This window comes from Pseudomonas sp. UBA1879 (genome assembly GCF_002338065.1).
GTDB lineage: Bacteria > Pseudomonadota > Gammaproteobacteria > Pseudomonadales > Pseudomonadaceae > Aquipseudomonas.
Genome location: NZ_DDHJ01000015.1, coordinates 630477 through 734376 on the forward strand (window position 1 = coordinate 630477; position 103900 = coordinate 734376).

Sequence of the window (103900 nt, forward strand, 5' to 3'; positions counted from 1 at the left end):
CTTGTTGAGCGCTCAGGCCCAGGGGCCATTCGCTGTAGACGTGCTTGCCGGCAGCGATCGCCGCAAGTAACAGCGCATGGTGATCGGGCACGCGGGTGGCCACTGTCACGATGTCGATCTCTGGATCGTCGATCAGTGCCTGCCCGCTGCCATAACCTTTGGCAACGCCGAACGCGCTGGCGGCTGCGTCTGCCGTGCGTTGATCCCGCGTCGCCAACGCATGCAATTGCATGCCATCGACCGCACGGACGGCGGGGACATGCGCCTCACCCGCCCATCCTCCGCTCAGGTTAACGCCGATGATGCCGACCTTGAGTTCCCGTGACATGAATGACTCCTTTGACTGTGTCTGTCGGATTCACGCTACGCCACCGCGCGGGTTTCATTAAGATGCCAACGTCACTAACACTTGAAACCAGGAGTTTCGAATGAGCGACCGACTGACCAGCATGGCGGTGTTCGTGAAGGTCTGCGAACTCGGGACCTTCAGCGCGGCCGCCACCGCTCTCGGGCTCTCATCGCAAATGGTGGGCAAGCACATACGGGCACTGGAAACCCGACTCGGCACCCCGCTGATCAGGCGCTCGACCCGCCGTCAGCACCTCACCGACGTCGGCCAGCGTTTCTACGAGCGCTGCTGCGTGGTGCTGGCGGAGGTCAAGGCGGCCGAAGCGGTCGCCGAGGAAATGAACGCCGTACCCCAAGGGCGCCTGCGGGTCAGCGCCCCGGTCGGATTTGGCGCGTGTGAACTGGCCCCCGCGCTGATGGAGTTCATGGAGCGCTTTCCGCAGATTGAAATCGAGCTGGCGTTAACGGACCGTTTCGTCGACCTGGTGCGGGAAAACTTCGACGCCGTCCTGCGTCTCGGCCCCCTCCCCGACAGCTCCCTGACCCTGCGCCCGATCGCCCGGCACCAGCAGGTGCTGTGCGCCGCGCCGTCCTACCTCGCGCGCAAGGGCACTCCGCTAACACCTGACGATTTGGGCGAGCATGACTGTCTGAGCTTCGTGAACGCCTCAGGCCTGCCCTACGCGGACTGGGTGTTCAGCAAAAATGCTATGGAGCACGTGATCAAGGTGCACGGCCGTTTTCGGGTCAACGATGGTCGGGTGCTAACCGCCGCCGCCCTGGCCGGGCGCGGCATCATTCTTCAGCCCAAGGCTGTGTTGCGTGAACACCTGGAGCGTGGGGCGCTGGTGCCGCTTCTCGCCGATTACGCCGCCCCGAGCCGCGACATGGCGCTGCTGTTTGCAGGCGGAGGATCGCAAACGCCCAAGATGCGTGCGTTCATCGACTTTATCGTGAAGCGCTTTCCTAACGTCTGAAGGGACCCGCGGGTCAGGGGGCGAACCATTATCGTCAGCGGGACCGCATTGCACGGGACCGTTCAGTCAGGCTCCGCGCGGCTCCGACGGATCAAGGCGCGCCGCGATCGGCGGGCAGTTGCAGCGGCACGCTGCTGCAGTTTGTCGATCGGGCGCCAGGGCCGCCGCCTCCGCCAATTTGCAGGACAGGCTCCAATGACGCTTTTCACGGCCCTCTGGCCGCCCCTCGCACTCCCAGATCGAGTGGGCCAATGCGGCAAGTTCTGCTTCATCACTCATCGCTCACCTCCTTTCGCTGCCATGTTCATGTGGGTTTACCTATTGGCGTGGGCCGTTTGGTCTGACACTCGTGTCCCGTATCAAGCGTCAGTCCAACTGACCGACGTGATGCCTTTGCGTTCCGCCTGGGGCCTGCTGAGCTTCGGCACCCGGTCCAGCCGGTATTTGGGAAGATGCCCGATACCAGCATCGACGGTTGCCCAATGCCACGCTTCAGCGTTGTCCATCGTGTTCGCGCAGATTCGGAATGACTTGGCGTCTCCGTGAAGCAGGTAGTCGATGCGGTAGTGAGTTGAGTTGGGCATGGCGGCAATCTCTGGTAGTGCAATGGCAGGGTGAGGGACAGGCCCAACGCGGACACCCAGCGTTAGCTGGGCGTGAATGAAAGGCCGAACAGGTCAGCGGCGGGCGGATCAGGATCTTCTCCCCGCCATGTTTCACTGGATAGTGCAGCCGTCGTGCCAGTCCCGACGGCAGGACGATGCGAGACTAAACAACGGCTTACCGCACACACTCAAAACCGCGATCGGGCGTCCTGCACGAATGCACGCAAATGGATAGTGCAATAACGCAAGCCTCCAGCTTGTCTGGCGTAACGGCCCACTCCGGCCAGCCGGAAGGTCTGATCACAGCTAAGCGCTCACGCAACGCAGCGCCATCAATTGTGAAAATCATGTGAAAAATATTGGTGTCACATCTGGTTATCATTCTCATCTTGATTCAGAATCGCGGCTCTTTTGACCGCTCTTCAGGAACTTTGATTGTGAAGCCTCGCCTACCCGCCACTTTCTTGTTTGCAGGCGCCTTTGGCGTTTTACCCCTGGCCCATGCCGCTGGTGACCTGACGCTGCCCGCCACGGAAATTCAGGACACCGCCGCGTCTCAAGACGACGGGCAGACCGTGGGATACACCGCAAAGCCCTCTTCCAGCACCACCAAACTGGGATTGACCAACAAGGAAACGCCGCAGGCCATCACCACCATCACCCGCGCGCAGATGAATGATTACAAGATGAACAGCGTCAAGGATGCGCTGCGTGCGGCGCCGTCGGTGACGGTTGAACAGAGTGAAAGCGACCGCACCGAATTCACCTCCCGCGGCTTCGAGATCAACAGTTTCGAATTCGATGGCATGAACATGCCGTTCACTCAGAACATCCAGAACGGTGATCTGGACATGGCCGAGTACGAGCAGATCGACGTGCTGCACGGCGCGAACGGTTTGATGAGCGGCACCGGCAACCCCTCGGCCACGGTCAACTTCGTGCGCAAACGCCCGACCCGGGATTTTCAGGCGCAGATCGACACCAGCGTGGGGTCATGGGACAGCCGCCGCATCGACGTCGACGTGTCGGGGCCGCTCACGGACACCGGCAACGTGCGCGGGCGCTTCATCTACGCCCACGACAAAGGCAACTCCTGGATGGACCGCTACAGTCACGAGAAAAACGTCGCAGCGGGCCTGCTGGCCTTTGACCTGTCCGATGCCGACACCGTGACCGTCGGTTTCTCGCAACACAACAGCGATGCCAACGGCAGCACCTGGGGCAACCTGCCGTTGGTGGACAGCAATAACAACCCTATCCATTACTCGAGCCGCAGTTCCAATGTCGGTCAGCCCTGGACCTACTGGAACATCCACACCCAGCGGGTGTTCGCGGAACTCAAACATGACTTCGGTAACGGCTGGAACGCCACGCTCTCCGGCACCGGCGTCACCGAATACCAGGACACCAACATGCTGTACGTCGCCGGGGTGACCGGTGACGATGCGCTGGTGTTCGGCGCGGACACCTCAGGCCGAGCCCACCAGTTGATTGGCGAAGCGAAAGTGTCCGGACCGTTCAGCCTGCTGGGTCGCGACCATGAGATCACGTTCGGTGCCACCTATGGCCGCACGCACCAGAAGGCCCGCGAGTACGACGCCGCCGAGACCGGGTATTACACCACGTCGTTCGCCAGCATCCTGAATGGCACCGAGGCTCATCCGCAGTTCCCGTACACCAGCGATATCAACACCCAGAACAGTATCGACCGGCAGAAAAGCCTGTTCGCCGGCGCCCGTTTCAGCCTCGCGGACGACCTGCACTGGATCGCCGGCGCCCGCATGCTCAGCACCGACGGCAGCGGCGAAGTCTACGGCGTCGATCACGCCCAACGCGAACACGGCAAGGTCACCCCGTACACCGGTCTGGTGTATGACCTGAACCAGGACTGGACGCTGTACACCAGCTGGACGCAAATCTATAACCCGCAGTTCGGCACGGTCGGCGTCGACGGCAAGGTGCTCGATCCTCTCGAAGGCAAAAGCCTGGAAGCCGGTGTGAAAGGCAGCCTGATGGACGATCGCCTGAACCTCACGGCGGCGGTTTTCAAGACTCAGCAAAGCAACGTGGCCTCGGCTGATTTCATCCAGGTCGGCTCGCAATTCCGCTACTTCACCGGGGATTACAAGAGCCACGGGATCGAGTTGGAAGCGTCGGGCGAAGCGCTGCCAGGGCTGGATCTGCTGGCAGGTTATACCTACGTGCACATCGAAAACGACGATGGCGACAAGGCCCGCCGCTACGTACCGGCCCACAGCTTTCACGGCATGGCCACCTATCGCCTGCCCGGGCTGCCGCAGGCGCGAATCGGTACACGGGTCAGCTGGCAGAGCGGCATCCAGAACGACAACATCAGTGTCATCCGCCAGAACGCCTACGCCCTGGTGGACCTGATGACCAGTTACGACATCGATGCCAACTGGAGCACGGCACTGAACTTCAACAACGTCACCGACCGTAAATACCTGACCTCGTTGTACAGCGCCACCGCGAGCAACTACGGCGCGCCACGCAACGTCACGGCATCGCTGACCTGGAAGTACTGAGCCTGACCTCACCCTGAACAGCCGCTCGCTGAAACCTGCGCCGTGGGGTCTTCACCTCACGGCCCTTCCACCGTCTTCCAGCCCCCGCCCAACGCTTTGTACAGGTTGATCAGGTTGACGTTCAGCCGCGTGTCAGCACGGGCAAGACTCTGCTGGTTTCTCAACACCTGCGCCTGAGCCGCCGTGACGTTGAGGAAGCCGACCGTGCCCTGCTGAAAATTCTGCTGCGTGTCCGTCAGGGTCTTCTGACTTTTCGCGACCGTGGTCGCCACGTCCTTTTGCCGCTGCTGCGCCAGTGCGTAAGCCGTCAGCGCATCGTCCACCTCATTCCACGCTTGCAACACGGTTTTGCGATAGTCGAGGCCTGCTTCCTGTTGCTGTGATTCGCGCAGCTTGAGCGTGCCGGTCAACCGCCCGCCTTCGAACAGCGGCAGGCTGATGGACGGGCCAATCTGGTATTCGAGGCTGGGCATCGAGAACGCGTTGCTCGCGCTTAGGCCTTGCAACCCGGCATGACCGGTCAGCGAGATATCGGGATAGAACGACGCCGTCGCCACACCGGTTTGCGCCACCGCTTCGTGCAGGCGCGCCAGGGACTCGCGGATGTCCGGCCGCCGCAACAGCAAGGTGGACGGCAGGCCGACCGGGACGCTGGGCGGGATGATCGGCAACGCGGCGGGGCGCCTCAGCTCTGCGTCGAGGGCACGGGGCGGCAGTGCGAGGAGAACGCCGATCGCGTTGATCTGCTGGGCGATCTGTTGCTGGATCGGCGACACATTGGCGGTGATTTCGGCGATTTGCGTTTCGGCGTTGTCGACGTCCGAGTTGGTCGCGACCCCGGCATCGAAACGCTGCTGGACCAGGGTCAGGTTCTTGCGCGCGACGGCCAGGTTGGCTTCGACGATCGACTGCTGGGCCTGCAACCCCCGCAGGGTCATGTAGTCCTGCGCCAGATCGGAAATGACCTTCAACGCCAACGCATGCCGCGCCTCGATGGCCGCCAGGCTATTGGCGTTCGCGGCCTCTTTGGCGCGACGCACCTTGCCGAACAGGTCCAGCTCCCAAGACGTCTCCAGCAAATTCTCGTACAGGTTGTAATCCAGCTTGGCGCCCGGCGCTGGCTCCACCAGCGATGCCGGGCCATCGGGGCTCTGGCGAATGTGCGCTGCTTGCGACTCGGCCTCCACGCGCGGCAGGCCCTGGGACGCGGCGACCTGCACCTGAGCCCGAGCCTGTTTCACCCGCTCCAGTGCGCTCTGCAAGTCGAGGTTCTGCTTCGCCAGCCGGGTTTCCAGCGAGGTTAGCTCCGGGTCGTGAAAGCTGTCCCACCACGCCTCTTCAACGGGCCCGCCATAAGTGCGGCTGCCGACCTCGACGTTCTGCCCGCCCCATACCGCAGGGCTGTCGACCGCTGGCTCGTGAAAATCCGGGCCGACCGTACAGCCTGCCAGCAGCGCAACCAGCGCCAGGGTGTTGGTTCTGTATGAGCGCATCACGGCAGCGCCGCCTGGTGAGGGGTCATGTTGGCCTGGTCCGTCGCATTCGCAAGGTCCGTGTGCACGGTGGTTTCCACCGACAGCCCGAGGCGGATCAGCCGTAGCAACGGTTGGTCGGGGTTGAAGGTGATCTTGATCGGCAGACGCTGCACGATCTTGGTGAAATTGCCTGTGGCGTTGGTGGGCGGGACTGCCTGGAACTGTGCACCCGTGGCAGGTGGCACGCTGGCGACCACCCCTTGCAGATCGATGTCGAAGGCATCGACATGAATCGTCACGGGCTGACCAGGCAGGATGTGACGCAGGGTCAGTTCCCGATAGTTCGCTTGCACGTACGCTTCGCTCAGCGGCACGACCACCATCAGCGCGGTGCCCGGTCCCACGTAATTGCCCACTTGTGCGCTGCGCTCCCCGACCATGCCATCTACTGGCGCGACGATGTTCGTGTACGACAGGTTGAGCCGAGCCTGGGCCAGTGCTGCTTCATCGGCCTTCACCGAGGCATCGGCCGCCGCGCGTTGCGCCTTGAGCACGTCCAGCTGATGCCGCGAAGAGGCCATCGCAGCCACCGCAGCCTCGAGCTGAGCCTGCTCGGCGCGCAGCGTGCTTTGTGCCTGCTGGTATTGTTGCTTCGGCCCGGCACCCGTGCTGGCGAGATCGGCATACCGCCGCGCGTCTTGTTGCGCGAGGACGATACGAGCGCGAATTTCTTCGGCCTTGGCGCTGTACTGCTCGATTTCCGAAGGCTGGCGCTCGATCAGCGCCGACTGGTTCGCGACTTGCGATTGGTCGCGCGCCAGCTGCGCCTGCGCTCGGTCGACTGCCGTCTGATAGTCCCGGGGATCGAGGGTCGCCAACACTTGGCCCGCCTGCACCTGCTGGTTGTCATCGACGTTGACGCTGACGATTTGTCCCGACACCCGAGGCGCGACCACGCTGTAGTGCGCGGTGATGTAGGCATCGTCGGTGGTGATGTCGGCCTTGGGCACGAACACGATCCACAGCACCACGATGATGAACACGGCAATGACCCCAGCGGCAAGAAACCAGGGCCATTTGGGAGCTCGTTTGGCGGTGCCGTCTTTGTCTGAAGCGGATGCGTCTGTCATGAACTGTTCAATCCGAAGCGAGTGCGATACGGGGCGGATAAGACCGCTCGGGGAGGAAAAGCAAGGTGATCATCAAAAACACCACGATGCCCGCCACGACCAGAAAGGTGTCGCTGAGCACCAGCACTTGTGTCTGTGCCGTGAGGGTCGCGGCGAGTGAACCGGTGCTTTTGACGAGACCGCCGTGAGTGCCAAAGCCTGCATGGGCGGTGCTGATCATGGGTTGAAAACGATCGAGGCCGGTCTGGTCGGCGAGGCGACTGGAATGCAGCGCACCCCGCCAGCGCAGCATGTATTCCAGCAGCCAGGAACCCAGCGCCTGAGCGATGCCGCGCGGGGTGTTGAACAGCGCTGAGCCGTAGGGCCCCTCTTTCGGTTCGATGCTGTTGGTGGCCATCATCAGCAGCGGCATGATCACCAGCGCGTCGCCCAGCGCCTGAAGCACCTGCCACAGCAGAAACTGCGTGGCATCCCACACGCCAGTGAGCTGGCTGTCGCCAATGCAGGCCGTCAGGATGCAGGCAAAGCCGAGGAAATTCAGCACCCGGGCATCGACCCATTCGAAGTCCAGCAGCCAGGCGACGATGGGCAGAAAGATCAACTGCAGCCCGGCAATCAGGGCCGTCAGCTCGCACAGCTGCTCGGGACGAAAGGCCTGAACCCGCTGCAGGTAAGCGAATGGAAGGGTTGAGGACGAGGTGTTGATGATGATGAAACAGAACAGCGTCAGCCCGCCGTACGCCAGGTTGCGCCGCGCCAGGAGCTGGATGCGGAACAGCGGTACTTCATGGAACCACTCGTTGATCAGCAGCAACGGCGTGGAAATGGCGGCCACCAGCGCCAGCATGCAGATCAGCGGCGAATTCCACCAATCCAGCCGGTCCCCTTGCAGGATCAGCGTGGTCAGCGAAAAGGTCGCGATCGCCGCCAGCAGCATGCCCCGCCAGTCGATTTTCTTCAGGCGTTCCAGTTGGGTGTCGTCATGGGGCATGCCATACCACAGCAGGACGGCGGACAGCGCGGCAATGGGGATAATTTGATAAAAAACGAAATGCCAGCCCACCAGGTCGGTCCACAGCGCAGCCACCGGTGCAGCAAGGTTGGGAAATACCGTGGCGGTAAGCGCGTAGGGAATCAGCCCATACAGGCGGGCTTCGGGTGGCAGCACCCGTAACGCCACTGACATCATCATCGGAATGATGGCCCCGCCACCGAAACCCTGCAAAAACCTCAAGCCATAAAGCATCGGCAGATTGGGCGCGAACGGGATCAGCAGCGTGGTGACCGTCACCAGTCCCAACGCATAAAAGACGAATCGCCGAAACGTCAGCGTGACCGCCCACCAGGCGGCGATGGCGATGCCGAGGCAGGAGCCGGACAGGTAAAGGTTCAAGAACCAGGTGCCCGGGTCATGACTCAAGCCCATGCCACCCAGAATGTCCCGCAGCGCTATCGAACTCACGCCGTCGTTCAGCTGGCTGCCCAATGCTGCGACGATCACGCCTAAAAGGCCGACGAAGGCTCGTTTATCCAACGCTATTCACCAAAACTCGACCCTCACCCGTGTGGTACCCGTAGACCGTCGCACGACGAAACGTCCGCCTGTGCACCAGCGGGCGCAGGTGACAGACGCATCGATCAAGGCATCGTCGGGCGGTAGATGAATCATTGATCACCCATGGGAGGTGCCCGAGGGACCCTCCCTGTGGCTGAAGTGACGCTTGGGATTGAAGCGAGGTTCCGAGGGAAATCGAGACGGCGCTGATGGGCAGGAAAATGGACATCCCGCGACGCCTACGCAAGAATCGCGGCATTCCGAAATAAGGCCGTGTCCATGTCCGATAGTCCGCAAACCCGAAACTCTGGCTCCTCCATCACCCGGGCCCTCGACATCATCGAAGCGGTGGTTCAGGCCGACCACGCGCTATCGCCCGCCGACCTTTCCCACCTTCTGGACATCCCCAAACCCAGCGTGCACCGCCTGCTACAGCAAATGCAGGGCGAAGGGTATTTGCAGACCAACATGCGCGGCGGCATCGTGCCCAATGACCGCTTGCACAAGATCGCCGTGGGCGTGATTTATGCCAGCCGCTACAAGGCCCAGCGGCAGGCGATCCTGCGGCATCTGTGCGACACCCTCGACGAGACCTGCGGCATAGCCCTGCCCGATGGCATCGACATGGTGTATTACGACCGGGTTCAAAGCAGCTGGCCGCTGCAGATGCATCTGCCCGTGGGTGCGCACACCCCGATGTGGTGCACCGCCAGCGGCAAGCTTTACCTGAGCTCCTTCAATAAGACCCGGCGTACACAGATCATCGATAACCTGGCCCTCAAACGCATGGCGCGCAACACCCTCACCGACCCGCTCGCACTGGAAAACGAACTCAAGCGCGTGCGTCAGCGGGACGTCGGCATCGACAACGAAGAGTTCGTCGACGGCATGGTGGCGTGCGCCGTGCCGGTCAGGAACAGCGAGGGGCGCCTGATCGCCTGCCTGTTCGCCCACGCACCGACCATCCGCAAGAGCCTCGACGAATTGCTGACATTCGAACCGGCCATGCGCCGCGCCGCCGAGCAGCTGCGCATTCTGGTGGAGGAACCTGCGGAGCAGGACTGAGGGCACTCTGGGCAATTCAATCGACGAGAGCGCCGACTGACGGCGCTCTTTTTTTTGGCCTTCTATCGACAATAAATTCCTATAGCGATACATTTCGTCCCGGAATAAGACAATAACAATCATTTCCGAGGTGTGATATGTCTGTACCTGTCATCCTTCCTCGCATCATGGAGGTGGGGGCCAATGCCAGCGCGCGCCTGCCTGACGTGCTGGCGTCGTTGAAGTGTAGCCGCCCCCTGATCGTCACCGATAAAACCATGGTCAAGCTGGGTCAGGCCCAACGCCTGCACGGGATTCTCGAAGCCCAAGGCATCAGGGCCGAGGTGTTTGACGACACCGTTCCGGAACCTACGGCCGCGTCCATTCAAGCCGGTGTCGATCGCCTGCGCAGTGGCGACTTCGACGCCATCGTCGCCCTCGGCGGTGGCAGCCCCATCGACAGCGCCAAAGCCATGGCCATTCTGGCCCGATATGGCGGCGTGATTCGCGATTACCGTTTCCCGCGCCAGGTCAATGAAGCCGGCCTGCCCTTGATCGCGATCCCCACCACCGCCGGCACCGGCTCCGAGGTCACCCGCTTCACCATCATCACCGACGAAACCACGGACGAAAAACTGCTCTGTGCAGGCATCGGCTTCATGCCCATAGCGGCCTTGATCGACTACACACTGACCCTCAGCCTTCCGGCCCGCACCACCGCCGACACCGGCATCGATGCCATTACCCACGCCATCGAGGCTTATGTTTCGCGCAAGGCTAACCCGTACAGCGACAGCCAGGCACTGGCCGCGCTGGCCTATCTCGGCCCGAATCTGCTGATCGCTTGCCAGGACGGCAAGAACGAAAGCGCCCGTGAAGCGATGATGATCGGCGCCACGCTTGCCGGCATCGCGTTTTCTGCCGCCTCGGTGGCGTTGGTGCATGGCATGAGCCGCCCGATTGGCGCCTTTTTTCATGTGCCTCACGGGTTATCCAACGCCATGTTGCTGCCCTCACTCACGGCATGGTCCCTGAGCGCCGCCCCGTCCCGCTATGCGCAATGCGCCAAGGCGCTGTGCGTGGCCGATTCCCACGATGACGACGCGACGGCGGGCCAGAAACTCATTGCGTTCCTGACCCGGATCAACGCCGAGCTGTCGGTGCCGACGCTGGCTGACGTTGGCGTTGAGCGCGCGCGTTTCGATGAGGTCATCAACATCATGGCCGAGCAGGCCCTGGCCTCGGGTTCACCGGGCAACAACCCGCGCGTGCCGACAGTGCCGGAAATGGTCGCGCTGTATCGCGCATTGTGGGATTGACCGCCCCGCCCTTCCCCTTTATTGCCTGATTGGAGTTTGCTCATGAGCGTTATCGGACACTGGATCAACGGCGAAACCCTCACCCCGGACGGCCGTACCCAAGCGGTCTTCAACCCGGCCACCGGCGAGAGCAATACGCAAGTGGCACTGGCCAGCACCGTCACCGTGCAGGCGGCCATCGCAGCGGCCGAGGCAGCGTTCCCCGCCTGGCGCGACACCCCGCCGGCCAGGCGCGCGAGGATCATGTTTCGCTTCAAGGAACTGCTGGAGCAAAACGCCCCGCGCATCTGCGAACTGATCGGCCAGGAACACGGCAAGATCAGCCACGACGCCGCGGGGGAATTGCAGCGCGGCATCGAGAACGTCGAGTACGCCTGCGGCGCGCCGGAGCTATTGAAAGGTGAACACAGCCGCAACGTCGGCCCGAACATCGACTCCTGGAGCGAGTTCCAGCCACTGGGTGTGGTCGCGGGCGTCACGCCGTTCAACTTCCCGGTCATGGTTCCGCTGTGGATGCTGCCGATGGCCATCGTCTGCGGTAACTGCTTTGTCCTCAAACCGTCGGAGCGCGACCCCAGCAGCACCCTTTATATCGCGCAGCTGCTCCACGAAGCCGGCTTGCCAGCGGGCGTGCTGAACGTGGTCAACGGCGACAAGGAAGCGGTGGATGCGCTGCTGTTCGACCCTCGCGTGCAGGCCATCAGTTTCGTCGGCTCGACCCCGATCGCCGAGTACATCTACCGCACCGCTACCTCACAGGGCAAACGTTGTCAGGCATTGGGCGGTGCGAAGAACCACGCCATCGTCATGCCCGACGCCGACCTGGACAACGCGGTCAACTCGCTGCTGGGCGCATCGTTCGGCTCGTCCGGTGAACGCTGCATGGCTTTGTCGGTCGCCGTGGCGGTTGGGGACGCCGTTGCCGACGCGCTGATCGGCAAGCTGACCGAGGCCATGCAAGGGTTGAAATTCGGCGTTCACACCGACGCCAGCAACGATTTCGGCCCGCTGATCACCGCCGCTCACCGGGATAAAGTCGTCGGTTTCATCGACAGCGCCGAAGCGCAAGGGGCGCGGATCGTCGTCGATGGCCGCCACGCACGCGTGGCCGGTCATGAGGACGGTTTCTTCGTCGGCGCGACATTGATCGACGCGGTCACGTCCAGCATGGACAGCTACAAGGCCGAGATCTTTGGCCCGGTGCTGCAAGTCATCCGCGTGGCGACCATGGACGAGGCGATGAAGCTAATCAACGACCACGAATACGGCAACGGCACCTGCATCTACACCCGCGACGGTGAAGCGGCGCGTTATTTCAGCGACCGCATTCAGGTCGGCATGGTCGGCATCAACGTTCCGCTGCCGGTGCCTGTGGCGTCCCACAGCTTCGGCGGCTGGAAGCGCTCGCTGTTCGGCGACTTGCATGCCTATGGCCCGGACGGCGTTCGCTTCTACACCCGTCGCAAAACCATCACCCAACGCTGGCCTTCGGCGAACGTGCGCGAGGGCGCGGAGTTCTCGATGCCGACCCTCAAATGACCCGATGAACCAAGGCGCCATCCCTCCACGATGGCGCCGGCAGGCCCGCTGGTTGAAGAGCGGGTGCATACGTCAGCAGTAAGCAAGACAGCGTTTCCATAAGCAATAACAACAATAATGGCGGGCCTCAGGCCGAGGAAAACACTCATGTCAGATTACGTGCAGCAGAACGGCGCCACGCAGGTGAGCAGCGCCGCAAGGGAAGAACGCAAAATCATCGTCGCGTCGTCCCTGGGAACCGTGTTCGAGTGGTACGACTTTTTTCTCTACGGGGCGCTCGCGGCGGTCATCAGCAAGCAATTCTTCGCCGGGGTGAACGAGACCACTGCCTTCATCTTCGCCCTGCTGGCCTTTGCCGCAGGCTTCATCGTCAGGCCGTTCGGCGCGCTGGTGTTCGGGCGTCTGGGCGACATGATCGGACGCAAATACACCTTTCTCGCCACCATCATCATCATGGGCCTGTCAACGTTCGCCGTGGGCCTGCTGCCAGGGTATGCCAGCATCGGCATTGCGGCGCCGATCATTCTGGTGGTGTTGAGGATGCTCCAGGGTCTGGCGCTTGGCGGCGAATACGGCGGTGCCGCGACTTACGTGGCGGAGCACGCGCCCAAGGCCAAACGCGGCTTCCACACAGGCTGGATTCAATCCACCGCCACGCTGGGGCTGCTGCTGTCTCTGGCGGTTGTCCTGGCCGCGCGGCTGATCGCCGGGGATGCCTTCGATACCTGGGGCTGGCGCATTCCTTTTCTGCTGTCGATCGTGTTGGTCGGGATCTCGACCTGGATTCGCATGAGCCTGCATGAATCGCCGTCCTTCACCAAAATGAAGAACGAAGGCAAGTTGTCGACGTCGCCGATTCGCGATTCATTTCTGGTCTGGCCGAATCTGAAGGTGGTGTTGATCGCCCTGTTCAGCGTCAACGCCGGCCAGGCCGTGACGTTCTACGCTGCGCAGTTCTATGTGCTGTTTTTCCTGACGCAGATTCTCAAAGTCGACCCTTCGCTGGCCAACACCTTGCTGATCGTCAGCGTGATCATCGGCGCGCCGTTCTTCGTGTTTTTCGGCTGGTTGTCCGACCGGATCGGCCGCAAGAAGATCATCGTCACGGGGCTGCTGTTGGCGACCGTGCTGTACTTCCCGCTGTTCAAATTGCTCGGCCACTACGCCAACCCGCAAATCGATGCCGCCCGCCAGCAGTCACCGATTGTCGTGGTGGCAGACCCGGCAACCTGCACCTTCCAGTTCGATCCCGTTGGCAAGGCCAAATTCGACAGCCCCTGCGACAAGGTCAAGACCCTGCTGATCAAGCAAGGCCTGCCTTATACCTCCCAGTCGGCGGCGGCCGGCACGCCGGTGCAGGTGTCGGTGGGCAGCACGCAGATCACCGGTTACGACGAAGCTGCATTGAATGGCGCCGTCAAAGCTGCGGGTTATCCGGCCAAGGCCGACTCCGCTTTAGTGAATGCCTCGGGCGTGGTGCTGGTGATCGTAGCCTTGATGCTGATCGCGACAATGACCTACGGCCCACTCGCCGCGTTGATGGTGGAATTGTTCCCGACCCGTATCCGCTACACCTCGATGTCCTTGCCCTACCACATCGGCAACGGCTGGTTCGGCGGCTTGCTGCCCACCGTGTCCTTCGCGCTGGTGGTGTACACCGGGGATATTTTCTATGGCTTGTGGTACCCGGTGCTGGTTACCGCCGTGAGCCTGGTGTGCAGCCTGTTGTTCCTGAAAGAGACCAAAAACGTCGACCTCGACAAGGTCTGAGGCCACGCCCGACGCATCGCCGGGTGATGAAGCGGGAGTCATGGAAAGATCGGCTGGATCGCGGTGATTCAGCCGAGCTTGCGCAAGGCGGTGCCTACTTCTTCTCCTCAGGTTGCTGCTGCATTTGCAGCGACGGCTTGGACCGGTCTTTGTTTTTGTCCTGGTTGTGGTCGTTGTCAAAACAGCCGTGCAGTGCCATGACACAGCACAGGCCGATCAACGCGCGAGACAAGGTTTTCATCGGGAATCCTCTTGAAATCGGATGCTCATGCCTTGCTTGGCGGGGTGCCACGGAAGGCGTCTTTGTCGGTGATACGGGCCAATTGCACCGGTTTGCCGATGCGCGCGGATTCATAAATGGCCTCCATGATCCGCTGGTCTTGCAGGCCCTCTTCCCCCGGTGTCCAGGGTTGTTTGCCACTCACGACACACTCGGCGAAGTGGTCCATCTCCAGGGCGAACTGATTGCTGTGCTTGGTCGAGATCTGTTCGATCCCTGGCGCCACGAACTCAGTGGTGTCCTCGGCAATGCGGCTGCGCTTGAGCTGCAGACCTTCATAGGCGAATGCCGGGTCCATGTCCGCCCAACCCTTATCGCCCAGCACGCGATAGCGTTTCGAAGTGAACGTCGCGTAACTGCAGGTGCATTGCACGCGCACCCCACTGGGGAAACGCATCTGCCAGAGCATGGCTTCCTCGACTTCGGCAAACCGCGGGTCGCTCTCGGCGCTGTATTGCTGGGCCGAGACTTCCACCGGCTCTTCGCCTAACAGGAAACGCGCCGTGTTCAGGCAATACAGCCCGATGTCCGGCAGCGCACCGCCGCCCGCCAAGGCCTTCACGTGGCGCCACTGGTGGACGTTTTTCTTCGACTGGTTCTGACAGTTAGCCATGTCGATCAGCTTGATCGTGCCTAACACGGTGGCATCGCGCACCCAGTCCTTGACCTGGCTGTTCAACGGTTCGTACTGGATACGGTAGGCGATCATCAATCGACGATCAGCCGCCTTGCAGGCGTCGATCATCGCCTGGCAATCGGCGACCGTTGTGGCCATGGGTTTTTCGCACAACACATGCTTGCCCGCCCTGGCGGCGCGGACCGTGAACTCGCGATGCAGCGCGTTGGGTAGCACGATGTACACGGCGTGCACATTCGGGTTGTCTCGCAACTGATCGAAGGTGTCGTAGCTGTAGATCGACGACTCAGGGACGTCATACTGCGCAGCGACGCGTTGCGCCTTTTCGCGGTCGCCGCTGACCAATGCGGTCACTCGGCAACGTTTTGAACTGGCCAGCGCCGGCATGATTTCTTCCAGACTCAAACGGCCGAGTCCGACAATGGCCAGACCCAGACGACCGTCTTTGCCCAACTGCACCGGCATCTCAGACTTCTCGGTCGGGTCGTCCTGCATCTCCGGCAATGTGACGGGTTTGGGCAACGTGGCAGCAGGTGCGGAAGTGCCGCCAGTGCCGCCAGTGGAAGCAGCGGCGGCCTGTGCGGGGCTGGCCCAGCCCAACACACTGGCCGCTGCAACGGCCGATCCGGTGATGCGCAAGAAGCGGCGTCGTTCTTCGAGTGAGTCATCAAGCAGGTTCATAGGCGGTGTCCTGATCACTGAGTGCGTGCATACGCGCCACGGTGCTGACGCGAGGGCCGTGCGCAAAGCGCGCCTCACGTCATGCCCTGTCGCAAGGACCCTGGCTTATCGCAGGGGCGGATGTTCGGAAGACACTGCGTTGTTGGCGTCAACATCCGACATGTCTTCTTCCAACGGCGCGTCGTCGTCGGGGTTCAAGGGGATTTCGCCTTCGCCCTGGCCCACGTCATCACCGCCGGGTGTCGGGTTGGGGATGACATCGGGTCTGCCGGGTTCCAGGGGTTCGATGGAGTCGATGGCATTTTCAGTGCCGCCGGGGATGCCTGTTGATGCAGTCATTACACACCTCGCTTGGCCACGAATCAGTCGCGGTCTGTATGGTTCGAATCAGCCCCGCAGCCTTCGTTCGATGAAGTTCCCGAACGGTCACGCCCCCTCGCCCGTCGCGCTACACAAACGGCGAACTCCGCTCGCGTGCAGCCCTCAGATGACCAGGCTCCGACCGTTCTAGGGTATGCGCATGGAAAAGCTGAAAATCGCCACGTACAACGTCAACGGTATCGGCGCGCGGCTGCCGAATCTCTTGCAATGGCTGGAACGTGAGCAGCCGGACATCGTTTGCCTGCAGGAACTCAAGGCGCCAGACAAAGCGTTCCCCGCGCAAGACATTGAAGCGGCGGGCTATGGCTCGGTGCATCTGGGGCAAACCTCGTGGAACGGCGTTGCCATTTTGGCCCGTGACGCCGAACCCCTGCTGATCCGCAAGGGCCTGCCGGGAGAGGAGCAGGACACGCAGGCCCGTTATATCGAGGCGGCGGCCCACGGCGTGGTGGTGGCGTGCCTTTACCTACCCAATGGCAACCCCCAGCCCGGCCCCAAATTCGACTACAAGCTGCGTTGGTTCGAGCATCTGATCGAGCACGCGCAGTCATTGCAGGCCAGCGAACATCCGGTGGTGATGGCCGGTGATTTCAACGTGGTGCCCACCGATGAAGACATCTACAACCCACGCTCGTGGTTGAAGGACGCCCTGCTGCAACCCGAAAGCCGCGACGGTTACACCCGCTTGTTGGCTCAAGGCTGGGTGGATTCACTGAGGCACCTGTATCCGGACGAGCGGATCTACACCTACTGGGATTATTTCCGTCAGCACTGGCAGAAGAACTCGGGCCTGCGCATCGACCATCTGCTGCTCAATCCGGCGCTGGCCCCTTATCTACAGGACGCGGGGGTCGATGCCTGGGTGCGGGGTGAAGAGCACCCGAGTGACCACGCCCCGACATGGATTCAGGTGGGCGGCACGCCGAAGAAGGCCAAGAAAACACGCAAGACGTCTTCCCCTGCCCGACGCAAAGCCCCCACGAAACGCGACGGCTCACAGCACGCCGACCAAGCATCCGCGTCATCCGAAAGCGCTGAACCGGAACCCGCCGAGACCGGGAACACCGCTCAACGCTCGCTTGTCGGCGCCCAGACCGCACCCCTCCCCGACAGTCTCAAGCCGGAACTGGCGACGTTAGTGGAGGCCGCGCCCGAGGGCAACTGGCACTACGAAATCAAATTCGACGGTTATCGGATCATGGCGCGGGTCGATAACGGTCATGTTCAATTGTTCACCCGCAACGGCCACGACTGGACCCATAAATTGCCGCACCAGGCCGAGGCCATCGCCCGCCTGGGCCTTGAATCCGCCTGGCTGGACGGTGAAATGGTGGTCGCCAATGAACAGGGCGTGCCGGATTTCCAGGCCCTGCAAAATGCCTTCGAGTCCGAGCGCAGCGGGCAGATTGTTTATTACGTGTTCGACCTGCCGTACCTCAATGGCATGGACCTGCGCGAGGTGCCCATCGAGCAACGCCGCGCGGCGCTTTCAGCCGTGCTGGACGCTGTCGAGGACGATGTATTGAGGTTCTCCGATGACTTCGAAGAAACCCCGGAAGCGCTGCTCAACAGTGCCTGCCAGATGCAAATGGAGGGTCTGATCGGCAAGCGGGTTGGCAGCCTTTACACGTCGCGACGCAGTGACGACTGGATCAAGCTCAAATGCAAACGCCGTCAGGAGTTCGTGGTCATCGGGTACACCGATCCTAAGGGGGCGCGCAGCAAGTTTGGCGCGCTGCTGTTGGGTCTGCACGATGCCGACAGCGGCGAACTGCGCTTCGCCGGCAAAGTGGGGACCGGCTTCAATGAGGCGACGTTGAAGACCATTCATGAGCAATTGGTGCCGCTGGAGGTGAAAAAGGCTGCGGTGGTCAATCCGCCCACCGGCTTTGAAGCCAAAGGCGTGCACTGGCTCAAGCCCCTGCTGCTGGCGGAAGTGGCCTTCGCCGAGATCACCCAGGACGGTTCGGTCAGGCATGCCGTTTTTCAGGGCTTGCGCACGGACAAGCCGGCGAAGGCAATCATCGAAGAGCGCCCGGCTTCGCCATCGGACGTTGAGGCTGCACCGCCGAAGAAACGGGCAAAAGCCCCCGCCAGCAACACCCCCGTCCCTAAAAAGACCGCACCTGCAGCGCCCGCGACCTCCGGCAAGATTCGCCTGACTCACCCTGAGCGAGTGATCGATCCCACCAGCGGCTCGACCAAGCGAGACCTTGCGGATTACTACATCCAGGTCTCCGACTGGCTGCTGCCGCAACTGGCCCAGCGTCCGGTCGCGCTGGTGCGCGCGCCGGAGGGCATCAGCGGCGAGCTGTTTTTTCAAAAAAACGCCGAGCGCCTGGCCATCCCCGGCATCGAAACCATGGGCAAGGCCTACACCGGCCATCCGGTAATGCTGATCAACAACATCGAAGCGCTGATCGGCTCGGTGCAGATGAGCGCGATGGAGTTGCACACCTGGAACGCCGTCGCCCAAGACCTCGATCGGCCCGACCGCTTCGTCCTCGACCTGGACCCTGATCCGACACTGCCCTGGAAGCACATGCTGGAAGCGACCCAACTGACGCTCGCCGTGCTCGACGAACTGGGCCTCACGTGCTTCCTCAAGACCAGTGGCGGCAAAGGCATTCACCTGGTGGTGCCGCTGACGCCCAAGGCCGACTGGGACGCGGTCAAAGATTTCAGCCATGCCATCGTCAAGCACATTGCCGCCCTCTTGCCGGACCGGTTTTCGGCGGTCTCGGGGCCGAAAAACCGCGTGGGGCGCATTTTCATCGATTACCTGCGCAACGGCCTGGGCGCCACCACGATCAGCGCCTATTCGGTACGCACCCGTGAAGGCCTGCCGGTCTCTGTGCCGATCTTTCGCGAAGAACTGCTCGAACTCAAAGGTGCCAACACCTGGACCATCCGCAACCTCCATCAGCGCCTGGACCAGCTGGACAGCGACCCATGGGCATCCCTTTCCAACACTCGACAAACCATCACAGCCGATATGCGTCGACGGGTGGGCATGAAGAAGTAAAGGGCAACGGTGATGATTCAAGCCTGCCCCATCAAAACAGTACCGCCTCTGCATCCCGCAGGAAGATCTCGACGGTTTTCGGCCCGATCCCTTCGAACGTCAGCAACTGCTTGCTGAATGCCGCGACGTCTGCGCTGTTTTCACGCAAGGTGAGCACCTGACCGTCGTATTCGTGGCTGAGCTTCTGGCCCAATTTGCGCAGCCGCTCGGCGGTGGATTCGTCATAGCGGGTGTAGCGCGCTTCGCCCAGCATGCGCACCAGATCGCGTTGCGTGCAGGAGGCGAGTTTTCGTGGCGTGTCCCGCTGGTGCTTGAACACGATGACCCTGAAGGCCTCGGCGGCAATCTCGCGTTGAATCCGTTTGCCCATCAGGAAGCTTGCGATCAGCCATTTGAACAGTGCGGGTTCATCACCGTGGCTCAGGTCGATGCCGAGGTCCTTTGCAGTGACGTGGGTACTCATGCCTGACTCCGGCTTTGCCCGCTGGAGGCGGTCAATGGGTGATGATGGAAATCTTGCCGTTACGCTCGATGATGGCGAACTTGATCTGTTCCACCCGCTCCACGCCCTGGCCTAACCGCGCGGCTTGCATGATGTCGTCCTCTTCGACCCGTGCTTCGTGCATACGATGCCGCAAATACTGGCCGTTCTCGACAATGATCGTCGGGCCCCCATCGATCAGTTTTCCGATGCGCTTCGAGCGGCGCTTGAGCAGCGAAAACCCGACGTCGATGGACAGCAGCGTGACGATCACCAAGACCGCGTTGGTCACTGAAAAATCATCACCGAGCAGCGCCTGTTGGGTGGCCTCGCCGATGATCAGCAACAACACGAAGTCGAATGACGTCAGCTCCCCCAGCGCGCGACGGCCCGACACCCGAAACAGCACCATCAATGCGATGTAAATCGCTCCTGCCCGCAAAACTGCATCCATGTCGCACCTATGGGTAAATGAATTGAGTCAACGACACTGACCCGCCGCCTTCGATGCCGATCTGGCTGTTGACGAGCCCCAGGCCTTCGCTGCGCCAGGCCAGATACAACGCGCTTTCACCCTGGGCATCGCCCATCAGGGTCAGGCGCAATCCTTGCCGCGTGCCAGCGGAAGCAATGGGTTGGGGTTGCATCGAGTCGACGCTGAACCCTTCGAGCATGGCGCTGCTGATCACCAGCACGTGCGGCATTCCGGGCGCGCCGCGGCTGTGAATCACCATACTGTTGACCCCGCCGCTGCGGTGAAAACGCTCGTATTCCACGACGAGGTCCTGACGTTGTGAGGTGACGCTGACCGTGCTCAGCCACCCATGGGAAAACAGGCCGCAAAGCGTCAGCGCCACGATGGCGATCAGCGCGTACCAGCCTACGCGTTCGAACCGCCAGATGCGTCGTTGAAGCCCGATGTCTTCCTCGACCGGATACTGTCGATCCCGCATTTCATGCCCATGGCTCATCGCTGCAACATCCCGAGGCTTCCTTCATTCACGCGCCGATGCCACGCAGGCCAAGACGTCCGTCCACTACAGAAGCCGCTTTTGCGACGAAAGTTCATTTCCCCGCAGGCGGCCTTATCGCTGGGCGAAGACCGGTGAGTCACAGGGTTGAACTAACGCCACGCCGTAAGGATCACTTTATACGCGTGCCCGTGCGCAATGCCTGTGTTCGCGAGCCCTCTGGCTTGCGGCATCGGTACAGGTCGTTGAACGACAAGGAGCTCCCCGTGACCGACACTGCCTACATCCCCTACCGCCGCCAACCCGGCCCGCTCCATGCGATTCTGCTGGCGGGGACCGTTCCTCTGTTTCTTGGCGGCCTGCTGAGCGACATCGCCTACTACAACAGCTACCTGATCCAGTGGAGCAATTTCGCGTCCTGGCTGATCGCCGGAGGCATGCTCTTTGGTGGCCTGGCGTTGATCTTCGCGGTGGTCAATCTGGTCCGGGCGGAGCGTAAAGCCGGTCGCCCGGTAGTGTATTTTCTGCTCTTGCTGCTGACCTGGGCGCTGGGGTGGATCAATTCGTTCGAACACGCCAAGGACGCCTGGGCCGTGATGCCATCGGGGTTGATTCTGTCGGTGATCGTGACCGTGCTGAGCGTCATCTGCGCCTGGATCGGTCTGACCAACCTTCGCTCGGGAGACGCACAATGAGACCTGTCTACGCACTGACCGCGCTGTCCATGGCCCTGCTGCTGAGCGCCTGCGGCGCCGGAAAAGACAACCCGCAAGCCCACGGCGCGGACCCTAAACTGCCTCAGTCTGAGCGCGGTCTGCTGCCCAGCATGAAAATCGCCGAACCCGTGGCATGGGGCGACCAGAAACCCAAAGTGCCCGAGGGCTACAGCATCTCGGCGATTGCCACTGACTTGAAGGTCCCTCGTCAGACGCTGGTATTGCCCAACGGCGATATCCTGATCGCCGAGGGCAAAGGCGGCACCGACGCGCCGAAGCTTAAACCCAAGGACGTCATCGCCAGTTACATCAAGGCCGAAGGCAATACCAAGGTCAAAGGCGGTAACCGCTTGACCCTGCTGCGCGACGCCGATGGCGACGGCAAATACGAACTGAAAACCGTGTTCGCGGAAAACCTCAATGCGCCCTACGGCCTGGCCTACGCCAACGGCAAACTCTACGTCGCCAATCAGGATTCGCTGGTGCGTTTCGATTACACCGACGGCCAGACCAGGGCCAGCGGCGAACCGGTGACCCTTACCGAGCTGCCGGCGAAGATCAACCATCACTGGACCAAATCCCTGGCCATCACCCCAGACGGCAACACGCTGTACGTGGGCATCGGCTCCAACAGCAACGTCACCGAACGCGGCATGGAGGTCGAACTGGACCGCGCGCAGATCTGGCAGATCGACGCCAAGACCGGCGCGCACAAACCCTACGCCACCGGCACCCGCAACCCGACGTCGCTGAAGATTCAGCCGGGCACCGGTGTACTGTGGGCAGTGGCCAACGAGCGGGACGAACTGGGCGAAGACTTAGTGCCGGATTACCTGACGTCGATCCGCGAAGGCGCGTTCTACGGCTGGCCCTACAGCTATTGGGGCCAGAACGTCGACACCCGCGCGCAACCGCAAGACCCGAAAAAGGTCGCGCTGGCGGTCAAGCCGGATTACAGCCTGGGTTCTCACGTCGCAGCGCTGGGTCTGGATTTCTCGATCCCGGCCATGGGTGACAAATTCGCCGACGGCGTGTTCGTCGGTGAACACGGCAGCTGGAACCGTGAAAATCCAGTGGGCTACAAGGTGGTGTTCGTGCCGTTCAGCAACGGCAAGCCTTCCGGTGAGCCGGTTGATTTCGCCACCGGTTTCCGGGATGACGACGGCAAGACCCGCGGGCGTCCAGTCGGTGTCACGGTAGATCCTCGTGGTGGGGTGATCATCGCCGACGACCTGTCGAATACGGTCTGGCGTGTGACCCGCAATCGCTGAAGCAACCTCAGAGGGAGGCCGTGGACAGCGGCCTCCCGTTTTCCTCTCTCTTCGGCGTCCGGCCACCTGACGCTGCCTGCATCCCCCCCTCCCTCTTCGTCATAGCGGCCTGCGCCATGTGCCCTCTGTCTACGTACTACTACGAGCAGCCAATGCATTGAATGCTGGTTATCATCGACACCCATCGTGCCGACGATCCCAACAACAAACATCCGGTGCTGACCCATGACGCTCTCTATCCGTAGCAAAGTCGTTCTGCTTTGCGTCGCCCCCGCTTTATTGCTTGCCGCGCTGATCACAGGTCTGGCCGTGATGCTGCTGCAGAAAACCGCCGACGACCAAATCAACGACACCCGCAGCACCCTGATCAGCAGCCGCCAGAACGCCCTGGAACATTCGGTGCAGGTCGCGCAAAGCGCTATCGCCTCCCTTTACGACGCCTCGGCTCCCGGCGATCTGGCTGCCCGGGACAAGGCCGTCAGCATCCTCAAACAGTTGCGTTACGGCACCGACGGTTATTACTTCGGTTACGACGCCAACAGCGTGCGGGTGTTCTGGGCCGACAAAGACGTCAAGATTGGCGAAAACTTCAGCAACTTCCGCGACCCCGACGGCGTGTTCGTGATCAACGAACTGGTGCGCGTGGCCAGGGACGGGTCGCATTTCCAGCGGTATCGCTTTCCGGTGCCGAACAGCGACAGGATCGTGCCCAAGATCGGCTACGCCCTGTACCTGGAAAAATGGAACCTGATGATTGGTACCGCCGTGAACATGGACGACATCGACGCGCAGGTGGCCCAGGTGAGTGAAGAACTCAAGGGACGGCGCGCCGACCTGGTGTGGCAGATTCTCGCCCTGAGCATCGTCGCCTCGATCCTCTTGGCGCTGCTGGCCGCCTTTCAGGTGAAACGGCTGTTCCGGCCGCTGCTGCAACTGCGCCTGCAATTGGAGAACATTGCCTCCGGCGACGGCGACCTCACCCATCGCCTGCCGATCGCGCGGCAGGATGAACTGGGGCAGCTGGCGTTTGCCTTCAACCGTTTCGTGGAGAAGATTCACGGCCTGATCGGCAACGTCGCCGGGATGACCCTGCGCCTGAACGGTCTGGTCGCCGGCGTGACCGACCAGGCGCAACGCTCGGAACGGGCCATGGACGTGCAGCGTCAGGAAACCGATCAGGTCGCGGCGGCGATCAACGAAATGAGTGCGGCGGCGCTGCAAGTGGCGCAAAACGCCCAGGAAGCGGCGCGGGCGGCCAACCAGGCGCAACAGGAAGGCGCCTCTGCGGGGCAGATCGTCAGCGCCAGCGTCGAGAGCATCCATGGGCTGGTGGACAATCTGCAGGTCAGCGGCACGTCCCTGAGCCAATTGCAGACGGAAGTGGACGCTATTGCCGGGGTCCTCGGGGTGATTCGCGCCATCGCCGAACAGACCAACCTGTTGGCCCTCAATGCCGCCATCGAAGCGGCCCGCGCGGGGGAAGCGGGCCGGGGTTTCGCCGTGGTTGCCGATGAAGTCCGGGCGTTGGCCAGCCGCACGCAGGAAAGCACCAAGGAAATCCATGGCATGATCGGTCGCCTGGAAGCGGGCACGGTCAACACCGTCAGCGCCATGAAGCACTCTAGCGACGCTGGCAACCAGACCCGCGAACGGGCGTCCCGGGCGACCTCATCGCTGGACGCCATCAGCGCGCTGATCTCGACGATCAATGCCATGAACGCCCAGATTGCCAGCGCCGCCGAAGAACAGACCGCCGTCTCCGAAGAGATCAACCGCAGCGTTCAGCAAATTGCCTCTTCCATCGAGACCGTCGCGCAAGACACCCAGCACGGTGCCCACACCGCCCGCGAACTGTCGATACTCAGCCAGGAACTGACCGCAGCGATCCGACAGTTCAAGGTCTGAGCCCGCGTGACAGACCCAGGTTTTGCATCGGCCATCTGCCAGAGGCCTGATGCAAACCCTCCAGGGGCATGCCGCGCCCGATGCCTGCTGCGCCACTGTAGATCGGTGGCGCGAATGCATTCGCGAGAGCGAGTCACGCGACCCACTTCCCGATTCAGGTCTACCGGCGCTCTCGCCTCCGAATGAAATCTCCGTCCGATAATCGCCCAACTTCGACGCTGCAGACCCCCACCCCTGCGCACTTTATGGTGTGATGCGCCGGTCGCTTACACGTGGCCGCGCAGTTGAAGATGACGGATTCATGCCCCTTCCTGACGCTGCCCTTTCAGAACGAGGAGCTGTCCGTGATTGACAAGACATTCGCATCCATCGCCGCTGCGGTGGAAGGCATACAGGACGGCGCGGTGATCATGGTCGGGGGCTTCGGCAGCGCCGGGATGCCCTCCGAATTGATCGACGGCGTCATCGCCACGGGTGCGCGGGACCTGACCATCATCAGCAACAATGCGGGCAACGGCGACCACGGCCTGGCCGCGCTGCTCAAAGCGGGCAGCGTGCGCAAGGTCGTTTGTTCCTTCCCGCGCCAGTCGGACTCGTACGTGTTCGACGAGTTGTACCGCGCTGGCAAAGTCGAGCTGGAAGTGGTGCCCCAAGGCAATCTGGCCGAACGCATTCGCGCCGCGGGTTCGGGCATCGGCGCGTTCTACTCGCCCACGGGTTTCGGCACGTTGCTGGCCGAAGGCAAGGAAACCCGCGTCATCGATGGCCGGGACTACGTGCTGGAAATGCCGCTGCACGCCGACATCGCCCTGATCAAAGCGCACAAGGGCGACCGCTGGGGCAACCTGGTGTATCGCAAGGCTGCGCGCAACTTCGGGCCGATCATGGCCATGGCGGCAAAAGTCGCCATCGCTCAGGTCGATGAGATCGTGGAATTGGGCCAACTGGACCCGGAGCACATCATTACCCCCGGCATTTTCGTCCAGCGTGTGGTCGCCATTGCGCGCCACATCGCTACCCCTTCCGCCCACGCTGTCTGAGGCTCGCCATGACTGTCACTGAAAAACTGTCGCGCAACGACATGGCCCAACGCGTGGCCGCCGACATTCCCGAAGGCGCTTACGTCAACCTCGGCATCGGCCTGCCGACGCTGGTGGCCAATTACCTGGGCGAAAAGGAAGTCTTCCTGCACAGTGAAAACGGCATTCTGGGCATGGGGCCCTCGCCTGAGCGCGGCGCCGAAGACGACGACCTGATCAACGCTGGCAAACAGCACGTGACCCTGTTGAGCGGCGGCGCGTTCTTCCACCACGCCGATTCCTTTTCCATGATGCGTGGTGGGCACATCGACATTGCTGTACTGGGTGCCTTTCAGGTGTCGATGAGCGGCGATCTCGCCAACTGGCACACCGGCGCGGAGGGCTCGATTCCTGCTGTGGGTGGCGCGATGGACCTGGCCACCGGCGCGCGCCAGGTGTTCGTGATGATGGACCACCTGACCAAAACCGGCGAAAGCAAGCTCGTCGAACGCTGCAGTTACCCGCTCACCGGCATCGGCTGCGTCACCCGGATCTACACGGATCTGGCCATTCTGGACGTCACCGAACAGGGCCTGCGCGTGCGGGAAATTGTGGCGGACCTCAGTTTCGAGGAGCTGCAACGGCTGAGCGGCGTGCCGCTGTTGCAGTAAAGGTCCCGAACACCGCCTGCCCGAGGTCAGCCGCGATTAACCGCTGCCCCTGCAGTATGTCCGCAACCTGGCTGGCGGGTGCGGCCGTGGAAATGGACCAGGGTGTCGCCCCGGCCGGACGGCTTCGAGACATGGATCGAGGTGCCCGCCTGAAACAGAGGCGGCGCCGGTCGAGGATCGGCCCGCACTGTCTACCGCAGCGTGCACCTCCCGCGCGCTTCAGGCGTGAACCGTCACTGACTCAGCACCGTGGCGTACACCCCTCGATCCACATTGCCACCGGACAAAATCACGCCGACCCGTTTGCCTGCCATCGCCACGCGCTCCTGCATCAAGGCTGCCAAGGCCGCGGCCCCGGCGCCCTCTGCGAGGTTATGCGTATCGGCGTAATAAATCCGCATCGCTTCGGCGATCTCGGCGTCGCTGACGGAGACGATGCGTGCAGCGCCTTTGGCGTAGACGTCAAAGGCCTCAGGCACCGGCTTGCGCACCGCCAGGCCGTCGGCAAAGGTGCTGGCGGATGCGGTTTCGCGCAAAACGCCCGCTTCGAAGGACTGCTTCGCCGCGTCCGCTTCGGTGGAGACCACGCCGACCACCTCGGTCTTCAGCCCCAGCGCGTCACGCGCGGCAATCACCCCGCAAATCCCCGAGCCGCAGCCGATCGGCACGTACACCGTGTGCAGATCCGACGCCGCGGTGAACAGCTCCAGCGCATAACTGGCGACACCCCTGACCAGTTCCGGATGGAACGCGGGCACCAGAAACAGGCCCTGTACCCGCGCCAGGCGAATCGCTTCTTCGCGGGCCTCGTCGAAATCCTCGCCGAACTCGATGAGCTCACCGCCGAAACCGGCCATGGCCCTGTTCTTCTCGACCGAATTGCCCTTCGGCACCACGATCACCGCGCGAATGCCCAGCGCCTGCGCCGCCATCGCCACGCTTTGTCCGTGATTACCGCGGGTGGCCGCGATAACCCCGGTGGTGGTCGGCGCCGTCCGTTTCAGCCAGGCCATGTAAGTGATGCCGCCGCGCACCTTGAACGCGCCCGTTGGGGTGTGGTTCTCGTGTTTGACCCACACCGTGCAGCCCAGGCGCTGTGCCAACAACGGCCAGACGAATTGGGGCGTCGGGGGCATGACCTGGTATACCTGGCGGGCGGCAGCTTCAAGGTCTTCACGGGTGAATCCGGGCATGGCAGTCTCCTGTTTTTTGCCCAGTCTGAATGTCGGTTCAGGGACCTGGCTTTCAAAAAAACCACCTGACCTTCATCAAAACGCTGAGTAAGATGACGCCCATGAGCATTCGCCATCAGCCCCCTTCACCGCCTTCCAGCGACCCGGTTCGACGCGCCGAAGCCGGGCCGTGGCTGATCGAGCTGTTGCCGGCCAGCGCCTACGAAGCGCGCTACGTGGCGACGCACGCGTCGGTCGGGTTTGCTTTCGACAGCCAGCGCGGCGTGCACGCCATCGCCAGCGATCGGGTGCGCCCGTTCGACGCTGTGCCCAATGGCCTGGCCTTTGTGCCAGCAGGCTGTGACGTGTACTCGCAGTCCGCTTCAGGTGGCGAATATTTGCGGGTGCTGCGCCACGACGGCTGGGCGCTTGACCCCGATTGCCCGTTCAATAACCGGATCGATCCGCACGCCATTCGGCTCGCCCGGCGCATGCGCAATGCCCTGCTGAAACCTTCGCCCGACGATGACTGGGAGCGTTGGGCCATGACCTTGGCCGACCGTGTCTCGGCCGACCCCGAGATCATCCGCCCCGGTGCAGGCTCGCTCACGCCGCGACGGTTGCGGCGTCTTGACGAGTACATCGACGCCGGGTTGAGCGAGCCCATCAGCGTTCAAACGATGGCGGCGTTACTCGACCTGTCCGAGGGCTTTTTCATGCGTGCCTTCACCCACGCCACGGGGGTCAGTCCTCATCGCTACCTGATCGACCGCCGCATCGCTCGCGCCCGTACCTTGCTGCGTGACACAGCGCTGCGGCTGGCAGACATCGCACAAGCGTGCGGGTTTTCGTCTCAGGCGCACATGACTGCGACCTTCACTCAACGCCTGGGGATCAGCCCGGGCGCTTTCAGACGCTGAAACGCGGCGTCGGCGCGATCAAGAACAAGCCGGCCTCGCGGAAGGTTTACTTCTTCCAGGATGCGAAGCGGCTGGAAGGGAGTTGATGAGCGACTAGAGCTGCCCCGCCTCATTCCGGTGCACGATTGAACGATGCCGCTGTCCATCCGATAAGTGTTCTGCACATGAGGATCTGACATGTCTGCTGATGCGCGTCCCGCCGTACTCGAACTGATCGGCAATACCCCGTTGGTGCGCGTCAGTCGCATCGACACCGGCCTCTGCACCCTTTACCTGAAGCTTGAATCGCAAAACCCCGGTGGCTCGATCAAGGACCGCGTGGGCTTGGCCATGATCGATGCCGCCGAGCGCGATGGCCGATTACGCCCCGGTGGCACCATCGTCGAAGCCACGGCGGGCAACACCGGGCTCGGCCTCGCGCTGGTGGGCCGGGCCAAGGGGTATCGCGTGGTGCTCGTGGTGCCCGACAAGATGTCCACCGAAAAGGTCTTGCACCTGAAAGCCATGGGCGCCGAAGTGCATATCACCCGCTCAGACGTTGGCAAAGGCCATCCCGAGTATTACCAGGACGTCGCTGCCCGCCTGGCCAGTGAAATCCCCGACGCCTTTTTTGCCGACCAATTCAACAACCCCGCCAACCCGCTGGCCCACGAATCCAGCACCGCCCCGGAAATCTGGGCGCAGACGCAGCACGACCTGGACGCCATCGTCGTCGGAGTCGGGTCGGCAGGCACGCTCACCGGCCTCACCCGCTTCTTCAAACGCGTGCAGCCGGACCTGGAAATGGTCCTTGCAGACCCTGTCGGCTCGGTGGTCGCTGAATACAGCCGTACGCAAACGTTGCCCATGCCGGGTTCGTGGGCCGTAGAAGGCATCGGCGAAGACTTCATCCCCTCCTTCACCGACATGTCCAGTGTCGGTCACGCGTACTCCATCAGCGACGAAGACAGCTTTGAACACGCCCGTCAGTTGTTGCGCGCGGAAGGCATTCTGGGGGGCTCGTCCACTGGCACGCTGCTTGCCGCCGCGCTGCGTTACTGCCGGGAACAGACCGTGCCAAAACGCGTGGTGAGCTTCGTCTGCGACACCGGCACTCGCTACCTGTCCAAGGTCTACAATGACCAGTGGATGACCGATCAGGGCTTGCTGCAACGCACGAAATACGGGGATTTGCGCGACCTGATCGCCCGCCGTTTCGAGGACGGGCGAGTGATCAGTGTCGGGCCTGACGACACCCTGCTGACCGCGTTCCAGCGCATGCGCCTAGCCGACGTTTCACAGTTGCCAGTGCTGGTGGACAACACCCGGCTGGTCGGGGTGATCGACGAGTCCGACATCCTGCTGGATGTGCACACCGACACCTCTCACTTTCGCACGACGGTCGCCAGCGCCATGACCGGGGAACTGAACACCCTGCCGCCCGATGCCTCCCTCGCTCGGCTCCAGGAAGAACTGGACCGCGGCCATGTCGCCATCATCGCCGACGCGTCGGGCTTTCACGGCCTGATCACTCGCGTCGACCTGCTCAATCATTTGCGGAGATCCCTTGCATGAGTCAACACGACGAACACCACCCCGCCCACGGCTTCGCCACCCGCGTCATTCATGCGGGACAGACGCCTGACCCTTCCACCGGCGCGCTGATGCCGCCGATTTATGCCAACTCCACTTACCTGCAAGAAAGCCCGGGCGTGCACAAGGGGCTGGATTACGGCCGCTCGCACAACCCGACGCGCTTCGCCCTGGAGCGTTGCGTGGCGGACCTGGAAGGCGGCACTCAGGCCTTCGCGTTCGCATCGGGGCTGGCGGCCATTTCTTCGGTGCTGGAATTGCTCGACGCGGGCTCCCACGTGCTGTCCGGCGATGACCTGTACGGTGGCACCTTCCGGCTGTTCGACAAGGTGCGTAAACGCAGCGCCGGACATCGCTTCAGCTTTGTCGACATGACCGACCTGTCGGCCTTCGAAGCCGGGTTGCAGGACGACACCAAAATGATTTGGGTCGAAACGCCAAGCAATCCGCTGCTGCGCCTCAGCGACCTGGCGGCCATCGCGCGTATCTGCCGGGATCGCGGGATCATTTGCGTGGCCGACAACACCTTCGCCAGCCCGTGGATTCAACACCCGCTGGCCCTTGGTTTCGACATCGTGGTGCACTCGACGACCAAATACCTCAACGGCCACTCAGACGTCATCGGTGGCATCGCCGTGGTGGGCGACAACCCGGAGCTGGCCGAACGCCTGGGTTTCTTGCAGAACTCGGTGGGCGCCATCGCCGGGCCGTTCGACGCGTTCCTGACCCTGCGCGGCGTGAAAACCCTCGCCTTGCGCATGGAGCGCCACAGCAGCAACGCCGTGGAGCTGGCGCAATGGCTGGAGCGTCAGCCTCAAGTCGCGCGGGTTTACTACCCTGGCCTGCCGAGCCACCCGCAGCATGCACTGGCCTGTCGGCAAATGCGTGGCTTCGGCGGCATGATTTCTCTGGACCTGAACACCGATCTGGCAGGCGCCAAACGGTTTCTGGAGCACGTGCGGATATTCGCGCTTGCGGAAAGCCTGGGCGGTGTTGAAAGCCTCATCGAACACCCCGCCATCATGACCCACGCCAGCATCCCCGCTGAAAACCGGGCGAAGCTGGGGATCGGCGATGGACTGGTGCGCCTGTCGGTAGGTATCGAAGACGTCGAAGACTTGCGCGCCGACCTGGCCCAGGCACTGGCTACCATTTGATCCCAAGATTGTGTTCAACCCAGCACGGGATTGTTGCCCGTTCAGTAACAGAGATTTGCCAAAAATCGCATGGCTGAGTCTTTGATAGCTTGCTAACGTTCAACTCATCAAATCCGCCGATTTGATGGATGTCCTTCAAGCCGCCGAGCCGTCAGAGATAACGGATTGGCGGTTTTTTTATGGGCGCAACTTTACCAAGGGTGATAATGGCTCGCCTTGGATGCCCCTTCAGCCGCGAATCTTCCCGGTCACATTCCCCACTTAATACATTGCTCCTCATTGACATGCCCTCACCCGCAGGTTTACGTTAACGTAAAGGTGATACAGCATATTACCGTCTGACATCCCCTCCAAAAACAACAAGGGAACGCAGCCTCATGAACTACCCCACGCTCAATTTCGGCCTTGGCGAGACCCTCGATATGTTGCGCGATCAAGTGCGGGCCTTCGTCGCTGCCGAGTTGGCCCCGCGCGCTGCGCAGATCGATCAGGACAACCTGTTTCCCGCCGACATGTGGCGCAAATTCGGGGACATGGGCCTGCTGGGTATTACGGTCGATGAGCAATACGGCGGCGCAGGGCTGGGCTATCTGGCGCACGTCATCGCCCTGGAAGAAATCAGCCGGGGTTCTGCGTCGGTCGCCCTCTCCTACGGTGCCCACTCCAATCTGTGCGTGAACCAGATCAACCGCAACGGCAACGCCGAACAGAAAGCCCGCTACCTGCCGAAACTGATCAGCGGCGAGCACATCGGCGCGCTGGCCATGAGCGAACCCAACGCCGGTTCCGATGTGGTCTCCATGAAGCTGCGCGCCGACAAGCGCGGCGACCGTTTCGTCCTCAATGGCAGCAAGACCTGGATCACCAACGGCCCCGACGCCCACACCTACGTGATCTACGCCAAGACCGACCTGGAAAAAGGCCCTCACGGCATCAGCGCGTTCATCGTCGAGCGCGACTGGAAAGGTTTCTCCCGCGGTCAGAAATTCGACAAGCTCGGCATGCGGGGCTCCAACACCTGCGAGCTGTTTTTCGATGACGTGGAGGTGCCGGAAGAAAACCTGCTCGGCGCCCTGAACGGCGGCGTCCGGGTGCTGATGAGCGGGCTGGATTACGAGCGGGTCGTTCTCTCCGGCGGCCCTACCGGCATCATGCAGGCCTGCATGGACGTGGTGCTGCCCTACATTCACGACCGTAAACAGTTCGGCCAGAGCATCGGCGAATTTCAGCTGATTCAGGGCAAAGTCGCCGACATGTACACCCAACTCAACGCCAGCCGCGCCTACCTGTACGCCGTCGCGCAAGCCTGCGAACGCGGCGAAACCACGCGCAAGGACGCCGCCGGTGTGATCCTCTACAGCGCTGAGCGCGCGACCCAAATGGCCCTCGATACCATCCAGATTCTCGGTGGCAACGGCTACATCAATGAATTCCCCGCCGGCCGTCTGCTGCGCGACGCCAAGCTCTACGAAATCGGCGCCGGGACCAGCGAAATCCGCCGCATGCTGATCGGACGTGAGCTGTTCAACGAGACGCGGTGAAGCAGTGGCGAGCTGCGAGTAAGAGCGGTCCGTGGAGGCCGGCCTTTTTGGGTGGCGGCAGTAATTGCGCTGCGGGAATGGGTGATGATTTTGAAGACACAGGTCAATCCGCGTTCGGCGGAGTTTTTGGCGAACAGCGAGGCGTTGCGCAGGCAGGTGGATGATCTGCACACGCTTCTTGCGCAGGTGCACGAGGGTGGCGGGCCGAAGGCGCAGGAGCGGCACACGTCGCGTGGCAAGTTGCTGCCGCGCGAGCGCATCAATCGGTTGTTGGATGTGGGGTCGCCGTTTCTGGAAATCAGTCAGTTGGCGGCCCACGGCGTCTACGGTGAAGACGTGCCGGCAGCGGGCGTGATCGCCGGGATCGGGCGGGTCGAGGGCGTGGAATGCATGATCATCGCCAACGACGCGACGGTCAAAGGCGGCACGTACTATCCGCTGACGGTGAAAAAGCATCTTCGCGCGCAGACCATCGCGCAGCAGAACCGGTTGCCCTGCATCTATCTGGTGGATTCCGGAGGCGCCAACCTGCCCCGTCAGGATGAAGTCTTTCCTGACCGCGAGCATTTCGGGCGGATTTTCTTCAATCAGGCCAACATGAGCGCCGAAGGCATCCCGCAGATCGCCGTGGTCATGGGTTCGTGCACAGCAGGCGGCGCTTATGTCCCGGCCATGGCCGACGAAGCGATCATGGTCCGCCAGCAGGCGACGATCTTCCTCGCCGGGCCGCCGCTGGTGAAAGCCGCCACCGGTGAAGTGGTCAGCGCTGAAGACCTTGGCGGCGCCGACGTGCACTGCAAGATTTCCGGCGTGGCCGATCATTACGCCGACAGCGACGAGCACGCGCTGACCCTGGCCCGCCGTAGTGTCGCTCACCTGAACTGGCGCAAACATGGCGAGCTGCAAGTGCGCGCCCCGATTGCGCCGCTGTACGCTAGCGACGAACTCTATGGGGTGATTTCCGCAGACCCCAAACAGCCTTTCGACGTGCGGGAAGTGATCGCGCGGCTGGTAGACGGCTCGGTGTTCGATGAATTCAAGGCCCTGTTCGGCACCACATTGGTGTGTGGCTTCGCGCACCTCAACGGCTACCCCATCGCGATTCTGGCCAACAACGGCATCCTGTTCGCCGAGGCCGCGCAGAAAGGCGCGCACTTCATCGAACTGGCCTGCCAACGCGGCATCCCGCTGCTGTTCTTGCAAAACATCACTGGCTTCATGGTTGGCCAAAAGTACGAAGCGGGCGGCATCGCCAAGCACGGCGCCAAGCTGGTGACTGCCGTGGCCTGTGCCAGAGTGCCGAAATTCACCGTAATCATCGGCGGCAGCTTCGGGGCGGGCAATTACGGCATGTGTGGCCGCGCTTACGATCCGCGTTTCCTATGGATGTGGCCCAACGCGCGCATCGGCGTGATGGGCGGCGAGCAGGCGGCAGGTGTGCTGGTGCAGGTCAAGCGCGAGCAGGCCGAGCGCAGCGGCCAGGGCTTCAGCGCCGAACAGGAGGCAGCGATCAAGCAGCCGATCCTTGATCAGTACGAACATCAGGGCCACCCCTACTACTCCAGCGCCCGTTTGTGGGACGACGGCGTGATCGACCCGGCGCAGACCCGCGACATTCTTGCCCTCGCCATCAGCGCGGCGCTCAACGCCCCCATCGAACCGACCCGCTTCGGCGTGTTCCGGATGTGACCCGAGGAACGACCATGACCGATTTCGACACCGTCGAGCTTGAGTACGACCCGCGAGGTTTCGCGACCCTCTGGCTCAACCGGCCGGACAAGAACAACGCGTTCAACGCACAGATGATTCGTGAGCTGAAACTGGCGCTGGAGCAGGTGCGGAGCGACAGCCGCTTGCGCTTTCTCGTGCTGCGTGGACGTGGCCGGCATTTCAGCGCCGGGGCCGACCTGGCCTGGATGCAGGAATCGGCCAACCTCGATTACCACACCAATCTGGGCGACGCCCGGGAACTGGGCGAGCTGATGTATGGCCTGGCCAAGCTGAAACTGCCGACCCTGGCCGTGGTGCAAGGTGCGGCCTATGGCGGCGCTCTGGGCCTGATCAGTTGCTGCGACATGGCGATCGGTGCCGACGACGCGCAATTCTGTCTCTCGGAAGTGAAGATCGGCCTGGCCCCGGCGGTGATCAGTCCGTTCGTGGTGCAAGCCATCGGCGCGCGACATGCCCGCCGCTATGCGCTGACGGCAGAACGTTTCGATGGTCGACGGGCGCGGGAGATCGGCCTGCTCGCCGAGTCGTACCCCGCTACTGAGTTCGACGCCCAGTTGCAACACTGGGTGGCGAACCTGCTGCTGAACAGTCCTCAAGCCATGCGGGTCAGCAAAGACCTGCTGCGTGAAGTCGGCCACGGCGAGCTCAGCCCTGCCCTGCGACGCTTCTGCGAAAACGCCATCGCGCGCATCCGTGTCAGCCCCGAGGGCCAGGAAGGGCTGCGGGCATTTCTGCAAAAACGCGAGCCGAACTGGCGCGCTGAACCCCTTGACGGAGACACACCATGAGCGGCCCCAACACCCGCGCCCTGACGTCCGTGCTGGTGGCCAACCGGGGCGAGATCGCTTGCCGCGTGATGCGCACCGCCAAGGCCATGGGCCTGACCACCGTGGCGGTGCACAGTGCCACCGACCGGGACGCTCGCCACGTGCGCGAGGCGGACATCGCCGTAGACCTGGGCGGCAGCAAGGCCGCCGACAGCTATTTGCAAATCGACAAACTGATCGCGGCCGCCAGAGACAGCGGCGCGCAGGGCATTCATCCCGGCTATGGGTTTCTCTCTGAAAACGCCGCGCTTGCCCGCGCCGTTGAAGCAGCAGGCCTTGTTTTCCTTGGCCCGCCTGCCTCGGCCATCGACGCCATGGGCAGCAAGTCCGCCGCCAAGACCTTGATGGAAACCGCGGGCGTGCCGCTGGTGCCCGGTTACCATGGCGAAGCCCAGGATGCGCAAACCTTTCGCGACGCCGCCGCGCGCATTGGCTACCCGGTGCTGCTCAAGGCCACGGCGGGGGGCGGCGGCAAAGGCATGAAGGTGGTCGAGCGCGACGAAGACCTCGCCGACGCCCTGGCCTCGGCGCAACGGGAGGCACACTCGTCGTTCGGCGATTCGCGGATGTTGCTGGAAAAATACGTTCTCAAGCCGCGCCACGTCGAAATTCAAGTGTTCGCCGATCAGCACGGCCACTGCCTTTACCTCAACGAACGGGACTGCTCGATTCAACGCCGTCACCAGAAAGTCGTTGAAGAAGCCCCAGCCCCCGGCCTCAACCCCGACCTGCGCCGCGCCATGGGTGAGGCCGCTGTTCGCGCCGCGCAGGCCATCGGCTACGTCGGCGCGGGCACCGTGGAGTTTCTGCTGGACGCTCGCGGCGAATTTTTCTTCATGGAGATGAACACTCGCTTGCAGGTCGAACACCCGGTGACCGAGGCCATTACCGGGCTCGATCTGGTGGCCTGGCAGATTCGCGTCGCTCAGGGCGAGCCGCTGCCGATCACTCAGGATCAGGTGCCGCTCAACGGCCACGCCATTGAAGTGCGCTTGTACGCCGAGGACCCGGCCAATGATTTTCTGCCCGCTACCGGCACCCTTCGGCTGTACCGCGAATCGGCACCGGGGCCGGGTCGTCGCGTCGACAGCGGCGTGTCCGAAGGCGATGAAGTGTCACCGTTTTACGACCCGATGCTGGGCAAACTGATCGCTTGGGGCGAGGACCGCGAACAAGCGCGTCTTCGCTTGCTGGCCATGCTCGACGAGTTCGCCATCGGCGGGCTGCGCACCAACCTGGCGTTTCTGCGGCGGATCATTGCGCACCGGGCCTTCGCCGACGGCGAACTGGACACGGGCTTCATCCCCCGTTATCAGGCCGAGCTGTTACCCCCGGCGCAAGGGTTGTCCGATGAATTCTGGACGGTTGCCGCCGAGGCCTATCGCCAGGGCACGGTGCATGCTGCCCGGGCCGATGATCCGCATTCACCCTGGTCCACGGCCGATGGCCTGCGTCTGGGCTTGCCTAATGAGGTCGGGCTGAAGCTGACCTGCGCAGGCGACACGCGCAATGTGCGGCTCGGTAGTGCGTCGCCCGATGTCACGTTGCAAGGCGAACACCTGACGCTTAAACACAATGGCCTGCGCCGGCACATCCCGGCCATCCGCCGTGAGGAGACGCTGTATCTGCGTTGGCTGGGTGAATGGCATGCCGTTACGGCCTTTGACGCCATTGCCGCCGCCGACGCGAGCCACAGTCAACACGGCGGCCTGAGCGCCCCCATGAACGGCAGCATCGTCCGGGTGCTGGTCGACCTGGGTCAATCCGTCGAGGCCGGAACGCCGTTGGTGGTGCTGGAAGCGATGAAAATGGAACACAGCATCCGCGCCAGTCAGGCGGGCATCGTGTCCGCGTTGTATTGCGCAGAGGGCGAGATGGTCAGCGAAGGGACGGTGTTGGTGGAACTGACTGAGATTTAACGCCGCGCGCAGAATCAGCCGATGCACGCAAAAGCTGTGGAAGACGCCGGAGGCACGACGGCCGCGAAAGTGGCCAGTCAGACGTTTCATTGACACCTGCTCTATCGCCATCGCGGCCGTCGTGCCTCCGGCGGCTCCTACAGGGATTGTGTCTAGTCAGCGAGGACGCATGAAGGCAGCGGTTGTGTGAATCGGACGCATGAGGCCCAGACACTGCGAGATATGTAGGAGCCGCCGGAGGCACGACGGCCGCGAAGGCGGTAGGTCGGTTGCAGATGTGCAGTCTGATACACCGCCATCGCAGCCGTCGTACCTCCGGCGGCTCCTGCAGGGATTGCGATTCGTCAGCAGGAACGTATGAAGGCAAAGGGGATGAGGATCTATCGACCCTCACCCCGTTTGCAGTTACGCCGCCACCTCATACAGCTTCGGCAGTTCAACCTCTCCACTCACCAGCCCCTGACGCATCCGCGCAGCTTGCAGCGCAGCGGCTTTCATTGCGCTTTCCTTGACGTGGCCATAGCCGCGAATCCGTTCAGGCAACCGTGCCAGGCTCAAGGCCATGTGGCGGTTGCCGGCGTTCAAGTGGGTGAGGATTAACTCGACATCGGCGACATAGCTGTCGATCAGCTCACGCTCCTGACGACGTTCCAGGCTGCGACCGAACGGATCCAGCGCGGTGCCGCGCAGGAATCTGAACTTCGCCAGCACGTTGAACGCCTTCAACATCCACGGTCCGAAACTGCGTTTACGTGGCGTGCCGTTGTGCGGATCGCGTTTGGCCAGCCACGACGGCGCCAGGTGGAACTCCAACCGGTAATCGCCTTCGAATTGCGCCTGCAACTGGCGGGAGAACTCGCCATTGCTGTAGAGACGAGCGACTTCGTACTCGTCCTTGTACGCCAGCAGTTTGAAGTAGTTGAACGCCACCGCCTCGGTCAGTACCGGGGATTCGGCGGGGAACAGTCGCGCTTCCGCACTTCGGACTTTGGCGACCAGCGCCAGGTAACGCTGGGCATACGCCAGGTTCTGGTACGCCGTGAGGGTTTCAGTGTTATTGGCCAGACGCTGCTCGAGGCTCAGCGCTTCAGGTTCGAACACTGAGACCGCTTGCGGATTGGCCGCAGCCTGCACCGCTTTCAAATCGAAGGCCGCGCGACGGCCCCAGAGAAACGCCTGCTGATTCAGATTCACCGCCACGCCGTTGAGCTCGATGGCCTTTTCGATGGCCGCAGAGGTCAGCGGAATCAAGCCCATCTGATAGGCATACCCGAGCATGAACAGGTTGCTGGCAATGCTGTCGCCCATCAGTTTGGTGGCCAGATCCGTCGCTGGCACGAAGTGGGTTTTGTCCACGCCCACGGCGTCACGGATGGTCTGCATCATCGCATCGGCGGGAAACTCGGCGTCCGGATTGCGGGTGAATTCGGCGGTCGGGGTTTGCTGACTGTTGACCACTGCGTGGGATTTGGCGCTGCTGAGTTTGGCAATCGCGTCAGGGCCGGACGACACCAGCAAATCACAGCCCAGCAGCAAGTGCGCTTCACCGGCCGCGATGCGCACGGCGAACAAGTCTTCCTGACGCGCGGCGATGCGGATGTGGCTGACCACCGGGCCAAACTTCTGCGCCAGGCCCGCCTGGTCCAGTACGCTGCAGCCCTTGCCTTCGAGGTTCGCGGCGTAACCGAGCATCGCGCCGACCGTGGTCACGCCAGTGCCACCGACGCCCGGCAGCAGGATGTTGAACGGCTGATCGAGGCTCGGCAGCGTCGGCTCAGGCAACTGCGCGAACGTCTGTGCCTGTTTCGGCAACTGCGGCTTGCGCAGCTTGCCGCCATGCACCGTGACGAAGCTCGGACAGAAGCCCTCGACGCAGCTGAAGTCCTTGTTGCAGGCGCTTTGGTCGATCTCGCGCTTGCGCCCTTCTGCGGTCTCCTTGGGCAAAATCGACAGGCAGCCGGATTTCGTCCCGCAATCGCCGCACCCTTCACACACAGCCGGGTTGATGATCGCGCGCTTGTCCAGATCCAGCATCGTCCCGCGTTTGCGACGACGGCGTTTCTCCGTGGCGCAGGTCTGGTCATAGATGATCACCGAGGTGCCTTTGAACTCGCGCAATTCACGCTGAACGCTGTCCAGGTCGCGGCGATGGTGAAAGGTGGTGATCGGCGCGAACGCCTCGCGGCTTGGGTATTTGTCAGGATCGTCAGAGACCAGCGCAATGCGCTGCACGCCTTCGTTGAACACCTGACGGCTCAACTGATCGACCCGCAGAATCCCGTCGATCGGCTGCCCGCCGGTCATCGCCACGGCGTCGTTGTAAAGAATTTTGTAAGTGATGTTGACCTTGGACGCCACCGCTGCCCGAAGTGCCAGATGCCCGGAGTGGAAGTAGGTGCCGTCGCCGAGGTTCTGGAACACGTGAGGCGTCTCGGTGAACGGCGCCTGGCCGATCCAGGTTGCGCCTTCGCCACCCATTTGGGTGAAGGTTTCGGTTTCCCGGTCCATCCAGATGGTCATGTAATGGCAGCCGATTCCCGCCAACGCACGGCTACCTTCCGGTACTCGGGTCGACGTGTTGTGCGGGCAGCCGGAGCAGAAATGCGGGGTGCGCTGGGTGTTGAACAGCGGCGCAGCGAGGGCTTTTTCCTTGTCTTGCAAAAATTGCAGGCGCGCTTCGATTTTCGCGCTGCTGTAGATCGGGGCCAAACGCTTGGCGATCACCCGCGCAATCATGGCCGGGGTCAATTCGGCCAGGTTGGGCAACAGTGAATGCCCTGCTTCGTCGAACTCGCCGACTACCCGAGGGCGCTTGTCCACCGGCCAGTTGTAGAGTTGGCCGGTCAGTTGGTCCTCAATCACACTGCGTTTCTCCTCGACAACGAGGATTTCATCCAGGCCTTCGGCGAAGTCATGCACCGACACGGGCTCCAGCGGCCAGCTCATGCCGACCTTGAGCACACGAATACCGACTGACGCGCAGAGTGCTTCGTCGATGCCCAGTTCTTCCAACGCCTGCCGTACATCGAGGTACGACTTGCCGGTGGTGATGATGCCCAGGCGCGGCGCAGGTGAGTCGATGACCACTTGGTTCAGCGCATTGGCCCGCGCGAAGGCCCGGGCGGCGTAGATTCGGTAAGTATTCAGGCGCGCTTCCTGGGCCAGCGGTGTGTCGGGCCAGCGTATGTGCAGGCCGTCCGCGGGCAGTTGGAAGTCTTCGGGAATGCGGGTCTCGATGCGCAGCGGATCGACTTCCACCACGGCGGACGAATCGACGTTTTCGGCGATGGTCTTCATGGCCACCCAGCAGCCGCTGTAACGGGACAATTCCCAGCCGATGATGCCGTAGTCGAGGATTTCCTGAACGTTGCTCGGATTGAGCACGGGGATCATCGAGGCGATGAACGCGTGTTCGCTCTGGTGCGCGATGGTCGAGGATTTGCAGCCGTGGTCGTCGCCCGCCAGGATCAGCACGCCGCCCTTTTCCGCGACGCCTGCCGAGTTACCGTGCTTGAACACGTCGCCGCAGCGGTCGACCCCGGGTCCTTTGCCGTACCACAGGGCGAACACTCCATCGTATTTGCCGTGGGGAAACAGATTGACCTGTTGACTCCCCCACACCGCCGTGGCGGCCAGCTCTTCGTTGACGCCAGGTTGGAAATGGATGGCATTTTCCTGGAGGTAATCCTTGGCGTCCCACAGGCTCTTGTCGAGATTGCCCAGCGGTGAGCCGCGATACCCGGAAATGAAACCCGCCGTGTTCAAGCCCCGCGCCTCGTCGCGCTGCTTTTGCAGCATCGGCAAGCGGGTCAGCGCCTGGGTTCCGGTCAGGTAAAGATGGCCGGTGGCGAGTCGGTACTTATCGTCCAGACGAATATCAGCCAAAGACATTCAGGCACTCCTTTGTTTTTATTAGTGCGTTTTGAATGTGGCGAGCAGTGCGTCGCGATCCTTGTGGGACGGGGCCATGCCGCTCGGTCGCCGGGACGGTTGGGCCCGGCGCTCACAAGTCCAATACTGCCTGCGAGCGCCAGGCTTTTTCTTTCTCTTTTGGCCGATTTCTGCTGCTATTCTGCATGCCTGTTTCATTTTGATAATAAAAAAGGGTCAATTCATGCAGGTCAAACTCAGCCCTATCGATCGCAAGATTCTGCGCCTGCTGCAGCACGACGCCGACCTCTCCGCCGCTGAAATCGCCGAACGGGTTGAACTGTCGCAGTCACCCTGCTGGCGACGGATCAATCGTCTGGAAGAAGAAGGCGTGATCGAACGCAAGGTGGCCTTGCTCAACCCCGCCAAGCTGGGGCTGACCATGACGGTGTTCGTCGACGTGAAACTGTCGGGACACGGCAGGCGCTATCTCGCCGAATTCGAGGCAGCGATCATTGGTTTTCCGGAGGTACTGGAGTGCTACACGATGGCCGGGGACATGGATTTCATGCTGAAAGTCGTGGTGCAGGACATCGCCAGCTACGAGCGCTTTTTACGCGACCATCTGCTGCAAAGCCCCCACGTGCAGGAAGCGCATTCGAACATTGCAATGAGCGTGGTGAAAAGGACGACTGAGTTGCCGCTTGAATAGCCGCAACTCGTGGCAACGAGCTGTGGCGAGCTGCAAGCGACAAGCGCGACAGCGAAGCGCTTGAAGCCTGAGGTTTGCTGATAGGGGGGCAACGATTTCTTCGCAGAGTGCAAAAAAACATTTGACGTGCAAATGATAATGATTATTATTGAGCACATCCCGTCGCGAGACGGGTGGGTAACCCAGAGGCCTCAGGTCGGCTTCCGGTTTATCTCCTCATCAGGCTAATCACGGTTTTTGACCCGGCTTTTTTGCCGGGTCTTTTTTTTTTGCCCTTCAAGGGTCTGTTTTGGTGGTGCGGCTCGGTCTTTACTGCATCTTCAGGCTAATGAAGAGAGGTACTGCTCAGTGGCGCGCATCATAGCAAAAGAAAAATGAGCGCTGAACGGCGCAACCGTCGAAAACGACATATTTAGTAAAAAATCTCAGATCGGCTACCTTTCACTTGAGAATGACTCTCATAGGCACTAGCATCAGCCTGCATCGCGGGCGCTGCTCTGCGCTTCTTCTCAGCATGATTTGCGGATGACTACGGGTGATACGCCATGACCCATCAACTCAACTCGATGTCTTCCTTGCCGCCTCACCCACCCGTCGCCCTGCAGCGTGACGACTGTCGTCGCCGGATCCAGCAACTGCCGCGCAAGGCACAGCAAGTGTTTCTCCTCAGTCGCCTAGACCAACTGCCCTACGCGACGATCGCTCAGGTGCTCGAACTGGACGTTGAGTCCGTCGAGCGCAAGATGGTGCGAGTCCTCCTGCAGTGCAACGAGGCCTCCGGCACTTCAGCCGACCAGGCCCTGCGCTGGTACGTTCACCTGCAAAGTCCTCTTGCCACCGCCAGCCAGCGCATTGAATTCCGTCACTGGCTCGATGCCGCCCCGCAGCATTTGAATGCCTTTCAGGACGCCGAACGCCTGTGGCGAATGCTGGAAGCCCCCGCTGCGCGGATGGGCGCCAGCGGCTGGCATCGCCGCAAACGTCGCGTGTACATCGGCTGGCTAGCATTGACGGCGTTGCTGTGCGGCTTGCTGGTCACAGCCGAAGCCTTCACTTGAGTCTCATCATCAACCGTTTCTGTCGCCGATCGCGGACCCGATGCGTGTAAAGTAGCTGTCATAACAGCCCAGCAACGCCCTCCTGTTCATGGATACGGCCTGCCATGGCGCTGAGTTGGCACTTACGTACTCAGGACTTTTCCGTGACCCAGACCGCCCTCTCCGTTACCTGCGATTTCGACAGCGGCAACATCGTCGTGCTCGACGCAAGTCGTGCGACAAACATCCAGTTGGCGATTCGCCCTGACACCCGCAGCCCGCATTTTCAGTGGTTCCACTTCAAGGTCGATGGGATGGAAGTGGGCCAGCCTCACGCCTTCAGCCTCAGCAACGCCAGCGAATCCAGCTATAACCGCGCATGGACCGGCTACAACGCCGTTGCCTCCTACGACCAGAAGACTTGGTTCCGCGTGCCGAGTCACTTCGACGGCAAAGCACTTAATTTCGAGCTGTCGCCTGAACAACCGCAGATCTGGTTCGCCTACTTCGAGCCCTATAGCCGTGAGCGTCACGACTGGCTGATCGACCAGGCCCTGAGCCGCGCTGGCACCGAGCAACTGGCCACCGGCAAAAGCGTCGAAGGGCGTGACATTCCCTTGCTGCGCAAAGGTGATGGCGCGTCGGGCAAGCGCAAGATCTGGATCATCGCGCAGCAGCACCCCGGCGAGCACATGGCCGAATGGTTCATGGAAGGCATCATCGAGCGTCTGCAAGACAATGATCCCGAGCTGCAAGCCCTGCTAGCGTCGGCTGATCTGTACCTGGTGCCACACATGAACCCGGATGGTTCGTTTCACGGCCACCTGCGCACCAATGCCCAAGGGAAAGACCTCAACCGCGCCTGGCAGGATTCGACGCCGGAGCTCAGTCCGGAAGTATTTTTCGTCAAGGAGCAGATGGAAAAATACGGCGTGGACATGTTCCTCGACGTGCACGGCGACGAAGAAATCCCTTACGTGTTCACGGCCGCCTGCGAGGGCAATCCGGGGTACACCGAGCAACAGAAAGCGCTGGAGGCCGACTTCCGTGCCCGCCTGAGCGGCCTGACCAAAGATTTCCAGACCCGTTACGGCTACCCGAAAGGTCAACCCGGCAAGGCCAACATGAACCTGGCCTGCAACAGCGTCGGCGAACGCTACAAATGCCTGGCGCTGACCCTGGAAATGCCGTTCAAGGATAACGACGACGCTCCGGATAGGGTCACCGGCTGGTCGGGCAAACGCTCCAAGCAACTGGCGCGTGATGTGCTCACCGTGCTGGGGCAGATGGTCTCGGTTCTGCGCTGACCCAGTTGCTGTGAGAGCCGGCGTGCTGGCCAATGCGTCCGATCAGTCTCCTCGATGTGTCTGAACTGACCCTTTCGCCAGCAAGCCGGCTCCCACAGGTACAAAGCAGGCGGTTTGCCAGCCGACATCGAAACGCCCACGGGCGAGGCCCATGAACGCGCAATGCCCGCGCCTCCGGGCCTCACTTGCGCGCCGCAATCTTCGCCCTACCCCCGCGATTTCCCTCTCAACATGCTGTCCAGCACCTCGTCCCGGCGAATCCAGCCATGAAACAGCGCTGCCGCCAAGTGCGCGAGGATGGTCAGGAAGAACAGGTACGCCAGATAGCGATGGGCTCTGCGCAGCAACGCGAAGGTTTCCGCGTGGGCACTGACGATCGACGGCAAGCGCATCGAACTGCCCAGCATCACCGGGTCACCCGCCGCGGAAATCATCGCCCAGCCAATCAGCGGCATGGCCAGCATCAGCGCATACAGAAGATAGTGCGAGAACTTGGCCGCCAGTACTTGCACGGCCGGCAGATCGGCGGGCAGCGGTGGCGTTTGCGTGGTGAAGCGCACAATCAGGCGCACGATGACCAGCGCCAGAATCGCAATGCCCAGCGGCTTGTGGATGTTCAGCAGCCACTCATGGCGTTCAGAAACCGAGGCGACCATGCCTGCACCGATGAACAGCATGGCGATCACCATCAGCGCCATCAGCCAGTGCAGCGCGCGCGCCAGGGGTGAGAAATGCAGGTTAGGCGTACTCATGGCTGTTTCTCCTGGGCAGGCGCTGCTTTCAGCTGATCGACTTCACTGGTGCGGCGCAGGTAAGACGAGGCGTAAGCCGCAGAACGCGCGGCAAGCAGAGGGTCGTCGGAGCCCTCGATGCCACTCGGCAACACCAGCGGGTCGAAGTTGATGTCGCGGCAAGGGCCGTCCAGCTGTGCGCTGTCGCCCTCCACCACCAGCGTTCCGGCGGTCACGGTCTTGTGATCGCCGGACCAGGTTTTCGAAGCGTCGTTGGTCGGATCGTTCGGATTGGCCAGGGTCAGCACCAGGTTCCAACGCTGCGGCCCACTGGCCAGTTTGTCACTCAGGTCCTGCTGCAGATAATCCTTGGCGTCTGGTGCCGGCGCGTCGCCCTTGGCGTCAGGCACCAAACTCCAGCGCACGGGCTGTCGCTTGCCCTGAGCGTCCACCAGCACGAAGGCGTTCACGCTGTTGTAGGTCTCAGTGACGAAGCTCGCAGAAGGCTTGGCGGTCTTGACCCATGCCAAAAACGGCTGCGCCTCGGGGTGGGCGGCAAAGAATGCCGGCGGCTTCGCCGGGTCGGGCTTGCCGGTTTTGGGGTCCGGCGCGGTGGCTTTTTGCAGGTCGACGAAGGCTTGCGGCGTACCCACAGGGAACACCGGCATGCTGTTCATCCCGCTGCGCCATTGCTGGCCGTTAGGCTGGGTGAACTGCACGGCGAAACTGCGGATGGGCGCGGCGCTATCGGGTGAGTAAGGATTTCCCGTGGGCAGCGCCAGGCGTCCGATCACCGGGGTGCGTCCGCTGGCGAACACCTCGGCCTTGGACAGGGCAGCGGCCGAGCCGTTGCTATCAAAATACCCGGTAACGCAGATGCCTTTCGGGTGGTTGCGACGGTAGCCAGGGTGGACACCGTTGCTGTGCTCGAACACGTCGACCACCCGCGCAGGCGTCAACCGTTGTGGGTCGAGGCTGCCGTTGACGTAGGCGAATGCCCCGGCGGCGATCAACACCACCAGGCCGATGCCGGCCAGACGAGCGAGCGTCTGCGACGTGTTCAAAGGGGGTTTGCGGGGGTACGGCGGCTCACGGTCACTCATCGGTCACACTCCGGGCCTTGGGCCTCTCTGCATGCATGTAGCGGTAGGACGCGGCACTCGGGGTATTTATTCCCGGGTGCGATATTTATTTTTTCAGCGCTGGAATAACCTGCACCGGCGTGCGTCTTTCTGGTCATACGATCCAAGCGATCCCGCCGATCGATCAGGAAATCAACCTTATGCATGATGTCGACGATCAATTACGAGAGCTGTTGCCGCGCATGCGTCGCTTCGCGGCATCGCTGACCCGCGACCCCAGCACGGCCGATGATCTGGTGCAGGCGAGCCTGGAAAAAGCCCTGTCTGCGTGGAGCAGCAAGCGGCCTGAAGGAGACCTGCGCGCCTGGCTGTTCTCCATTCTTTATAGGCAATTTCTCGACGCCCATCGACGTTCGCGTCGATACAGCCGGATGCTGGAGCTGTTCACCGGCGGCAAGGAAGATCACTTCGAGCCCTCTGTGGAACGTACGGTCGTGGCGCAAACCACGCTGCAGGCGTTCGAGCGGCTGAACACCGAACAACGTGCCTTGTTACTCTGGGTGTCAGTCGAAGGCTTGAGTTATAACGAAGTGGCGGAGATCCTTGACGTGCCGGTGGGCACTGTCATGTCCCGCTTGTCACGCGCGCGTCAGGCCTTACGCCTGCTCAGCGAAGGCGAAATCACCACCCCTGCCCTGCGGATACTGAAATGATCACTTTGCCTCCTAGCGAACGCGACCTGAATGCTTATGTCGATGGGCAGCTCAACGATGCCGACCGGCAGACGCTGGAAACGTATCTGGCGACTCATCCCGAGCTGGCGAAACAATTGCAGGCCTGGCAGCGGGATGCGCAGGCCCTGCGTGCCGGCCTCAGCGGCGACCTGCATCGCCCGGCCAACCCGGACCTGGACCCGGCGTTCATCCGCCAACGTCTGCGCCGCAGTCGCAGCCGCCAGTTCGCCACGGCCGCGGTGCTGTTGATAGCGGTCGGCGTCGGCGGCCTGAGTGGCTGGCAGGCCCGGGAGATGACCCTCGCCAGCGGTGTTCAACCCATGGCCGATGCGGTGCAGGCGTATCGCATGTTTGCGGTCAACGACAGCATGGCCAGCGACTGGAACACCGATAAGCCGAACAACGCTCAGGGCTGGCTGGACGCGCATTTCGCCCAGGCCAACCGCCTGCCGGACCTGGCCGCCGCTGGTTTCAAGCCGGTGAGTGGACGTCTGACCAGCACCGAGCAAGGCGCAGCCGCAATGGTGGTGTATAAGGACGCTCAGGGCCGGACGCTGAGCTTCTACATCCGCCCCCCAGGCCCGAACAACCACCTGCTGACCCCTGGCACACGTCGGGACGGCGAGTTGGAAGCGGATTACTGGTCAGGCGGCGGTTACAACTACGCCGTGGTCAGCCCCGCGAATGACCCCGCCGCCCAAGCCGCGCGTCAGGCACTGCGGCAGCCGATTTGAGATGAGCGGGGTCAGTGAAGAGACGCCTCTTTGACTGCCCCCCTGACGCTTCCCATGCCGTCGTGCCTCGGGCGTCTCCACAGAGATAGCATCCCACCGAAAATCGGCGACACACACTGATCCTGTGGGAGCCGCCTGAGGGAGGACCGGCGCTATGGCGGTGTGTCAGATAACCTATCGGCAACTGAACGACCATTCGCGGCCGTCGTTCCTCCGGCAGCTCCTACAAAAACAGCGCAGCGGACCGGTGCCATGGGTTTAGTTCACACAACTGCCCCTATCGCGCATTCCCGCCGAATGAACACGATCCTTGTAGGAGCCGCCGGAGGCACGACGGCCGCGATGGCGGTGTGTCAGCTGACTCAGCTGCAACTGAACGACCATTCGCGGCCGTCGTTCCTCCGGCAGCTCCTACAAAGACAGCGCAGCGGACAGGTGTCATGTGTTTAGTTCACACAACTGCCCCCATCGCGCATTCCCGCTGAATGAACACGATCCTTGTAGGAGCCGCCGGAGGCACGACGGCCGCGATGGCGTTGTATCAGATAACCCATCTGCAACTGAACGACCATTCGCGGCCGTCGTTCCTCCGGCAGCTCCTACAAAAACAGCGCAGCGGACAGGTGTCATGTGTCTAGTTGATACAACTGCCCCCATCGCGCATTCCCGCCGGATGAACACGATCCTTGTAGGAGCCGCCGGAGGCACGACGGCCGCGATGGCGTCATGCGCCGACGCCCGCGTCCATTCAGCCGTCCAACCCGCTCGCGCTGCTCTGCAACAAGACTTTTTCCTGAATGCTGGCCAGGGTGTCTTTGAGGGTCGATACCCCTCGGCCCTGTCTCGATTCCTTGTCCTGTTGCAGCGCCTGTTGCAACACGGACAGGACATTCCGGGTTTTCGAGGACGACAGTGGCGTGCGGGTGTCGCTTTCCAGATGCCCCATCAGGTATTTGGAAATGCGCGTGGACTGACTCGCCGACTGGCTGACCGACGCCTGCACCAATGCCCCTTTTTCATAGCCAACTCGGGTCGTGCTGCTGGCTTGATCATTGATCTGGTAATACAGGTAACTCTGTGACGCCGGATCGCGGGTCAGGTCCAGTTTCTGCCCTGCAACGACAGGCTTGTGATAGCTGGCGACCAAGTGGGATTGCTGATCCTGCACGATCGTCCGGTTCAGTTGATCCCGGCCTTTCGATTGCGTCGTCTGTGACAGGTCATAGGAAAACGCATCCAGCTCGTCGAGGCGGGCCGGGTTGCTGACCTCGGTCCTCTGGGTCACGGAAGCCTTGAAATCACCGAGGCCGGTCAGCAGGCCGTGGTCGACGTCAGTGAGCGCAATGTCGTCGAGCGTTTGCGGTGCGGTGGACGGACGAGCGCCCGGATAGTGGCTGTGCAGCGTCTTGAAGCCGTCCTCGAACATCGACAACAACTGGGCGTCACCGTCGCCCCGAGTACGGGCGGCTTCGATCTGGCTCACGTAGCTTTTCAGCGCTTTCGCTTGCTGGTCGCTGTCGCCGATGATGGCCGCGTTCTTCAAGTCCACTGAGAGGTTCAGATCACCCGATGCGCCGCTCATGCGTACCGAGCGTTGATCGGCATCGGCGCTCATGTCCAGGGTCTGGACACTGCCATCGTTGAGTCGCACGCGCGTGCTCAGGGCTACCGAGGTGAACACGTCGCCGTCGTATTGCGTCAAGCCGTCCAGTTTGAGCTGCGGCGGTTTCCCGGTGAGACCGTCAATCGCCGATTGGAAGCTGCTGGCCATCTTGCCGAGAGCAGCCATCTCATCGTCACTCAGGTCGCCGCCGCTGATCTGTGCCTGCACCGCCAAGCCGTTTTCACTGCTGGAGAGCATCAGCTGCACGGTCTTGCCGCTGGCGGTCTTGAGCGTCAGGCTGATGCTGTTGTCGGCGGTGCTGTGCAGTTTGTCTTGGGCGGCGGCCAGTTCGGCGGGCTCCAGCGCTCGACCCGACGACGAACTGATCACCGACTGGGATATGCCCTTGCCGGTCTGGGCCAACTGCTCGAGCAAAGTGGCGCCGAGTCCCTGGAAGCGCCCAGCGCCGCTTGACGTACTGAAGTTGCCTTGCATGGCTAGAGTGACCGCGTCCTGGCGGGTGTATTCCCAGGCCGGCGCCACGTCGGCGTCGGCGATCAGCCCGCGGGCGGTGTAGGTCTGCGCATTGATGACGCTGGTGTCTTGGCCGAGCATCACCAAAGACGAAGGGGATGCCGCACCTGTGGCCGTCTCTACGACAGAGGTCGTCGACGGCTGAGGGGCAGCCGTTTTGGCAACCATCAGCGGCTGCGCGGCGGTGATCGGGGAAATCGCAGTCATAGCTGTTCCATGCTCAATTGAGTCGACAAGGTCCCAATAGGGTATCGGCACGGTCTGCCATGACTTGAGCAGGATCAGGCCTCGCGCACCTTGGCCATACGCTGCAACAGCAACCCGGCCAGTGCCAGCAACGCCAGCACGATCACCACCGAACCGTACACATTGGTGGTGATCAACAGCCCCTCGCTTTTCACCGCCAGCCCAGCGCACAGCGACGGGATGCAGAACGCCAGGTAACTCAACGCCAGGAACGTGGACATCAGCCCCGCGCGCTCGTGTGCCTCGGCCAGCGGCAGTAACAGGCGCAAGGCGCCCAGAAAGCTGGCGCCGAAGCCGATGCCTGCCACGACCGCGCCGGTGAAAAACAGCCACAGCCAGCCCGCATTCACGGCCACTAATATTACCGACACGCCCAGGCCCAGAAAGCTGCACCCCACCTGCAACGCCAATTGAGGCGCCCGCAGGCGCAAGTTCATGATGGAGATCGCGCCGCTGATCGTCAGGGCCGTCACCGCAAGGCCGCCATGCAGCACGGAAGTCGACCCGGTTGCCGCGGCCAGCAAGGACGGCGCAAGCGACAGGAAAAACCCGCCCAAAGCCCAGGCGGCAATGTCGGCCGGCAATACCAGCAGCAAGGTGCTGCGCGCCCGCCGGGGTACGTAGAGTCTGGGTATCAGCGTTTTCAGCACACCGGGCTGCGGCGTCACGGTCTCCCGCACGCGCCAGAGATAGAGGATCTGCGCGACAAACGCTGCCAGCAGCAGAAGGTAGGCCAGCAGCAACGGCATCGGCGCGTACTCGACCAACGCACTGGTACCGAGTGCGCCCAGCGCCATGCCAAACATCGGCGTGATGCTGTTGATCAGTGGGCCCTGATGCTGATCGGTGTCGAGCATCGCCGCACCCAGCGCGCTGGAGGCAATACCGGTGGCAATGCCTTGCACCACGCGCGCAGCAATCAGCCAGCTGACATCGCTAGCGCTGATGAACAGCAGCATCGACAAGACCTCCAGCAGCAATGCGACCAAAATCACCGGGCGTCGGCCGAGGTAGTCCGACAGCGATCCGAACACCAACAGCGTGGCCAGCAGGCTCAACGCGTAGACCGCGAAAATCAGCGTCAACAAAGCCGAGGAAAAGCCCCATGCCTGCTGATACACGTGGTAAAGCGGCGTCGGCGCACTGGACGCTGCGAAAAAGCACAGCATCACAAACGCCAGATACCCGAGTTGCCCTCGGCTCCGACCATCGACTGGTGGGTTCTGCAACGATTCAGACACGCGTACACTCTCCCAAAAAAACACGGCATTAAAGCTACGGAATTGCGTTAGCGAGTGTGCGAGCAGATTCCGCTTAAAGCAAATACTTTGTGTTAAGGTCCGATCCATGGCTATCAAAGAAGGCATTCGTACCGGCGGCCGCAGCGCCCGGGTGCAGACATCGATCCACGCCGCCGTGCGCGATCTGCTCGAAGAGCAAGACCGATCGGCGCTGAGCGTGCCCATGATCGCTGCCCGAGCGGGCGTCACGCCCTCCACCATCTACCGTCGCTGGGGCGACCTGACCTCGTTGCTGGCCGACGCGGCGGTGGAGCGGTTGCGTCCGGACGAGCCGGTGGATTGCGGCAGCCTGCGCGAAGATTTGCGCACCTGGGTCGAGGTCTACCTCGAAGAAACCAACTCGGCTCCGGGCCGCGAAATGATGCGCGACGTGGTCGCCAGCAGCGCCACCCTGTGCTCGGGCAAATGCCTGAACATCGTCCGCGATCAATTGCAGATCATCATCGACCGCGCCCGTTTGCGCGGCGAACGCAGCCCGTCGGCCGACGACCTGGTGGATGCTGTCGTGGCGCCGATGGTCTATCGGATCCTCTACGCGGAGTCGGCGCCGACCCTCGAACGCATGCATCAACTGCTCGATCGCTGCCTGGGCTGAGCGCGCCGCCCACGAACTCGCTATGATGACGGGCTCTGAACCACGGGCCTCTTCCCATGCACACCCTTGCAGACCTGCGCGCCGGTACGCTGGCGGGCAGCACGCGGCTGGACCTCAGCTGCGGCCTCACGACCTTTCCTGACGAGATCTTCACCCTCAGTGACTCGCTGGAAGTGCTGAACCTGTCAGACAACCAACTCACCGAATTACCGGCCGATCTGCACCGGCTCAAACACCTGAAGATTCTGTTCTGCTCCAACAACCTGTTCACCCGCTTGCCTGAAGCGCTGGGCCAGTGCGAGCACTTGTTTTTCGTTGGCTTCAAAGCCTGTCGGATCGTCGATGTGCCACCTCAGGCGCTGCCACCCCGGCTGCGCTCGCTGGTGCTGACAGACAACCGGATCGAGTCGTTGCCCGAAGCACTGGGCCAGTGCCAACACCTGCAAAAACTGATGATGGCCGGCAATCGCCTGCGCACCCTGCCCGCATCCCTCGCGGCTTGCCAACGCCTGGAGCTGGTGCGCATCGCGTCGAACGAGATGCGCCAATTACCCCACTGGTTGCTGCACATGCCTGCGCTCGCCTGGCTGGCGTTCTCCGGCAACCCGCTGAACGACATCCACACCGAAGAACCGATCCGGCAGATTCCCTGGTCGCAACTGACCTTGCACCAGGTGCTGGGGGAAGGTGCGTCCGGGGTCATTCAACAGGCTGAATGGCTGAACGAAGACGGCATGGCTGAAGAGGTCGCGGTCAAGCTTTACAAGGGCGAGCTGACCAGCGATGGCTCACCGCTGAACGAGATGGCGGCGTGCATTGCGGCGGGGCAGCACCCGAATCTGATTCCTGTCGCCGGCCGAGTCTCCGGCCATCCACAGCACGCGCGTGGACTGGTGATGGCGTTGATTTCACCTCGCTACATCACCCTGGCCCGCCCACCCAGCCTGGAATCCTGTACCCGCGATGTGTATAGCGGCACGCGTCTGCGTCTGGAGACCCTTCAGCAAATGGCCCACGGCATCGCTGCCGCCTGCCAGCATTTGCACGCACGCGGCATCAATCATGGCGACCTGTACGCGCACAACATCCTCTGGGAAGAGCACGGCGAGAGCTTGCTGGGGGATTTTGGTGCAGCGGCGTTTTATCCGGATGCACACACGGGCGCGCTGCTGGAGCGTATCGAAGTGCGCGCCTTCGGGATCCTGCTGGAAGAGTTGCTAGCGTGCTGCGCCGCGGGCGATGCAGACACCGTGCGGTTGCGGGGGTTGATTGAGCGCTGTGTTCAGCCACAGGTCGCGAAGCGACCGGGATTCGCTGAAGTGCTCGGTTCTTTGGAAGTTTGAGGACGTTGAGGGTTTACAGCGCACAGGACGATGGCAGTGGGCCAGCTGCACGTGCGTCGTCCGTTATGCCGCCTTCGCTGCCGTCGTCCCTCCGGCGTCTCCCACAGGATTTGCGGCGTCCCCTGCCTTCGCGCCGCCGCGATCCTTGCCAGCGTAGCGGCAGGCAGGCACGGGTCGCGATTGGAAGACGACGGCAGGTCAGTCAGCGCTCAGCTCTCTGACCTGCCGTTCAAATCAACCCGCCAGACCGACGTAAACGTCCTGCACGTCGTCGTGGCTGTCGATCGCTTCGAGGAACGCTTCGACTTCGGCCATTTGTTCGTCGCTCAGGCCGGAGACCGGGTTTTTCGGGCGGTAGCCGATCTTGGCGGACTCGACGGTGAAGCCCTGATCCGGCAACGCCTTGCACACGGCGTCCAGGTCGGTGACTTCGGTGTAGAACAGGGTGACACCCTCTTCGCCAGGCTCGACGTCCTGGGCACCGGCTTCGATGGCGGCTTCTTCAGGGTCGGCCTTGCCGTCGCCCGCGGCTTCGATCATGCCCAGATGGTCGAAATCCCAGGTGATGGAACCCGCAGCACCCATCTGACCCTTGCGGAACAGCACGCGAATTTCGGCAACGGTGCGGTTGACGTTGTCGGTCAGGCATTCGACGATCACCGGCACTTTGTGCGGCGCGAAGCCCTCGTAGGTCACTTTCTCGAAATGCACGTGCTCGCCCAGCAGACCCGCGCCCTTCTTGATCGCGCGCTCCAGAGTCTCGCGCGGCATTGACGCTTTTTTCGCCTGCTCGACCACCAGACGCAGACGCGAGTTCATGTCGGGATCAGCGCCGGAACGCGCGGCAATCATGATCTCCTTGGACAGCTTGCCGAAAATCTTGCCTTTGGCGTTGGCTGCTGCTTCTTTGTGTTTGACCTTCCACTGTGCGCCCATGATTACTCTCTTGTTCCGGTGGCAATAAACCGTCGAGGCCGACCCGGCGTGGCGCGTCGGATCGAAGACGATGAATCTGAAAAGGGTGAACGATGCTGACACGCCATGACAGACCTCTGGCGCCCGCCGCATTTTATACGCGCTGGCGTCATATGAAACCCCCGACGTGCTGTCGCCGATCAAACGATTGCCGATAAGTTTCGCGGAAAACGTCCACACGGCCTGCTGGATAACATGACGTGACGTGTAGTCCGCTTCCGAAAATTCGGATTGCCCCCCTTTGTGCTGTAGCTTTTCGTACCCTCTGCACCCCGAAATTTCACGGTGCCCCTCCTGATGCACGAAGAATCGCAAGTGACGATGACCCTGGCCATCGCCAACCGCCCAAGCGATCTGCTGGTCATCGGCGTCACCGGCCGCGACCGACTGAATGCGCCCTTCTGCTTTGATATCGATCTGGTGACGCCCGAGCCGGCCCTTGACCTCGCGTCGTTGAGGTCATGCGATGCCGGGTTGCATATCGGCACAGGCGCCGCTCATGTGCATGGCGTGCATGGCCAGATCCACGATGCCCGACAGCTGCACCGTGGCAAAGACCTCAGCCTGTATCGACTACGCCTGATGCCCGCCCTTCAGCGCCTGTGCAGTGCGCCTCGGCGCCGGGCGTTCAATGGCCTGAGTGTGCCGCAGATCCTCCTGCGCCTGCTGCACGACAACGGCATGGGCGACGACGAATTTCGCTTTGACCGCTTGGTGGGTGTGTACCCGCGCCGAGCCCAGTGCCTGCAATACGACGAAAGTGACCTGCACTTTCTGCACCGACTGTGCGAAGAGGAAGGCATCGCCTTTCGTCACGAACATCATGTTCAGCGGCACACACTGGTATTTTCCGACGACCCGATGGGTTTTCCGGAATGGCCGACGGCAGCTTTCGTCGATCATCTGGCCGAGCAGTTGTCGGCGCGCACCAGCTACAGCAGTCAGGCCGGCGAGCGTTACACCCCCCAGCATTTCGCCCCTGCGCGGCGACCCACCGATGCCGATAATCAGCCACTGTGCGTGGGGCCGAACGACCAGCGTGCGTCCGGACAACGCCAGCAACTCAGCGCTCGCTTGCTGGAACGGTTGCGCTGTGAGCGACGTGACATCCTTGGCCGCAGCCGTCTGCCCTGGTTACGCGCTGGCCTGGTGATGCGTGTCGAGGAGCAGCCAGAACCGTGGCTCAACGATCAGTGGCTGTTGACGGACGTGCGGCACAGCGCCTGGCAACTGGCGCCGCTGAAAGGCTGCGCGTCCCTCGACGTAATCCACATGTTGCAGGCGATGGCGTCAGCAGACACCCCCGACCGGGAAATCGGCCGATGGCTTCTTCTCTCGCCTGGCGCGGATCGGCCTGCGCTGGCTGGCTACGAAAACAGCTTTCGCGTGCTGCCGTGGACTTTGCCGTATCGTCCGCCGATTGAACACCCGAAGCCGATCATCACCTCGACCGACCTTGCGACGTGGGTGGATGAGCCGGCGGACACGGCGGGCCGTGTCAGGATCCGTTATCAATGGCAAGGAAGCGGGCCGGAAAGCGGCTCGCTTGACAGCTGGGCGCGTGTCGCCGGCAGTCTGGATGAGCGGCAGGCAGGATCGATGCTGCACATTGGCTTCTTCGAAGGCGACCCTGATCAGCCGCTGGTCTGCGGCGTGGTGGAGATGCGTGCGGAACCGCCTGCGCATGTGGATGACGCAGGCCCACGTTCTGCCAGCTCGCCTTCGGCAGCGGACCGCAAGCCCGAGCCCTTGCACATCGACAGTCCTCAACCGCTGACCCTGCGCGGCGCCGGGGCAACGTTGCACATCAGCGAACAGGGTGTGCGCTACACCCCGCGCATGCCCGCTGACGACCCCGCTTAACCGGCTGGCCCCTTAGCGGTGTTTGAACACCGGCTCGCGCTTTTCGATGAACGCAGCCATGCCTTCCTTCTGGTCGGCGCTGGCAAATGCCGAATGGAAGACCCGGCGCTCGAAGCGAATGCCTTCGGACAGACTGACCTCGAACGCGCGGTTGACGCTTTCCTTGACCATCATCGCCACCGGCAGTGACTTGGCGGCGATGCCTTCAGCAACCTTGAGCGCCTCTTCCAGCAATTGCGCCTGGGGAACGATGCGCGCCACCAGACCGGAGCGCTCGGCTTCTTCGGCGTCGATCATGCGACCGGTCAGGCACATTTCCATGGCTTTGGCCTTGCCCACCGCGCGGGTCAGGCGCTGGGTGCCGCCCATGCCCGGCAACACGCCGAGCTTGATCTCTGGTTGACCGAATTTGGCATTGTCAGCCGCCAGGATGAAATCGCACATCAGCGCCAATTCACAGCCGCCGCCCAAAGCGAAGCCAGACACCGCCGCGATGATCGGCTTGCGCCGGTTGGCAACGCGATCGCTGTCGCTGAACAGGTCGTCGAGGTAAATCTGCGGGTAGCTCAGTTCAGCCATTTCCTTGATATCGGCGCCGGCGGCGAAGGCCTTGGCAGAACCCGTCAGCACGATGCAACCGATGTCGCTGTCGCTCTCCAGTGCGTCCAGCGCATGATTGAGTTCGTTGATTAATTGAGCATTCAGGGCGTTGAGCGCTTGCGGCCGATTCAGGGTCAACAAAGCCACCCGACCTCTAATCTCTTTGAGGATTGTGTCGTAATCCATTGTTTTTCTTCCTTTTATTAAATGATGCAAAAGCTCGAAACGACATGAGCCAAGATGAGCTTTCGAACGCAACCCCATGATTCAAAAGGCTTATACGATCTCCAATGCCATCGCTGTGGCTTCGCCGCCGCCAATGCAGATGGCGGCCACCCCACGGGTCAGCCCGCGCTGCTTCAATGCCGACAACAGCGTCACCAGAATCCTTGCACCCGACGCACCGATAGGGTGACCCAAGGCACAGGCGCCGCCGTTGACGTTCACTTTTTCGTGGGGCAAATCAAGCTTACTCATGGTCACCAACGCGACCACGGCAAACGCCTCGTTGATTTCGAACAGGTCGACGTCGCCCAGCGACCAGCCGGTCTTGCGCATGAGTGTTTCAATGGCGCCCACCGGGGCTGTCGGGAACAGGTTCGGTTGGTTGGCGTAGCCCGCGTGGCCGCGAATCACCGCCAGAGGCTTCAACCCTCGCCGCTCGGCGTGGGACTGACGCATCAAGGTCAAGGCGGCCGCGCCATCGGAAATCGAACTTGAATTGGCCGCTGTGACCGTGCCGCCGTCGCGGAAAGCGGGCTTAAGCTGCGGAATTTTGTCCAGCCTGGCTTTCGGCGGCTGCTCGTCTTGCGTGATGGTTTTTTGCTCTTTACCCACTGTCACCTGCACCGGGACGATTTCGGCGTCGAAATGGCCCTGTTTCATCGCGTCTTGAGCACGGGTCAGCGAGGCAATGGCAAACGCATCCTGAGCTTCGCGACTGAAGCTGTTAAACGACGCGCACTCTTCAGCGAAGGTGCCCATCAGACGGCCCCGGTCGTACGCGTCTTCCAGCCCGTCGAGGAACATGTGATCGACAATCTGCCCATGCCCCATGCGGTAGCCGCCCCGCGCCTTGTCCAGGAGGTACGGCGCATTGGACATGCTTTCCATGCCGCCGGCGATCACGACGTCTGCACTCCCTGCCAGCAGCAGATCGTGGCCCATGATCGCCGCTTGCATGCCGGAACCGCACATTTTGTTCAGGGTCGTGCACAGTGTGCCGTTGCTCAGGCTTGCGCCTAATGCGGCCTGGCGCGCGGGGGCCTGGCCAAGGCCAGCGGGCAGCACGCAGCCAAACAACACCTGTTCGATATCAGCCGCTGCGAGCCCTGCCCGCTCAACCGCTGCGCAAATAGCCGCCGAACCGAGTTGCGGCGCGGTCAGGCTCTTGAGGTCACCTTGAAAGCCGCCCATGGGCGTACGGGCGGCGCTGACAATCACTACCGGATCTTCGGGCTGTGGCTGACGTTGGTTCTGTGGCATGTGGAAACTCTCCGATTAGCGTGCCGCCATCCGCAAGGCGCCGTCGAGACGGATCACCTCGCCGTTGAGCATGCTGTTTTCGATGATGTGGCGCACCAGGGCGGCGTATTCGTCAGGTTTGCCGAGCCGGGGCGGAAATGGCACGCCAGCGGACAGGCTCTCGCGGACTTGCGGGGTCATCCCTGCCATCATCGGGGTCTCGAAGATGCCGGGGGCGATGGTCATGACCCGAATGCCGAAACGAGCAAGCTCGCGGGCGGCGGGCAAGGTCAGGCTGGCGATGGCGCCCTTGGACGCCGCGTAAGCGGCCTGGCCGATCTGGCCATCGAACGCGGCCACCGACGCCGTGTTGACGATCACCCCGCGCTCGCCGCCTTCATCTGCGGCCCCTTCGGCAATGGCGGCAGCGGCCAGCCGCAAGAGATTGAAGCTGCCAATCAGATTGACATTGATGACGCGACTGAAACTGTCCAGACCGTGAGGCCCTTCCTTGCCGAGGATCTTCTCCGCGCCGACGATGCCCGCGCAGTTGATCAAGCCGTTGACTTGGCCGAATTCGGCCAGCGTCTTGTCCACCGCGGCCTGAGCGGCAGCTTCGCTGGTGATGTCGGTGACGCTGGCCCGCGCGTCGCGGCCAAGAGCCTGCAGGCGGCTTTCCAGTGCCTGTGCGTTGACGTCGACCAACATGACCTTGGCGCCTGCCTCGATCAGCATCTGCGCGGTCGCTGCGCCCAGACCCGACGCGCCGCCGCTGACCAGAAATACCTTGCCCTCGATCTGCATGATTATTCGTCCTTATCTTTTTATTGTTCGCGGACGAAATACTCCGCTCTGTCCACGCAATGGGCAATAGTCAAAGCGAGCAACGGTGGTGACGGTTTTGGGCAGTGCGCGCCGAGGCGTCGAAAGGGCTGGCGCTCTAGGACTTGCGCTGTAACACCGCCTCGCCAGATTCGGCCGAGAGGCGCCGGTTATCCAGCAATGCCAGTAGCGCAATCAGCGCGACACCGATGAAGGTCAACTGGAAATCGACGGTCTGGGCTTGCCCGTCATTGCCGTGCAGGTACATCGAACCCCGCAACAGTAGCGCGCCAATGGCGACGCCCATGCCCATGCTCAACTGGAAAAACATGCTGAACATCGTCGACGCGTCACTCATTTGCGGCTTCGGCACATCGGCGAAGCCCAAGGTGTTAAAGGCCGTGAATTGCATCGAGCGTGACAGGCCGCCGACGAACAGAATGAACAGAATCAGCGCTGAACTCATGCGCTCATCGAGCCATGCGCACGCGGCGATCGCCCCGTTGCCCATCAACACCGCCCGGAAACCCCAGCGCTGCATGATCGGGCTGGTGAACGGTTTCATCGCCAGGTTGCCAGCGAACACGCCCAACACCAGCAGGCCGGCGTCGAACGCTGACAGGCCGAAGCCCAGCTGAAACATCAGCGGCAGCAGAAACGGCAACGTGCTGATGGCGACGCGAAACAACGAACCGCCGAACAGACTGACGCTGAACGTGGGAATGCCCACCACACCGATGTTGAGCAATGGCTCCGCCCGCTTGCCCATGTGCGACCAGGCCAGCGCAGCGCTGATCAACCCGACACTCGTGACCGCCAGCCCCGGCCAGTGGCTGCCGTGCCCCTGCCCCAACATTTCCATGCCGTACAGCAGCGTGGTACAGGCCAGGGCCACCAGCACAAAACCGGGAAAGTCGAAGGCCCGCTGGCTGACCTCATTGCGCCGGGGGATCAACACCCACGTGGATATCAACGCCAGCACGCCCAGCGGCAGGTTCAAGTAGAAAATCCACGGCCAGGACGCATGGGTAACGATGAAGCCGCCCAGCGGAGGCCCGAGAATCGGCGCGACCAGCCCCGGCCAGGTGATCAGGGAAATGGCACGCACCAAGTCTTTCTTTTCGGTGGCGCGCATGACGGCAAGCCGACCGACCGGCACCATCATCGCGCCACTGATGCCCTGCAACACCCGCGCGGCCACGAACGTTTCAAGGTCAGCGCTCAGGCCACACAGCAATGAAGACAGGGTGAACAGCACGATGGCCCCGCCAAACACTGACCGAGAGCCCAGGCGATCCGCCAGCCAGCCGCTGATGGGAATGAATGCGGCGATGGCCAGCATGTAGGCGCTCATGCCGATGTTCAAGTCGACCGCAGCGACACCGAAGGTGTTGGCCATCTCCGGCAAAGCCGTGGCGATCACCGTGGCATCGAGGTTTTCCATGAAGAACGTGACCGCCACCAGCAGCGCGATTAGCGTGGATGAGCGTTGCGCCATCGAAAGCTTTCCTCGGGTCAGGGCGCCAGATACCGCAGCACCGAATCGCTCACCATCGCCCGGTGCCGGGCCTTGATCTGCGGGTCTTCGAGTTCGATCTGAAAGATTTCCGAGAACGTGTGGCGGTTGGAGACGCGATAGAAGCAGAACGAGCTGATCAGCATGTGCAGATCGACCGCCTGAACCCCTTCGCGAAACACCCCTTCCTTTTCACCCCGCCGCAAGGTTTCGTCCAGTGCCTGCAATATGTGCTGGCTGAGCGCTCGAATGCTCGGCGACTGCTTGACGTTTTCGCCGTTGTGGATGTTCTCGATGCAGACGATGCGTACAAAATCGACGTTGCGGTCGTGGTGATCGAAAGTGAATTCCACCAGACGCTGGATCGCCGCCAGGGGTGGCAACACGTCGAGTTCCAGGCTGCTTTCAGTGTGCCGAATGTCGCCGTACAACTTCTCCAGGACTTCGCTGTACAGCCGCTCCTTGCTGTTGAAGTAGTAATAGATCATGCGCTTGGAAGTTTGCGTGCGCTCGGCGATGGCATCGACCCGAGCGCCCGACAGGCCTTGGGCAACGAACTCGGCGACAGCGGCTTGAAGGATGCCGTCGCGGGTTTTTTCCGGATTGTTCTTGCGACCCTTGCGTGGCGACTCTACGGACGCTTCGACAAGGGTATCGTCGACAGTTTTCATGCTTGGCTCACGACCACGGAGGAGTGCGGGGATTATGAGCCGCAGCGTCACGTTTCGGAAGTGGCATATGCCAGCATGCCGAAGCGCGCGCACTCACTCATTTACCGTGGCGTGTCATGGCGTGCCGCGGCCATCGCCGCCAGACGCACGGGAACGTTGGCCGCGCCATAACCGGCGTAGCCCTGCTTGCGTTGCAGGATTTCGAAGAAAAAACAGTCCTCAAAGGGTTGGGTGTAGGCATGAAACAGCTCGCCGCCGTCTGCATCGCGGTCATACAGGACGTTGTGATACGCCAATTGGCTGATGAATTCGTCACCGAAATCGAACAGGGCCGCGAGGTCATCGTAGTAATTCCGCGGGATCTGCAGCATCGGCAGGCCCAACGCTTTTGCCCTCCCCACCCGCGCGAAAATGTCGTCGCAGGCGAAGGCGATGTGGTGCAGGCCCGCGCCGCGGTCACTCGACAGCGCGGGAGCAACCGCTGTGTCGCCTTGTCGGGAAACGTTCAGCGGCAGGCGAACGGTGCTGCAGCGGCTGCGCACGGCCCGGCTTTTCACCAGACCGTAAGGACCTGGCAGCGCCACTTCGTCCTCGGCGTCGAAATCCAGCAGGCTCTTGTAGAACAGCACCCCGCCGTCGAGGCTGTCCGCAGGCAGCGCCATGGCCACGTGGTCGATGCGTTGCAAGCCGCCCACGGCGGCGGCTGGGGGCTCGAGAAGGAAGTCACGGTCGTAGATCGACTGCCCCGGCGCAGCAGGTTCGACCAGGTAAATCAGGCTGCCATCCGGGGCGCGCACGGCCGGCGTATCAGCGTCGTCAAGCCCAGCGTGGGCACCATGCTGCTGGGCCGTGTACTGACGGGCGCGCGCCAGTGCCGCATTGCCATTCTCGACACGCAACGCCATGGCCCTCAGCGAAGGGCCGTGGGATTCACCCACGCGATGGGCGAACGCGTCTGGTTCGGCATTGAGTACGATCCTGATGTCACCCTGGCCATATAGATCTGCTGCCTTGGCCCGATGCTGACCCCATCGGGTGAACCCGAGGGTGTTCAACCAATCCCCAAGCCGTGTGCTTTGCGCGGCATCCACAGCGAATTCAAGACATGCGATGCCATCATAGGGACCTGCGGCCTGGGGGCTGAACAGCAGCTCGGGGGCGACGGGCCGTGCGTCCATGGCCAACCGCGCGCGGGTTTTCTCTTCCAGGTACAGCAGCGAACGCAAGGCATCGGCGGCATTGGGACGGGCCGGCGTCGCGCGAAAAACATCGTTGAAGATCTCCAGCGACAGCGGCCCGGTGTAGCCGCTGCGCAGAATCGGCGCGAGAAAACCGGGCAGGTCGAACTCGCCCTGCCCCGGGAAACAGCGAAAATGCCGACTCCACGCCTCTACGTCCATGGCCAGCAGCGGCGCGTCGGCCATCTGCACGAAAAAGATTTTCTCGCCGGGAAGATCAGCAATCGCGCCGGGGTCGCCTTGCAAAGACAACGTATGGAAACTGTCGAGGACCAGCCCCAGTGCAGGATGATCGACCTGACGCACAAGGTGCCACGCCTGCTGCCAGGTGTTGACGTGCCGCCCCCACGCCAGGCCCTCGTAAGCTACTCGCAGTTGACGCGCCCCGGCCCGCTCGGCCAGCAAGGCCAAATCGTCCCGCAGAATGTGCGCATCCCCGAGGGCATCGCTGGCGGTGTTGCTGCACACCAACATGAGGTCGGTGCCCAGTTCCTGCATCAGATCGAACTTGCGCGCGAGCCGGTTCAGGTTGCCTGGCAACTGATCGCGGCGACAGCCTTCGAAATCACGAAACGGTTGAAACAAGGTGATTGCAAGGCCGAGGTCAGCGCACATTTGCCTCACGTGGCGCGGGCTGCCGTGGTAGCACAGCAGGTCGTTTTCGAACAGTTCAATGCCATCGAAGCCGGCGACGGCAATGGCTTCGAGTTTTTCCGGGAGGGTTCCGCTCAAGGAAACGGTGGCAATCGAGCGCTGCATAGTGTGACTCCTGAATAAATGCCCCTGAGAAACAGTGCCAAGCTGTGATCTCGGTCTCGGGGGCGATTATTCTTAGCGCATGCCGTCAACGCAATGAGAATGTACGTACCGGTTAGTTTTTATCAGAACTGCGTCAGCCGGTTGGCGGGATCGACACGGCAGATGCTTCAAACATCCAATTCCTTCATCCTGTGGTAAAGCGTCCGACGCGGGATGTTGAGCTCCTCACTCACGGCATCGATGCTGTTGTTGTGCCGTTTCAACGCCGCCTGAATCAATATCTTCTCGATCACCCGCAACTGTGACTTCAAACCCGTCGACGATGCTTTCTCTTCAACGGGATCCTCCCCCAGCAACGGAAACCCCAACACAAACCGCTTGGCCGCCGACTTGAGCTCGCGGATGTTCCCTGGCCAGTCGTGGTTCAACAGCACATGGCGCAATACCGAGCTCACCTCCGGCATCGCCAGCCCCGATTCACGCGCCGACGCCAGGGCGAAGCGGTGAAACAGCGGAATGATTCGCTCACGTTGCGACCGCAGGGGCGGCAACTTCAGGGTCAGCACGTTGAGCCGAAAGTACAGATCCCGACGAAATCGCCCCTCCTCCACCAACACGTCCAGCGCGTGCTGCGCTGACGCCACCACGCACACATCCAGTGCAATGGGCGTCGTCGACCCCAGCCGCTCCAAGGCTCGTGTTTCCAGCACCCGCAGCAATTTCGCCTGGAGGCTGAGGGGCATGCTGTCGATTTCATCGAGGTACAGCGTTCCGCCCTGTGCGGCTTCGATGTAGCCGACACGGGATCGATCTGCCCCGGTGTAGGCGCCACTGACAACCCCAAACAGCTCGCTCTCGGCCAAGGTTTCCGGGATCGCTGCGCAATTCATCGCCACCAGCCGTCCCTTGCGGCCCGACAAACCATGGATGCGTTCGGCCACGGTGTCCTTACCCGTGCCAGTCTCACCCGACAGCAGCACATCGATACCCAGTTGCGAAATGCTCTGGGCGATCACCGTCAGGTTCGGCACCTGTGGGTCTTCTGCCCTTTCATCGTCAAAAAAATCGTCGAGACTCATCCCCAACCTCTGTCAAGTCACGGGCCTGACGTCGCCTGCGCTGCGGACAGGCCGAGCGATACGGAGACAGCAGGCGTCAGGCGTTACGAAAACAGCGGATCGGGCGCGCCGAGGCAGCTCAGCCCCAGTTCTTTCATCCGGTGATACAGGGTGCGCCGGGGAATCTCCAGCTCCTGAATCACCGCATCGAGGCTGTGTTTGTGGCGCTTGAACGCGTCTTCGATGAGCATTTTTTCGATCACCCGCAACTGGGTTTTAAGCCCGGTTTCAGGGTCGCGATCCGGCTCGATGTCCGCGCCCAGCAGCGGGAAGCCGAGGACGAAACGTTTGGCCGCTGATTTGAGTTCACGAATGTTGCCGGGCCAGGCGTGGCTCAGCAGCAGCTGAACCCGGCCGTTGTCGAGCGGGGGAACGGCACGATCGAAATCGCAGGCAATGGAGTGGGTGAACTGGTCGAACAACGGCAGGATCTGTTCGCGGCGGTTACGCAAGGCTGGCATCTGGATCGTCAGCACATTGAGGCGAAAGAACAGGTCGCGACGAAAAAGCCCTTGTTCCACGAGTTCATCCAGCGGCCGTTGCGCCGAGGCGATCACCCGCAGGTCTACGGGAATGAAGGCGGTGGAGCCCAAGCGCTCGATCCCTCGGGTTTCGAGGATGCGCAGGAGCTTGGCTTGAAGGCTAAGGGGCATGCTGTCGATTTCATCCAGGTACAAGGTGCCGCCGTTGGCCGCTTCGATGTACCCCTGGCGCGATCGGGTGACGCCCGTGTAGGCGCCGTTGACCACGCCGAACAGCTGACTCTCCGCCAGTGCCTCAGGGATGGCCGCGCAGTTCATGCCGACGAAGGCGCCGGTGCGACCTGACCGCTGGTGTATGGCGTTGGCCAAGGTGTCCTTGCCGGTGCCTGTCTCTCCGCACAGCAACAGATCCATGCTCAAACTCGCGGTATTCAACGCTATATGATCAACATCCAGCATTGTATGAATCTCTGAAGATGACCATCCGCTTACATCGACTTCTTCCTTCATCGATACCTCTCATATTGGGTGCAAGCGACTTATTAGTACCACGCCTAATAAAGGCAGCAATAGTTAATTTTAGTTCCCGTGCCCAATGAGAACCTGTTCACAGAGTTCCCCGGTGATAGCAATGTGACTTCACTCTACTTGAATATGCGAAGTTGAATCGATAGTTTCAAACGCGTATTTAACTTTTTTACTCACCGTGTGCCCAGGTGCACTTGCACCGTCGCGGAATCACCCCCAGCGGCCATAGGCGCCGGGCCAAAACGCCCTGCTAGTCAACGTGTTAAACCGTGGCAGATGATTCACTATCAGGTGACGACCTTCGCGACAGCTCTTTTTGGCTGCGGATCGCTAATCAAATCAAGCGCGCTCTTTGCCGATTTGCTTGAAGAGTACTTGCCGAAACTCAAATCTGCGACGCTTTAAAATAGGATTCGCTTATAACGTGCAACTTGTAAACTTCTTATCTGCGGCTTAGCTAATTAATTAGGCGATTATCGACAGCAGCACTCATGTAACGTCAGAACTAACGCCACTAACTATCGGTGCTTACATATTGTATCCAACGACTATTAATGGCATTCGCGGATCCAATTTCTTGCATTCGGTTTTCCGAACGAAGCTGTATCCATTCAGCAACAGGTCGCGAGAAGCCCCAAAGCACAAGGGTTTCAGGCAAATGCGGTATGGCCGGTTTCCGCCATGTGACACAAAAATTCGTAACGTAATGTTATAGCAGCAGAGCATGAATCAAGTGTGCCCCGAAATGCTAAGTCGATAGCTGGCTATGTTTATAGGGAGGTATTCGCGACACAAATAGTAACCCTGTATTTCAGAATGTTTCTTCGAGTCAGTGGGTAGAAGACGGCTTTACCCTCGTCACCGACCTCACAGAAAGTTCACAGTATTTTTGCAGGTTAGATAACAGCCTTTTGCATGGACGTGCTTAACGACAGCGCGGCAACCTAACACCGTAGGGCAGAAGAGAGGTAACAAGGTGCCGAAACGTGACCGGTGCCTCGAGGAGCGGTATACAGCGCACCGCGTCACGCCGCACTCAGCATGTTCTGCAAGGTAGGCCGCCTCGCCGTTCGATTACGGTGCTGCCGTGATCGCCAGCGCCTCGTTGGGGCCACGGGACGGGTACGGCCCCATTTTCGACAGGCTGGCGGACAGCTGCGCGGCCTGGTCTCTCGGCACCAGAAGGTGCGAGGGGCCGTCTACGGTCTTTTTGCGAAGAAACGCGGGGTTCAGACCCAGCAATACGGCCTCGTCGACCCCTGCGCTGGCGGCCAATTGGCCGATGTCTATGGACCCGGTCAATTCGATCGACGTGAAATACGGCGCATTGGCCACCGGGCTTAACTGAACGCCGTACACCTCGGGTTCGCGCACCAGCATCGACAGCGCCAGCAGACGCGGGACGTAATCCTGGGTTTCCTTCGGCAGGTTCAGGTGCCAGTAATCAGTAGGCAGCCCGCGTCGCTGGTTCGCTTCCATCGCCCGGCTCACCGTGCCCTCGCCGGCGTTGTAGGCGGCCATCGCCAGCAGCCAGTCGCCGTTGAACTGATCGTGCAACCGCGTCAAGTAATCCATCGCTGCCCTGCTCGACGCCACCACGTCGCGGCGTCCGTCGTACCACGCGGTTTGACGCAAATTGAAATCGCGCCCGGTGGCGGCCATGAACTGCCACAGCCCCGCCGCGTCCTTGATCGAATTGGCCTTGGGGTTGTAGGCGCTTTCGACGATGGGCAGCAGCGCCAACTCCGCCGGCATGCCGCGCTGATCTAGGTTTTCAGTGATGAAATGCAGATAAGGACCGGCACGCAGGCTGGCGTTGCGCAAGAAACCGGGGTTGCTCAAGAGCCAGTCACGCTGGCGAACGATGCGCGGGTTGTCACCGGTCTCGTCCACCAGGCTGAAGCCCTGCCCCAGCCGCCCCCAGATATCGCTGCCGTCATACGCCACGGCCATGGCACGGGGTGTTGGGCGGGCGGCAATATCCGGCGAGCGATTGAGCCCGGCCACCAGTCTTGGCGTGCGCTCGATCGAAGGCGGCAACGGGTAGCCGAGCAGATCGTGGTCGATCGTCTGACAACCGCCACAGAGTACGGCGACCGCGAGCGACGCTAAACGAAGGTGACGAGCGAATGTGGGCCGCAAAGGTGCGGTCGGAACAAGCGGCATGGGGGCGGGTCCTGAGAGCGATTACCCTGGGTGGCCCGCGGACCGAGGCGGTTCCATGCCGGTTGCAAAGAAGCTTCAGCGATTCGACCAGGCTTCCACGGTGCGCACCAGTTCGGTGAGGTCGCGGCCGCCGCCATCCTGTTGTGCAGCCACGTTCCACAGTTGACGGGCCGCGTTGCCCAGCCACATCGGCACACCCAGCGCCTGGCACTCTTCGACGGCCAGGCCCACGTCCTTGCACACACTGGACATCGGAAAGCCGAAGTCGAAAGTGCCGGGCAAGACGTGCTTGGGAAATTTGTCCATCGTCGCGCCGTTCTTGCCACTGCCCGCATTGATCACTGCCATCATGACCTCAGGGTCCAGGCCGCCTTTGACACCTGCGACGAAGGCCTCACTGGTGATGGCGAACGCCGTGGTCGAGAGCATGTTATTGAGCAGTTTGAGCAACTGCCCCTGCCCGGGCTGTTCGCCGACGATGAACACTTTGCCAAACGCATCGAACAGTCCACGCACCCGCTCGACCGCCGCCGGCTTGCCTGCGACCATCAACGCCAATGTACCCTTTTTCGCGCCCGCAGCGCCGCCACTGACCGGGGCGTCAACGGTGTCGATGCCTTTAGCGGCCAGCCCTTTGGCGACGTCCTGCTCGGCCCGGGAGCCGACGGTGGACAGGTCCACCAGAATCCGCACTGCCTTGCCCTCCACGATCCCGTCGGCGCCCAACGCCACGGCTTTGAAGATGGCCGGACTGGGCAGGCTGGTGAAGACGATTTCAGCGCTGTCGGCCACCTCCCGTACGCTGCCCGCCACCGTCGCACCCAAGGCACGCAGTTCATCCAGCGCGCCCCGATCCTTGTCGTAGATCACCAGCGAATGGCCCTGCTCCAGAAGACGCCGCGCCATGGGCCGTCCCATGACGCCGACGCCGATAAAACCGAGTAATGGATTGCTCATAAGTGTTTTCCTGTCTGTTAGAGACTCGCCAGGCGCATCAGCGCACCGGCGTCGGTTGCATGTGCCAGCGTCCATAACGCGTCGATCAGCGGTTGCGGTTCGCACCCTGAACGGCCATAGGTCGCGAGGTCGCGCAGTTTGTCTTCGAGAAACTGATCACTGAGCGGCGCTTCAAGGCTGCCGAGAGAAACGTCGATGGTTCGGCTGAGGACCGAACCTGAGTGCAAGACGATTCGCACCTGTGCCGACTCCACCGAGTACTCGGCGTCATCGACGAACTGCAACTGCCCGTACAGCGCGCGCAGGCGTTGATCGCTGACCGCTTCATCGCTGAATTCGGCCAGCCCCGCCCTGCCCCTCGCCAGGCTGACGGCCACGGCATGTTGCGCGCTGACCTGGGATTGCCGGCCGAACTCAATGTCGGGCCGATCCGTGCGTTGGCGTAATAAAGGATGACCCGTGAGCTCGATGCGCTGAATGTCCTCCAGCGCCCAGTTGCGGTCGCGCGACAGTTCGAGGCAGGCCTGAATCACCGGGTTGAGTACCACGCCACAGGGATAAGGCTTGTAGGTGTTGGCCAGCAACGCCCAACGTTCCCCCAACCCGGCGCTGATTTCGCCCAGGCGCGGCTGCTCGCCGAAGACGTTTAGAAAACCCCGCTCACCTTCCAGCGGATGATCGGGCCCGGCAAAACCGTCTTGGGCCAGCAATGCCGAGAGCAGCCCATTGCGCGCTGCGTTACCCACGCCAATGCTCTTGGCGGCGCTGCCGAGGGTTTCCACCAGGCCGCTGGCTTGAGCACTGGCATTGCCGAACGCCCAGACCAGTTGCCGGGCGTCGAGGCCCAGCACCTTGCCGACGGCGGCCGCCGAGCCGAACACCCCGCAGGTCGAGGTGATGTGCCAACCGCGCCGGTAGTGTTCGGGGGAAATGGCCATGGCGATGCGGCACTCGACTTCGACGCCCAGCACGAACGCCAACAGCAGTTCTTCGCCACTGATCACGCGGGTTTCCGCCAGGGCGAACAGCGCCGCAGCCACGGGCGCCGTGGGGTGCAGGATGGTCGGAATGTGCGTGTCGTCGTAGTCGAAAACGTTGGCGCTCATGGCGTTCAGTGATGCCGCGTTGAGCATGTCCAGGACGTCCTCACGACCGATGACGTGCGCGTCGCCCCCGGCGTTGAAGCGCGAAAACAGCGCCACGGCTTTTGCCACGTCCGGGTCGGTGCAACCCGCCAGCGACACGGCAAAATAATTGACCAATGCGCGATGGGCTTCATGACGCACGTGGGCGGGGATGTCCGACCAGGTCGCACGTTCGATGAAGTCCGCGAGTTGATGGCTAAGGGGTTGAGTCATGGGGTATCCATTTTTGTGAAGTCAGACGCTGTCACCCGTGCAGGCGCTTTGGTTTGCACGGCTCACCCCGCCATCCACCCGTCATCCACCGGTAGCGTCGCCCCGGTGATCGACGCTGCTGATTCGCTGCACAGGTAGACGATCAAATCCGCCACATGGCTGGCCTCGATGAAACGCCCGGTGGCTTGTTTGCCCTGCAGAAATTCCATGGTTGCCGCCTGCCGATCCAGCTGCTTCTCGACCATCAGCGCGGTCAGCCGGCTTTCGATGTTCGGCGTCAGCACCGAGCCGGGGCACACGGCATTGCAGGTGATGCCCTGGCCTTGGGTTTCCACCGCCACGGCGCGGGTCAGGCCCAGCAGCGCAGTCTTGGTGGTCACGTAATCGACGCGATTGGCGATGGCGCGAGAGCCATAGGCCGACGACAGATTGAAAATCCGCCCCCACTGCCGCTCGCGCATGCCCGGCAGCACCCGCTGGATGGCCAGAAACGCCGCCGTCACGTTCACCGCCACGGCCTGATCCCAGCGTGCAAGCGGGAAGTCTTCCAGGGGCGCGAAGTGGCGGATCACGGCGTTGTTCACCAGCACGTCGACCTGACCCGCCGAGGCGATCAACGCCTCGACGCCCTCTGGCGTGGACAGGTCCGCTCGCACATAGCGCACCTGCACACCGTGGGCGTGCATCAGACCATCGCAGGCCTGCTGGCCCTCGTCGGGGCTGGCCAGACCGTGCAACACCACGTCAAACCCTGCGGCGGCCAGGCCCTTGCCCATCGCCAGCCCGAGGCCGTCCGAGGATCCGGTCACCAATGCCGTGCGCCCGGTCATACGCCGGCTCCGTGGGCGTCGATCCGCACCGCGAACGAGGGATCGCTCGCGTCAACGGGCGCGAAGCGATTCATCACGTCAGGGTCGTGGCCGGGAATCACCACCGCGCCGGGACGCTGCAGCCATTCACGAATGCGCTCGTAGCCGCGGTACATGTCGGCCAGGCTGTCGATCACGGCGAAGGGCCGATCCTGCTCCAGTTCGTCGTAATAGTGAATGGCGTCGGAGGCGAGGATGACCGGGCCTGCCGGCATTTCCACCACCACCGCCATCTGCCCCGGCGTATGGCCGCCGAGTTCGTACAGCTCGATGCCGGGGATCAGCGTGTGTTGTTTTTCATCGAGCAACGTGATGCGGCCCTCGCGGTGCAGCGCCTGAATGCGCGCGATGTCCAGCGGATCGATGTGGTGGCTGTATTGCGGGCGCGTGCCCATGTCGGTGCCCCAGAATTCGAACTCTTTGCGGGACATGACGATCTGCGCGTTGGGGTACAGGTCCAGGTTCCCGGCGTGGTCGTAATGGGCGTGTGTCAGCACCAGCAACTTGACCTCTTTAGGGTCGATGCCCAGCCGGGCCAAGGCATCCGCAGGCGCAACCACAGGTTGCCGTTTACGGGCGATCGCCGCTTCCGGGCTGAAACCGGTGTCGATGACGATGGTCTGGTCGGCGCTGCGGACGATCCAGAAAAAATAGTCCATGGTCATCTCCGCGTCCGGCTCCCGGTAGGCGCGGAAGTTGTAATAGCACTCGCTTTTGCTGGTCTGCCGGGTGCCGTACCGCACCACGATCACTTCGGGGTCGGTCCAGTTCGGTCTGACGGTCGATGGCGTGTTCATGGGAAAACTCCAGATAAGGTCGGTGTTCAGGGCTTGATGTCTTGCGGCATTTCATGGGACGCAGCCACGGGCAGCGGTGCCGTGGCGATGTCTTCCAGGGATCGATTCTTGGTTTCCGGGCCGATCGACCCGACAATCACGGCCTGCAACAACAGAGTGCCGACGATCAGCGTGATGACCCCGACGATGCCGAAACCGGCGAACACCGAGGCGATGGCATACGGCACGAGGATGTTCACGCCACGGCCGATGGCGTTGCACAAGCCGGCACCGCGCAGGCGCAGCTCGGTGGGAAACAGCTCGGGCACGTAACTGGCCACGCTCAACGACGACAGCACATAAATGCAGGCGGTGATGGCAAAGCCGGCGGCAATGATCGCGGTTTCCGATTCAGCGAAGGGGTAACTGACGCCGAAGCCAATGCCTACCAGGGAGAACAGCACGATCCCCCATTTGCGTCCCAGTCGCTCGGCCAGGGCAAAGGCGATCAACGACCCCAACGGCCCACCGGCGAACATCAACGTGGTCAGCCCCAGGGAGTTGGATACGCTATGGCCCTGCTGCACCAGAAACGTCGGGATCCAGCTGACGAAGGCGTAGTTGACGGTGAACAGCGCCACCAGCACGGTGATGCCGGTGATGGTGCGGGTCAGCAGACGCCGGGAGAACAGGTCACGTATTCGCGCGGGCGCTGTGTCGAGGGTCGAAGTGATCTGCGCGGGCGCCGCACTGAGCGGTGCGACACCGCAACGCGCTTCGATGGTGGCGACGATCTTCTCGGCCTCGTCCTGCCGCCCTTGGGACGCCAGCCAGCGCGGCGATTCCGGCATGTTTTTGCGCAGGAACCAGACGATCAGCGCGCCCACCCCGGCGATGGCGAACATCCAGCGCCAGCCGAAACGGGGGATGATCAGCCAGCCAAGGAAGGCCGCGAGAAACAGCGAGGTGTTGATGATCAGGTTGAGAATGGTGCCGAAGCGACCGCGCCAGGCGGCGGGAATGAATTCGCTGAGGGTGCCGTAACCCACGACAATCTCGGCGCCCATGCCGACGCCCATCACCAGTCGAAAGAAGATCAGCCAGTACATGTTCGGAGCCAGCGCGGCGGCGATCGATGCGAAGCCGTAGATGCCTAGGTTGAATTGGTAGGTGAAGCGCCGCCCGAAGCGATCGCCCAATACCCCCGACAGCCAGGCCCCCGCCATCATGCCGATGAACGTGACCGAGACAAAGGTGGCGTTCAGTGCCAACGTGGATTCATGGCTGTTGATCAATGCCGCGAGGACCGACCCGGCGATGTAGATGTCGAACGAGTCGAAAAACATCCCGGCGGCGATAAGACCGAGCAGACGGTAATGAAAGCCTGACAGTGACAGCCGGTCCAGGCGCAGTCCGATGCTGGATGCTGCGTTCATGTGCGTTCCTCATCGTTATTGTTATAGGTGTTCGCGAAGCAGCGTCATCGAGGGGTATGGGCGGCTGCGTCCAGTGCCTGCTCCAGTAACGGCGCCGCCAATTGCGCGCCATGGATGCCAATCACGCTGACGATTTCCAGCATCTCCATGATCTCTTCCTTGGTCGCGCCGTAACCCAGGGCATTGCGCATGTGCAGCTTGAGGCCCGGCACGTAGAGATGCGTGGCAGCGGCGTCGAACGCGCAATACATCAACTCTTTGACCTTGGGCTCCAGCACCCCCGTGCGCCACGGCACCGACGAGAATTCGACGTAGGTCTCGAACATCTCCGGGTCCAGTTCCAGCAGGCCTTCCCACGACGGATGCCAATAGCCACGGTTTTCGATAAAGCTGGCCTTGAGTGCCTCGCGGCGTGCATCCAGGGGTTCAGGGCCGTTGCGCAGGCCCTCCTCTTCCAGCACTTCCAGCAGTACCGGCACCCCGACGTTGGACGCGTGAATGCCGACGGTGCTGATCAACTCCAGCACCTCGGTCAGTTCCTCGCGGGTCGCGCCGTGCTCGATGGCTGACTGAATGTGCTCTTGAATGCCGGGTTGAAACAGATGCGTGGCGTTGGCACTGGCGACCAGTGCAATGAACGACTTGACCTTGTTCGGCAGGTGATTTTTGTGCCAGGGCACCGACGCGAATTTCGCATAGGCCTCGACGAAACCGGGGTCCAGACGCAAGAGGCTGTCCCAGCCCTCATTCCACGTGCCATGGCGCGTAAACGCGGTTTTGGCCTGTTGTTGTTTTTCGGTGAGGCTCATGGTGTTCCTCATAGATCCCAAGTGCGATGAAAGAGGCTATCGGGCGGTGCGATCGCCTGTGAAAACGCGGTAATGGGTAGGCGCGTGGCGTGTCCTGCGATCGGCGGCGAAGCGGTCGTGAAACCCTGTGACCCGGTCGTATCAATCAGGTCGCGTGCCCGGGATTAGCTGCCGGTCCCCGGCAGATTGCGGGGCACGCCACGCGCCTACGGTGAACAGCCCCTACGAATCAGCCCGCCCCGCGCAAATAATCCTCATCCGCCACCGCTTCCTGCCACACGGTCTTGCCGATGGAGGTGGCGGTGTGGACCATGAAATTCTTGGTGTTGGCGCCGTGCCAATGCCGTTCGTTCGGGCCGATCCACACCGTGTCGCCCTGACGAATCGCTTGCGGCGCGCTGCCCTCGAGACAGATCCAGCCGCTGCCCGACGTCACGTACAGCACTTGCCCCTGTTCGTGGTAATGCCAAAACGTGCGGGCGCCCGGGTTGAACGAGACGTTGTTGATGGTCACGCCGTCGGTGGTGGGCATGACCGGATCGGCCCAGACCACGCCAGTGAACGTCGCGCCACGTTGCTCGGAAATCGCGCCTTCGACAGCGCCGTGAAAAACCTTCATGCCTTGACTCCTTTTGTGTTCGCCGTGGCGGATTCGTGCAGACGCACCCCACCGGACATGTCGCCGATGGCGTCCACCACGCGGTTGCTGATCAGGTCGCCATAACCCAAGGCCGTTTGCAGGCCAAAACTGGCCAGCGGCCCCGATGCGTTGAGCGAAGCGACGCCCAGTTCGCGAACGCGGTCGAGGTACAGCACCACGTCCTTGCTCATCAATTTGCCGGTCAGGCCGCCTTCGAGGTAATTGCCATCGACGATGTGCGGGAAGCGGTTCTGCGTGGCGAAGTTCACCCCGCTGCTGCTGTTCAACACGTCGAGCAAACGATGCAGGTCCAGGCCCGCTTTCTTGCCTGCCACCATGACCTCGGCCGTGGCCGCGAGGCTCACCGCGTTGAGGAAGTTGTTCAGCAATTTGGTGGTGTGCCCGGCGCCGCTTTCACCCATCAGAAACACTTTGCTGGCGATGGGATCGAACACCCAGGCCAGGGCGTCTACCGTGGCGGCGTCGCCACCCACCATCAGGGTCAACGCGCCCTTCTCCGCTGCCGCCGCACCTCCGGAAATCCCGGCGTCGACGTACTGCACGCCGCGCTCGGCAAACAGGCCATGCAGGCGGATGGTCGAACTCGCCGCCGCCGTACTCAGATCAACGACCACCTGACCTTCGCGACAATGCGCCAAAAGCCCGTTTGGCCCCTCGACGACGGCCTCGACCACCTTGCTGTCGGGCAACGACAGCAGCACCACGCCAGCCTCGGCGGCCACGTTGGCAACCGATTCCGCTACCTGCGCGCCAGCGGTCTTGACCCGCTCGGCGTCGGTGTCAAACCCAAGCACGCTGAGCCCGGCATTCACCAGACAGCGCGTCATGCGCCCGCCCATGTTGCCCAGCCCGATGAAACCCACGGTTTTGCTATTCACGACAGCGCTCCTCACGTGCAGAGAATCTTAGAAATCCACGTCTTTGGTTTCTGGCCCCATGTAGGCGCCGATGGTCGCGATCACGCCGCCGATCACCAGCAGTACGGCCGGGGTCACAGTGAACGGCATGAACTCGCCGAGCCAGGCCATGTAAAAAGCGTAGAAAGACGGGATGATCACCGACAGGCTGAATCCGACACCGAATCCGGTGGCGCGCACGTCGGTCACGAAACGCTCGTTGATGTAAGTCACGATCACGCCCCAAGGCGCGGTCACCAACACCGACAGCACGCACACCAGGGTGATGATCATCGGCAGGCTCAGGCCTTGAACGTTGGCCAGCACGTACATGATCGCGGCGCCCAGCGTGGCGATGATCGGCCCGAGAATGATGAAGAAGCGCCGGCGGCCAATCTTCTGGCCGATCATCCCCGAGGCGATGTAGCTGAAGAACAGCACCGAATACGCAATCAGCAGCGTGCCAGTGACTTCCATACCCGAGAGGTGCAAGGTGTTGCGCAGTAAGCCGGTGGGGAGAAAGATCGTGATGATGTTCTGCGTCAGCCAGAAGCCGGTCATCATCAGCAGCACTTGCAGCAGGTTGCGCCCGCTCTTGCCTCGAATCAGGTCGGTAAGCGGCAGCTTCTCGCGGGGTTTGTTGCCGGTTTCGCTTTCCCAGATTTCCGATTCCGACACGGCGTACACGTAGTACAGCGCCAGCACACCGGCCAGCACTGCGCCGATCACGAACGGAATGCGCCAGCCCCATTGCACGTAAGGCGAACCGGGGCCGTCGAGGGGGAACAGCATGAACATCAGCATCGCGACGAGGTTGATGCTGACGTAAGCCAAGGGGAATCCGGCGATGATCAGGCTGCCGACGAAGCCGCGCTGGTGTTTCTTCGAATACTCGATGGCCAAGGGCATCGCCCCGGTGTAGCCGCCGCCAAGGAAGATCCCGTCGACAAAGCGCAACAGCACCAGCAACCAGTACGACGCGATGCCGATGGTTTCATAGCCGGGCAGCAGCGCGATCAGCAGCGTGACAACGCCGAAGCCGGACACCGAGTAAACCGACGCCATGCGGCGTCCGGTCTTGTCGGCGATCATGCCGAACAGCAAGGCGCCGATCGGCCGGCCCAGCAACGTGGTGATGAACACCAGCGAGGCCAGAATCGCCGCCATGCCGGGCGACATTTGCGTAGGTTGGAAGTAGAACAACACCGGGGACAACACCACCACCGGCAAATAGATGTCGAACATGTCGATGTATTCGGAGAAAAACGCGCCTTTGATGGCGTTTCTTCTCTTCTTCTCGATCGATTGTTCGGTTTCAGCCGCCGATCTGGCTGGGGCGTAGGTGCTCATGACGTGTTCCTTATAGTTATTGTCGGACGCAAGCATGGGGATGGACGATTCAGCTGGCGGTTTCGGCCTCGTACGCCTTGATCGCCTCGGACGCGACACGGAAGGCCGCCAGGCCCAGTGGCGCGCCGCAATACACCGCCGCCTGCATCAGCACGGCGCGAATTTCATCTTGGGTCACGCCGTTGCGTAAGGCGCCGCGGACGTGAATGCCCAGCTCGTGGTGCTGGCTCATGGCAGTCAGCATCGCGATATTGATGATGCTGCGGGTCTTGAACGAGAGCGTCGGGTCGCCCCAGATTTCGCCCCAGCAGACTTCGGTGACCATCTTCTGCATGGGCCGGTTGAAGTCGTCGGCCGCCGCCCAGGACTTCTCGACATGGCGGTCGCCCAACACTTCCTTGCGATTGTTGAAGCCTTGGTTGAAGCGTTCGTTGTCACTCATAGCGTTATCACCTTATTCGTACGATCGACTGATTGTCATACAGTTGAAACGGGCAAAATTTTTTCGAGCTTGGGCGGTGAATCCTGTAGCGACTCAGCTGCCGTAGCCCACCAATGCCTTGACTTCCAGGTACTCGCGCAAACCGTATTCGCCCCACTCGCGGCCATTGCCCGAGCGTTTTACTCCGCCAAACGGTGCGGCGAAATCAGCGGGCGGGTAATTCAAGTGCACGCTGCCCGCCTGCAATTGGCGGGCAACCTGACGCGCGCGTTGCTGATCACTGGATTGCACATACGCCGCCAACCCGTAATGGGTGCCGTTGGCGATGGCCAGTGCTTGCGCTTCGCTGTCGTAAGGGATCATCGACAACACCGGGCCGAAGATTTCCTCCTGGGCGATGGTCATGTCCGGCGCCACGCTGGCGAAGACGGTCGGCCTGGCGTAGTAACCCTTCTCGATGCCCGCCGGCAGCCCGACCCCTCCCGTCACCAGCTGCGCACCTTCGTCGATGCCGCTTTGAATCAGTGCCTGCACCCGACGGAATTGCGCCCGGTTGACCAGCGGACCGAGCTGGGTCGCTTCGTCGGTGGTGGGACCGACCCGATAACCTTCGGCGGCGGTTTTAGCGATCTGGATCGCCTCGTCCATCAGCTGCCGCGGGATCAGCATGCGGGTCGGTATCGAGCACGACTGGCCGCTATTGGTGAAACACGCTGCGACACCACGGGTCACGGCGTCCTGCAGATTGACGTCGTCGAGCAGAATGTTCGCCGACTTGCCGCCCAACTCTTGCGCGACGCGCTTGACGGTGTCGGCAGCGGATTTGGCCACCAGCACACCGGCGCGGGTCGAACCGGTGAACGACAGCATGTCGATGTCCGGGTGTGTCGAGAGGGCCGCGCCGACGCCCGGCCCGTCGCCGTTGACCAGGTTAAAGACGCCCGGTGGCACGCCCGCCTCGTCCAGCACTTCGGCGAACAGCAGACTGCTCAGCGGTGAATATTCGCTGGGCTTGAGGACCATGGTGCAACCCGCCGCCAACGCTGGCCCGACCTTGACCACAATCTGGTTGATCGGCCAATTCCACGGCGTGATCAGACCGCAGACGCCTACCGGCTCGTGCCGAATCAGGGTGCTGACCTGAGCCTCTTCGAACTGGAAGCGCTGCAGCACCTCAATCAGTTGATTGAGGTGCTGCCACCCGCGTGGTACCTGAAATGCGCGGGAAAAGGTGATGGGCGATCCCATCTCGACGCGCATGGCCTCGGCGAATTCTTCTTGGCGCCGCTCATAGATCGAGACGATGCGCTTCAGTAACGCGATGCGCTCGACCACTGAGGTCTGGGCGTAGTCAGGCAACGCCTTGCGGGCGGCGGCGACAGCCCGGTCAACGTCGGTGGCATCGCCCAACGCCAGGCGCTCGACCACGGTCTCGGTGGCCGGATCAACGACGTCGAACCAGGCAGGCGACGCCGGATCGACCCAGCGCCCATCGATGTAGAACTTGGCAGCGTTTGACATGGGATCGGGTTCCTTCACTCGCCTTGCTTGGCCAGCATGCGGTACATCTCGGTGTGGTCGGTGGTGGGCGTGGCATCCTGCGCCACGTCGTTCCAGACCTTGATCGCGCTTTGGCCGAAAATCATCGGGTACTCCAGCGCGTCCGACAGGCCCTTGGCGATCTTCAGGTCCTTGTTCATCAGTTGCATGGAGAAGCCCGAACCGAAGGTGCCGCTGAGCATGAATTGCTTGGCTTTGTTCAGCGACGTGTTGCTGCCGCCGCTAGAGGCGTTGAGCACATCGACCATGACGCCGGGGTCGATGCCGAAACGCTTGGCGACATGCAACGCTTCGACCGTGGCCATCAGGCCCGCCGCCGAGACAAAGTTGTTCAGCGCCTTGGCAGCGTGACCCGACCCGGCGTCACCGATGTGCAGAATGTTCTTGCCCATGGCATCCAGCACCGGCCGGCATTGCTGCATGACCTCGGCATCGCCCCCGACCAGAATCGCCAGGCTGCCGTCCACGGCACGCTTCACGCCACCGGAGACGGGAGCGTCCAGGTATTGAAGATTGTGGGTTTTGAGTGTCTGGCCCAAGTCCCTGGAACGGGCAGGCTCCGACGAACTCATGTCGATCACTACAGCCTGTGGCGCCAGCGAGGCCGCCCACCCGCCTTCGCCCAGCAACACGTTCTCGACAATGGTCGAGTTCGGCAGCATGGTGATGAGGATGTCGAGGGACTTGGCGTTTTCGGGGGTCAACGCGCTGGCGTTGAGGGTCGCCTGTACGTCGCGCAGACGCCCGGCATCGGCGTCAGCAAGAAACAGTTGGAAGCCGGCTTTGGCCAGGCAGGCGGTCATGGGCGTGCCCATCATGCCCAGTCCGATAAAACCGATACGTTGCGGTTGCGTCATGTTCGTGCCCTTTGATTTTTATGTTCTTGTCAATCGGGTCGAGGCGTCGTCATGCAATGCTGCGTGACGTTCGCCAGCAGGTGAAATAAAACTATAGGACTGTCATACAATCGGTCAATAGGCTAATTTACGGTTTCTTACCAGCGGCACCTGCTTTCAGTCTTTGTGAGCAGCACTTAAACAGGAGAAGAAAAATGATCGTTGAATTGCGCACCTATCACTGTGCTCCCGGGCGTTTGCCGGCGCTGCACGATCGGTTTACCGGCATTACGTTGGGGTTTTTCGAGCAATACGGGATCAAGCAGGTCGGGTTCTGGACCAACCTGACGGGGGCGACCAATCAGTCGTTGACCTACATGCTGCAGTGGGAAAGCCTGGCCGAACGTGAGACCAAGTGGAATGCGTTTCAGGCAGATGCGGACTGGATCGCCAAACGCGCGGCGACGGAAGCGCAAGCGATTATCGTGGAGCGGATTGAGGTGCAGTTTATGGCGCCTACTGCGTATTCCGCGTTGCGTTGAAAGGTTTTTGCCGTGGGGATGGGGGCAGATCCATTGCCGGGAGTGGGGCTGATATCGGTTCCGCCCTTACGGCGGGTCACTTTTCTTTCGGGAAAAGTAACCCAAACCATTTGCTCCTGGTTTGGCCCTGACTTCGTCAGGGTTCCCCAACGCTGGCCACGCTCCGTGGGCCCGCCGCGAAGGGCCATCCATGGCCCAGCGCGGCGCTCGGCCTGCACCCAAGTCGCGTTCGGCGGTGTCTGGGCTATCGCGTATGAAGATCAAGAGCCAGAGCAAGAGCGAACTTCGCGCTTGAAGGTGCACGTTATTACGGTGGTAAAGGGTCAGCCTGAAGGCCTGGTCCAACACCGACCTCTGTAGGAGCAGCCGGAGGCACGACGGCCGCGATGGCGGACGGTCAGACGACGCATCGCCACTTGAACCACCGCATCGCTGCCGTCGTCCCTCCGGCGTCTGCTACAAAAGGATGGCGAACCCGAAACCACGGTATCCGGCCAGTTATTGCACCGAATGCACCTCTGTCGCCGCCAGCAGTTCGAGCACGTTTTTCGAGGCGTTTTCGACGTGGAGCAGTGCGGCGGCGCAGGCGCCTTCTTCGTCGCGCAGTTGGATGTTGCGGACGATTTCCTTGAGTTCGGCGAGGGTGTGGGGCATGCGGCCTTCGCGGCCCAGTGACAAGGCGCGCAGGAGGCTGACGCGGTTATTGAGTTGTTCGAGCATGCCGCCGACGACGCGGCTTTGTTCGATGTCGAGCAGGACGTGGTAGAAGCGGCGTTTGATGTCGAGCAAGGCCGTGCCGTCGACGCTGGTGGTGCGGGATTGTTCGGCGAATTCGTCGAAGACTTCGCTCAGTTCGCCGATGTCTTCATTGCTCGCGTAGCGCACGAAGTTGCGCACGGCGAGGACTTCCAGTGCGCCGCGTACGTCGTAAATTTGCACAGCGTCTTTGGCATCCACTGATGCCACGTAGGCGCCGCGATGGGGCACCTGCTCCACCAGACCTTCGGCCTCCAGTTGCCGCAACGCTTCGCGCAATGAGGTACGGCTGACGTCCAGCGCGGTGTACAGCTGTTGTTCGACCAGGCGATCGCCGGGTTTGAAACGGCCCGAGATGATTTCATTGCGCAGTGCATCCTGCACTTGATGCCGCAAGGACGACGCCTGACGTTGTACTTTCATGCTGTATTCCTGAAGACCTGTAACTACGGTGAAGGCGACCCTGCCGTGTGAGGGTCACGTTGAATCTGCGGGACGATCCTCATGATGCGCCCCGCCGATAGCAATCGTATTGTATTACAGGAATTTTCGGGGAATTTAAATCGGCAGGTGATCTCAAGGGCGCCACGCGACAGAGCAACTGGCGGGTGAAGGTGTCCAATCGGTCAAGCGTGTGACGACCGAACCCCAGCACCTCCCGCCAGCCCTCTTTCGCGAGCCTGAGCGCGTATCCGACGAACGTTACTTCGTGAACGTCGTGTAGCTGTTGATCAGGTTGCGGTAGTTCGGGATGCGCTGGGACAGCAGGTTGGCCAGGCCTTCCATGTCGTTGCGCCAGTCGCGTTGCAGCTCGCAGGCCACGGCGAACCAGTTGACCAGTTGCGCGCCGGCAGCGGACATACGCGCCCAGGCGGCTTGCTGTACGGTTTCGTTGAACGTGCCAGAGGCGTCGGTCACCACGAACACGTCAAAGCCTTCTTCCAGCGCACACAGGGTCGGGAACGCCACGCAGACATCGGTCACCACACCGGCGATGATCAACTGCTTGCGGCCGGTGGCCTTGACCGCCTGGACGAAATCTTCGTTGTCCCAGGCGTTGATCTGGCCAGGACGGGCGATGTAGGGCGCGTCCGGGAACATTTCTTTCAGCTCTGGCACCAGCGGGCCGTTCGGGCCGGACTCGAAGCTGGTGGTCAGGATCGTTGGCAGTTTGAAGAATTTGGCGCAATCGGCCAGGGCCAGCACGTTGTTCTTGAACTCGTTCGGCGAGAAATCCTGCACCAGCGAGATCAGGCCCGTTTGGTGGTCGACCAGCAGGACCACGGCATCGTTGATGTCCAGACGTTTGTAGGGAACGGTCATGATTGACTCCATTGTGTAAATGACAGGTGTGTGGCGTTTCGTTTAGCGGCAGGCCAGCGAGCGACGCTGTCTCGTGCCCTCGCCCATCCCGCTCGGCGAGGGGGGGTCAGGCTCTGTTCAAGCGACCGTCACAGACTGTGTGAAAACTACTGCGGGCTGAGCGCCTTCGGCGTTACGCACATGATGCTGCGTTAAAAACAGGCGAGAAATGCTCATTTAGAACACCTGGAGTCGCTCGCGACCCCGGCCGTTTTTCGCCTGTTTTGCGTTGCCTCATCTTCACTCGTGACGTTTTTACCCACTCTGGTCAGAACGCGAAGCACGAACAGCCAAACGCACCCCAGAAGCCCTGGAAGTCGCTGACCGGCACTCTCGACATCCGGGCCTTGTCATGGCTGTGGGCATGCACGCCGCACGGCCCGCTGCATTGATGAACGACAGCGGCCAGCGGCGGGCCTTGACGCCAGTGGCCCGGGACCTTGGCCACCGGCGACCAGTCCGGCAGCACCGGCACGCTCGGCGGGGCCAGATCGTCGAATTCTTCGGTGGCGTACACCACCTTGCCGTCAACGAGGGTCAGCACCGACTCGGTCCACTTGATCGACTCTTCCGGCACGCTGAAGAAGTCCTGCGACAGGGCGACCACGTCCGCGAGCTGGCCGACCTTGATCTGGCCTTTCTTGCCCTGCTCGGACGAGAACCAGGCGCTGCCACGGGTGAACAGCTCCAGCGCGGTCTCGCGGGACAGGCCTTCCGGGTACAACGCCAGGCCGCCAACGGTACGGCCGCTGACCATCCAGTACAGTGAGGTCCACGGGTTGTAGCTCGACACGCGGGTGGCGTCGGTCCCCGCCCCCACGGGCACGCCTTCGGCCAGCATGCGCTTGATCGGCGGCGTCGCTTCGGCGGCCTGCTTGCCGTATCGGTCAACAAAATATTCGCCTTGGAACGCCATGCGGTCCTGAATCGCGATGCCACCGCCCAGCGCCTTCACCCGCTCGATGTTCTGCGGCGTGATAGTTTCGCAGTGGTCGAAGAACCATGGAATGCCGTTGAACGGGATCTCGCGGTTGACCTTCTCGAACACGTCGAGCATGCGCGAGATCGACTCGTCATAAGTGGCGTGCAGGCGGAACGGCCAGCGGTGTTCGACCAGATGGCGCACCACCGGCTCAAGGTCCTGCTCCATGCCAGGCGGCAGGTCCGGGCGCGGTTCGAGGAAGTCTTCGAAGTCGGCGGCGGAGAACGTCAGCATTTCGCCCGCGCCGTTGTGGCGCAGGAAGTCGTCGCCCTGATGCAGGGTCACGCTGCTGGTCCAGTGCTTGAAGTCGTTGAGTTCTTCTTTGGGCTTCTGGGTGAACAGGTTATAGGCGATGCGCACGGTCAGCTGGTTGGCCTCGGCCAACTGGGTGATGACGGCGTAGTCGTCCGGGTAGTTCTGGAAGCCGCCACCGGCGTCGATGGCGCTGGTCAGGCCGAGGCGATTGAGTTCGCGCATGAACTGACGCGTCGAGTTGATCTGATATTCCAGCGGCAGTTTCGGCCCCTTGGCGAGGGTCGAGTAGAGAATCATCGCATTGGGCCTGGCCACCAGCATCCCGGTTGGATCGCCCTTGCTGTCCCGCACGATCTCGCCCCCTGGCGGGTTCGGCGTGTCGCGGGTGTAACCGGCCACGCGCAACGCGGCGCGGTTGAGCAAGGCACGGTCATACAGGTGCAGGACGAACACCGGCGTGTCCGGCGCGGCCTGATTGAGCTCTTCCAGTGTCGGCATGCGTTTTTCAGCGAATTGGAATTCGTTCCACCCGCCGACCACGCGCACCCACTGCGGGGTCGGGGTGCGATCGGCCTGCGCCTTGAGCATGCGCAGGGCGTCGGCCAGCGACGGCACGCCTTCCCAGCGCAGTTCGAGGTTGTAGTTGAGGCCGCCACGGATCAGGTGCAAATGGGAGTCGTTGAGCCCCGGGATGACCGTGCGCTGGTGCATGTCGATGACCCGCGTGGCGCTGCCGCGCAGGGACATGATCTCGGCGTCGGTGCCCACTGCCACGAACTTGCCGCCGCCGATGGCCACGGCGCTGGCCTTGGGTTTTTCCGGGTCGACCGTGTGGAAATGGCCGTTGTAGAGAATCAGATCGACGTTCATCGCGCCTCCGGGGGCAGAAGAATGAGTGGTACCGACGGCCAGGCCGGCGACGGGGAATGAGGAGAAAACGGCTGCCGCAGCGCTGAGCAACGAGCTGTTGGCGACAAAGCGGCGACGGTCACTGTTGGCGGGGTCATCCTTCATGCTCGGCTCCGGGCAGCGGTTCAGGTTTGGCGTTCAGCCAGGGCGCGGCCAGCTTTGTCGCTTGAGGCATCAGCAGGTACACCACCAGCAACACGATGGTGATCGTCACCAGCATCGTGCTGATCACGTAGTTGGCGAGCAACGGGAACGCGCGGAAGACGGGGCCCCACAGCAGCGGGATCAGCAGGGTCAGCGGGCAGATCACGCAGAAGGTCACCACCGCCTGTTTCCAGCGTGGCGGCGGTGGCAGCTCGCTGGCCGGGACGAACCAGAATTCGCTGTGGCGATTGACCTCGGTGGTGTCGCCGTCGGCCAGCATGTGCGCCACTTCAGCGACCAGGTCGCGGCGCTGGGTGGAGCTGAGCCAGCTCTGCATGACCTCGGTGCAGGAGAAGCGCAGCACACAGGTGAAGGTGTGCAAACCGTCGGACTTGCCGCGAACGACGTCCACTCCGAGGTGCCCCGGATAGGTGCTGGCAATGGTGACCGTGCGTCGCAGCCAGGCTTCGTATTGCGTTTCCATCCCGTGCTTGACGCGGTGCTTGACCACCAGCGTAACGATCTCGTCGGGTGACAATGCTGACGGCGCGGGGATGTCGGCGGACTGAACGGTTTCAGGCATAGCGAAGCGCTCCCGGAAGACGAAGATTGAGCGCCAGACGACCCGGGCCGGCAATCAATACGCTGGCGAAAATGATGATCAGCAACCAGCCGAACTGGGCTTGCTCCACGCTCCAGTCACCGTGCACCACGATCAGCGCCACCAGCAGCAGCAACAACACCGGCACGCAGGCGAGCCGCGTCAGTACACCTGCGAGAATCAGCAGCGGACACAACACCTCGGCGAAAATCGCCATGCTCAGGGTCAGGGCGCCGCCCATGTGGAAAGGATCTTCAATCAACGTCAGTTGCGCGTTGTAATCGAGCAGCTTGGGCAAGCCGTGGACGAGCAGCAGAAACAGCGCGCCACTGACCCGCAGGAACAACAGCCCCAGGTCCAGCGCGCGGTCGTTTAAAGTCGAATAGCTCATTGCGCACCAACGGGTTCAGGAATACCGTCGCCTGTTGACGAGAGGGACGGGTCTTGAAGCCATAGTGTCGTGGCTGAATTGGAGGGTATTGAACGGACGTGCTGTGAATGGACGGTTTGTGCGTGGGAGCGGGACGGGTGAATCAGACAGACCGCATTCGCTGCCGAGATAATCGATCAGCGAATGAGGAGTGCCTACAACGCCGACTCAGTTGGCTTCCTGAATCTGCCCCTTGCGCTCCATGATCATCCGCTCACCGCTCTGCTGGCGCTGTTGTTGCAGGGAATCACCGTTCCCGCTGGAAGAGGGTGCCGATGACGAGCCACCCACACCATTGCCCGGCCTCAATCCCGGATTGGTGGTGCCCACGTTGCCGTTGTTGACGCCTCCGTTGCTCACGCCATTTTGCCCGGCCCTGTTATTGACGCCGTTGGTGGTCGAGCTGTTCGGCGCGGTGGTGTTGTTGCTATTACTTCCGTTGGTTCCGGTGGCGTTCGTATTGCTGCTGTTACTGCCGTTAGTGTGGGCGGCGTCAGTGCCGTTCGCGTTCGTGCCGTTAGTGCCCGTCGCATTGGTGTTTCCGCTATTGGTGCCGTTTGTTCCAGCGGCATTGGTATTCCCGCTGTTCGTACCGTTAGTGCCCGTGGCATTGGTGTTACTGCTGTTGGTGCCATTGGTCCCGGTGGCGTTGGTATTGCCGCTGTTACTGCCATTGGTGCCTGACGCCCCGGTTCCGGTCGCGCCACCGGTTCCGGCACCCGCAGCGCCACCCCCTGAGGCCCCGCCTCCCGCCCCGCCACCGCCAATGCCTGACGCTGCGAGCATCAAGGGCGATGAAACGGCGGATTGCGCCACCACGCCGCCCGATGCGACGGCGACCGCGATAAACAACAAGGGCATCAAGGTCTTGCGCGAATTGATCATTGTCGTCTCTCCAGAATGACTGCAAAGGGTATGAGCGTTCGAGGTCCGTCGAGCCACAGCGTTCGTTTTTTCTGCATCGACGGCCGCGCTGCGAGACCCCGATCACTACCCGAGCTTTCGGCGAGCACGGTGTCCGCCCGTCCATCGAAGCCCTGTAAATCCCCGATGCCCCTCGTTATGATCGGCACCCATGACCCACACACTGCCGATCCGCTCCCCCTGCCCGCCCGGCGCCTGCAACTGCGACCGCGACCGCCTGCTGGAGACCGACGGGGCCGACCAACGCATCCTCCGTCTGACTAAGCCTGAGGAAAAGCGCCTGCTCGAGCGGCTGGAAAACATCGCCAGCCTCACGGACCTCGAACACATGCAGCGGCGCCTGTACGAGCAACTTGGCATCCGTGTCGCCGTCGCCCCCGGTTTCAACGAAGTGCGCAGCATGCGGGGCATCGTCATCGACATCGACGACCTCCCCGGGCTCTGCCGCAAGACCCGCGCTGCCATCCCCGCCGCCATCCGCCGTGGCCTGGAAAAACGCCCTGAAATTGCCTGGAGCCTACTTAACGCTCATGACTTGTTGCGGGATGCTTGACGTCATCCCGTTCGGTCCGCCCCTGCGGCCTGTAAAGTTTTCTGGTTATATTCGGCGTTTTGTAAAAAAAGGGCCGATGTAAAAAATCTGCGGGCACGACAGCGTGATGTCGTTGGCCGCGCTCTTCACGCTTTCGACTTCATCGAACAGCAGGCTCAGCGCCTGCTGTTCGAAGCCCCCGCCCCAGACACTCAGGTGTAGCTACTTTTCCCATTGCGCCTTGGCAATCCCCAAGCCGTGCAATCCGTTGTACTCGGCGCGTTTGGGTGGCACCCAGCCTTCTAGCAACGCTGGCGCCAGGTCGTAGATTTCCACCCCCAGCGGGCGACAGACGCTGAGGGGATCCTGCGCATCAGGCCCCCACATGGGCAGGGAAAGGTCGCCACCGGGGCAGGTCGACAGGGCACAGAGCAGGTCGATCTCGGCGAAGAATTCCAGGTAGTCGCCCTGCTGCGCCGGGCAGGCCTTCATGAAATACATGTCGTCGTGGTTCAGGCCGGTGCATTGGAAGATATTGAGCACGTCGTGGACGTCGAACTCGGTCAGGCCATGGGGCAGCACGGCGCGGGTCAGGTTGGAGTGGCAGTGGTGATGGAAATCTTCACCGGTGAGCATTTTGTTGACGTAAGGGTCGCAACGGGTGCCGAGCAGGTCGTGCAAGCGCCCACCGTGTTCGTCGATGCCATACGCGGCCAGGCTGTCATCGGTGATGGTCACCAGCGGGCGCAGGAACGGCAGGTTCGACCACAGGCGATCATGGGTGGTGACGTGGGCGCCTTGTAGCTGCCGGGTGCGGGCCGCCCATAACCGTTCGCGAGGATCGTTGGCGTTCCACACATTGAAATCGCCCACCTGCGGCCCGACCGGTGTGGTGACGCGGAACACCTGCCCTGCCTTCACGAGCCACGCTCGCCCGGTGCGGATGGGCACTTCAAATTGCTCGACCAAATTGCGCTGATCCTGCGCCTGTCGAATGCGTTCGTAAAATGCCGTATCGACCTGCAAGGCCGAGCCTTTGCTGACCTGATAAGCGGCTGGGTAGTCTTTGTACATGGCAGTCTCCTGATGTAAGCGCGGCAGGTTCACGGGCAAACGGCGTGGGCCAGCAGCCACCTTCAGGCACTCGGTTGAGACCGATGGACGCCGCGCGCTGACCAAGCGCTGTGGCGGATGATATCGATACATTGGCGCCACCGCATGCGCTGCCTCACTGAATGCGTGGCGTTGCCGCGTATGACACCTTTCACGCCTCTTTATAGACAGATCAGGCCAGGCGCTTCAGTCGCATCACCTCCACAGCCTCTACGAGCCGCGCCTCCTCCCATCGTTCGCGCAACGCCAGTTCAAGCAATTGCTGCCCGGTCTGCGGCGCCATGCCGTGCAGCGGCGGGTCGGTATCGAGGTTCGTAGGGAAGGAATACCCGTCCGCGCTCATCGCGATTACCGCCTGCATGCCCGCCTCGTCCAGTTCCCCCTGCTCCACCCGCCTCAACAGCGACGGATACAGCGCCAGGATCATCTTCTCGCGATCAACGGTTTCCATCGGTTTACCGAAAGCCGAAGAGATTTGCAGCAGGTTGGCCATGCGGTACTGGTCAGCCGTGCGGTTGGTACCTGCTGCGTGAAACAGCGCCGGGTTGAAGAACAGCAAGTCGCCCTTGTTCAACGGCAGTTGCACCGCGTGCTGCGCGAAGTAATCGATGAAGCCCTGATCTCGCCATGCCAGGTAACCCAGTTCGTACTGCTGAGAGAACGGCAGCAACAGGGTCGGTCCGGTGTCCAGCGGCATGTCGGTGTGGACCACAGCACCTTGCAGCGTGAGGTGCTGCGATAGCCGATGCAACGGCAACGGAAAGCGCGCGACCACCTCATCGGTCTGGAAACCCAAATGGTAATCACGATGGGGTTGCTGCGCCTGACCACCGGGGGTGACCACATTGACCTGGGCTGTGGCCTGAAAATAGGGTCCCAGCCACGCCTCGGCGATCAGCCCCAGCAGCGGGTTGGCGTAGTACTCGATGAACGAATCCGGCGAGTGTTCGGCGGCTTTCTGCAGGGCATTCCAGAGCCGCTGATTGGCCCCGGCCTTGGCGAAATGGTCGGCGCGCACCACGTTGGCGGACTCGTCGGCAATGATCTGTCGGAACACCTCGCTATGCCGGTCGACTACGCCTGGATCGCCGTAGGCACCCTGTACCACCATCACCCCCGGCCCTTCGCTAAGCACGTGGTGCAATTCGCTCAGCAGCCCCTGACGGTCGTACCCCTGCGCGATGCGCAAGGCGTCCGCGCGGTACACGACCACCCGGTCGATCACCTCCTGCGAATGGGGGTAATCGGCAGCGCGCACTGACTGCTCGCACAGCGCAGCGAACGCGCCGACGTCAATGTCTCCCGGCTGGGCAAACAGGCTCATTGCCCGGCTCCAAGCAGCCCATCCAGCGTCAATGGCGCCTCGGGTCGCGGCGTCGAGCCGTCGCCACAGCCGATGATGCCCTGCTCCATGTCGATCACCGCGCCGGTGGTGATGCCCGATTGATCGGAAAGCAAATAGGCCACGCTGTTGGCCACTTCCTCGGGTTTGAGCAAGCGGCCGAATGGCGATCGCGCCTCGGCGCGTTCAAGCCAGCCATCCTCAGCGCCGTGGTACTGCCGCTGGATCTGGTCTTCGTGGGGGGTGTCCATCCAGCCGATGTTCAGGCCGTTGACCCGAATGCGGTTACGCAACGCGCTGAACGCGACGTTCTTGGTCAGGATTGCCAGCGCGCCCTTCGACGCGGCGTAAGCCGTGAGAAACGACTGCCCGCCATGCCCGGAAACACTGAGGATACTGACGATCGAGCCTTCGACCTGGTGGGCGATCATCAGCTTGATGCAGTCTTGCATCAGAAAAAACGGAGCTTTGACGTTGACCGCGAAAATTCGGTCGAACAGTTCCGGCGAGGTGTCGAGGATGCTGCCGCGATCCGACATGCCTGCGCAGTTGACCAGCCCGTGAACCGTGCCGAAGTGTTCCTCGGCGGCCGCGACCACGCGGCGGCAGTCCTCGACGTGCTCCAGGTCAGCCTCGACGAAGAACGCCTTGCAGTCCAGATCCGCCAGTTGACGGACCTGCTGCTCACCCTTGTCGCGGCTGCGGCCACAGAGGATCAGGCCGGCGGCGCCTCGTTGTGCGAGCGTGCGCGCAACTGCAGCACCCAAGCCCTGCGTGCTGCCCGTGACGATGAAGTAGCGACCGATGAACGACGTGGACAGATCTAATGCTGACATTCCCATCTCTCCTGCACTTATTGTTTTTGGCGGCAAATGAGCGCTGATCAAGACGGAATTTAATTTCCATCTGTACAACGAATGGAACTGAGACTAGCATTGCGCTCACCTCAATCTGGCCCGAATCGACCTCAACAAGACCTCAGCAGAGGCTCAGGAGATTCCATGCTCGACCGCGCACGACGTTTCTCCATCAAGCAGATTGCCGCCCAGGCGGGGGTCAGCAAAGCCACCGTCGACCGTGTGCTGCACGAGCGCGGCAGCGTGCATTACCAGACGCACCGGCGCATCAAGCAAGCCCTCGAAGAACTTGAAGCACAAGAAAAATCCGGCCCTGCCGTCGGCCGCACCTTTCACATCGATGTCATCCTGCACACCCCCAAACGCTTCAGCGACGCGGTGCAAGCGGCGATTCACGCGCAATTGGGCAGCCTTGCGCCCTTCCGCATCTTCCCGCGCTTTCACCCGTACCAAGAGATCGACTCGCCGTCCATGAGCGAGGTGATTCTGCGCTGCGTGAGCAAGGGCAGTCAGGGGGTGATCCTCAAGGCGGCGGACGAGCCCGCGATCAACGACGCCGTGAATCAGGTCACCGCGGCCGGCATTCCGGTGGTGACCCTGGTGTCTGACTTGCCGCAAAGCGAACGCATCGGCTACATCGGCATGGACAACCGCACCGCCGGGCAAACCGCGGCGTACCTGATGTCGCGCTGGCTGGACGCTGCCGCGCAGGACGTGGCGGTGGTCATCAGCAGCGAGCTGTTCAGGGGTGAAGAAGAGCGGGAAATGGGCTTCCGCACCTGGCTGCGCAGCCGCGCGCCGCATTTGCGGGTCATCGACATCTGTGGCGGTTTCGGGGTTTACCAACCCACGCTGGAACGGGTCAGTCAGGCATTGCAGGCGCATCCGACGATCAAGGCCGTCTACAGCGTCGGCGGCGGCAATCGCGCCATCGTCGATGCGTTCGCCGCACAGGGTCGACCGCTGGACGTGTTCATCGGCCATGACCTTGACCAGGAAAACCGTCAGTTGCTTGCCGAGGAAAAAATCGCCGCGATCATCGACCACAACCTGCAGATCGACGCCCGCCACGCGTTTCAGCACATCCTGCACTTTCATCGGCTGTGGAAGGTCGATCCGATCCCCGCTTCGCCCGTGCAGATCGTCACGCCGTTCAATCTGGCGCACTGATTTCAGCCAGGCGTTCCCATGACACGACAAGGAGATCCACCCATGCTACGCATTGCAGTTCTCGGCGCAGGCCGTATCGCCAACATCCACGCCGCCAACGTGGCGGCCAACCCCGAGGTGCAGCTGTCGGTGATCGCCGACCCCTGGCGCGAAGGCGTCGACAGGCTCTCGGCAAAGCTGGGCTGCGCGGCCGCGTACGACTGCGCGGAGGCCATTGAGCGGGACGACGTCGATGCGATCGTCATCGGGACACCGACCGACACCCACATCGACCTGATGTTACGCGCCGTGAAACGGGGCAAACCCGTTCTGTGCGAAAAGCCCATCGATCTGGATTTCGCAAAAGCCGCTCAAGCCGTGGACGACATAGAACGCTTGAACGGGCGCGTGATGCTTGGTTTCAACCGCCGTTTCGACCCGGACACCTTGCAGATGCGCAAGACCATCGCTCGAGGCGACATCGGTGACGTGCGTCAGGTGGTGATCACCAGCCGCGACCCTGGCCTGGCACCCGTCGAATACCTCACGCATTCAGGCGGAATCTTTCGCGACATGACCATTCACGACTTCGACACCGCGCGTACCCTGCTGGGCGAGGAGCCGGTTGACGTGATGGCCATCGCCAGCCGCCTGGTGGACCCGGGCCTGGCCCGGATCGACGACTACGACAGCGTCATGGTCCTGCTGCGCACGGCATCCGGCAAGCAATGCCACATCAACTGCTGCCGGGAAGCGGTATACGGCTACGACCAGCGCCTGGAAGTGTTCGGTTCCAAAGGCATGGTCCTCAACGACAACCACCGCCCCAGCACCGTGCGCACTTACACCGCCAGCCAAACCGAAGTCCGCGAACCTCTGGAGAACTTCTTCCTCGAACGCTACGCCGATTCCTACCGCATCGAACTGAACCAGTTCATCGACGCCGTTCGCGCGGACGCCCCGCTGCCGACCAACGCACGGGACGGGTTGAAGGCACTGCACCTCGCCAACTGTGCGCTGGAATCGATCAGGACCGGGCGCGCGGTGAAGGTCGAGGGCTGATGCGAGGCCCCTACGACGTAGCGTTTTTCGGCGAGGGGCTCCGCGTTGCGGACGTTTAGGCGGGAGCGACTGAATCCGCTCCCAGCGGAGCATCAGCACCCAGCGCGTTGCGTGCGGCGACGAAAGACGGCCAGAGGGTAGCAAACATGCTTTCATCTGAAATCGCGACTCCGTACATCCAGCCCTGTCAGCAGCGGGGTCAGGTCAAAGAGCCGTTGGGCAATGACGTGACGGACACCCTTCTGATACTCGAACTTGCCGAACACCTGCATCAATTGCGAACCCACTAACACTTTGCGCTGACGTTCGGCCAGGTCGCGCCAGACCACGACGTTGATCATCCCATGTTCGTCTTCCAGGGTGACGAAAGTCACGCCGCTGGCAGTGCCCGGCCTCTGCCGACCAACTGCCAGCCCGGCAACATTGATGTACCGTCCGTGTTCTTCGGTGAGCAAGTCTTTTGAACTGCGGAAGCGCTTGGCCGCCAGTTTGTTACGCAGCAGGGACAGCGGGTGCGGCCCCAGCGTGGTACCGAGGGTGTCGTAATCAGCCATCAGGTCCTGGGCCACACTCGGCAAGGGCAGCGCGACCTGGACTTCTTCACCGAAGCAGTCGTCGCCAAACAAAGGCCGCTGCACCTCGACGCCGGCAATTTCCCAGCGGGCGCGATGGCGATGGCCGACCAGACCGCGCAAGGCTCCGGAATCTGCCAGCGAGGCTCGGGCCCGATTATCCAGACCGGCGCGCACGCACAGGTCGGTCACGTCCTTGAAATCCCGCTCGGCGCGGGCGTGTTCGATACGCTTGGCGTCCTCCTCGCGAAACCCGCGAATCATCCGCAAGCCCATACGAATCGCCAGATTTTGCGAATAATCGCGCTTTTCCACCGGTTCCAGAGAGCAATCCCAGTCGCTGTAGCGAATGTCCACAGGGTGCACGTCAATGTGGTGGCGACGAGCGTCTTGCAACAGTTGATCAGGGCTATAGAACCCCATGGGCCAACTGTTGATCAGGGCGCACGTGAAGGCGGCTGGCTCGTGGCATTTGAGCCAGCAGCTGGCGTAGGTCAGCAAAGCGAAACTGGCGGCGTGGGATTCTGGGAAGCCATAGCTGCCAAAGCCTTTGATCTGTTCGAAGATACGATCAATGAAAGCCTTCGTGTAGCCCTTCTCGGTCATGCGTTTGCTGAGCCGGGCGTAATGAGGCTCCAGTCCGCCATGGCGCTTCCACGCCGCCATGGACCGGCGCAATTGATCGGCTTCGCCGGCGGTGTAATCCGCGGCGACGATCGCCAACTGCATGACCTGCTCCTGGAACAACGGCACGCCCAGGGTGCGCTCGAACACCGCTTTCAGTTCCTCGGAGGGGTAGGTCACCGGCTCTTCGCCGTTTCTGCGTCGCAGGTACGGATGCACCATGTCACCCTGAATCGGCCCGGGTCGAACGATCGCGACTTCGATCACCAGGTCATAGAAGGTTCTGGGCTGCAGCCTCGGCAGCATCGACATTTGCGCCCGGGACTCGATCTGGAACACGCCAATAGTGTCGGCGCGGCTGATCATCTCGTAGGTCGGTGCGTCCTCGGCGGGGATGTTGGCGATGGTCAGGTCATAGCCGCGATAACGGGTCACCAGATCGAAGGTGCGGCGCAAGGCGCTGAGCATGCCCAAGGCGAGAATGTCGACCTTGAGCAACCCCACCAGATCCAGGTCGTCCTTGTCCCACTGAATGATGGTGCGATCGGCCATGGCGGCGTTCTCGACCGGCACCAGGGTTTCCAGCGGTTGCTCGGAGATCACGAAGCCCCCGGGGTGTTGCGACAGGTGGCGGGGAAAGCCGATCAACTCCCCCGCCAGGGTCAGCACCCGACGCAGGATTGGGCTGTCGGGCTCGAAGCCTGACTCCTTCAGCCGCTCGGCGGGGGGCAGATTGTCGGTCCAGCGTCCACAACAGTCCGCCAGTGCGTTGATCTGATCGGGCGGCAAACCCAGCACCCTGGCCACATCACGAAGCGCGCCGGCGCCATGGTAGGTGCTGGCGACGGCGGTCAGCGCCGCCCTGCCCCGACCGTAACGGCGAAACACGTATTGCAGGACTTCCTCGCGACGTTCGTGTTCGAAATCCACATCGATGTCCGGGGGTTCGTTGCGCTCCTCGGAGATAAAGCGGGCGAAGAGCAACTGACCCTTGCCTCGAGACGGGTCAAGCTCAGTGATGCCCAAGGCAAAACAGACGGTCGAGTTGGCGGCTGATCCCCGTCCTTGACAGAGGATGGACTGCTGCCGCGCAAACCTGACGATGTCATGCACGGTGAGGAAATAGCTCTCGTAGTGCTTTTTGCCAATGATCTCCAATTCGTGATCGATGTTTTGCCGGGCGATCGGGGGCGTTCCTGCGGGCCATCGCTGGCGTGCGCCCTCTTCAGTCAAATGACGTAGCCAAGTGGTTGCCGTGTGCCCTTCTGGCACCAGTTCGCGGGGGTATTCGTACTTCAATTGTGCGAAATCGAAGGTGCAACGCCGAGCAATCATCAGCGTTTCAGCCAGCAAATCCTCAGGATACACCTCCGCCAACACCGCGCGGGGCCGCAAATGCCGTTCGCCATTGGGAAACAACCGATGCCCCGCTTCAGGCACGGTGGTGTGATGGCGGATGGCAGTCATGGTGTCTTGCAGCGCGCGACGGCCACGAGCGTGCATGTGCACATCGCCGCTGGCAACGGCAGGCACGCCGCAGGTCTTGGCCAGCGCTAACAGTGTCGACAGGCGCTTTTGATCGTCAGGCCCGCAGTGCAGCTGCACGCTCAGCCAAAGGTTGCGTGCGAACACGCCGCTGAGCCAGTCGCCCTGTTCGCGCAGTGCCGCGTTTGGCTGTTCAAGGTCGGGCACCCACAAGGCCAGTACACCTTCAACGGGCGGCTGAAAGTCTTCCCGCAGCAGGCTATATTCGCCCTTCTTGCTGCGTCTGCGCCCTTGAGTAATCAGCCTGCACAGCGTTTGATAGCCGCTCAGGTTCTCAGCCAGCAAGACGATCTTCGGCCCGTTTTCCAGGGTCATCTCGCTGCCGACGATCAACGGCAGACCGACTTCCTTGGCCGCCTGCCACGCCCGCACGGCCCCCGCCAGCGTGCATTCATCGGTGATGGCCAATGCCTGATAACCGTGCAGCTTCGCCCGTTCGAACAATTCCTGAGCGCTGGACGCCCCGCGCTGAAAGCTGAAGTTGGACAGGCAGTGCAGCTCGGCGTATTCGCAGCTCATGCGAACCAGCCATGCAGCCACAGGCCGCTGTCGTCGCCCACGCTGCGATACGCCCAGCCACGCTGGCCAGTGCGGGTTTCGATGAGGTAATAATCCCGTCTCACATCCCCGCCATCCCACCAGCCCGACTCAATGCGCTCAGGGCCGGCCAACACCTGCAGGCCAGGGTCAGCACACACTTCCGGCTCACGCAACAGCCAGCCAGGACGCGGCCCTGGAGTGAAGCCCATGGCAGGCTTGCTGAGCGACGTTGTCTGCCATGCGCATTCGGGACGATGGTCGGCATGGAAGCTCAGGCCAGTGACCGCCTCGTCGCCCAATCGGGCGCGTAATCGCTCGCGCAATTGCTCCCACGGCATGCTTTGCTGAGGGCGCTCATCGAACAGTTCCCGATGGGACGGTACGAACGCCGGCAGGTCCTTGGCTTGCAGCCTCAGGGCCCGAACCGGCGACGGCACGACGATCTGCTCCAGTCGTCCACGGGCCAATTCGAACAACATGTTCGCCTCACGCTCGGCGCTGAGCAGCCCCACCGGAATCAGCGTATCCGGCGCCGTACTGCCGACACTCGGAACATGTTCCAGATGAATGACAAAACGCTGGACGCCACTGTCGCGCCCGCCCAGAAACAACGCCAGATCGGCAATCATCCGCTTGAGCGGGAACAACAGGGCCTGATGGGATTCGACGTCGAAGTTCAGTTCGATGCGGGTCTCGAAATGGTCCGGCGGCACATAGCACTCCAGCGCCATGGGGCGGCGGCCTGTAAGGGTGTCCAGATGCTGCAACACAGCGGCCGGGAAGCGCCGTGCCAACGTATCGCGCGGCAAGGCCAGCACCTGTTGCAACCGATGCAACCCCATGCGCCCGAATGCGGTGGCCACGTCCTGGGACAAGCCGAGGCGATTGACCGGCATCTGTTGCAGCCGCTCCAGCAAGCTGTCGTTGCAGGTAACCGCCAAACCGTCGTGGGCATTGGCCAACATCCGCGCCGCCAGCGGATTGGGCGCAACCACGATGCGATGGCTGAAGCCCATGGCGGTCAGTTCCTGGCGCAACCGCGCTTCGAATACCGGCCAGGGGCCGAACAGGTTGAAACTCGACTCCACTTCCATCAGCAGCACGCGGGGGTATTTCAGGCTGACGTGAGAACTGAAGCGGTAGGCCCAGGCTGCGAGCAGACGGTGCCAGTGTTCGGTCTGCTTCGGGTCGTATTCCACCGTTTCGAAACCGCGGGTCATGGCGTGGGCTGCGGTCAGCGATTGACCGGCACGCAACCCCAGTTCGCGGGCGGCGGCATTCACCGTTTGTAACACCCGACGTTGCGCCGGGCCGCTGATCAGCGCCAGGGGTTTCTCGGGTTCGGCTCGACGACGCATGACGCCGTCCAGTGCCAGTTGCGGCAGCAGGACACAGGCCCAAAGCATGGAGACCTCACGCGTCCGTATTAAAGGGGATGGGGGATGACTGGGCCAGCCCGCCGCGGCACTTCAATACCCTGAGCTGACGGGGGCGCACATCGATGGCGATCCGCAGGGCGGCGGGCGAAGGGTTGGCGGCAGCGTGCTGACCGCGACAGGCAAAGGCCAGGGTTTCGCCGGTTTCTGCCGCCACTTGCAAGCGGCGCAGGGCTCGGTCGTCAACCTTGCCCGGCCAGGCCAGCACAGCGCCGCAACTGCCCGAGCGCAGGCATTGCTCCACGGCCCACAAGGCGTCAGTGTCGCGGGCCTGAATGATCGATAACTGACGCAGATCGACGCCCGCTGACTGCCATGCTTGGGGATACGGCACGAACGGCGGTGCCACCAGTACGATCCGCTCACCTGCGTTGGCCAGTCGCGCCAGGGTCGGCCACATCAAGCGCAATTCGCCACTGCCATTGGCCGGAATGAGGATTTCCGTGAGCGCGGACGGCGGCCAGCCTCCGATGGGCAGCGCAGCATCAAGAAGCGCATGCCCCGTGGGCTGAGCGGCGACCGGCTGAACCGGTAACCGGCCCTTCCAGACCCGACGCTCGTCCAGCAGCGCGTCGAGGCTGACCACGGCGCCCATCATTCCCGGCGCACCAGGCCGCAGAACACGCCTTCGATGGCGAAGTCCTGATCGGGACGCACGACAATCGGCGCGTAGGCCGGGTTGCGAGGCAACAGACGCAAGGTGTCATCACCCCGTTCCAGCCGTTTGATCGTTACCTCGCCATCGAGCCGCGCCACGACGATCTGCCCGTCCCGGGCCTCGGCGCTTTGCAGGATGCCGACCAGATCGCCGTCAAAAATGCCGTCCTCGATCATCGAATCGCCTGTTACCCGCAGCAGGTAATCCGGAACGCGCAGAAAGGTGCGACTGTCGAGGGTGAAGGTATCAGGGTTGTCCAGGTCGGGCCCGATGGGCGCACCGGCAGCCACCCGACCCAGTACCGGTATCTCGAGCATCTGGGCGCGCGGCGTGTGTTCGACCAGCCGAATACCGCGGGCTTGATTGGCCGTGACCTCGATGAAGCCTGCTTCCGTAAGGGCAAGTATGTGTTTGCGCGCCACGCTGCGAGAGGCGAAACCAAAGGCTTCGGAAATCTCAGCAAGGCTGGGCGGCTGGCCATTGTCGGCGATGCGATCACGGATAAACGTGAGTATGGCAGCGCGTCGGGGAGATAAGGTCGTCATGGAGTACATTTGTACTCTTTTCAGACCTTACTTGCCAGCGCCGTTTATCAGACGATGAACGGGCCTTGGCCCGCTGCACATGTAGATTTGAGCTGAACACCAGAGGGGCGCATTGCGCACACCCCCTGGCAGTGATGGCCCTGAACCACCAAGCGCGACTCAATGAAGGCGTTATCCGAACAGCGCCTGAATCTGCCCGTAGCTCAAGGTGCTGTGGGTGAGCGGTTCCGAGCGCCCTTCTGCAAGGAAATCGCGACCCAGTTGTTCAGCCAGGCTCAGAACCGTGATCGCCACACTGGAACCGGCGCTCAGGCGATGCACGCCCAGTTTTGCCAAGCCTTCCGCGTCCGGCAGACCCGGCCGGGCCAACACGTTGATCGGCAGGTTGATGCCCTGAACGAGGGTTTTGATCGAGTCGGTGTCCACCACTGCCGCAACGAACAGGCCGTCGGCACCTGCTTTTTCATACAACTGGCCGCGTTTAAGGGTCTCCTCGACCTTCAGGTTGTCAGCCACCAAATTCGCCAGGTACACATCGGTGCGGGCGTTGATGAACACGTCCAGACCGTTGTTGGACGCCATGCTTTTGATCGCTTCGATCTTGCGCGCCAGCAAATCAGGTGCATCGGGACCGTCTTCGAGATTGATACCGACGGCCCCCACGTCCAGCACGCGCTTCACGTTTTCGGCGACCGTCTTTGGATCGTCCGAATAGCCGTGCTCGAAATCCACCGACAGCGGCACCTTGACCACCCGTGCGATGTTCGCGGCGGCATGAAGGGCGGCCTCCAGCGGAAACGCACGCTCATCGGGATAGCCCTGGGTCCACGCCACCCCCGCGCTGGTGGTGGCAATGGCCTTGGCGCCGAGGCTTTCGAACAGCAGCGCACTTACGGCGTCCCAGGCATTGGGCAAACGCAAAACGGTGGTTTGGTGGTGCAGGTCACGGAACGTCTTGGCAGAAGCAGGCATGTTCAACTCCATGTGAAGATGACGGGTCGATCACTGTGGCATGAGGGGCTTGAGTCTAGAACAGCGAGGCCTGGGCGAATCCCATCGCGTCGAGATTCTTTTTCAGCGCTGCTGGCATCGCGCCCTCCCGCGTCAGCAGCCATTCCTTGGCTGACAGTCCACCGGCAAACCCGGTGAGCGCGCCAGAACTGCCGATCACGCGATGGCAGGGCGCAACGATAGATATCGGATTCTTGCCGTTGGCGCCCCCGACCGCGCGTACGGCGGCAGGGTTGCCGATTTCGATGGCTATTTGCAGGTAACTGCGGGTTTCGCCGAACGGAATTGCCAGTAAGGCCTGCCAAACTTTTTTCTGAAATTCAGTGCCGTGAAAGTCTAGCGGCAGATCGAATTGGCTGCGGGTGCCGGCGAAGTATTCCGTGAGCTGCTGTTCGACCTGATTGAGAATGTCGCTGCCCAAATCTTCAGTCATCGGCCCCAGGAGCACGCGATTGGGCCGGTCGTTCTCCCAGAGAATGGCGGCCAGCGCGGGGCCCTTGGCCACCAGTTTCAGCTGGCCCACTGGGGAGTCGATGAAGCGGTAAGTGAAGTTCATGGAGGGCGCCTCGTCTTTCGCAATGCGCCGATCATAACCGGGCCTGCCAATGGAACCATCCAGATCTTGCGGTCGAATTCGACGCAGAAATCTCAGGAGGGGCACCCCACCGCACCGCCGTTCAGGTTCTGTTTGTAATTCTCGTACTGCAAGGTCGCCTTGCCGTTGTTCCACTTCAGGGTCAAGACCAGGACGGAGTCGAAGTCATCGCCAACCCAGTCATCGACCAGCTTGAGATCTTTGCCGGAAGCCTCTTCGGCGACCTTGTTGATCAATTCGGGTAGGTAGCCGTGGGACCAGGCGGTGTAGATGGTGGCGTCGTGGTATTTGTCACGCATCAATTCGTCGGCGAGGTCGCTGGTGTCGTTGGCGGCGAAGTCGATGTTGATCGGCAAGCCGAGTTTGATGGCGCTGGGGCCGACCGTCATCAAGGGGCGCAGGTAACTGTAGGAATGATCGCCCTCACCCTCTTCAACGTGGCGACTCGGGTTCGCGGCAAAAATGAAATCGGCCTTGCCGAAGGTTTCCGGCAGCACGGTCGAGAGGTCGATGGCGCGGTTCAGGCCCTGGCAATTCAACTGGCCTAACCCCATGTCGGGTTTTTCGGCGTGGCGCAGGAACACCAGGGTTTGGGTGCCGTTCTTGGGCTCCGCGTGCACGCCTCGGCCCACCGTGAACCAGAAGACTGCCGAGCAGATCAGCAGAATCGGCAGCAGAAAATAGGCGATGCGTTGCAGGACTGACGAGGTAATCGGGGTTTTGAAAGAGGTCATGATGGCCTGATTTCTTGTGATGCATGAAAGGCTGAGCGCCCTGTGCTACGTCCCTGTCAACTGGCGTTTCGCTAGCGGATGCAGACTAACGAAGCTTTATGTCCGTATGAAGAATGACTATGAGAGTTGAAATGACTTCAGAGGTTGCAGGCAAGCCCCTGATTTGTTGGATTATTCGCCGAACGGTATGTAAGTGGATGTGTCGTCAAGCTTCACGCCACGGCCTCTCGCACCTTGTATCGACTGCAGACGACGGCACTCACCACCACCGCCAAACCCGCCAGGCTGTAAACCCACGAGGGCGAAGCGATCGGCAACAAAACACCGGCCAGCAAGGGTCCGACCCCCGCACCGACGTCGCGCCAGACGGCATTGCCCGCCAGCGCCTGCACCCGCCCTGCTCCCGGATTGCGCTCTGCCACCAGTGTGGTCACCAACGGCAGTTGCAGCGCACGGAGGATCAGTACGCCGCCCGCACCGATGATCAGCCAGTGAAAGCCAAACGCCGTCAACGCAAGGGTGGTCAGCGCAGAAAACACCACCAGCATGCGCACCGCCCCATAGCTGGCAGCGGCACGCCCGCCGAGCGGGCTCAGCAGCATCTCTGAGACGTAACGCAGCGCCAGCAGCACCCCGGCGATGAACACCGCATTGCCGCCCAATATCGACTGCGCCTGCAGAGACAGGCCAAAGATGAACAGCCCGTCCAGCGCGACGCCTTCGATGAAGGACCACATGGCCACGCTGTCTGGCGCCTTGAAGCGACGCCCGGTCGCCGTGGGCATGGCGTGAGGAATGTTCGGCAGTCCTCTGGCGATGATCAGCCCGATGAGGGAGAACAACGCCAGAATCAAGAAGATCACGCGTGGGCCGAAATACAGGCTGACCAACGCGCCCAAGGGCAACGCCAACATCGGTCCGATGGCAATGATCGCCCGAGAGGTGCCGGAGCGACGTGCAGCGCCGGCAGGTTCCGAGGTCGCCAGGGCCTGGGTAGACAGATTCAAGGCGGCGTAGCTCAGGCCCCACCCCAGACGCAAGATGAGCAGCCATCCAAAGCCGGTGATGAAGGAGTTGCCCAACGCGCACACCATCGACACCAGCGCCGCCAAGGTCAGCGCGGCCCGATCGCCTCGTTTGGCATAGAAGCGCACCACATAGCTGTAACCGAATATCCGCACCAATCGGTTGGCTGCCAGCAGCACCCCGGCCTCGGCAAGACTGACGCCAAACGCATCCGCGTTCATCGGCATCAGCAGATACAGCAGGACGTCACTGGGCAGGCACAGGCTGAGAACGGTCGCCGAACGGCGTGACGCGGCATCGGCATCTCGGGCAGTGGCAGACATGTGCGGAAAAGTCCTGTAACACAGTTGAAAAAAACAGCATGCAGACCCTGTCGAACGCTGACAACTGTTTAGTCCGGATTTTTTCGCACTGTTTGCTCGCCAACAGCTGTTCAACACACTGTTGATCACGCAACGGTATTTTCTCGTTCACTACCCTCTCCAGCCCCTGACTGGCCGCCCTGACGTTCATGGCACAGAGCCTGCATTATTCCATTTACGCAGGCTGACTGGCGCTGACTGCCCATTTCGACATAAGCAGCCCTGTGCAGCTTCATTCTCCATTTCTACCGGACTTGACCATGACCGCGTTCTCTCGCCTGCCCTCTTCCCTGAAACTCCTGGCCAGCGCGCTTGCGCTGAGCCTGCAACCCTTCGCCCATGCCGCTGAAGCGCCGCCGGCCGAGGTGCATCTCGATTACGCCTATTACTCACCCGTCAGCCTGGTGCTCAAGCATTTCGGCTGGCTGGAGAAAGCCTTGCCCAATACCAAGGTCAGCTGGGTCTTCAGCCAGGGCAGCAATCGCTCGCTGGAATACCTGAACAGCGGGGGCGTGGACTTCGCCTCATCGGCCAGCCTGTCCGCCGTGCTGGCCCGTGCCAATGGCAGCCCGATCAAGTCGGTCTACGTCTATAGCCGCGCCGAATGGACCGCGCTGGTGGTGCGCAAGGATTCGACGTTGCAGTCCGTGGCCGACCTCAAAGGCAAGAAAATCGCCGCCACTAAAGGCACCGACCCGTACCTGTTCACCCTGCGCGCCCTGCAACAGGCCAAGCTGGCCAAAGACGATGTGGAACTGCTGCACCTGCAACACCCGGACGGCCGCATCGCGCTGGAGAAAGGCGACGTCGATGCCTGGGCCGGTCTCGACCCGCACATGGCCGCCAGCGAGATTCAGGCCGGCTCGCGTCTGCTTTATCGCAACAAGGACTTCAACAGCTATGGCGTGGTCAGCGTGACTGAGCGCTACGCCAAAGAACACCCGGAAGCGATCAACACCGTGTTGCGCGCCTATGAACAGGCCCGCGAATGGTCGCTGAAAAATCCTGAGGAACTGGCGAAGTTGCTGGCCACAGAATCCGGTCTGCCACTGGATGTCGCCAAGCTTCAATTGACCCGCACCGACATCAGCAGTCCGCAATTGACCGACAAGGACGTCACGGCGTCCAAGGCTGCCGCGCCGATTTTGGTGTCGGAAGAGTTGGTGCGCAAAGGCACGAATGTCGATCAGGTGATCGACCAGCTCATCGATCCGAGCTTCGGCAAAGCCGTCGTCGCCAAGCCATGAGCCATTCCCGGGGCGAGACGCTGAGCAGCGAAGCCGTCGCACCGGTTGACACCACGACCGCCGCGCCCTACCGCTGGCGCGGGCGACTCAAGGGTCTGGTAGTACCGGCGGCGATTCTGGTGGTGCTGGAAATCGTCGTCCGCATCGGTTGGGTGCAGTCGTACCAGATGCCTGCGCCCAGCGAGATCTTCACCACGCTGACCGATCTGGCGAACGGCGCATTGTGGAAACACATCAGCGCCAGCCTGTTGCGGGTGCTGAGCGGCTTCGGCATCGGCGCGGCCCTGGCCCTGCTGTTTGCTGCGTGGGTCGGGTTGAGTCGTGAGGCTGAGGCCTATCTCGAGCCGACCTTCGCGGGTTTGCGCTCGATTCCGAGTCTGGCGTGGGTGCCGCTGTTGCTGCTGTGGCTGGGCATCGGCGAAACCTCGAAGATCGTGCTGATCGCCATCGGCGCGTTCTTTCCGGTGTACCTCAACGGCGTCGCGGCGATTCGCGGGATTGATCGCAAACTGGTGGAGGTGGGCAAGATGTACCGCTTCAGCCAGCGGCAAATGATCCTGCACCTGTTCCTCCCCGCCGCCCTGCCCGGCCTGTTCACCGGACTGCGCTCGGGGTTGAGTCTGGCGTGGATGTTTCTGGTGGCCGCTGAACTGATTGCAGCGACCAAAGGCTTGGGCTATCTGCTCAGCGATGGTCGTGAAACGTCGCGTCCGGACATTGTGCTGGCGGCAATCATCGTTCTCGCATTGCTGGGCAAAATCAGTGACGGCGTGCTGGCGATGCTGGAGAAGCGGTGTCTGGCGTGGCGGGATACGTTCAAAGGCAACGGCTGACAGTCCATCGACCGATACGGCGTCATCGCGAGCAAGCTTGTGTCTT

General features: G+C 61.9%; 90 protein-coding genes and 2 pseudogenes (1 of these 92 running past the window's edge). 35 read left to right on the plus strand and 57 right to left on the minus strand.

Features of this window, described 5'->3' with window-relative positions; all coding sequences use genetic code 11:
• Positions 1-328 carry the 5' portion of a Gfo/Idh/MocA family protein gene (locus B3N48_RS17950; RefSeq protein WP_296185973.1) on the minus strand. Its footprint begins 722 nt before the window's first position, so the window shows 328 of its 1050 coding nt (coding positions 1-328); it begins with the start codon at positions 326-328; the stop codon falls past the left edge of the window.
• Positions 329-428: 100 nt separating this feature from the next.
• Between B3N48_RS17950 and B3N48_RS17955 the strand changes: the two genes are divergently transcribed.
• Positions 429-1325, plus strand: a complete 897-nt coding sequence (locus B3N48_RS17955; protein WP_296185975.1) for a LysR family transcriptional regulator — start codon at positions 429-431, stop codon at positions 1323-1325.
• A gap of 66 nt (positions 1326-1391) precedes the next feature.
• On the opposite strand, the gene B3N48_RS26945 is transcribed toward B3N48_RS17955, so the two are convergent.
• Positions 1392-1604, minus strand: coding sequence for a DUF2934 domain-containing protein (locus B3N48_RS26945; protein ID WP_414704253.1), 213 nt, complete (start codon positions 1602-1604; stop codon positions 1392-1394).
• An 80-nt stretch (positions 1605-1684) separates the two neighbouring features.
• The gene (locus B3N48_RS17965) at positions 1685-1909 is read right to left on the minus strand and encodes a DUF6555 family protein (RefSeq protein ID WP_296185977.1); all 225 of its coding nucleotides are present in this window, start codon (positions 1907-1909) and stop codon (positions 1685-1687) included.
• A 458-nt stretch (positions 1910-2367) separates the two neighbouring features.
• On the opposite strand from B3N48_RS17965, the gene B3N48_RS17970 reads away from it, so the two are divergent.
• Positions 2368-4476 (plus strand): TonB-dependent siderophore receptor, encoded by a 2109-nt coding sequence (locus B3N48_RS17970; RefSeq protein ID WP_296185979.1) that lies wholly within the window; start codon positions 2368-2370, stop codon positions 4474-4476.
• A 56-nt stretch (positions 4477-4532) separates the two neighbouring features.
• Here B3N48_RS17970 and B3N48_RS17975 read toward each other — a convergent pair whose 3' ends face one another.
• Genes B3N48_RS17975 through B3N48_RS17985 form a run of 3 tightly spaced genes read right to left on the minus strand, consistent with a single transcriptional unit; the run spans position 4533 to position 8615 of the window.
• Entirely contained in the window at positions 4533-5969 is a 1437-nt protein-coding gene (locus B3N48_RS17975) for an efflux transporter outer membrane subunit (protein ID WP_296185980.1), read from the minus strand.
• Entirely contained in the window at positions 5969-7081 is a 1113-nt protein-coding gene (locus B3N48_RS17980) for an HlyD family secretion protein (protein WP_296185982.1), read from the minus strand. Before B3N48_RS17980 ends, B3N48_RS17975 begins: the two co-directional genes overlap by 1 nt.
• A gap of 7 nt (positions 7082-7088) precedes the next feature.
• Complete coding sequence (locus B3N48_RS17985; protein WP_296185983.1) at positions 7089-8615, minus strand: MFS transporter; 1527 nt, start codon at positions 8613-8615, stop codon at positions 7089-7091.
• Positions 8616-8915: 300 nt separating this feature from the next.
• Between B3N48_RS17985 and B3N48_RS17990 the strand changes: the two genes are divergently transcribed.
• The 4 genes from B3N48_RS17990 (at position 8916) to B3N48_RS18005 (ending at position 14308) form a co-directional block, all read left to right on the plus strand.
• Positions 8916-9701: an IclR family transcriptional regulator gene (locus B3N48_RS17990; protein ID WP_296185985.1), complete on the plus strand. Its 786-nt coding sequence runs from the start codon at positions 8916-8918 to the stop codon at positions 9699-9701.
• 137 nt (positions 9702-9838) lie between these two features.
• Positions 9839-10999, plus strand: coding sequence for an iron-containing alcohol dehydrogenase (locus B3N48_RS17995; protein ID WP_296185988.1), 1161 nt, complete (start codon positions 9839-9841; stop codon positions 10997-10999).
• A gap of 42 nt (positions 11000-11041) precedes the next feature.
• Positions 11042-12538 carry a CoA-acylating methylmalonate-semialdehyde dehydrogenase gene (locus tag B3N48_RS18000; protein ID WP_296185989.1) on the plus strand — a complete coding sequence of 499 codons (1497 nt, stop codon included), beginning with the start codon at positions 11042-11044 and terminating at the stop codon, positions 12536-12538.
• A gap of 147 nt (positions 12539-12685) precedes the next feature.
• Positions 12686-14308 carry an MFS transporter gene (locus B3N48_RS18005; protein ID WP_296185990.1) on the plus strand — a complete coding sequence of 541 codons (1623 nt, stop codon included), beginning with the start codon at positions 12686-12688 and terminating at the stop codon, positions 14306-14308.
• Positions 14309-14402: 94 nt separating this feature from the next.
• Here B3N48_RS18005 and B3N48_RS18010 read toward each other — a convergent pair whose 3' ends face one another.
• The 3 genes from B3N48_RS18010 to B3N48_RS18020 form a co-directional block, all read right to left on the minus strand.
• On the minus strand, positions 14403-14549 hold the full coding sequence (locus B3N48_RS18010; RefSeq protein ID WP_296185992.1) for a hypothetical protein: 147 nt from the start codon (positions 14547-14549) through the stop codon (positions 14403-14405).
• Positions 14550-14574: 25 nt separating this feature from the next.
• Positions 14575-15906: a Gfo/Idh/MocA family protein gene (locus tag B3N48_RS18015; protein WP_296185994.1), complete on the minus strand. Its 1332-nt coding sequence runs from the start codon at positions 15904-15906 to the stop codon at positions 14575-14577.
• 105 nt (positions 15907-16011) lie between these two features.
• Positions 16012-16245, minus strand: coding sequence for a hypothetical protein (locus B3N48_RS18020; RefSeq protein WP_296185996.1), 234 nt, complete (start codon positions 16243-16245; stop codon positions 16012-16014).
• 181 nt (positions 16246-16426) lie between these two features.
• Here B3N48_RS18020 and ligD point away from each other — a divergent pair, with 181 nt between their 5' ends.
• A complete protein-coding gene (ligD, locus tag B3N48_RS18025; protein ID WP_296185999.1) occupies positions 16427-19312 on the plus strand; it encodes a DNA ligase D in 2886 nt (961 codons plus the stop codon).
• Between the two features lie 31 nt (positions 19313-19343).
• Here the strand turns inward: ligD and B3N48_RS18030 are convergent, their stop codons facing one another.
• From B3N48_RS18030 to B3N48_RS18040, 3 genes are read right to left on the minus strand one after another with little or no spacing between them, the layout of a single operon-like run.
• A complete protein-coding gene (locus tag B3N48_RS18030; RefSeq protein ID WP_296186001.1) occupies positions 19344-19775 on the minus strand; it encodes a DNA methylase in 432 nt (143 codons plus the stop codon).
• A 31-nt stretch (positions 19776-19806) separates the two neighbouring features.
• Positions 19807-20247 carry a DUF421 domain-containing protein gene (locus tag B3N48_RS18035; protein WP_296186003.1) on the minus strand — a complete coding sequence of 147 codons (441 nt, stop codon included), beginning with the start codon at positions 20245-20247 and terminating at the stop codon, positions 19807-19809.
• Positions 20248-20254: 7 nt separating this feature from the next.
• A complete protein-coding gene (locus B3N48_RS18040; RefSeq protein ID WP_296186005.1) occupies positions 20255-20764 on the minus strand; it encodes a hypothetical protein in 510 nt (169 codons plus the stop codon).
• Between the two features lie 266 nt (positions 20765-21030).
• Between B3N48_RS18040 and B3N48_RS18045 the strand changes: the two genes are divergently transcribed.
• The 6 genes and pseudogenes from B3N48_RS18045 (at position 21031) to B3N48_RS18065 (ending at position 26346) form a co-directional block, all read left to right on the plus strand.
• Positions 21031-21459, plus strand: coding sequence for a DUF2231 domain-containing protein (locus B3N48_RS18045; protein ID WP_296186007.1), 429 nt, complete (start codon positions 21031-21033; stop codon positions 21457-21459).
• Positions 21456-22751: a PQQ-dependent sugar dehydrogenase gene (locus B3N48_RS18050; protein ID WP_296186010.1), complete on the plus strand. Its 1296-nt coding sequence runs from the start codon at positions 21456-21458 to the stop codon at positions 22749-22751. The genes B3N48_RS18045 and B3N48_RS18050 overlap by 4 nt, the downstream gene beginning before the upstream one ends.
• A 312-nt stretch (positions 22752-23063) precedes the next feature.
• Positions 23064-23798, plus strand: a pseudogene (locus B3N48_RS26950) (cache domain-containing protein); the annotation flags it as partial.
• 102 nt (positions 23799-23900) lie between these two features.
• Complete coding sequence (locus B3N48_RS26955; protein ID WP_414704256.1) at positions 23901-24656, plus strand: methyl-accepting chemotaxis protein; 756 nt, start codon at positions 23901-23903, stop codon at positions 24654-24656.
• Between the two features lie 344 nt (positions 24657-25000).
• Entirely contained in the window at positions 25001-25696 is a 696-nt protein-coding gene (locus B3N48_RS18060) for a 3-oxoacid CoA-transferase subunit A (RefSeq protein ID WP_296186015.1), read from the plus strand.
• A gap of 8 nt (positions 25697-25704) precedes the next feature.
• The gene (locus B3N48_RS18065; protein WP_296186017.1) at positions 25705-26346 is read left to right on the plus strand and encodes a 3-oxoacid CoA-transferase subunit B; all 642 of its coding nucleotides are present in this window, start codon (positions 25705-25707) and stop codon (positions 26344-26346) included.
• 233 nt (positions 26347-26579) lie between these two features.
• On the opposite strand, the gene B3N48_RS18070 is transcribed toward B3N48_RS18065, so the two are convergent.
• Entirely contained in the window at positions 26580-27539 is a 960-nt protein-coding gene (locus B3N48_RS18070) for a threonine dehydratase (protein WP_296186018.1), read from the minus strand.
• A gap of 92 nt (positions 27540-27631) precedes the next feature.
• Between B3N48_RS18070 and B3N48_RS18075 the strand changes: the two genes are divergently transcribed.
• From B3N48_RS18075 to B3N48_RS18105, 7 genes are all read left to right on the plus strand, one after another.
• On the plus strand, positions 27632-28438 hold the full coding sequence (locus B3N48_RS18075; protein WP_296186019.1) for an AraC family transcriptional regulator: 807 nt from the start codon (positions 27632-27634) through the stop codon (positions 28436-28438).
• Positions 28439-28615: 177 nt separating this feature from the next.
• Positions 28616-29992, plus strand: a complete 1377-nt coding sequence (locus B3N48_RS18080) for a cystathionine beta-synthase (RefSeq protein ID WP_296186021.1) — start codon at positions 28616-28618, stop codon at positions 29990-29992.
• A complete protein-coding gene (locus B3N48_RS18085; RefSeq protein ID WP_296186023.1) occupies positions 29989-31167 on the plus strand; it encodes a cystathionine gamma-synthase in 1179 nt (392 codons plus the stop codon). Before B3N48_RS18080 ends, B3N48_RS18085 begins: the two co-directional genes overlap by 4 nt.
• Before the next feature lie 377 nt (positions 31168-31544).
• Positions 31545-32708, plus strand: a complete 1164-nt coding sequence (locus tag B3N48_RS18090) for an isovaleryl-CoA dehydrogenase (RefSeq protein WP_296186024.1) — start codon at positions 31545-31547, stop codon at positions 32706-32708.
• 81 nt (positions 32709-32789) lie between these two features.
• Positions 32790-34397: a carboxyl transferase domain-containing protein gene (locus B3N48_RS18095; RefSeq protein WP_296186182.1), complete on the plus strand. Its 1608-nt coding sequence runs from the start codon at positions 32790-32792 to the stop codon at positions 34395-34397.
• A 14-nt stretch (positions 34398-34411) separates the two neighbouring features.
• On the plus strand, positions 34412-35227 hold the full coding sequence (locus tag B3N48_RS18100) for a gamma-carboxygeranoyl-CoA hydratase (RefSeq protein WP_296186026.1): 816 nt from the start codon (positions 34412-34414) through the stop codon (positions 35225-35227).
• Complete coding sequence (locus tag B3N48_RS18105) at positions 35224-37185, plus strand: acetyl/propionyl/methylcrotonyl-CoA carboxylase subunit alpha (protein WP_296186028.1); 1962 nt, start codon at positions 35224-35226, stop codon at positions 37183-37185. Before B3N48_RS18100 ends, B3N48_RS18105 begins: the two co-directional genes overlap by 4 nt.
• A 405-nt stretch (positions 37186-37590) precedes the next feature.
• Here B3N48_RS18105 and B3N48_RS18110 read toward each other — a convergent pair whose 3' ends face one another.
• Positions 37591-41076, minus strand: a complete 3486-nt coding sequence (locus tag B3N48_RS18110; RefSeq protein WP_296186030.1) for an indolepyruvate ferredoxin oxidoreductase family protein — start codon at positions 41074-41076, stop codon at positions 37591-37593.
• 223 nt (positions 41077-41299) lie between these two features.
• On the opposite strand from B3N48_RS18110, the gene B3N48_RS18115 reads away from it, so the two are divergent.
• The 3 genes from B3N48_RS18115 to B3N48_RS18125 all read left to right on the plus strand — a co-directional run bounded on the left by B3N48_RS18115 (position 41300) and on the right by B3N48_RS18125 (position 44111).
• The gene (locus B3N48_RS18115; RefSeq protein WP_296186032.1) at positions 41300-41767 is read left to right on the plus strand and encodes an Lrp/AsnC family transcriptional regulator; all 468 of its coding nucleotides are present in this window, start codon (positions 41300-41302) and stop codon (positions 41765-41767) included.
• A 545-nt stretch (positions 41768-42312) separates the two neighbouring features.
• Entirely contained in the window at positions 42313-42825 is a 513-nt protein-coding gene (locus B3N48_RS18120; RefSeq protein ID WP_296186034.1) for a DUF4880 domain-containing protein, read from the plus strand.
• Between the two features lie 104 nt (positions 42826-42929).
• A complete protein-coding gene (locus tag B3N48_RS18125) occupies positions 42930-44111 on the plus strand; it encodes a M14 family metallopeptidase (RefSeq protein WP_296186036.1) in 1182 nt (393 codons plus the stop codon).
• Positions 44112-44317: 206 nt separating this feature from the next.
• On the opposite strand, the gene B3N48_RS18130 is transcribed toward B3N48_RS18125, so the two are convergent.
• Positions 44318-44863, minus strand: coding sequence for a cytochrome b (locus B3N48_RS18130; protein WP_296186038.1), 546 nt, complete (start codon positions 44861-44863; stop codon positions 44318-44320).
• Complete coding sequence (locus tag B3N48_RS18135; RefSeq protein ID WP_296186040.1) at positions 44860-45945, minus strand: catalase family peroxidase; 1086 nt, start codon at positions 45943-45945, stop codon at positions 44860-44862. The genes B3N48_RS18130 and B3N48_RS18135 overlap by 4 nt, the downstream gene beginning before the upstream one ends.
• A 179-nt stretch (positions 45946-46124) precedes the next feature.
• On the opposite strand from B3N48_RS18135, the gene B3N48_RS18140 reads away from it, so the two are divergent.
• Positions 46125-46637, plus strand: a complete 513-nt coding sequence (locus tag B3N48_RS18140; RefSeq protein WP_296186043.1) for an RNA polymerase sigma factor — start codon at positions 46125-46127, stop codon at positions 46635-46637.
• Entirely contained in the window at positions 46634-47392 is a 759-nt protein-coding gene (locus B3N48_RS18145; protein WP_296186045.1) for an anti-sigma factor family protein, read from the plus strand. The genes B3N48_RS18140 and B3N48_RS18145 overlap by 4 nt, the downstream gene beginning before the upstream one ends.
• A gap of 748 nt (positions 47393-48140) precedes the next feature.
• On the opposite strand, the gene B3N48_RS18150 is transcribed toward B3N48_RS18145, so the two are convergent.
• Positions 48141-49736: a lactate dehydrogenase gene (locus B3N48_RS18150; protein ID WP_296186046.1), complete on the minus strand. Its 1596-nt coding sequence runs from the start codon at positions 49734-49736 to the stop codon at positions 48141-48143.
• A gap of 74 nt (positions 49737-49810) precedes the next feature.
• Positions 49811-50944, minus strand: coding sequence for an MFS transporter (locus B3N48_RS18155; RefSeq protein ID WP_414704257.1), 1134 nt, complete (start codon positions 50942-50944; stop codon positions 49811-49813).
• A 178-nt stretch (positions 50945-51122) separates the two neighbouring features.
• Between B3N48_RS18155 and B3N48_RS18160 the strand changes: the two genes are divergently transcribed.
• Both B3N48_RS18160 and B3N48_RS18165 read left to right on the plus strand, forming a co-directional pair.
• Entirely contained in the window at positions 51123-51671 is a 549-nt protein-coding gene (locus B3N48_RS18160) for a TetR/AcrR family transcriptional regulator (RefSeq protein WP_296186050.1), read from the plus strand.
• Between the two features lie 56 nt (positions 51672-51727).
• Complete coding sequence (locus tag B3N48_RS18165; protein ID WP_296186051.1) at positions 51728-53014, plus strand: leucine-rich repeat-containing protein kinase family protein; 1287 nt, start codon at positions 51728-51730, stop codon at positions 53012-53014.
• 234 nt (positions 53015-53248) lie between these two features.
• On the opposite strand, the gene B3N48_RS18170 is transcribed toward B3N48_RS18165, so the two are convergent.
• The gene (locus B3N48_RS18170; RefSeq protein ID WP_296186053.1) at positions 53249-53950 is read right to left on the minus strand and encodes a YebC/PmpR family DNA-binding transcriptional regulator; all 702 of its coding nucleotides are present in this window, start codon (positions 53948-53950) and stop codon (positions 53249-53251) included.
• Positions 53951-54286: 336 nt separating this feature from the next.
• On the opposite strand from B3N48_RS18170, the gene B3N48_RS18175 reads away from it, so the two are divergent.
• Positions 54287-55852 (plus strand): type VI secretion system Vgr family protein, encoded by a 1566-nt coding sequence (locus B3N48_RS18175; RefSeq protein ID WP_296186055.1) that lies wholly within the window; start codon positions 54287-54289, stop codon positions 55850-55852.
• 12 nt (positions 55853-55864) lie between these two features.
• Here B3N48_RS18175 and B3N48_RS18180 read toward each other — a convergent pair whose 3' ends face one another.
• From B3N48_RS18180 to B3N48_RS18280, 21 genes and pseudogenes are all read right to left on the minus strand, one after another.
• Positions 55865-56638, minus strand: coding sequence for an enoyl-CoA hydratase (locus B3N48_RS18180; protein ID WP_296186057.1), 774 nt, complete (start codon positions 56636-56638; stop codon positions 55865-55867).
• Positions 56639-56728: 90 nt separating this feature from the next.
• Positions 56729-57937: an acetyl-CoA C-acyltransferase gene (locus tag B3N48_RS18185; RefSeq protein ID WP_296186059.1), complete on the minus strand. Its 1209-nt coding sequence runs from the start codon at positions 57935-57937 to the stop codon at positions 56729-56731.
• A 15-nt stretch (positions 57938-57952) separates the two neighbouring features.
• Positions 57953-58720 (minus strand): SDR family NAD(P)-dependent oxidoreductase, encoded by a 768-nt coding sequence (locus tag B3N48_RS18190; RefSeq protein WP_296186060.1) that lies wholly within the window; start codon positions 58718-58720, stop codon positions 57953-57955.
• Positions 58721-58856: 136 nt separating this feature from the next.
• Positions 58857-60236, minus strand: coding sequence for an MFS transporter (locus B3N48_RS18195; RefSeq protein WP_296186061.1), 1380 nt, complete (start codon positions 60234-60236; stop codon positions 58857-58859).
• A gap of 17 nt (positions 60237-60253) precedes the next feature.
• Positions 60254-60925: a TetR/AcrR family transcriptional regulator gene (locus B3N48_RS18200; RefSeq protein ID WP_296186062.1), complete on the minus strand. Its 672-nt coding sequence runs from the start codon at positions 60923-60925 to the stop codon at positions 60254-60256.
• A gap of 101 nt (positions 60926-61026) precedes the next feature.
• Positions 61027-62922: a bifunctional sugar phosphate isomerase/epimerase/4-hydroxyphenylpyruvate dioxygenase family protein gene (locus B3N48_RS18205; protein WP_296186065.1), complete on the minus strand. Its 1896-nt coding sequence runs from the start codon at positions 62920-62922 to the stop codon at positions 61027-61029.
• Between the two features lie 167 nt (positions 62923-63089).
• A complete protein-coding gene (locus tag B3N48_RS18210) occupies positions 63090-64001 on the minus strand; it encodes a sigma 54-interacting transcriptional regulator (protein ID WP_296186068.1) in 912 nt (303 codons plus the stop codon).
• A gap of 83 nt (positions 64002-64084) precedes the next feature.
• Positions 64085-64981: a sigma 54-interacting transcriptional regulator gene (locus B3N48_RS18215; protein ID WP_296186071.1), complete on the minus strand. Its 897-nt coding sequence runs from the start codon at positions 64979-64981 to the stop codon at positions 64085-64087.
• Between the two features lie 1200 nt (positions 64982-66181).
• Positions 66182-67216: pseudogene (locus B3N48_RS18220) on the minus strand (transglycosylase SLT domain-containing protein); the annotation flags it as partial.
• A gap of 75 nt (positions 67217-67291) precedes the next feature.
• The gene (locus tag B3N48_RS18225; protein WP_296186073.1) at positions 67292-68173 is read right to left on the minus strand and encodes an NAD(P)-dependent oxidoreductase; all 882 of its coding nucleotides are present in this window, start codon (positions 68171-68173) and stop codon (positions 67292-67294) included.
• 17 nt (positions 68174-68190) lie between these two features.
• The gene (locus B3N48_RS18230) at positions 68191-69531 is read right to left on the minus strand and encodes an MmgE/PrpD family protein (RefSeq protein ID WP_296186075.1); all 1341 of its coding nucleotides are present in this window, start codon (positions 69529-69531) and stop codon (positions 68191-68193) included.
• 62 nt (positions 69532-69593) lie between these two features.
• Complete coding sequence (locus B3N48_RS18235) at positions 69594-70361, minus strand: SDR family NAD(P)-dependent oxidoreductase (protein ID WP_296186076.1); 768 nt, start codon at positions 70359-70361, stop codon at positions 69594-69596.
• Positions 70358-71197, minus strand: coding sequence for an N-acyl homoserine lactonase family protein (locus B3N48_RS18240; RefSeq protein WP_296186080.1), 840 nt, complete (start codon positions 71195-71197; stop codon positions 70358-70360). Before B3N48_RS18240 ends, B3N48_RS18235 begins: the two co-directional genes overlap by 4 nt.
• A gap of 26 nt (positions 71198-71223) precedes the next feature.
• Positions 71224-72612: an MFS transporter gene (locus tag B3N48_RS18245; protein ID WP_296186082.1), complete on the minus strand. Its 1389-nt coding sequence runs from the start codon at positions 72610-72612 to the stop codon at positions 71224-71226.
• Positions 72613-72656: 44 nt separating this feature from the next.
• Positions 72657-73421, minus strand: coding sequence for a carboxymuconolactone decarboxylase family protein (locus B3N48_RS18250; protein ID WP_296186084.1), 765 nt, complete (start codon positions 73419-73421; stop codon positions 72657-72659).
• A gap of 229 nt (positions 73422-73650) precedes the next feature.
• On the minus strand, positions 73651-74040 hold the full coding sequence (locus B3N48_RS18255; RefSeq protein WP_296186086.1) for a cupin domain-containing protein: 390 nt from the start codon (positions 74038-74040) through the stop codon (positions 73651-73653).
• On the minus strand, positions 74037-74960 hold the full coding sequence (locus B3N48_RS18260) for an NAD(P)-dependent oxidoreductase (protein ID WP_296186090.1): 924 nt from the start codon (positions 74958-74960) through the stop codon (positions 74037-74039). Before B3N48_RS18260 ends, B3N48_RS18255 begins: the two co-directional genes overlap by 4 nt.
• A gap of 27 nt (positions 74961-74987) precedes the next feature.
• Positions 74988-76328, minus strand: a complete 1341-nt coding sequence (locus tag B3N48_RS18265; protein ID WP_296186092.1) for an MFS transporter — start codon at positions 76326-76328, stop codon at positions 74988-74990.
• Positions 76329-76377: 49 nt separating this feature from the next.
• Positions 76378-76770, minus strand: coding sequence for a carboxymuconolactone decarboxylase family protein (locus B3N48_RS18270; RefSeq protein ID WP_296186093.1), 393 nt, complete (start codon positions 76768-76770; stop codon positions 76378-76380).
• Between the two features lie 93 nt (positions 76771-76863).
• Positions 76864-78291 carry an aldehyde dehydrogenase family protein gene (locus B3N48_RS18275; protein ID WP_296186095.1) on the minus strand — a complete coding sequence of 476 codons (1428 nt, stop codon included), beginning with the start codon at positions 78289-78291 and terminating at the stop codon, positions 76864-76866.
• A gap of 14 nt (positions 78292-78305) precedes the next feature.
• Positions 78306-79187, minus strand: a complete 882-nt coding sequence (locus B3N48_RS18280; RefSeq protein ID WP_296186098.1) for an NAD(P)-dependent oxidoreductase — start codon at positions 79185-79187, stop codon at positions 78306-78308.
• Positions 79188-79381: 194 nt separating this feature from the next.
• On the opposite strand from B3N48_RS18280, the gene B3N48_RS18285 reads away from it, so the two are divergent.
• Positions 79382-79708: an NIPSNAP family protein gene (locus B3N48_RS18285; protein ID WP_296186101.1), complete on the plus strand. Its 327-nt coding sequence runs from the start codon at positions 79382-79384 to the stop codon at positions 79706-79708.
• Between the two features lie 498 nt (positions 79709-80206).
• On the opposite strand, the gene B3N48_RS18290 is transcribed toward B3N48_RS18285, so the two are convergent.
• From B3N48_RS18290 to B3N48_RS18315, 6 genes are all read right to left on the minus strand, one after another.
• On the minus strand, positions 80207-80887 hold the full coding sequence (locus tag B3N48_RS18290; RefSeq protein WP_296186103.1) for a GntR family transcriptional regulator: 681 nt from the start codon (positions 80885-80887) through the stop codon (positions 80207-80209).
• 279 nt (positions 80888-81166) lie between these two features.
• On the minus strand, positions 81167-81787 hold the full coding sequence (gene ycaC / locus B3N48_RS18295; protein WP_296186105.1) for an isochorismate family cysteine hydrolase YcaC: 621 nt from the start codon (positions 81785-81787) through the stop codon (positions 81167-81169).
• A gap of 307 nt (positions 81788-82094) precedes the next feature.
• Complete coding sequence (locus B3N48_RS18300) at positions 82095-83933, minus strand: amidohydrolase (protein WP_296186184.1); 1839 nt, start codon at positions 83931-83933, stop codon at positions 82095-82097.
• 133 nt (positions 83934-84066) lie between these two features.
• The gene (locus B3N48_RS18305) at positions 84067-84699 is read right to left on the minus strand and encodes an antibiotic biosynthesis monooxygenase (RefSeq protein WP_296186106.1); all 633 of its coding nucleotides are present in this window, start codon (positions 84697-84699) and stop codon (positions 84067-84069) included.
• Entirely contained in the window at positions 84692-85108 is a 417-nt protein-coding gene (locus B3N48_RS18310) for a DoxX family protein (protein WP_296186108.1), read from the minus strand. The genes B3N48_RS18305 and B3N48_RS18310 overlap by 8 nt, the downstream gene beginning before the upstream one ends.
• Positions 85109-85315: 207 nt before the next feature.
• Entirely contained in the window at positions 85316-85507 is a 192-nt protein-coding gene (locus tag B3N48_RS18315) for a hypothetical protein (RefSeq protein ID WP_296186110.1), read from the minus strand.
• Here B3N48_RS18315 and B3N48_RS18320 point away from each other — a divergent pair.
• Together B3N48_RS18320 and B3N48_RS18325 are read left to right on the plus strand one after the other, a co-directional pair.
• Positions 85500-86051 (plus strand): hypothetical protein, encoded by a 552-nt coding sequence (locus B3N48_RS18320; protein ID WP_296186111.1) that lies wholly within the window; start codon positions 85500-85502, stop codon positions 86049-86051. The two genes, B3N48_RS18315 and B3N48_RS18320, sit on opposite strands and share 8 nt — an antisense overlap.
• A gap of 171 nt (positions 86052-86222) precedes the next feature.
• Positions 86223-86624, plus strand: coding sequence for a hypothetical protein (locus tag B3N48_RS18325; protein WP_296186113.1), 402 nt, complete (start codon positions 86223-86225; stop codon positions 86622-86624).
• Positions 86625-86825: 201 nt separating this feature from the next.
• On the opposite strand, the gene B3N48_RS18330 is transcribed toward B3N48_RS18325, so the two are convergent.
• The 3 genes from B3N48_RS18330 to B3N48_RS18340 all read right to left on the minus strand — a co-directional run bounded on the left by B3N48_RS18330 (position 86826) and on the right by B3N48_RS18340 (position 89894).
• Positions 86826-87677 (minus strand): urea carboxylase-associated family protein, encoded by an 852-nt coding sequence (locus B3N48_RS18330; RefSeq protein ID WP_296186114.1) that lies wholly within the window; start codon positions 87675-87677, stop codon positions 86826-86828.
• 211 nt (positions 87678-87888) lie between these two features.
• Positions 87889-89040, minus strand: coding sequence for a phytanoyl-CoA dioxygenase family protein (locus tag B3N48_RS18335; protein WP_296186115.1), 1152 nt, complete (start codon positions 89038-89040; stop codon positions 87889-87891).
• Complete coding sequence (locus B3N48_RS18340) at positions 89037-89894, minus strand: SDR family oxidoreductase (protein ID WP_296186117.1); 858 nt, start codon at positions 89892-89894, stop codon at positions 89037-89039. The genes B3N48_RS18335 and B3N48_RS18340 overlap by 4 nt, the downstream gene beginning before the upstream one ends.
• A 165-nt stretch (positions 89895-90059) precedes the next feature.
• Here B3N48_RS18340 and B3N48_RS18345 point away from each other — a divergent pair, with 165 nt between their 5' ends.
• Both B3N48_RS18345 and iolG read left to right on the plus strand, forming a co-directional pair.
• Positions 90060-91085, plus strand: a complete 1026-nt coding sequence (locus B3N48_RS18345; protein WP_296186118.1) for a LacI family DNA-binding transcriptional regulator — start codon at positions 90060-90062, stop codon at positions 91083-91085.
• 42 nt (positions 91086-91127) lie between these two features.
• Positions 91128-92126 carry an inositol 2-dehydrogenase gene (iolG, locus tag B3N48_RS18350; RefSeq protein WP_296186119.1) on the plus strand — a complete coding sequence of 333 codons (999 nt, stop codon included), beginning with the start codon at positions 91128-91130 and terminating at the stop codon, positions 92124-92126.
• Between the two features lie 152 nt (positions 92127-92278).
• Here the strand turns inward: iolG and B3N48_RS18355 are convergent, their stop codons facing one another.
• The 8 genes from B3N48_RS18355 to B3N48_RS18390 form a co-directional block, all read right to left on the minus strand.
• Positions 92279-95407 carry an error-prone DNA polymerase gene (locus B3N48_RS18355; RefSeq protein WP_296186120.1) on the minus strand — a complete coding sequence of 1043 codons (3129 nt, stop codon included), beginning with the start codon at positions 95405-95407 and terminating at the stop codon, positions 92279-92281.
• Entirely contained in the window at positions 95383-96813 is a 1431-nt protein-coding gene (locus tag B3N48_RS18360; protein ID WP_296186122.1) for a Y-family DNA polymerase, read from the minus strand. The genes B3N48_RS18355 and B3N48_RS18360 overlap by 25 nt, the downstream gene beginning before the upstream one ends.
• A 7-nt stretch (positions 96814-96820) precedes the next feature.
• Positions 96821-97438 carry a translesion DNA synthesis-associated protein ImuA gene (gene imuA, locus B3N48_RS18365; RefSeq protein ID WP_296186186.1) on the minus strand — a complete coding sequence of 206 codons (618 nt, stop codon included), beginning with the start codon at positions 97436-97438 and terminating at the stop codon, positions 96821-96823.
• Positions 97438-98055, minus strand: coding sequence for a transcriptional repressor LexA (gene lexA, locus B3N48_RS18370; RefSeq protein WP_296186124.1), 618 nt, complete (start codon positions 98053-98055; stop codon positions 97438-97440). Before lexA ends, imuA begins: the two co-directional genes overlap by 1 nt.
• Before the next feature lie 162 nt (positions 98056-98217).
• Positions 98218-99018: an isocitrate lyase/PEP mutase family protein gene (locus B3N48_RS18375; RefSeq protein WP_296186126.1), complete on the minus strand. Its 801-nt coding sequence runs from the start codon at positions 99016-99018 to the stop codon at positions 98218-98220.
• Between the two features lie 55 nt (positions 99019-99073).
• A complete protein-coding gene (locus B3N48_RS18380; RefSeq protein WP_296186128.1) occupies positions 99074-99613 on the minus strand; it encodes a methylated-DNA--[protein]-cysteine S-methyltransferase in 540 nt (179 codons plus the stop codon).
• Between the two features lie 92 nt (positions 99614-99705).
• Positions 99706-100386 (minus strand): hypothetical protein, encoded by a 681-nt coding sequence (locus tag B3N48_RS18385; protein WP_296186131.1) that lies wholly within the window; start codon positions 100384-100386, stop codon positions 99706-99708.
• 212 nt (positions 100387-100598) lie between these two features.
• Positions 100599-101735 (minus strand): MFS transporter, encoded by a 1137-nt coding sequence (locus B3N48_RS18390; protein WP_296186134.1) that lies wholly within the window; start codon positions 101733-101735, stop codon positions 100599-100601.
• Between the two features lie 299 nt (positions 101736-102034).
• Here B3N48_RS18390 and B3N48_RS18395 point away from each other — a divergent pair, with 299 nt between their 5' ends.
• Complete coding sequence (locus tag B3N48_RS18395; RefSeq protein WP_296186135.1) at positions 102035-103021, plus strand: aliphatic sulfonate ABC transporter substrate-binding protein; 987 nt, start codon at positions 102035-102037, stop codon at positions 103019-103021.
• Positions 103018-103854, plus strand: a complete 837-nt coding sequence (locus B3N48_RS18400; RefSeq protein ID WP_296186137.1) for an ABC transporter permease — start codon at positions 103018-103020, stop codon at positions 103852-103854. The genes B3N48_RS18395 and B3N48_RS18400 overlap by 4 nt, the downstream gene beginning before the upstream one ends.
• The last annotated feature ends 46 nt before the right edge of the window (positions 103855-103900 follow it).

What these genes read in the sequence shown, in the direction of transcription:
- B3N48_RS17955 (WP_296185975.1), top strand. Translation starts at nt 429, where the DNA reads ATGAGCGACCGACTGACCAGCATGGCGGTGTTCGTGAAGGTCTGCGAA.
- B3N48_RS26945 (WP_414704253.1), bottom strand. Translation starts at nt 1,604, where the DNA reads ATGAGTGATGAAGCAGAACTTGCCGCATTGGCCCACTCGATCTGGGAG.
- B3N48_RS17965 (WP_296185977.1), bottom strand. Translation starts at nt 1,909, where the DNA reads ATGCCCAACTCAACTCACTACCGCATCGACTACCTGCTTCACGGAGAC.
- B3N48_RS17975 (WP_296185980.1), bottom strand. Translation starts at nt 5,969, where the DNA reads ATGCGCTCATACAGAACCAACACCCTGGCGCTGGTTGCGCTGCTGGCA.
- B3N48_RS17980 (WP_296185982.1), bottom strand. Translation starts at nt 7,081, where the DNA reads ATGACAGACGCATCCGCTTCAGACAAAGACGGCACCGCCAAACGAGCT.
- B3N48_RS17990 (WP_296185985.1), top strand. Translation starts at nt 8,916, where the DNA reads ATGTCCGATAGTCCGCAAACCCGAAACTCTGGCTCCTCCATCACCCGG.
- B3N48_RS17995 (WP_296185988.1), top strand. Translation starts at nt 9,839, where the DNA reads ATGTCTGTACCTGTCATCCTTCCTCGCATCATGGAGGTGGGGGCCAAT.
- B3N48_RS18000 (WP_296185989.1), top strand. Translation starts at nt 11,042, where the DNA reads ATGAGCGTTATCGGACACTGGATCAACGGCGAAACCCTCACCCCGGAC.
- B3N48_RS18005 (WP_296185990.1), top strand. Translation starts at nt 12,686, where the DNA reads ATGTCAGATTACGTGCAGCAGAACGGCGCCACGCAGGTGAGCAGCGCC.
- B3N48_RS18010 (WP_296185992.1), bottom strand. Translation starts at nt 14,549, where the DNA reads ATGAAAACCTTGTCTCGCGCGTTGATCGGCCTGTGCTGTGTCATGGCA.
- B3N48_RS18015 (WP_296185994.1), bottom strand. Translation starts at nt 15,906, where the DNA reads ATGAACCTGCTTGATGACTCACTCGAAGAACGACGCCGCTTCTTGCGC.
- B3N48_RS18020 (WP_296185996.1), bottom strand. Translation starts at nt 16,245, where the DNA reads ATGACTGCATCAACAGGCATCCCCGGCGGCACTGAAAATGCCATCGAC.
- ligD (WP_296185999.1), top strand. Translation starts at nt 16,427, where the DNA reads ATGGAAAAGCTGAAAATCGCCACGTACAACGTCAACGGTATCGGCGCG.
- B3N48_RS18030 (WP_296186001.1), bottom strand. Translation starts at nt 19,775, where the DNA reads ATGAGTACCCACGTCACTGCAAAGGACCTCGGCATCGACCTGAGCCAC.
- B3N48_RS18035 (WP_296186003.1), bottom strand. Translation starts at nt 20,247, where the DNA reads ATGGATGCAGTTTTGCGGGCAGGAGCGATTTACATCGCATTGATGGTG.
- B3N48_RS18040 (WP_296186005.1), bottom strand. Translation starts at nt 20,764, where the DNA reads ATGAGCCATGGGCATGAAATGCGGGATCGACAGTATCCGGTCGAGGAA.
- B3N48_RS18050 (WP_296186010.1), top strand. Translation starts at nt 21,456, where the DNA reads ATGAGACCTGTCTACGCACTGACCGCGCTGTCCATGGCCCTGCTGCTG.
- B3N48_RS26955 (WP_414704256.1), top strand. Translation starts at nt 23,901, where the DNA reads ATGGACGTGCAGCGTCAGGAAACCGATCAGGTCGCGGCGGCGATCAAC.
- B3N48_RS18065 (WP_296186017.1), top strand. Translation starts at nt 25,705, where the DNA reads ATGACTGTCACTGAAAAACTGTCGCGCAACGACATGGCCCAACGCGTG.
- B3N48_RS18070 (WP_296186018.1), bottom strand. Translation starts at nt 27,539, where the DNA reads ATGCCCGGATTCACCCGTGAAGACCTTGAAGCTGCCGCCCGCCAGGTA.
- B3N48_RS18075 (WP_296186019.1), top strand. Translation starts at nt 27,632, where the DNA reads ATGACGCCCATGAGCATTCGCCATCAGCCCCCTTCACCGCCTTCCAGC.
- B3N48_RS18080 (WP_296186021.1), top strand. Translation starts at nt 28,616, where the DNA reads ATGTCTGCTGATGCGCGTCCCGCCGTACTCGAACTGATCGGCAATACC.
- B3N48_RS18085 (WP_296186023.1), top strand. Translation starts at nt 29,989, where the DNA reads ATGAGTCAACACGACGAACACCACCCCGCCCACGGCTTCGCCACCCGC.
- B3N48_RS18090 (WP_296186024.1), top strand. Translation starts at nt 31,545, where the DNA reads ATGAACTACCCCACGCTCAATTTCGGCCTTGGCGAGACCCTCGATATG.
- B3N48_RS18100 (WP_296186026.1), top strand. Translation starts at nt 34,412, where the DNA reads ATGACCGATTTCGACACCGTCGAGCTTGAGTACGACCCGCGAGGTTTC.
- B3N48_RS18105 (WP_296186028.1), top strand. Translation starts at nt 35,224, where the DNA reads ATGAGCGGCCCCAACACCCGCGCCCTGACGTCCGTGCTGGTGGCCAAC.
- B3N48_RS18110 (WP_296186030.1), bottom strand. Translation starts at nt 41,076, where the DNA reads ATGTCTTTGGCTGATATTCGTCTGGACGATAAGTACCGACTCGCCACC.
- B3N48_RS18115 (WP_296186032.1), top strand. Translation starts at nt 41,300, where the DNA reads ATGCAGGTCAAACTCAGCCCTATCGATCGCAAGATTCTGCGCCTGCTG.
- B3N48_RS18120 (WP_296186034.1), top strand. Translation starts at nt 42,313, where the DNA reads ATGACCCATCAACTCAACTCGATGTCTTCCTTGCCGCCTCACCCACCC.
- B3N48_RS18125 (WP_296186036.1), top strand. Translation starts at nt 42,930, where the DNA reads ATGGCGCTGAGTTGGCACTTACGTACTCAGGACTTTTCCGTGACCCAG.
- B3N48_RS18130 (WP_296186038.1), bottom strand. Translation starts at nt 44,863, where the DNA reads ATGAGTACGCCTAACCTGCATTTCTCACCCCTGGCGCGCGCGCTGCAC.
- B3N48_RS18135 (WP_296186040.1), bottom strand. Translation starts at nt 45,945, where the DNA reads ATGAGTGACCGTGAGCCGCCGTACCCCCGCAAACCCCCTTTGAACACG.
- B3N48_RS18140 (WP_296186043.1), top strand. Translation starts at nt 46,125, where the DNA reads ATGCATGATGTCGACGATCAATTACGAGAGCTGTTGCCGCGCATGCGT.
- B3N48_RS18145 (WP_296186045.1), top strand. Translation starts at nt 46,634, where the DNA reads ATGATCACTTTGCCTCCTAGCGAACGCGACCTGAATGCTTATGTCGAT.
- B3N48_RS18150 (WP_296186046.1), bottom strand. Translation starts at nt 49,736, where the DNA reads ATGACTGCGATTTCCCCGATCACCGCCGCGCAGCCGCTGATGGTTGCC.
- B3N48_RS18155 (WP_414704257.1), bottom strand. Translation starts at nt 50,944, where the DNA reads ATGCTGTGCTTTTTCGCAGCGTCCAGTGCGCCGACGCCGCTTTACCAC.
- B3N48_RS18160 (WP_296186050.1), top strand. Translation starts at nt 51,123, where the DNA reads ATGGCTATCAAAGAAGGCATTCGTACCGGCGGCCGCAGCGCCCGGGTG.
- B3N48_RS18165 (WP_296186051.1), top strand. Translation starts at nt 51,728, where the DNA reads ATGCACACCCTTGCAGACCTGCGCGCCGGTACGCTGGCGGGCAGCACG.
- B3N48_RS18170 (WP_296186053.1), bottom strand. Translation starts at nt 53,950, where the DNA reads ATGGGCGCACAGTGGAAGGTCAAACACAAAGAAGCAGCAGCCAACGCC.
- B3N48_RS18175 (WP_296186055.1), top strand. Translation starts at nt 54,287, where the DNA reads ATGCACGAAGAATCGCAAGTGACGATGACCCTGGCCATCGCCAACCGC.
- B3N48_RS18180 (WP_296186057.1), bottom strand. Translation starts at nt 56,638, where the DNA reads ATGGATTACGACACAATCCTCAAAGAGATTAGAGGTCGGGTGGCTTTG.
- B3N48_RS18185 (WP_296186059.1), bottom strand. Translation starts at nt 57,937, where the DNA reads ATGCCACAGAACCAACGTCAGCCACAGCCCGAAGATCCGGTAGTGATT.
- B3N48_RS18190 (WP_296186060.1), bottom strand. Translation starts at nt 58,720, where the DNA reads ATGCAGATCGAGGGCAAGGTATTTCTGGTCAGCGGCGGCGCGTCGGGT.
- B3N48_RS18195 (WP_296186061.1), bottom strand. Translation starts at nt 60,236, where the DNA reads ATGGCGCAACGCTCATCCACGCTAATCGCGCTGCTGGTGGCGGTCACG.
- B3N48_RS18200 (WP_296186062.1), bottom strand. Translation starts at nt 60,925, where the DNA reads ATGAAAACTGTCGACGATACCCTTGTCGAAGCGTCCGTAGAGTCGCCA.
- B3N48_RS18205 (WP_296186065.1), bottom strand. Translation starts at nt 62,922, where the DNA reads ATGCAGCGCTCGATTGCCACCGTTTCCTTGAGCGGAACCCTCCCGGAA.
- B3N48_RS18210 (WP_296186068.1), bottom strand. Translation starts at nt 64,001, where the DNA reads ATGAGTCTCGACGATTTTTTTGACGATGAAAGGGCAGAAGACCCACAG.
- B3N48_RS18215 (WP_296186071.1), bottom strand. Translation starts at nt 64,981, where the DNA reads ATGCTGGATGTTGATCATATAGCGTTGAATACCGCGAGTTTGAGCATG.
- B3N48_RS18225 (WP_296186073.1), bottom strand. Translation starts at nt 68,173, where the DNA reads ATGAGCAATCCATTACTCGGTTTTATCGGCGTCGGCGTCATGGGACGG.
- B3N48_RS18230 (WP_296186075.1), bottom strand. Translation starts at nt 69,531, where the DNA reads ATGACTCAACCCCTTAGCCATCAACTCGCGGACTTCATCGAACGTGCG.
- B3N48_RS18235 (WP_296186076.1), bottom strand. Translation starts at nt 70,361, where the DNA reads ATGACCGGGCGCACGGCATTGGTGACCGGATCCTCGGACGGCCTCGGG.
- B3N48_RS18240 (WP_296186080.1), bottom strand. Translation starts at nt 71,197, where the DNA reads ATGAACACGCCATCGACCGTCAGACCGAACTGGACCGACCCCGAAGTG.
- B3N48_RS18245 (WP_296186082.1), bottom strand. Translation starts at nt 72,612, where the DNA reads ATGAACGCAGCATCCAGCATCGGACTGCGCCTGGACCGGCTGTCACTG.
- B3N48_RS18250 (WP_296186084.1), bottom strand. Translation starts at nt 73,421, where the DNA reads ATGAGCCTCACCGAAAAACAACAACAGGCCAAAACCGCGTTTACGCGC.
- B3N48_RS18255 (WP_296186086.1), bottom strand. Translation starts at nt 74,040, where the DNA reads ATGAAGGTTTTTCACGGCGCTGTCGAAGGCGCGATTTCCGAGCAACGT.
- B3N48_RS18265 (WP_296186092.1), bottom strand. Translation starts at nt 76,328, where the DNA reads ATGAGCACCTACGCCCCAGCCAGATCGGCGGCTGAAACCGAACAATCG.
- B3N48_RS18270 (WP_296186093.1), bottom strand. Translation starts at nt 76,770, where the DNA reads ATGAGTGACAACGAACGCTTCAACCAAGGCTTCAACAATCGCAAGGAA.
- B3N48_RS18275 (WP_296186095.1), bottom strand. Translation starts at nt 78,291, where the DNA reads ATGTCAAACGCTGCCAAGTTCTACATCGATGGGCGCTGGGTCGATCCG.
- B3N48_RS18280 (WP_296186098.1), bottom strand. Translation starts at nt 79,187, where the DNA reads ATGACGCAACCGCAACGTATCGGTTTTATCGGACTGGGCATGATGGGC.
- B3N48_RS18285 (WP_296186101.1), top strand. Translation starts at nt 79,382, where the DNA reads ATGATCGTTGAATTGCGCACCTATCACTGTGCTCCCGGGCGTTTGCCG.
- B3N48_RS18290 (WP_296186103.1), bottom strand. Translation starts at nt 80,887, where the DNA reads ATGAAAGTACAACGTCAGGCGTCGTCCTTGCGGCATCAAGTGCAGGAT.
- ycaC (WP_296186105.1), bottom strand. Translation starts at nt 81,787, where the DNA reads ATGACCGTTCCCTACAAACGTCTGGACATCAACGATGCCGTGGTCCTG.
- B3N48_RS18300 (WP_296186184.1), bottom strand. Translation starts at nt 83,933, where the DNA reads ATGAACGTCGATCTGATTCTCTACAACGGCCATTTCCACACGGTCGAC.
- B3N48_RS18305 (WP_296186106.1), bottom strand. Translation starts at nt 84,699, where the DNA reads ATGCCTGAAACCGTTCAGTCCGCCGACATCCCCGCGCCGTCAGCATTG.
- B3N48_RS18310 (WP_296186108.1), bottom strand. Translation starts at nt 85,108, where the DNA reads ATGAGCTATTCGACTTTAAACGACCGCGCGCTGGACCTGGGGCTGTTG.
- B3N48_RS18325 (WP_296186113.1), top strand. Translation starts at nt 86,223, where the DNA reads ATGACCCACACACTGCCGATCCGCTCCCCCTGCCCGCCCGGCGCCTGC.
- B3N48_RS18330 (WP_296186114.1), bottom strand. Translation starts at nt 87,677, where the DNA reads ATGTACAAAGACTACCCAGCCGCTTATCAGGTCAGCAAAGGCTCGGCC.
- B3N48_RS18335 (WP_296186115.1), bottom strand. Translation starts at nt 89,040, where the DNA reads ATGAGCCTGTTTGCCCAGCCGGGAGACATTGACGTCGGCGCGTTCGCT.
- B3N48_RS18340 (WP_296186117.1), bottom strand. Translation starts at nt 89,894, where the DNA reads ATGTCAGCATTAGATCTGTCCACGTCGTTCATCGGTCGCTACTTCATC.
- B3N48_RS18345 (WP_296186118.1), top strand. Translation starts at nt 90,060, where the DNA reads ATGCTCGACCGCGCACGACGTTTCTCCATCAAGCAGATTGCCGCCCAG.
- iolG (WP_296186119.1), top strand. Translation starts at nt 91,128, where the DNA reads ATGCTACGCATTGCAGTTCTCGGCGCAGGCCGTATCGCCAACATCCAC.
- B3N48_RS18360 (WP_296186122.1), bottom strand. Translation starts at nt 96,813, where the DNA reads ATGCTTTGGGCCTGTGTCCTGCTGCCGCAACTGGCACTGGACGGCGTC.
- imuA (WP_296186186.1), bottom strand. Translation starts at nt 97,438, where the DNA reads ATGGGCGCCGTGGTCAGCCTCGACGCGCTGCTGGACGAGCGTCGGGTC.
- lexA (WP_296186124.1), bottom strand. Translation starts at nt 98,055, where the DNA reads ATGTACTCCATGACGACCTTATCTCCCCGACGCGCTGCCATACTCACG.
- B3N48_RS18375 (WP_296186126.1), bottom strand. Translation starts at nt 99,018, where the DNA reads ATGCCTGCTTCTGCCAAGACGTTCCGTGACCTGCACCACCAAACCACC.
- B3N48_RS18380 (WP_296186128.1), bottom strand. Translation starts at nt 99,613, where the DNA reads ATGAACTTCACTTACCGCTTCATCGACTCCCCAGTGGGCCAGCTGAAA.
- B3N48_RS18385 (WP_296186131.1), bottom strand. Translation starts at nt 100,386, where the DNA reads ATGACCTCTTTCAAAACCCCGATTACCTCGTCAGTCCTGCAACGCATC.
- B3N48_RS18390 (WP_296186134.1), bottom strand. Translation starts at nt 101,735, where the DNA reads ATGTCTGCCACTGCCCGAGATGCCGATGCCGCGTCACGCCGTTCGGCG.
- B3N48_RS18395 (WP_296186135.1), top strand. Translation starts at nt 102,035, where the DNA reads ATGACCGCGTTCTCTCGCCTGCCCTCTTCCCTGAAACTCCTGGCCAGC.
- B3N48_RS18400 (WP_296186137.1), top strand. Translation starts at nt 103,018, where the DNA reads ATGAGCCATTCCCGGGGCGAGACGCTGAGCAGCGAAGCCGTCGCACCG.